Raw genomic sequence first — 112,900 nt, forward strand, 5'->3', positions numbered from 1 at the left:
TCCAGATTTGATGATGTTAAACGCCTCAGGTTGCGGCTCCCGGCACGCCACACCATCGGCAAATGTTCTGGCCGTCAGTGTCGGCACCGGCCTCCCGGCCTCGAAGGATTTCGAAATGGCCGCAGCCCCTTCTGCGACCACGCCAATGATCTCGGTTTTTCGTCCGAGCATGTCCCGGACAGAAATCAGCCCACAAATTCCCGACCCCATACCGATGGGGACCAGCACAACATCCAGATCCGGGTGAGTTGTAAACAGCTCTAGAGCATAGGTGGCGACACCCGCAACAAGGTCGCTATGAAACGAGGGAACGAACTGGTAGCCGCGTTCCGCGGCCAGCTCCAATGCGATGGCACGGCTGTCGTCAAAGTCGCAGCCTGCGACAATGACCTCGCCACCGAATGCGGCCATTGCATCATTCTTGCCAACCGAATTTCCCTCGGGCACCACAATGGCGGCCGGAATACCAACCCGGCCGGCCCCCATAGCGATGGACTGACCGTGGTTCCCGCGCGTCGCGGTCACAATACCCTGCGGCAAAGCGCCCCGCCGCCGGAGTTTTTCGACGAACACAAGCCCGCCACGCGCTTTGAACGAACCGGTCGGGGTGTGGTTCTCATGCTTGACCACAACATCCGCCCCAGTTCGGCGCGCAAGAAGCGGCCAGGAATACGCCGGCGTCGGCAGGACAGTTTCCTGCACGATCTGTGCAGCCTCATCGAGTTCCGAGCGTGTGAACAATTCCATTTGCGGTTTCCTTCTCAATTTGCCTCTGCGTATCCGGCGACCGCCGGGCTGGCTTTCACAAATCTGACGGAAACATCGTCAAGCGGCTTCTGGATGATGCTTGTTGTCCGGCTTTCCGCTATCAAGGCCCCATGGTTGGTGTAAAAAATCCTAGGCGGAAATACGGCCCAAGGCGCTTGCATGCCGGGCAATGGAGTATCGAACTGCTGCCGCAGGGCGCATACGAAGTGTCCTTTACGCCCGGCTCATGCGTCGTGGGTTTTGCTTTTGACCCACAGAAAGGGACGCATGCATTTGCCTCCGACAAACGCCGAAATTTCGAAACTGGGGCCAACACTCTGGCTCTGATCCCGGCTGGGTGCGATGTTTTTTCTTGCTCAGATTCTGGTGGTGAGTACCTGCGGCTCTCCGGCGCCGGCGCGGAAGGACGACTTGCCAACGCCCGGCGTTTCAGCGACCGCGTGGACCGGCGTGCAGTCTCGGCAGCCTACAGCCTTCGTCGCCAGATGCTGCGTGCAGGCCAGGCGGACCCTCTGGAGTGCGAAGCTCTGGCAAGCGAGATTGCCACCCGGGCCGCGCAGGACCTGGACAAGGCAGGAGCGATTCCGAGCGACGCACGCTGCATGACCGGATTTCGCATGCGCCGTATCAATGATCTCATCGAGGACAGGATCGGTAGTGGTCTGACCGTTTCAGAGCTGGCCGATGCGATAGGCCTGTCCCCCGGCTACTTCACCAGATCGTTCACCGCTGCGGTCGGACGGTCCCCGCAGCAATATATCATTGATCGCCGTCTTGCACGCGCCCGTGCCTTGCTCGCAGACTCGACAGAGCCATTGACTGCCATCGCTATTAAATGCGGATTTGCGTCACATGCGCATATGACGGCCCAATTTCAAAAGCGGCTAGGCCTGCCACCAAGCCATTTCGAAAGGCGTCGCTGGAACCAGAATGCTGATTGCCGTTGAAGGTATGGCATCTTTTTCTACCACCTGCAGGGAAAAGGCGCTCCGTCAGGCCAAGCATTTCACACCTTATGCAATCCGCGTTCGGATTTATACTGACTGTTCGCCAACATACGCGGACACTTCGGCCCTCAACACACCCCTTGTCGTTACAATTCTGAGTTTCTGTGCGTCTTGCGGGCACTCTTCGCGCCCGGGATGCATGACTGGTCTGGGCCGCAGCCCTTGGGCCCCGCTGGTAGCTCCGACTTTGCAAAGGGAGCTCTCTACGCTTCCCTTCCATGCGACCAGGGCGCAGCATTTGGTAAAGTGGGGTTCTGCGCCCGCCTTCGTTTCGATCCGCATGAAGGGCAGCTGTCGTATTGGGTCAGAAATGCATGACGCGGCCGTTCCGTTCCCTCGGGTTTTGGCCGCGGATTGGGTCAAAGGTGTTCGACGTTCCACATCAAATGTTGAGCGTCAGACGAAATTGGCTTTTACGTCATAAACTGACCCAATCACCGCGAACCGGATGATTGTGGGCAAACCGCGAGTATCCGGTTCGCCCCCCCCTGACGTGATGCTTCGCTAGATCTTTAGAACGCCAATGCACGGAAAGCGCTTTTGCTATGCCGGGATGGCGTCAGGACCGATTAAGTTACTGTTTTGCGTCTGCAGCGAAGGGAACGTGTCCCGTGTTTGTGCCGAACCGAGCGCGTCCTTTGGTCGATGTCGGGAAATGTCCGAAACATGTGTCACACACTGCCGGCCTCTGTCGTCTTCGACTGAAGACACCACAACGGAGCTGGAGAAAATGAGCCTGGTAGGACGACTTTTAAACATATCGCTGACCGCGGTGAGCCTCATCGCCGTCGCGCCGGCCGCATTTGCGGAGACAAAACTGGACGTATTGCGGTCGTATTATGCTGTTGATCCGCATCTCCCATTGCACGTTGAAATTACAAGAGAGCACGAAACCCCAACCAGCCGCGTTATCGAATACTCCTTTACCGGGTTCGACAATGAGCCGATCCGCGCCGTGCTGGAAATTCCGACCCCGTCGGGTGACGCAAGCGTGCCGATCGCGGTCCTGCTGCACGGAATTACGCAGTCTGCGGACCAATGGTGGCGAACGGATGATGGTCCGTACTCGTTTCCCGCGTCTCATCGTGCTGCGCTGTTGGAAAGCAACGTTGCGGTTATGGCCTTCGACCTGCGCAATCATGGGGCGCGTGTGCAATCGCACGATTTTCAGAACCCCTATACGTATCTCGAAGAGGGGTATCTTGAAGCCGCAAGAAAGATGATCGCGCAATCCGCAATGGATCTGACGCGTGGTCTTGACACCCTGTCGGAGTTCGAAGGTGTCGATGCGGATCGCGTTTCCATCGTGGGCTTCTCGCTGGGGGCGTGGGTGGGTTACATCGGTGCTGCACTGAACGAAAACGTTGAAAAGACACTGCTGATCGGGATGCCCTTTCTCGACGTGTCGGAGGGGCACAGCACAAGTTTCACGGCACAGCACCTTTACGCCGGCGCTTTCAACGACCGATTGGTTCATTTCATCGGCGGCACGATGGACACGTTCTACGACGCCGAACACATCGAGGGCCTGGTCAATGAAATCGGCGCGTCAGCACGTCTCACCTGGGTGGAGAGTGGCCATGATTTCCCGCATTCGACGGCCACCATCACCGCACAATTCCTGACCCCACAATAACCCAAGGTCTGCCCCAATATCTCACGTATCCTCTTCAAGGGAGGATGCGGGTGGACGCACAAATAAAGGAAGCAACATGAAAATCGTCCGGCATCCCAAGGGGAGCGAATTTGAGAAGGAAATTGGCTATGCTCGGCTTGTTACGGCTGACAGATGGATCTTCGTCTCCGGTACGACTGGTTACAACTACGCGACCATGGAAATCGAACCTGAAGTCGAAAAACAGGCAGGCCAATGCCTGGAAAACATCGGGTCCGCCTTGGCATCGGTGGGCGCAAGCCTGCAGGACGTCGTGCGGGTCAACTATTACCTGAAGCATGCAGAGGACTTCCCGGCGTGTTGGCCGATTTTGTCAAAGACGTTCGGGGCTCACCCACCAGCGGCGACAATGATCGAAGCAAGTCTGGCGGTTCCTGATATGTTGATCGAAATCGAAGTGACCGCTCTGCAACCCGACAGCTGACCGGATCACGCGCCCCTCCGGGCGTGGGCATCTTCGATCCTGCCTGAATTCTGCCCGGAGGGCGTACAGACAATGCCAACCCGAAATCCTCTGCGGTCCCCAACCCCGGTGAAGCGACGCGTGCTCTTGCGTGCGTCGCTGCTGGGTCCGACGGCACTTCTCGTGCTTTGGATCTCTCTGAGCATCGTGACTATTCTCCTCGCCCAACTGGCACGACAGGCTCCTCTCGATCCACGAGTCCTCGAGGCCATCGAATTTCTGGGCTTCGCATCGGCAATGACAACCTTGGTGATCGGGGTTTCCACCCTGCCTGCATGCTTGATTTTTGCTGTCGCTCTCTGGACAGGTTGGGGAGGTTGGCTCACTGCGGTTTTTGGCGGTATGGCTCTTGGTCTTGCGATCAGTTGGGCACTTTTTGCGACGCAGATCGCAGGCCTTATTCTGATTGCTGCCGGAGCTATCTGCGGGCTCATCTCTTGGTTAGGCGCGAGGATATGCGCCCCGGACGCCTTCGTTTTCGATCACACCTCTTAGCAGGCGGCCGAGTATCTCCGCCCTCAGTGCCCCGCACCGAACGAGGTTCACCGTGCTTGAGATCCCGGGGGTATCGACACCGCCAACACCGCTGACGTAACCGTTTGGTCTTGCTCAGGTCGATGGTTGGAGGTGCCCTACAATTGGTACACCCGCCGCGAGATGACGGTCACCGCGGCGCACAGAAGCGCGCCGCGGCTTCCATATCCTTGGTCCCAACGACGAAGTGTTTCTTCGGCTTTGTGCGATGTCCGTTTAGATTGCGGTGCGTGTTGTGTGCGTCACTGACCGGTCAGTTTGAAAAACTCGATCAGCTGACCATTGGGGTCGGTGATCTTGAGCAGCTGGATACCTGGTTCCTTGATGATCTCCGGCACAGCTCCACCGGCGGCCATGGCGCGGACTCGCAGGGCCTCCAAATCGGACGATTGCAGGTAAGGGACTGCGCCCGACCCCGCCTCAGCCCCCGGTGCGTATTTGCTCCGCGACACGATTGCGAACCATCCGCCCGCCACCCCAAACGCTACAAAATCCGGCAGCCCGATCACAGGATCGCTGTCGAACAGAACGCGATAGAAGGCTTCCGAGCCTTTCATGTCGTCGGTCGGCACATAGGCGCCCATGGCCATGATTGGCGCGGTTCCCGCTTGCTCCGCCGGTTCCGCAACAAGCGCTGTGGGCAGGATTGCGGTGAGGGCGGTGGCAATGAAGCGTCTCATGTTTTGATCTCCGTTTTTTGGCTGCCCTGCTCTTACAGTGACTATGCTGACAGCGTGTTGTCAGCATAATGTCAGTATGGTCTGCTTCACCGAAAGGAGATCACATGCGGCGTGGCGACAGGCTATTTGAAGTCATCGAGGTTCTGAGACGTGCCAAGGGTCCGATCTCTGCCCAGTCCATTGGCGACGCGTTGGGCGTGACCAAGCGCACGGTGTATCGCGACGTTGCTGCGCTTATCGGACAGGGCGTGCCTATCAACGGCGAGGCCGGGGTCGGCTATGTGTTGGAGCCCGGCTTTCACATGCCACCGCTGATGCTGACCCCGGACGAAATCGAGGCCGTGACACTTGGAGTTCTTTGGGTTCAATCGCGAGGCGAGCCCGAGCTTGCACTGGCTGCTGAGAAGCTCATCACCAAGCTCGAAGCTGTCGCCCCGGCCAAGTACCGGACGTCGTTTCTTCACCCGGCGGTCAGCGTGGCGCCTGTCGCTCAGCCGGATGAGGTGCTTGGCGCCAGCGCCATTCGTCTGGCAATTCGGCACCGCAAAAAGATAGCCCTGACATACTCAGACAACGCATGCCAAAAGACCCGTCGTGTGATCTGGCCTATACTGCTGGGGTATCGGGACACCAGTCGTATCATCGCCGCATGGTGCGAACTGCGAGAAGACTTTCGTTACTTTCGGACAGAACGGATCATTGAGGCGGAGGTTCTTGAAGACAGTATTCCGCGGCGAATGGACCTACTTCGCGCGGAGTGGCGCAAGGCGACGGATGCGGAACGGCAGCGCTATCAAGAGGGGGCTTGAGACGTCAGTTGCCGAACCAAAGATGGTCGCTGGACTTCGCATCGGTCAGTCGCACGGAAGGCGCAAGTACCGTGTACTGCGCGTCATCGATGACTTAGGCCGGGAGTGGATCGACACCTTGCCATCAGGGCAGCGTGTGCGGCAAAAACCCTGAACAGAGCGACCTGATAAACGCGGCCTCTGCGGGCGGCAAATCATCGGCTCCCACCGCCTGTGGCGGTGGGAGATCGTGACTGTCGGGGGGCCTTACTTCGGCACCAGAACCGAATTCACCACATGGATCACACCGTTGGACTGATCCACGTCAGCCACGGTCACCATGCTGGCGTTGCCGCTTTCGTCAAAGATGTAGACATTCTCGCCCATGACTTTGGCCGACAGCGCATCACCGGACACAGCATTGAAGTGGTAGAAACCGTCGCTGCTCGATTTTGCGGCCGCAATGATATCTGCCGACGACCAGTCTCCGGCCACAACGTGAGCCGTCAGAACCTTTTGCAACATCGCCTTGTTCTCGGGCTTCAGAAGTGTTTCCACCGTGCCTTCGGGAAGTGCGGCAAACGCTTCATTGACGGGCGCGAACACGGTGAACGGGCCTTCGCCTTGCAGGGTTTCCACCAGATCGGCGGCTTTCACCGCGGCAACCAACGTGGTGTGGATCGGGGAGTTGACGGCGTTCTCGATGATATTGCGCTCTTCGAGCATCGGGGCCCCGCCGACGGATGGATTCATCGCGAAAGCCGCGGTGGCAAGCGCGAGGGCGGCGGTCGATGTGGCAACGAGTGTCTTGAATGTCATGGTCTTTCTCCTCTGTCAGGCGAGGCCGGGTGGCCTTGCGATGGAGAAGACACGGGGCGTGTGAAAAAGAAGTTTCACCAAAATCCAACTTTTTTGGAGAAACTTGAAACAGGCCGTTGTATCAAAGGCTTGTCACGGGGCCTATCGCCAGAACATCGCCGGTCGGCGCACCTGTTGGTGAGCCCCCAGGGGGCTCATCGCTGATCGCCAGAACACCATTGGTCAGTTGTTGTGCCACGTCGGGTGAGAGTGTGAATCGCGTTTCGGCGTCATCAGGGAGCACCCCAAGAGACATCGGCGCGTCGGAGCCCTCGGCAATCAACCAAAGCTCCAACACGCGACCGGGGCGCGCATCGCCCGTTTCGCGCACAAGCTCAAGCGCTTTCGTTTCAGCGATGAACTGCGCCGCAACCACAAGCGTGCCGTCTTCCGCCGCGACGCTGGCGGTGAAGGTCGGCTCATAGGCCGTCTCCTGCAGCAGCGAAGGCATCAGCACGACAAAACCGACGATTATCGCGGCAGCAATGCTTCCGGCCAGCCAGGTCCAGAGCGGTCGTTTTCGCCTGATCGTTTCCGGGAAAAGTGTTGCCCGGAGCCTGTCCTTCACCATGGGGGGCGGCGGCACGGGCGAGATCCCATCGGTGAGGTCCACGAGGGACTCGTCCCATTCGCGCACGCGGTCCCGCAACGCCGCCTCTGTAACCAGCCGTGCTTCGAACGCCGCACGCTCGTCATCCTCCAGAAGATTCAGGACGTACTCACCGGCCAGGGCCGTGTCGTCGTTATGATCTTCTTCTTGGCTCATCGGCTCAGGCAGTCCTTCAGGGTCAACAGGCTGCGACGCAGCCAGGTTCGCATCGTGTTCAGCGGCACATCGTAACGCGCCGCTAGGTCTTTGTAGCTGTCGCCGTCCAGATACGCCCGGCGCACCGCGTCCGATCTGTCTGCATCCAGTTCATTCAGGCAGTTGTTCAGCCTTTGTCGCTCTGATGAAGCAATGGCATCTGCCTCCGGTGTCGGCGCCCCATCCGACAGATCATGCACATCCGCGATGTCCACGTTCACGGCCTTTTTCGACCGCAACCGATCAATGGCCGTATTCCGCGTCAGCGTGATCAGCCAGGTCATCGGACTGTATCCGTTGGCTTTGTATTGGTCGGCTTTGTGCCAAACCTTCACAAAAACCTCCTGGAGCGTGTCTTCGGCTTCTGCCCTGTCATTCAAGACACGAAGGCACACGCCAAAAAGTTTCGCAGAGGTCGCGTCATAGAGCAAAGAAAACGCCTCGCGGTCGCCAAGGCTCACACGCATGATCGCGTTCTCAATGTCATTCGCGTCCGTCAAAAGGCTGTGCTTCCTGTCGCCTGGCTGAGGCGACCATGCCTCAACGGTCCGGATTATGCCAGTTGTAATCCCGACGGAAACCTGGTGGCAGAGGCCGAGGATAGGGCAGCACCGATCCACACAGAGACGGCTGCCCGTTGGGCGTGCCGACGAGGATAGTCTAATGACCGACATGATCGAGCTGACCCGGCAATATGGTCGATACGAGTATCGTCGGATTGCCACCCTGCTAAGGGATGCAGCATGGTTTGTGCACGACAAGCGCGTCGAACCTCTGTGGCGGGCTCAAAGTGCCGGTGAAACACCCCCAAACGTGAAGTCTCTGGCTTAACGATGGCTCGTATGTCCGGCTGAGGCCAGAATATCGCAATCGCGTATGGTCGTATGATTTTGTGCACCACAGGACGGATGACGGAAAGCCATATACGATCAGGTGGCTCAAGAAGAGCGTGAGCGCGCGCTTCAAGCGTCTCGCTGCCAAGAAGGCAGACGCTGAAACGGGGGGAGAAGAGCCGCTTTCGGCAGCAGCAAAGCCCTACCTCACTGATATATATGGGCTTCATCTATGGTTATGGCGGAGACGAAGGGATTCGAACCCTCGAGACGGTTTCCCGCCTACTCCCTTAGCAGGGGAGCGCCTTCGACCACTCGGCCACGTCTCCGCTGACCCGTATATGTGCCACCGTCAGGAGAGACAAGGCGTTTTTTGGAATTTCTGTGACGAACATCAACCCCGGAAATACGGAATGATTTACGAGGGCTTTGCGACCGCTTGCATGGTGCGGCCTCGCTTATTGACCATCCCGCTCGCCGCCTGCTCGGGGCTGCCTGCTGGCACGAAACCGAAGGCCCCTGGCAACAGGTTGGCCACCCTCGCCCAGCCCCTCAAACCGGGGCCGCGGAAGGAGGCAGAGTGCCCCTATCCGCATTTGATTTCCCCGATTTGCAGAGACGATCACGGGCTGGCATCGGATCACGTGATCTTGCCCCCAACAGCCCGCGACGTTCCAGGCACCGATCAGGCTGCAATCAGGGCAGCAGTGACAGGCGCTTCAGGAACAAGGCCTTTACCGCATCGGCATCGACCTCCATCGCCACATGGGTTTCGCCCCGGGCGTCATCCGCCAGCTGCGTCTTGCCAGAGGTGTCTTCTTCGACCGAAACCCCAAGCTTGACAGCGCGGGTCTGGAACAGATCGGCGTGGGTGCAGGCAATCACCGCTGCGGGATCATGCAGGGAGCAGCCATTGAGGTTTGCAACCTCCTGATAAAACTTGATGTAGAACACGCTCATATCCTTGAGCATGCCACCCAGTTCCGGCGAGCGTTCCTTGATGGCGTCGAAATCCTCGGGGGTGCAGAGGATCTTGAGCGTCACATCCAGCCCCACCATCACCACCTTGCCCGCAGCGGCGGCAAAAACCACCTCGGCGGCGTGGGGGTCGTGATAGATATTGGCCTCGGCGTGGGGTGTGATATTGCCGCCTGCCTCAAGCGAGCCGCCCATGATGACGATGCGTTTGCAGTTTTTCACAAACTCCGGGTCACGCTGAACAGCAAGGGCGATATTGGTCAGCGGGCCCACCGGGCACACCACCAGCTCGCCTTTATGCTCGCGCGCCATGCGGATCAGGAAATCGGCGGCCTCTTCGGAAACCGCCTGCCCCTTGGGCTGGGCAGCAGGGATATCACCAAACCCCTCGTCGCCATGCACATGGGCCGACGGTTCAAACGGCGGCAACACCAGGGGCTTTTCGGCGCCATGCGCAACGGGCAGGTCCAGATCGGCGGCTTCCAGCAGGCGCAGCGCATTGCGGGTGGCCATCTTGGTGGTCACATTGCCAAAGATGGTTGTCAGGCCCAGAAGCTCGATATCCGGGGCGGCGGCAGCGTAGAAGATCGCCATTGCATCGTCGATGCCGGGATCCGTGTCGATGATGAGTTTCGTTGTCATTTTTTATACCTACGACTGATTAATCGAGCGGGTGTAGCATTTCCGTTAGCGGCAACTCAAGCCTGTCAGCGTTTCGAATATCCGACAACTGTATCAGAAAAATGCCCGCCTTCTTGGGAAGGCGGGCATCAGGAATTCGACGTCACCCGAACGGGATCAGGTGTTGAACAGGAAGTGCATCACATCGCCATCCTTGACGATATAGCTCTTGCCTTCGGCCCGCATCTTGCCGGCGTCCTTTGCACCGCTTTCGCCACCACAGGCAACAAAATCGTCGTAGGCAATGGTCTCGGCGCGGATGAACCCTTTTTCGAAATCACCGTGGATCACACCCGCCGCCTGCGGCGCTGCAGTGCCCGAACGAATGGTCCAGGCGCGCGCCTCCTTGGGGCCGACGGTGAAATAGGTCTCAAGATGCAACAACTCGTAGCCAGCGCGGATCAGACGGTCGAGCCCAGCCTCTGCCAGACCCATCTCATCGAGGAACATCTGCGCCTCTTCTGCCTCCAACTGGCTGATTTCTTCCTCGATCTGCGCCGAAATGATCACATGCGCGTTACCTTGGGCCGCGGCCATCTCGGCCACTTTGGTGGAATGCGCATTGCCTTCAACGCTCTCGCTTTCGCCGACGTTGCAGACGTAAAGCACCGGTTTAGTGGTCAGAAGCTGCAGCATGGTCCATGCTTTCTGATCCTCGGCATCGACCTCGACCAGCCGGGCGGGCTTGCCGTCTTCAAGCATCGCCTGAGCCTGTGCCAGCAGACGGTCCTGCTGCTGTGCTTCTTTGTCGTTGCCTTTGAGTTTACGCACGAGGTTGGCGCGGCGTTTTTCGATGCTCTCGAGATCCGCCAACATCAGCTCGGTTTCGATGGTGTCCGCATCCGCAACCGGGTCCACACGACCGTCCACATGGGTGACGTCACCGTCCTCAAAACACCGCAAAACATGGGCGATTGCGTCCACTTCGCGAATATTGGCGAGGAACTGATTGCCCAGGCCTTCGCCCTTGGATGCGCCTTTGACAAGGCCCGCGATATCCACAAACGTCATGCGCGTGGGGATGATTTGTTTGGACTGCGCAATCTCCGCCAGTTTCTCAAGGCGCGCGTCGGGAACCCCCACCTCGCCCACGTTCGGCTCGATCGTGCAGAACGGAAAATTAGCCGCCTGCGCCGAGGCGGTTTTGGTCAGCGCGTTGAACAGGGTCGACTTGCCCACATTCGGCAGACCCACGATTCCCATTTTAAAGCCCATACCGGCCTCCTGATGCCATTTGGGAGCCAGCACTTAGGCTCTCACGGGCCTTTTCGCAAGCGCACAGCGAGTGTGACAGGCAGAACCAGAGCATTGACACAAACCATACATATTCATTTATCCTGATTTTATGCCTTACAGCGCCGGATGTCCCGGCGCAGGCGGTTCACAAGTAGCGAGGTCCGTATGCGCAACACGATCTCCGTTTTGACATTTGTTTCCATGCTGTTGCTTCCCTCCACACTCCGGGCGCAAGAACTGACGTTTGGATTGGGGTATGCCGACTTTCATGAAGACCAAGCCGACAGCGGTCTCTATTTCTCCGCCGAGTATCTGGGTCCCCGCGATTGGCAGATCCTGGGCTTTGACGCCGGGCTTGGGCTGGCCGGCCAGATCCATGAGACCGGCGACGCCTTTTTGGGCGGGGGCCTCCAGGCGCATCGCCCGATTGGAGAGGGCTGGTTCATAGAGGCCAGCATCATGCCCGGCGTGTTTTTCGAAAGCTCGGCGCGCAACGATCTGGGGTCGACCTTTGAAATCCGCTCCCTGCTGGGCATCGGGCGCGATCTGCGTGGCGGCCGGCGCGTGTCGCTGGCACTGACGCATATCTCCAACGCCTCGGTGGGCGACGTGAACCCGGGGCTGAATACCATCGCCCTGCGCCTGCACATGCCCCTTGGCCGCACCCCACCCGGCTAAAGCTGCGCCGCTCAGCGATCATGACTGTCGTGCGGGATTGATTTTACCGACAAGTTTCGGCACATCAGGCAGGCAACAGAGATCTATAAAGGCCAGCCCATGACCCGCCCCACCACACGCATCGATGCCAAGTTTGCTGAACTCTCTGCCGCGGGCAAGAAGGCCTTCGTGACCTATGTAATGGCAGGCGATCCCGATTATGACACCTCGCTCGAAGTGGTCAAAGGCCTGCCCGCAGCAGGCGTTGACGTGATCGAACTGGGCCTGCCCTTCACCGATCCCATGGCGGACGGCCCCACCATTCAGCTCGCCGGCCAGCGCGCCCTGGAAGCCGGCATGACGTTGGAGCGCACACTGCAGCTCGCTCGGGATTTCCGCAAGGAAAACACCACCACCCCCATCGTTTTGATGGGCTATTACAACCCGATCTATTCGCGCGGCGTCGACACATTCCTGAGCGACGCCAAGGAGGCAGGCATCGACGGGCTGATCGTGGTGGACCTGCCGCCGGAAGAAGACAGCGAACTCTGCCTGCCTGCACAGGCTGCGGGTCTGAACTTCATCCGTCTTGCCACCCCCACCACCGATGACGCGCGCCTGCCGCGGGTACTGCAGAACACATCGGGCTTTGTCTATTACGTCTCGATCACCGGCATCACCGGTGCCGCCGAGGCAGAAGCCGCCGACGTGGGCCCCGAGGTTGCCCGTATCAAAGCCGCCACCGATCTGCCGATCATCGTGGGGTTCGGCATCAAGACCCCGGAACGCGCTCAGACCATCGCCTCCATCTCCGATGGCGCTGTTGTCGGCAGCGCGATCGTTGCCGAAATCGGCGCGGGCAAATCCCCGGCCGAGGTGCTGGCATTTGTGAAATCACTGGCGGATGGCGCCCACGCCGGCTGACCGTCAGGACAATGCCTTTGCCATGACCTGCAACAGCCGGCGCTTGCGCAGTGGCTTGGCGACATGATCGGTCATGCCCTGATCCAGGTAGCTGTTCACCTGGTGCAGCAGGGCGTTCGCCGACACCGCAATCACGGGAACCGGGTCCCGATTTTCCCGCTGTTCGCGCGCCCGAATACGGGCCGTCGCCGTCAGCCCGTCGAGCACCGGCATGTTCACATCCATCAGCACCAGATCGGGCCGGATCTGGAAACAGGCCTCCACCGCCTCCTCGCCGTTCTGCACCCAAACCAGCTCCAGGTCGAAGTCCTTCAACATGTGGTGCAGGACCATGCGGTTGGTGCGATTGTCCTCCGCCACCAGGACGCGCCAGCGGCGGGCTGACAGCACCGCACTGTCGATCTTGGTATCGACCTCAAGGTCTTCGGGCAGGGGCCCGGCGCGCGTCACGCGGAAGCTGGCGCGAAATTCACTGCCCTCCCCTTCCACGCTGCGGCAGGTCAGGTCTCCGCCCATGCGCTGGCAGATCTGCCGGGCAATCGCGAGGCCCAGCCCCGTGCCGCCGTGATTTCGATGCACGCTGGCGTCCGCCTGCATGTAGGGTTCGAACAGGCAGTCAAGCTGTTGCGGGGTCAATCCGATGCCGGTGTCGCGCACGGTGACGGACAGCATCATCGTGCCGCCGCACTCCGGCTCCAGATCCGCGATCACGGCAATGGAGCCGCGATCCGTGAACTTGATCGCATTGGAGAGCAGATTGCTCAGGACCTGCTGAAACCGGGTCGGATCGATGTTGACCCAGACCTCACCGCGCGCCAACCGGCCGCTGCACATCCTGCTGAAGTTCAGCCCCTTGGCGCTGACACGAGCCTCGAACTGGCGGTACACCGCCTTGACCAAAGCCACGGCATCGGTTGGCAAGCGCTCCAGTTCCAGCTTGCCTTCCTCGATCTTCGACAGATCCAGAATATCGTCGACAATGCTCAAAAGCAGCCGACCGCTGTCGTGAAGCACGCCCAGGATCTGGGCCTGCTCCTCCCTCAGCGGCGTATCCGACAGGGCCGAGGCCATCCCGAGCACACCGTTCAGTGGCGTGCGAATTTCGTGGCTCATCGTGGCCAGGAACTGAGTTTTTGCCGCATTCTCGGCCTCGGCAGCGGCGCGATCCCGCGCCAGGTCCTCCGTGCGTTCCTTGACCATGCGGTCCACCTGCCGCGCCAGCGACACCAGCGATCTGTTGGCCTGTCGCAGCGATTGACCGGTCTTGTCCAGTTTCGACTGCAGATCCTGCCGCAGCAGCCGCTCGCGCTGCAGCTCGGCCAGCAGGTCCTGATACGACGGATCATCAGAAGACCGTTCCGGCACAAGGGGATCATCGGGATGCAGCGTCATGACAGCCTCTGGCGCCGGATCCGGACCCAGGCCCCTGGCGCGCGTCCGGTGTCTGGGGCTGCGTCGGCGACTCCGGAGGCAGGGGCGCCAAGGCCCCTGGGAATCTCTTCAGATATGAACACAACACTCATGTTGCTCCACCCTCCAGTGAAAACCGACAGCTGACGCGGCCGGTGCCCGCCCGGGCAAAATCCCGATCTGGCGTGCATCTGGTCCAAAATCAATAAACCACCCCGAACGGTCCCCGTTCGGAATTTAGGAATTCAGGGCTGCGCGATGGTCAGCAGATGAAACTTCGGCTGTTCTCCGGAAGTTTCCCACCCGGACCCGCGCTGTCACATCGCGATTCTGGGAGGTGTTCACCGATAAAGTTGCACAAAACCGTAAATGCAAGATTACGATTACCTCGCTTGCCATGGCCAGATACGATTGGTAAGAAAACATTACCAACTGCGCGGTCGAGGAGATCTTCATGCCCGTCATCACCAATATCGGCGACCTTAAACGGATCTATGCCCGCCGCGTGCCCAAGATGTTCTACGACTACACAGAGAGCGGCTCATGGACCGAGCAGACCTTTCGCGAGAACACCACGGACTTTGACAAGATACGCTTGCGCCAGCGGGTTGCGGTGGACATGGCTGGCCGGTCCACGGCCAGCCAGATGATCGGGCAGGATGTCAGCATGCCGGTGGCCCTGGCTCCGGTCGGGCTGACCGGCATGCAGTGCGCCGATGGCGAAATAAAGGCCGCGCGCGCCGCCGAAGCCTTTGGCGTGCCCTTTACGCTGTCGACCATGTCGATCAACTCGATCGAAGACGTCGCCGAAGCAACCACCAAACCCTTCTGGTTTCAGCTTTATACCATGCGGGACGAGGACTACGTGCGGCGCCTGATCGAACGCGCCAAGGCCGCCCGCTGTTCGGCGCTGGTGATCACGCTCGACCTGCAGATCCTCGGCCAGCGCCACAAGGACCTGAAAAACGGTCTTTCCGCGCCGCCAAAGCTGACGCCAAAAACGATCGCCAACCTGATGACCAAATGGTCGTGGGGCCTTGAGATGCTGGGGGCAAAACGGCGCCATTTCGGCAATATCGTCGGCCACGTCGAGGGCATCTCCGATGCGTCCTCCCTGGGCGCCTGGACCGCCGAGCAATTCGACCCCTCGCTGGATTGGGGCAAGATCGAAAAGCTCAAGGACATGTGGGGCGGCAAGGTGATCCTGAAGGGTATCCTGGACGAAGAGGATGCCAGGATGGCGGCCAAAGTGGGGGCCGATGCCATTACCGTCTCCAACCATGGCGGCCGCCAGTTGGACGGGGCGCTGTCCTCCATCCGGATGCTGCCGCGGATCATGGACGCGGTCGGCGATCAGGTCGAAGTGCATCTGGATAGCGGCATCCGGTCCGGTCAGGATGTGCTCAAGGCGCTGGCCCTCGGCGCCAGCGGCACCATGATCGGCCGTGCTTTTGTCTATGGTCTCGGTGCCATGGGCCAGCAGGGCGTGACACGGGCGCTTGAGGTAATCCACAAGGAGCTCGACACATCGATGGCGCTCTGCGGCGAGAAGGCCGTGACCAACCTGGGCCGTCACAACCTGCTGGTGCCCGAGGATTTCACCGGCCGCTGGGCGTGACGGCGGGATCTGGCGGGTTCGGCCGCGGTGCGCCGCTGTTCAGGCGGTGACACCACTCCGCCGGGCCGAGGCCCGCAGCGCCGGCACCAGAATGACGGTGATGCACAAGAGCATGCCCCCCATGGTCGCCAGCGCCAGACGCAGCCCAAAGGCTTCTGCCATGAAGCCGATCACCGGCGGACCCACAAAAAAACCGCAGTAGCCGATCATCACCATTCGCGAAATCGCCGCGCCGCGCAGTTGCGCGGATATGGTCTTGCCGACCCAGGCCAGCGCCGTGGGCCCGATCGTCGAAACACCCAATCCCAGGATTGCAAACCCCGCATAGGCCAACCCCTGTACCGGAGCAAAGGCCGCCAGGATCAGCCCGGTGGCCGCCAGCGCTGCGGCGATCTGCATCAACGTGCCTTCGGCCACACGGCGCAACACTTCCTGACCGGACAATCGCCCGATCCCCATCGTCAGCCCGAGCACAGCCGGCCCCAAAGCACCTTCTGCGGCGCTGGCCCCAAAGGCCCGCTCCAGATGCAGGGCGGACCAGTTTTCGGTGGCCTGCTCGGCGGTAAAGGAGATCAACACGATCAATCCCGCCAGGGTCACCATGACCCAGGGCAGGACAACCGGCGCAAGGTTATGATCGGTCGCCTCCGTCGGCTCCGGCTCCACAACGTCCCGCATGCCAAATGCCAGAATGGCCGTGACCGCCAACACCCCGGCAAAACACCAGACCGGGGCGACGCCGGCCTCCCGCACCAGCCCCGCAACCAGGGCCGCCAGCGCATAGGCGAGCGAAAACAGCCCGTGATTGAGGTTCATCAGCGACCGTCCCGTGCGCGCCTCATGGCCGCTCAGCCGCGCATTCATCACCACATCCAGCAGGCCTGCCGCGCTGGAGGCGACAAAGATCGCAGCGGCAAATGCGGCCCAGCTGGTGGCAAGGCCGGGCAGCAGGAATCCTGCCGCCAACATCAGGGCACAGACCGTCATCGCCGAGGCCCCCAGCAGGCGGTCGATCCGCGGCGCGACCCACATGGCCCCCACCGCCCCTGCAGCGCCAACCAGCAGCGCCAGGCCAAAGTCTGCGTCGCCCAGCCCGGCCTGCGCCTTCAGCTGCGGCGCGTAGGCTGCGAAGGTACCGACACAGAACCCCATCACCGCAAAGGCCCGCCCATGCACCGCACTGGTGCGCATATCCGTCATGAATTCCATAGCCGCGAGAATGCACAGTGCGCGTTGGGTCACAATCGCCAAATTGTACCGTTACACGCTGGCGCCGCGCAGCGCGGCGCGCTATCCCGTTGCCATGCTGATCTTCACGCCGCAGGCCCTTGCTTTTGTTGCCGTGCCAAAGACCGGGACAACCGCCATCGAACAGGCGTTGCGGCCCCATGCCGATATTGTTTTCCGCAAATCCCGCAAGCATACCTCGGCGCGGCGCCTGCACCGGCGCGTCCGCCCCTTCGTCCGCGACACCTTCGGGGCCAAACTGCGGTGCTTTGCCGTGCTGCGCGACCCGGAAGACCAGATCCGCAGCTGGTACAAGTATCGCAGTCGTGACGACATCAAGGACAAACCGGAATACGCTGGCCATCTCAGCTTTGACGCCTTTGTCGAAGCCCTCCTGTCCGACGACCCGCCCCCCTGCGCCCGCATCGGCAGCCAGTATCGCATGCTGTCCGGCCGGGGCGGCCGCATTCTGGTCGATCACCTGTTCGCCTACGAACAGCTGGACCTGCTCGAGACCTTTCTCAGCCAGCGCTTCGAGGAGAGAATCACCTTTGCGCCGCGCAACGTGTCACCCGCTGTTCCCGCCGAGCTGTCGCCGCGAAACCGTGATCGTCTGCGGGCCGCCCGCGCGGCAGAGTTCGATCTGCACGCCAGACTGCGCGATGCAGGTGGAAAACTCGCCCCGCGCGGATGATTGTCACAGTTTAGGTCTTTCCAAACAGCATGTTTCCGTCTACCAGAACGGCTTCACGCGGGGTGACAGCCTTGGAGGCACCCCCGATTGCTTATGGAGATATAAAATGGCGAATGAGATTCCTGATCTCGTATGCCAGGAACGTGCGGGGACGGGCAAGGGCGCCGCTCGCGCAGCCCGCCGCGAAGGCATGGTTCCTGGTGTTGTATTTGGTGGCGACGTTGACCCGCTGTCCATCCAGATCCCCTTCAACGAACTGCTGAAGAAACTGAAGGCCGGCCGCTTCAAGTCGACCCTGTTCAACCTCAAGGTTGAAGGCCACGATGACGTGCGCGTCATCTGCCGCGACGTTCAGCGTGACGTTGTAAAGGACCTGCCGACCCACTTCGACCTGATGCGCCTGCGTCGCACCTCGAAGATCAACCTGTTCATTCCGGTTGAGTTCATCAACGAGGAAGAATGCGTTGGCCTCAAGCGCGGCGGCGTTCTGACCGTGGTGCGCGCCGAAGTCGAACTGGTGGTGACCGCTGGTGACATTCCGGAAAAGCTGACCGTCGACCTCGCCGGCAAAGCCATTGGCGATGTGATCCACATCTCCGAAGTACAGCTGCCCGCAGGCACCAAACCGACGATTGACCGGGATTTCGTGATTGCGAACATCTCCGCGCCCTCCGGCCTCAAGTCCGCGGATGACGAAGCCGAAGGTGAAGGCGAAGAGGCGGAAGCCGCTGCAGCAGCCGAAGAATAATCCCTCTCCCGAACGCGGGAAGGCGACCTTTGAAACGGGCTCCTCAGGAGCCCGTTTTTTATTGCCTTTTTTATTGCTGGGCCCGCTGCGATGCGCGCCCGGCCTGCCGCACAAGAGCCTGCGCGCCGGTCAGGGCCCTTCATACGAGGCGAGCGTGCCGCCATTGATCAAATGATTGAGCAACTGCTCACGCGCATAGCGGTCCCGCTGCTTGATGGCGATCGCCTCCTGCGCGGTCAGTTCGCGACGCTCGAACCCTTGCTCCGCCAGGCAGTCATCCACTGCGTTTATCGCCCCCTGACGCCGAGAGTTCTCCGCGCCGCTGGCGGCTGCGATCGTCCCCGGCAGAACGCCAAGGAAAATGATGCCCGCGATATAGCTGGACGTGACCGCGGCCTGACCAGCCCTTGGTCCCCGCGGCGCACAGAACGCCAGGGATTCGCGTGCCTCAAAAACGGTACTGCCGGATTTGGTCGGCACCGACGGCCCGGGCTCGACCGCGCATCCCGACAGCATCGCGGCAGACGCCAGAATGCCCACCATGCGCGGAACCAACGCGCCCTTGCGAAATCCACCACGTGACGGCGTGTTCTGTGCCTGAACGTTGTTGTTCATGTCCCAAATATCCTTCATCTCAATCCCCGAACCTGATCGTTCCGGACCACTCCAATCCAATGCTCTGAACTCGCAACGGAACCGGGCCGATTTATGGCACTGGCATCACAAAACCGCGGCAGAGGTCACGGACTGGATCTTCGGGCCAAAACCGGGCATGACTGCCCACATCAGTCACCAGGAGAGCAGGTTATGAAACTCCTCGTCGGCCTCGGAAACCCGGGCGCAAAATATGCGGGAAATCGGCACAATATCGGCTTCATGGCCCTGGATCAGATTGCGACGGATCATGGGTTCTCTCCCTGGAAGTCAAAGTTTCAGGGGCACATGTGCGACGGCACCCTCGGCACGGAAAAGGTGGTCCTCCTCAAGCCCCAGACCTTCATGAACAATTCCGGACAGTCGGTGGGAGAGGCGCTGCGCTTTTTCAAGCTGACACCTGCGGATGTGGTGGTGTTCCACGATGAACTGGATCTTGCGCCGGGCAAATGCCGCGTCAAGCACGGCGGCGGTCATGCCGGGCACAATGGGCTCAGGTCGATCCATGCCCACATCGGCGCAGACTACGGGCGCGTCCGCCTCGGCGTCGGACACCCCGGTCACAAGGACGCGGTGGTAGGGTATGTGCTGCGTGATTTCCCCAAGGCGGATCAGACCTGGCTCGACGATCTCCTGCGGGGCCTGTCCGACGGCGCCGCGGATCTGGCCCGGGGCGACAGCGGTCGGTTCATGAATGCCGTGGCCCTCAGAGTGGCTCCCGGTCGCAGCGCCAGCGGGTCCAACACGGGCAAGACAAACCAACAGTCGCGCGCGGGGGCGGAACAAGGCCGTGCCAAGCCCGCAACCGAGGACGCCCCCGCCCCCTCTGCTGCGGATAACCGGACCCCGATGCAGAAGCTTCTCGACAAGTTCAAATAGGCCGCGTCCGTCGGCACAGCGATCCCCGCCAGTGCTGACCTGTGATCGCGCCGATCAGGCTGCGATGCGTCCACGCGTACGGTCAAACCGCACCCCCGCATATGGCGGAACGTCGCGCGGCGGAACTCGCCATTGCGTGAAAACGCAGAACAGCGCACTAACATAGAGTGTGAGAGCGCGCGTGCGCGCGCCGACGCGAATGGCACGACGGAGAAACGGACATGATGGACAAAGACCCTGCGATAAATGTCTTGGGAGGCCCTTTGCTCCCCTGCGCAGAGGATCCGGTCACGGGGTTCTTCCGCGATGGGCACTGCAACACCTGCGTCGAAGATCACGGCAGCCATACGGTCTGCGCGGTGATGACGTCAGAGTTCCTCGCCTACTCGAAATATGTTGGCAATGATCTATCGACCGCGCTGCCCGCGTTTCACTTCCCGGGATTGAAACCGGGGGACCGGTGGTGCCTGTGCGCGTCCCGTTTCATGCAAGCGGCAGAAGAAGGCTGCGCCCCGGCCGTGCACCTGGAAGCAACCCACAGGCGCGCACTGGAGATCATCCCGCTCCCGGTCCTGCGCGCCCATGCCGTCACCTCCCCGACCTGATCACGCAGCGGGGCAACGCCGTCTCGGGCGCCCCCCCCCCTGCCGCCCACGAATGTGCCAGCTGCGGCGGGGCAGTCGCTTGATTGCGGTGGCGGGTCAGATTACTGAATGTGTCGGCCAGCCGGATCCTTAGCCTCCTTGCCAGCCTCACTCAGCGTACACAGACAGGACTGGAAAATCCCATGGGCTTCATTGCCATGAACCGTTTCAAAATTCGTCCCGGCCGGGAAACCGACTTCGAAACCATCTGGAAGGAACGTGAAAGCCGCCTCTCGGAGATGCAGGGCTTTCGCGAGTTTCGCCTTCTTAAGGGCCCCCAACACGAGGATCACACGCTCTACTCCAGCCATGTGATCTGGGACAGCCGCGCGGATTTCGAGGCCTGGACCAAATCAGACCAGTTTCGCGCCGCTCACCGCAATGCCGGGAAACGCGAGGGCGAGAGCCCGATACTGGGGGCACCTCAATTCGAAGGATTTGAGACCGTGCTCCACGACGCTTCGTAATGCAGCCCCTGTCTCGCCCCCTTGGCGAGACAGGCCCCGCTTGCCCGTCAGGGCTCAGGCGCCGCCCTCTGCCTTCAGATCGCCGGGGGGAACACGTCCCTGCCGCGCCTCTTGTGCCAGCCAGTCCGCGTCGCGATCCGCTTCCTCCCCGCGCAGGCCAAAACGTTCAACCGATGTCGTGAGTTCGGTCGAGAGCGTGTTGATCGCATTGGCTTCTTTGGCAAGGTCGGTGGATTGCTGCATGCTCTGACGTGCATCCGCCTGCAGGTCCCTGGCGGTTTTCGCGTTCTCCGACAGTCTTTCTTCGTTGCGCGTCGCGTTGCTGCGCACGGTTTCCGCCCGTTGCTGCACATCCTGAATGGACTGCGTCACCGTTTGCGCACTGCTTGATGCGCTTGTCATGCGCTCGGACACACGGCCTGCCGCGCGGCGCTGGCTTTCGACCTCGGCCGTGATCCCTTCGACCGAGGCATGAATGGACTGCATCAGCTCCGTGATGCCGCCAATCACGCTCGACGCATCATCCGACTGGCTGCGCATATGAGAGATCCGGTGGCGGATCTCCTCCGCTGCCTTGTCGGTTTCCGCAGCCAGGCTGCGCACCTGCCCGGCAACGATCGCAAACCCCTTGCCCGCGTCGCCGGCGCGCGCCGCCTCAACCGCGGCATTGATGGCCAGCATATTTGTCTGCATGGTGATCTTCTGGATCAGCCCGACCACGGCCTCGATCTCCTCAGAGGCCTTGGAGAGCGCCTGCATTGTCTCGACCGCCTCTCCCGACAGAAGGTTGGCTTCCTTGGTGACACCGCTGGTTGCGCTGGCGTTTCCGGAAATCTGGCTGATCGAGTTCATCATCTCAGCGATCGCTTCGGAGACAGCCGTCACCTCTTCCGACATGCCCCCCGCGCTGCTGGCGATCCGGGTCATCTCTGCCAGGATCTGCTCGGCAATTTCGCGGTTGTTTCGCGCCTGCCCCGCGACCTCGGTCGAGCTGTTGCTGACCACTCCCGTCAGCGCACCGGTTCTCTCTGCGCCCTCCCGGAAGGCCCCCGAGAGGGTTTCCAGTCCCGACGACGACCGTTTCATCCGCCGCGCGTTTTCATGAATATCACACACCAGATCGTGCACTTGATCGATGAACGGATTGAACAGCGCCGCCAGCTCCGCGGCCTCGTCGCCAGTGCTCTCATCCAAACGCCGCGTAAGATCGACCCCGTTTTCCGTCATCGCCTCGATCTGTTTCTGAAGCCCCCCGGTCCCCAGCGTTGCCCCGTGTTCGGTGCTGTTGAGACCGATCATCTCATCCTCACGCGGCACGCGGATGCCCACCGCCATATCGATTGCCTTGAAGAACACCCAGCTCAGCCCAAACGCCCAGGCAAAGACCAGCACGACCCCCTCCATCTGCACCAGCACCTGCGCGCCGACGCTGTCCGCAGCGAGCTTTCCCGGCAGAGCAAAGAGTGGGAAGACAACAGTGCCGAATGCGCCGCAGACACCATGTACCGAAACAGCCCCGACCACATCGTCCAGCTTCAGCTTGTTTTCCATTACCCATTCGGACACAACCACCAGCAAACCGGCGCTGGCACCGATAACGGCAGCGCCCTGCACCGAAACCGCGTCACAGCCGGCTGTGATCGCGACCAGCCCGGCAAGACTGCCGTTGATGGGGCGATGCGGAATGTTCACGGGATCGATGACCCGCCCGGTCAAGATCCCCATCACGCCACCGAAACAGGCGGCCAGCAAGGTATTCAGCACGATATGCGCCAGATCAGGGCTCGCCGCCGTGGTTGAGCCGCCGTTGAAGCCGATCCAGCCAACCCAGAGAATGATGGCCCCCGCAGTTGCCAGCACATAGCTGTGCCCGTGCAGAACATTCGGACTTCCGTCCGCATTGAATTTGCCGATACGCGCGCCCAACACCACGATGCCTGCAAGCGCAACCCAAGCACCAACCGAATGCACCACGGTCGAGCCTGCAAAATCGATGAACCCCCGGTCCGCGAGATAAGCCGCGTTGTCCCCGTTGAGCAGGTTTCCCCACGCCCAATGGCCGCTCACCGGATAGATCAGCAACCCGATGAACAGGGCCGCCGCCACATAGACACCGTAGCGCATCCGCTCTGCCACCGCGCCGGACATGATTGTCGCAGCGGTGCCCGCAAAGACCGCCTGGAACACAAAAAACGTGTATTGCCAGTCATCTGCCTGCTCAAAGGCAAATGTATCGGTTCCGAACCAGCCGCCATAAGAAGCGCCAAACATCAACCCGAAGCCGAGCACATAGAAGGCACTGACCGACATCAGGAAATCGGTGATGTTCTTCTGTGCAACGTTGATGCTGTTCTTGGACCGCGCCATGCCCGCTTCGACCAGAAGAAAGCCCAGCTGCATCAGCAAGACCAGAGCCGCGGCGATGAGTGTCCACATGTGGTCCGCCGCAAGCTGAAGCTGCTGCACGGCGTGTAAGGCGTCTTCCTGCATTGCAAACCCGAAAATCGTTACCAGAAACAGGTCTCAGGATTACTCAAACTCTCATAAAAAGGTGTTAAGTCCGGATCCGGCCCTGACCTAGATGGCTCCGGGTCTGCTGATCCGCAGCAGAAAAAGAACGAAAAAAGGCGCGGCCCTGGGGCCACGCCTCTCAATTCGGACAGGCACATCAGCTGCCTGATCAGTCCTCTAGGTCGCGCCCCTCTTCGGTGTCCGACATGTCAAAACCGAGGTGACGGGCGACGGTGAAAATGTCCTTGTCGCCCCGCCCGCACATATTCATCACGATGATGTGGTCCTTGGGCAGGGTCGGCGCGATCTTTGTCACATGTGCCAGAGCATGGCTCGGCTCCAGGGCCGGGATGATCCCTTCCATTGCGCAGGACAGCTGGAACGCCTCCAGCGCTTCCTTGTCGGTGATGGAGACGTATTGCGCCCGGCCTGTTTCATGCAGCCATGCGTGCTCCGGCCCGATGCCCGGATAGTCCAGACCGGCAGAGATCGAGAACCCCTCGAGGATCTGCCCATCATCATCTTGCAGCAGATAGGTGCGGTTGCCGTGCAGCACGCCCGGACGGCCGCCGGTGAGAGAGGCGCAATGCTCCATGTTCTCATCCACGCCTTTGCCACCCGCCTCGACGCCGATGATGTTGACCGACTTGTCATCAAGGAAAGGATGGAACAGTCCCATGGCGTTGGAACCGCCACCGATCGCCGCGATCACGGTGTCGGGCAGACGACCTTCGCCCTCCTGCTCGGCGAGTTGCCAGCGCACCTCCTTGCCGATCACCGACTGGAAATCACGCACCATCGCCGGGTAGGGGTGCGGCCCGGCCACGGTGCCGATGCAATAGAACGTGTCGCGCACATTGGTCACCCAGTCGCGTAGTGCATCGTTCATCGCGTCCTTCAACGTCCCGCGCCCCGAAGTCACCGGGATCACTTCGGCACCCAGCAAGCGCATGCGGAACACGTTGGGCGCCTGACGACGCACGTCATGCGCGCCCATATAGACGACGCACTTCAGACCGAATTTGGCACAGACCGTGGCGGTCGCAACCCCGTGCTGGCCCGCGCCGGTCTCGGCGATGATCCGGGTCTTGCCCATGCGGCGCGCCAGCAGGATCTGCCCCAGCACGTTGTTGACCTTATGCGCGCCGGTGTGGTTCAGCTCGTCACGCTTCATATAGACTTTGGCACCGCCCAAATGCTCGGTCAGGCGCTCTGCGAAGTAGAGCGGGCTTGGTCGGCCTACATAATTCTTCCACAGATCGTCCATCTCGGCCCAGAAGTCCGGGTCCACCTTGGCCTTTTCATATTCCTCTTCGAGGCTCAGGATCAGCGGCATCAGCGTTTCGCTGACAAAGCGACCGCCGAAGATGCCGAAACGGCCATTTTCGTCCGGCCCGTTCATGAAGCTGTTGATGAGATCATCGGCCATGGGTGGTGTCTCCGTCTTCCGTATGCGCTGGTTCTAAAGCGCATTTAGGACAAGAGAAACAGGTTTCTCGGTAATTTCCTGACCCCTGTGTCAGAAACCGGGGTTTCGTGAACGGTTTCGCTTCGGGCAGAGCCCGAAGCGACCCGCGCCGCGCGCGCCCTTCGGGCGCGCGCGGCGCCAGGCCCAACGGCACGATGGGCTTCCCAAAGGGAAGCACAAGAGCGGGCGGGAGCCACCCCCGGCTGCGTCAGTCCTGTTTGGGGCGCAGGTTCAGATCAGTCAGAACGGCTGCAACCGCGTCAAGCGCGGCCCGAACTGGTGGATCATGCCGCGCGTCATGATGGCTCACCAACCATTCTTCATGCGAAAGCTCGGAGATCTCAGGTCCGATCTGCCGCAAAGGCGGAAACCAGGCCGCCGCAAACTGTGGCAAGACCACCCGCCCCGCACCGGCGCAGGCCAGATCGACCAGCATACGCGGGTTGCCAGCGGTGACGGAGACCTCACCCCCATGATGCGCCCAGACCCAACGTGCGGAAGGTGTCACTGCGGCGTGCTCTGGTACTGTTGCAAAGCCGCGCACCGTCTCGTCAACGGCATAGCATGCATAGGAAACCCGCCCCGTGCATCGCCCGGCCAGCCAGCTCTGATCCGGGCGATGGTTGCGAACGCCGATGTCTGCGCCCCGCCGTGCGATATCCAGCCGCGCATCCGCTTCCAGAAAAACCGGGCGCCAGTTCGCCTCTGCTTGCCACCACCGCGGCAGATCGAGCGCAACACGGCCCATCGTCGCCTCGCCTCCTATCGCAGACGCAAACGACGGTTGCGCCGCCTGAGGGCGCTCAGATGGATCAAGCGATGTTGGAAATCGGACCCGTAAATTCTGTCAAACCGCCTGCGCGGCGTCGACAAACGCACGCATCAGATCCGGGTCCTTTTCTGCGGGAGCGCTTTCCACGCCAGAGGCCACATCGACCTGACGCGCGCCGGTCTTGCGGATCGCCTCCGCGACGTTCCCGGGCGTCAGCCCCCCCGCCAGCATCCAAGGCGCCTGCCAGTATTTCTTGTCCGCCAGCAATTGCCAATCAAAGGCGATGCCATTGCCCCCGGGCAGCTTTGCCCCCTTTGGCGCCTTGGCATCGATCATGATCTGGTCCGCCACTTGCGCATAAAGATCGATGGGCGCCAGATCGGAGGCTTCGGCCACGCCGATCACCTTCATCACCGGCAAACCATAGCGGGTCTTGATCTCGGCCACACGTTCCACGCTTTCCTGACCGTGCAGCTGGATCATATCCAGCGGCACCGAACCGGCGATCGCATCGAGATCGGCATCTGTGGGGTTTACCACCAACCCGACCTTAGCCAGCCCGACCGGCGCATCCACCGCCAGCGCTGCCGCCTGCGCAATCGTGACGGAACGGGCTGATTTTGCAAAGAAATTCAGGCCAACATAGGCTGCACCGGCGGCCGCCGCAGCCTCCATATCGGCGCGGGTTTTCATGCCGCAGATCTTGACCCTGATCCCCGACATATCAGGAGGCGTCGTCCAGCAGCGCGAGAACCTCGTCCTTGCCTTCGTGCTTTTGCCGCTTCAGGCGTTTGACTTCGCGCGAGAGTTTCTTGACTTCACCATGTTTGACCCGGGCTTCGCGCCGGTGCTTGTGCTCGCGCAGGTATTCCAGCACGTAGCCCAGCGCCACCCCAAGGGCCAGACCGCCCAGCACCACCACAAACAGCGGCAGGGTGATGGAGGGATTGAACCCGACCAGCTCCGCCAATGCCTCCGGCATTAGCTTCAGGTTCACAAACCCACGATTGGCGAGGCTGACAGAGACCAGAACAACAGCCAGAACGCCCCAGACGGCATAGCGGATGTAACGCATTTACTCTTCTTTTCCGTTCAATCGATCACGGAGCAGCTTGCCCGTCTTGAAGAAGGGCACGTGCTTCTCCTCAACATGAACCGTCTCACCGGTGCGAGGATTGCGTCCAACCCGAGCATCACGCTTCTTTACAGAAAAAGCGCCAAACCCCCTGAGCTCGACCCGGTCCCCCCGCGACATGGCTGTGGTGACCTCCTCAAAGACCGTGTTGACGATCCGCTCCACATCCCGCTGATACAAGTGCGGGTTTTCGTCTGCAATCTTCTGGATCAGTTCCGAACGGATCATGTAGTGGCCCTCCCAAAGCCCGTGTCTGACACATAGGGTACGTGAACTATAGGAAGAAAGTTGTTCAGCGAAAACAGGTTAGGCAGGGGCTTGAGGCCAAAATCATCGACTGTCGGCTGATTTGAGCGGAGAAACACGCAATTTCACAGGCGCCATCGTCTCCCGCCGCACAAGTTTCAGGCAAACCGGCTGGGAATGCTGCATCCGCGAAGTTATTGATTCGCAAGCCTTCACCGGCAGGAGATCGCGGCGCGCAGCTGCGGCCCGGATCAATGGGCCGGGCTGCATCGCGCCTCATACGCGGTGCCACCGGTTTCGGTGTAGGGCTGCCCCCGGAACCGGCTCAGCCGCATTGCCTTTGCACGACAGGCGGCCTCGACCTCGCCGCGCACATCCCCCTCGGACCAGCCCGGACCATATCGACCTGATACCTTATAGGTCGCGCCATCGCGTGCCAGGTTCATACTCATGGACTCCGGCGCCATCGGGGCGGCACAGCCGGCAAGGGCAAGGACCACCAACAGTCGGATCGGTTTCGTCTTCATCAGTCGCATTCCTCACAGCCTCCGGGACGCGCCCCTGCCCTGTTGTTCGGGCGGACGGGCTGTTTCCTGCATCTGCGCCATTGATGCGACATCTTCGGCGCAAAATCTACGTTGCCGATGTGGAACGCCCCGGATCGAGGGCGAGTGCTCTTCCCTTGCGGGCTGCGCATCCCACCTATCCGCGCCCCCCTCGACCTGAGCAACTGCACCACCGTCAGCGCAAACAGGCTTTGCCTCTCCCCGGTGGCTCGCCTATGGCTGGGCACATGGGAGAACGAGACACGCAGATGATGGATTTCGACGGTATATTGCAACAAATCGCAGCCGAGATGCAGGCGCAGGCCGACCGCGGCGCGGTCGCAAGCTATATCCCCGAGCTTGCCAACGTCGACACCGGCCAGTTCGGCATGGTGGTCGCCTTGGCCGATGGCCGCAGCTTTGCCGTGGGCGACGCCGATACCCGGTTCTCGATCCAGTCGGTATCAAAGGTTTTTACCCTGGCCCTTGCGTTGGGGCGTCTGGGCGAAGACCTGTGGCGCCGGGTCGGGCGAGAACCCTCCGGCCTGCCCTTCAACTCGATCCTTCAGCTCGAACATGAACACGGCATTCCCCGGAACCCGTTCATCAATGCCGGCGCCCTGGTGGTGACCGATGCCATTCTGGCCGGCCATGCCCCGCGCGAAGTGCTCGGCGAGATCCTGCGGTTCATCCGCGCCGCTGCCGAGGATGAGAACATCCATATCGATGAGGCTGTTGCGCGATCCGAGACGGAGCATGGCAATCGCAACATGGCGCTCAGCCACTTCATGGCAGCGCATGGTAATTTCGAAAACAGCCCCGAGCTCACCTGTGGCACTTATTTTCACCAATGCGCGATCGAGATGACACCGCGCCAGCTGGCCATGGCGGGTCGATTCCTTGTGGGGTCACCGGATTTGCCGACGATGATCGCACGAGATCGCGTGCGCCGGATCAATGCGCTCATGCTGACCTGCGGGCATTACGATGGCTCGGGCGATTTTGCCTATCGGGTCGGGCTTCCGGGCAAGAGCGGCGTGGGGGGCGGCATTCTGGTCATCGCCCCCGGGCGCGCATCGATCGCTGTCTGGTCTCCCGGCCTCAACCGCCATGGCAATTCGCAACTCGGAACCCTCGCGGTAGAGCGCTTCGCGCAAGAGACCGGCTGGTCCGTCTTCGGCTGAGCGGATCCCCTGTCCATGGCGGCAAGGGAATGGCCAACCGGTTGCTATTGCAGGGCCGGAGCACCTCCAATAAGTGTTACGTTATTACATATGAATCACAGAGGATTATTCCACATGCCCACCCTCTCTCGCACAAGCATCGCCTTGCTGAGCGCGGCCACCCTGGCATTCTCCGCCCCGGCCTTCGCCGGCTCCGGACACGACCACGACCATGATCACGCGCATGAACACGATCATGCACATGAGCACGCGCACAACAAAGAGATCTACAAAGGGTATTTCGAAGACGAACAGATCCAGCCGCGCACCCTGGCCGACTGGCAAGGTGACTGGCAATCCGTCTATCCTTACCTCGTCGACGGGACGCTGGATCCGGTGATGGCGCATAAGGCCGAGCATGGCGACAAGACCGCCGCCGAGTATCGCGCCTACTACGAGACCGGCTATGCAACCGATGTGGACGCCATCCGCTTTGACGGCGACACGGTGACGTTCACGGCCGGCGAAGAAAGCTACAGCGGCACCTATGTGTCCGACGGTTACGAGGTGCTGACCTACAAGAAGGGCAATCGCGGCGTTCGCTACATCTTCAAAAAAGACAGCGGCGACGACAAGGCACCGACTTACATCCAGTTCAGCGATCACCACATCGCGCCGAAAGCCGTGTCGCACTACCACCTCTATTGGGGGGATGACCGTGCCGAGGTTCTGGAAGAGCTGACCAACTGGCCGACATATTACCCGGCAAGCTACAGCGCCGACGACATCGTGCACGAGATGATCGCACACTGAACCTGACATTCCGGGGTTCCGCCTGACCGGCGGCTCCCGCCCTGGACGTCTCGCACACACAAAAAAGCCCCGCAGGATCGCTCCTGCGGGGCTTTCTGATCTCTGTCAGAGCGGCTTATTCGCTCTTCAGCGCTGCGCCAAGGATATCGCCGAGGGACGCGCCGGAGTCGGAAGACCCATACTGTTCGACGGCTTCTTTCTCTTCTGCGATCTCGCGTGCCTTGATCGACAGGCCCAGACGACGGGTCTTGGAGTCGATGTTGGTGACGCGCACGTCGACCTTGTCACCGACCGAGAAACGCTCGGGGCGCTGCTCTGCACGGTCACGGGACAGATCGGAGCGGCGGATGAAGGACTTCATGCCTTCGTATTCCACTTCGATGCCACCGTCTTCGATCGCGGTCACTTCCACGGTCACGATGGAGCCACGCTTCACGCCGCCAACGGCGTCTGCGAACTTGTCACCGCCCAGCGCCTTGATGGAGAGCGAAATGCGCTCCTTCTCGACGTCCACTTCGGAGACAACGGCCTGAACCACGTCGCCTTTGCGGTAGTTCTGGATCGCATCTTCGCCGCGCTCGTCCCAGGACAGGTCGGAGAGGTGAACCATGCCGTCGATGTCGCCTTCGAGGCCGATGAACAGACCGAATTCGGTGATGTTCTTGACTTCGCCTTCGACCTGAGTGCCCTCGGGGTGTGTTTCTGCAAACACTTCCCACGGGTTGCGCATGGTCTGCTTGAGGCCCAGGGACACGCGACGCTTGGCGCCGTCGATTTCCAGAACCATGACGTCCACTTCCTGCGAGGTGGAGACGATCTTGCCGGGGTGCACGTTCTTCTTGGTCCAGGACATCTCGGAGACGTGGACCAGACCTTCGACACCGGGCTCTAGCTCAACAAATGCACCGTAATCGGTGATGTTGGTGACGCGACCCTTGTGCACGGAGGCCAGCGGGTATTTGGCGCCAACCAGATCCCACGGATCTTCCTGCAGCTGCTTCATGCCGAGGGAGATACGGTGGGTCTCTTTGTTGATCTTGATCACCTGGACCTTGACGGTCTCGCCGATGGACAGGATCTCGGAGGGGTGGTTCACACGGCGCCATGCCATGTCGGTGACGTGCAGCAGCCCGTCAACACCGCCGAGGTCAACAAACGCACCGTATTCGGTGATGTTCTTGACCACACCCTCGACCGCCTGGCCTTCGGACAGGTTGCCGATGACTTCGGCACGCTGCTCGGCGCGGGACTCTTCGAGGATTGCGCGACGGGACACAACGATGTTGCCACGACGACGGTCCATCTTCAGGATCTGGAACGGCTGCTTCAGACCCATCAGAGGGCCTGCGTCGCGCACGGGGCGGACGTCAACTTGCGAGCCGGGCAGGAAGGCCACGGCGCCGCCGAGATCGACGGTGAAGCCACCCTTGACGCGGCCGAAGATCGCGCCTTCGACGCGCTGATCGTCTGCGTATGCTTTTTCCAGGCGGTCCCATGCTTCTTCGCGGCGCGCCATCTCGCGGGAGATGACAGCTTCGCCACGGGCGTTTTCAGCCGCGCGCAGGTAGACTTCGACTTCGTCGCCAACGGTGACGTCTGCCGCTTCGCCGGGATTTGCGAATTCTTTGAGCTCGACGCGACCTTCCATCTTGTAGCCGACGTCGATGATGGCCTGACCGGCCTCAATGGCAATGATCTTGCCTTTGACTACGGAACCCTCTTCGGGGGTGTCCATTTCGAAGCTTTCTTGCAGGAGGGCTTCGAATTCCTCCATCGATGTGTTTTGAGCCATGTGGTCTCAGGTTTCCTTTTCAAAGTTTTGCTGGCCGAGTGGTTGTCTCCACCGGTCTGAACGGGGTTGGTCGGTCCGAAAAGCGGTACGCAAACGAATCGGGAGCCACAAACAAACACAAAGGGCCGAGGTATGCCCCGACCCTGCTCCGACTGTCCTGGTGCGTTTTCGCATCTCTGTTGACAAGGCGCTGTATAGGCGGTTTTGGCCTTGCTGGCAAGGGGCATCGCAGGATGCATCTCGGAGGAGACAGCGCCTGACCTTGAGGAGGCGAGAAGCGCCACCGCGTGGCGAAGGTCAGAAGAGAGTCATCCTTCCGAGCGGGCCGGGCATTGGCCGCGGCATCGCCTTTTTCCGAGCGGGCCGGGCGTCCGGGACTTTGTTACCGTCGGATCAATCGGTATGTCGAACTGCTTGGGCGACAGAGCACGACAGGGGGGGACTTCATGGAAGGTACTCTGGAGCGGCGATCTGTAAGAAACCGAAAACACAAAATAGCATCAAGACGCTAACTGCGACGTATCCAATAGCTTTTGCCCACTTTCGCCGTAACTCGGGAAAAATCTCACCTGCGATAAAACGACCAAAGGTATTGTTCACGCCATGCGCGTTGGCCAAATCTTTCGATGGGCTAGGCGCACCATCCCAGTCCGATACACTGAACAAGCTGAAAATGACCTTTGCCTGCCAAAATAACGCCACTCCGAAAGCGACCACGGCGTTTGCAAACAGCAAATATAAAATGGCGACTACGACGACCGACATGAAAACAGACTAGTCGCCACTGGCGAGATATTCAATTCGCATTGCGGACATTGGTACATCATGCAGCATCAGTGACTATGGACTCGTTCCTGCCGCTCACCGATCACAATTCGACGCGGCTTGCCCTGAAACACAAAAGGGCGGAGCCTCACGGCCCCGCCTCTTCCTTGTCCCCTCGGTTCCGGATCAATCGATCTCGGTGACCAGCGCCGACTTGGCCTTGCGAACCTTCGGCATTGGCAACAGCCAGTCGCCCTCTTCCTGGCGATACCCGAGCGGCAACAGAACCTTGGACCGCAGCCCCTTGGATTTCAGGTCGAGGATCTCATCCACCTGCTCGGGGTCAAAGCCCTCCATCGGGGTGCTGTCGACGCCCAGCTCGGCTGCTGCCGCCAGCGCAAAACCCAGCGCGATATAGGCCTGATGCGCCGCATGCGCCGCGTTCTGCTCTGCCGGGCGCGGCAGCAGCATGTCCTTGAGGTTGCTGTAATAGGCCTGAAGCAACTCCGAGTCGCCGCGTTCCTCCACCATCTGCGCCACCACCGCATCAATCCGGTCTTCGGTGTAGTTGTCCCAGGAGGCAAAGACCAAGAGGTGGGACCCGTCGGTGATCTGCGCCTGATCCCAGGCCACGGGGCGGATCGCCTCGCGGATCTCCTTGTTGCGGATCACAAACAGCTCAAACGGCTGTACGCCGCTGGAGGTCGGCGCCATACGGATTGCTTCGACAATCTGCGCAACCAGGTCTTCCGGGACCGTTTTAGAGGGATCCATCTTCTTGGCTGCATAGCGCCAGCTGAGCTTTTCGAGAAACATCGGTCAGTCCTTTTTGATCGGTATGGCAGGTCACATAACAACTGAACCGTTCGGTTCAAGTATCTATTATCTCGACGTCGAGATTTAATTATGTGCCATGCGATCCGGTTTCAACCCGTCTGTCTCTAGGTGAAATGAAAAGGCGCCCCTGCAGGGGGCGGCACACGCAGCAATGAGGCGCGGTGACCGGCTCAGGCGCCCCGGCGGGCCTCCACCAGAGCAATCGCCTGCCCCACCGCCTCGTCAATGCTGAGGCTGCTGGTATCCAATGTCACCGCATCATCGGCTGGTTTCAGCGGCGCTTCGGCCCGGTGCATGTCGCGCTCGTCCCGCGCGCGGACATCTGCCAGCACCTCTTCAAGCGTGATGATCCCGCCGTTGCCGGTCAACTCCCGGAACCGGCGCGTGGCGCGCACTTCGGCGCTGGCGGTGACAAAGAGCTTCACCTCCGCCTCCGGGCAGATGACCGTGCCGATGTCACGCCCGTCCATGACGGCACCGCCGGAGCGGCGGGCGAAAGCGCGTTGAAAATCCACCAAGGCCGCCCGCACTCCGGCAATCACCGCAACCTTTGATGCGGCCTGGGCAACCTCGGCGGTGCGCAGATCCGTGCGATCCAGGTCCGTCACCTCCAGCGCCCCGGCGGCGGCAACCGGCTCGGCCCCGTCCAGCATCCGCGCGCCGACCGCGCGGTACAGCAATCCGGTGTCGAGATGCCCAAAGCCGAAGTGCGCCGCGACCGCCTTCGAAATGGTGCCCTTGCCCGCAGCTGCGGGGCCATCAATTGCAACGGTAAAACTCATCAGACCCTTCTCCTCACAGCAACTTGGGCTGGCGATGCCACCCCCGGCAGGCGGCGCTGGCCTCCTCCGGGAATTTTCTCGACAGGTGGTATATCATTGATTGTCGCGGCTGAGCTTCGCCCCGAGTTCTCCCATCAGCCGTTCAAAAATCGGAAAGGACGTGGCAATGGGGCTGCCGTCATCGACGGACACCGGGTTTTGCGCGCCCATCCCCATCACCATGAAGGACATGGCGATGCGGTGATCCAGGAAGCTCTCTGCGGTTGCGCCGCCCTTGACGCCATCGGGGCCGCACCCTTCCACGCTCCACCAGTCTTCGCCTTCATCAACGGAAACACCATTTGCACGCAGGCCGCGGGCCATGGCGTCGATGCGGTCGCTCTCCTTGACGCGCAGTTCCTTGACACCTGCCATCATGGTGGTGCCTGTGGCAAAGGCCGCGACAACCGACAGCACCGGATATTCGTCGATCATGGAGGCGGCGCGTTCGGGTGGCACCTCGATCCCCTTCATGTCGGGAGAATATCGCGCGCGCAGATCGGCGACCGGCTCGCCGCCCTCTTCGCGCGGGTTCTCGAAGCTGAGGTCGGCCCCCATGTCCTGGAGCGTGTAGAACAGGCCGGCCCGGGTCGGGTTCAAACCGATGCCGGGAACCAGCACATCTGATCCGGGCGTGATCAGCGCCGCGCACACCGGGAAGGCGGCAGAGGATGGATCGCGCGGGACGGCGATCACCTGCGGCTTCAGTTCCGGCTGACCGGTGAGGGTGATGACCCGCCCCTCATCCGTGGTTTCGGTGGTAATCGTTGCGCCAAAGCCTGCCAGCATCCGCTCCGAATGGTCCCGGGTGGCTTCGCGTTCGATCACAACGGTCTGGCCGGGGGCGTTGAGACCGGCGAGCAAAACGGCAGATTTCACCTGCGCCGACGGCACCGGCACCTCGTAGCGGACCGGAATCGGTTCCGCCGCGCCAACGATGGTCATCGGCAGGCGACCGCCTTCGCGGCCCACCGATTGCGCCCCAAACAGGGCCAGCGGATCGGTCACGCGCGCCATCGGCCGCTTGTTTAACGACGCATCCCCGGTGAAGGTTGCAGTGATCGAGGACGTCGCCATCGCGCCCATAATCAAGCGCACACCGGTGCCGGAGTTGCCGCAATCGATCACGTTCTCCGGCTCGGCAAAGCCGCCGACACCGACCCCAAAGACGGACCATTCGCCGCCGCCATGATTGATGACCTCTGCGCCAAACGCCTGCATCGCCTTGGCCGTATCCAGAACGTCCTCGCCCTCCAGAAGACCGGAAACGCGGGTTTCCCCCACCGCCATCGCGCCGAGGATCAAGGCCCGATGCGAGATCGACTTGTCCCCCGGAACATGGGCCTCGCCCTTGAGCGCAGTGGCGCGGCGGGAGGTCATCGGGATGGGCGTACCGTGGCCGGACATGGCAGTTCCTTTCTGAGCAGTCGGTTGCAAGGCTGTTAGCGCAAGACGCAACGGTCGTCCATCGTCAAGCACCTGACCACATGGCGCAAAGTCCAAGGTGTTGCGCTTTGCTCCGCAAATCGCGGTGGGGCAGGCCGCGCCTCCGGCGCGGCCTGCCGGGCCCAACGGGAGCCCGTGCATTTCATATGCAGGGGCGACAGGCGGGAGCGCCCCCGTCTCCGGAACAGCAACCGGGCCCGGGCGCCACGGTTGGACCCGCTACCCCTTGCGGCGGAAGGTGAGGTAATGCGGCGTGCGCCCCTCGCGCAGTGCCTTTTGTTCGTAGCGGGTCGAGATCCAGTCCGCCCAGGGCTGGCGCCAGTCGGACGGCCCGTCCGCAAGCCACTCAAATCCGGCCTTGGGCACTTCCTCCAGGGTCTGACGCACATAATCCGGGATGTCCGTTGCCACGCGAAACAGCGCGCCGGGCTTCAGCGCACGAGCAAGCGGTTCGAGGTGCTCGGGCGTTACAAAACGGCGACGGTGATGGCGCGCCTTGGGCCAAGGGTCCGGATACAGAAGAAACGCCCGCGACAGGCTCTGCTCCGGCAGCACATCCATCAGATCCCGGGCGTCGCCGGGGTGTACGCGCACATTGTCCAAACCCGCTTTGCGCAGCTTCCCCAGCAGCATCGCAACCCCATTCACATATGGCTCTGCGCCAATGATGCCGACATCCGGGTTGGACTGGGCCTGGTGCACCAGATGTTCGCCGCCGCCAAACCCCACTTCGAGCCAGACCTCGCGCCCGTCAAACAGGCGCGCGAGATCCAGCGGCACCCGATCCGGGTTTTCGTCCCAGCCGACAGCTCCCGGGCTGAGCCCAGGCAGCATCTCGTCGAGGTCCCGCACCTGGTTTGGCTTCAACTGTTTGCCTTTGAAGCGCCCGTAGAAGTTACGCCAGGGCGCACCGGAGGCATGCTTGTCCGCCGCATCCATATCTTCGCTACGCGCAGCAGCCGCGCCGGCCGGGGCATCCTTGTCTGACATCGGGGCTGGTGTCCTCTGAGTGATGGCGGGTATCGCGGATGCAATAGAGCCACCTGAAACATCGCGCTTCCCTGTGCCGCAGAGCAAGCCCGCCGTCAAGTCGCCCGCCATCGTGCCGCCCTCAGTCGTCAGCCATGGCGTCGGGGCCGCTCCTGTCTTGCTCGGCCGCGTCCTCCCAATGGAACCAATGCAACAACCGGTGTGCGACCGGTGCCACGATGAGCCCAGACACCGCCAGCGCGACAAATCCGCTATAGAGCGCAAACAGGCTGACAAACACTTGCGCCTGCGTGGTACCCGGCATCTGCACAAGCCCCAGGCCGCTCACCAGCGTCGCGGCGTGCAGCAGCGCCTCCGAGAGCGCGATCTGCTCCAGGTGCATCAGGATCAATGCCCCCGCCGTGATCGACCCCACGACCAGGGCCGCCGCCGCCCCGACATGCCAGCCCATCCGGCGCAGGAACCGATCTCGCGAGATCGGCGGGGTGCGGCGCGTTTCATACATGAACCCTGCCCCCCAGCACCGCAGGCAGGCGCTGGCTCTGCCGCGCAATCAGCGCAACGCAGCTCCTCACGGAGCCTCCTCGCGCAAGACACCTGCCGCGATCAACCGCAGACGCGAGGGATACCACTCATCTCCCGAATCCACCTGCAAGGTCTCGATGGCAAACTCGGCCTCGACCCCGCGCCTCAGCATGTAGCGGAGATACTCATACATCTCACGCTGGGTATCTTCGTAGATCCAGGACCCAAAAACAAAGGGGGTATCCCAGCCCCGGCTCTGACGCAGGTCGTCATAATAGCTCTCGACGGCCCCGGGTGACCAGGAGCGGCGGTGAAAGCCGATCTTGGACCCCAGCGTCATTTGCCGCCGCGCCCCGGCGAGAAAGATGTCGACGCAGGCGCTCACGCATTCTCCGTCCACCTGCGTATCAAGCCCGTAGTCGGCGATGATCCAGGCGATCTCGGAACTGGCGTAGATGCTGCCACCGCTGGAATTCAGGCGCAACATGCTGACATCGGGGTGCGCCTGCAACAGGGCGCGGACCCGGTCGATGTCCTCGACCACGATCTCTCCCGGCTGGTCCTCGCCCCCCACCTCGGTGTCAAAAATCAGCGTCTCACCTGCCACACGCAGGCGCTCCCCGCCAGGATCAAGCGCCACTGCCGGGAGCGCCATCCCCACAAGACACAGAAAGCTGAGGACAGATGCCGGACGGAAACGGGTGGTCATTTTGGAAATACCCCTGATGAAACCTATCGCCCCCTGCATAACGCCGTCGCCCCCGGCCATGCCAGTTCCTTTTCTCCCCTCAGCCGCACGCACCGAGCAACCGCAGGCAGGGGACCAAACGCCGCGCGCAGAAAAAAGGGCGGGATAGCCCGCCCTCCTTCACTTGGATTGAATTGCCCGACCGTTTCAGACGGCCGCCTTCAGCGCCTCGGTCAGGTCGGTGCGTTCCCAGGAGAACCCACCATCCGCTTCGGGCGCGCGACCAAAGTGGCCATAGGCAGCGGTACGCTGGTAGATCGGCCGGTTCAGCTCCAGATGGGTCCGGATGCCGCGCGGCGTCAGGTCCATGCACTGACGCACAGCTGCCTCGATCCGTTCATCTGGGACGGCGCCGGTGTCATGCGTGTTCACATAGATCGACAGCGGCGCGGCGACGCCGATCGCATAGGACAGCTGCAAGGTGCACTTATGTGCCAGCCCGGCGGCAACGATGTTCTTGGCCAGATAGCGCGCGGCATAGGCGGCGGACCGGTCCACCTTGGTCGGATCCTTGCCGGAGAAGGCACCGCCGCCATGGGGAGCTGCGCCGCCATAGGTGTCGACGATGATCTTGCGCCCGGTCAGCCCGGCATCCCCATCCGGACCACCGATCACGAATTTTCCGGTCGGGTTCACGTGCCAGACGGTGTTGTCGGTCAGCCACCCGTCGGGCAGGGTTTCGCGAATATAGGGCTCGACGATGGCGCGAATGTCGTTCGACGTCAGGGTCTCGTCCAGATGCTGGGTCGACAGCACCAAAGAGGAGACTTCGACAGGCTTGCCATTCTCATAGCGCACCGAGATCTGAGACTTCGCATCCGGGCCCAGCACGGGCTCGCTGCCATTCTTGCGCACCTCGGCGAGGCGGCGCAGGATCGCGTGGGAGAACTGGATCGGCGCCGGCATCAGCGCATCGGTCTCATCGGTTGCAAACCCGAACATGATCCCCTGATCACCCGCACCTTCGTCCTTGTCGCCAGAGGCATCGACACCCTGGGCGATATGAGCGGACTGCTCGTGCAGGAGGTTCGTGATCTCGACAGTCTCGTGATGGAACTTGTCCTGCTCGTAGCCGATATCCTTGATACAGGCGCGCGCGATCTCGTCGATCCTGCCCATATAGTCCTTCAGCTTGGCCTGATCGGCCAGCCCGACCTCGCCGCCGATCACCACGCGATTGGTGGTGGCGAACGTCTCGGCAGCGACACGCGCCTCGGGTTCTTCGGCGATCAGCGCATCCAGAACGGCATCGGAAATCCGGTCACAGACTTTGTCCGGGTGACCCTCGGAAACGGATTCCGAGGTGAAGGTATAGGTAGTGCGGCTCATGAGAGATGTGCTCCATTGAATGTAAGACCGCCACGCCAGGAAGCCGTTGTGGCGGCAATCGGAACGCAGTACGCGCGTTCATGATCTTGGTCAATCTATAGCTTGAAGAGATTAAGCAAGTGTTTGCCGGCGTTTCATGCCCAGACGTGGCAGCGCTGCGACACCTGTCAGCAGCAGGGCCAGGACCAATGCCGGCCAATCGCCGCTGCGGCTGTAGACCGTCGCCGGCAAGGCAGCAGGCAAGCGGGCGTCGAGATATCCCGCGGTGTCAAGCGCCAGGCTGTCGCGGATCTGGCCATAAGGTCCGATGATGGCCGAAATCCCGGTGTTGGCCGCCCGCACCATCGGCAATCCCTGCTCTGCCGCCCGCAGTTGCGCCTGCACGAGATGCTGATAGGGGCCGGAATAGCTCCCGAACCAGGCATCATTGGTGATCAGAACAAGATAGTCGGGGCGGTCCGGCGCGGCGTTCACGTCCTGCGCAAAAACCGCCTCATAGCAGATCAACGGCAGCGCCCGGCCGGCGGTCGTATCAAGAAGCCTGCGTTGCGTGCCGGGCGCATAGCCACCGCGGACGCGGGAGGCGAGGCCGAAGACGCCGAACCGTTCCCAAAGCGCCGGGAGCGGCATGTATTCCCCAAAGGGCACCAGATGCATCTTGTCATAGATGTCGAGCGCCTCTCCCTCTGCACTCATCACCACGGCAGAGTTCATGTAGCGACCGTTTTCCTGCCGCTGAATGCCATAGATCAGCTCCGCCCCTCCCGCGGCCTCGACCAATGCCGGGCGCAGGTCGGCGATGTAATTCTGCAAGGTGGGGATCGCCGTCTCCGGCCAGATCACCAGATCTGGCCGCCCCCCTGCCGCCAGCCCGTTGGACACCGGGGCGGCCGTGAACTCCAGCATGCGCTGCACAAAGGTCCAGCGCTTCTCCGGCATCCATTTTTCGGACTGCGGTGCATTGGGCTGCACAAGCCGGACCGTTTGCTCGGTCAGGGGCAAGCGACCACCAAATTGTCGGCCATCCGGCATCCAGGCCACCGCGCAGATCACGACCAGTGGCGGCGCAAGCGCGACCACTGGCCGGCGCAAGACCAGCACCAGGGGCAGCACGCACAGCAGCAACAGGATCGCAAACCCGTGCGACCCGACCCACGGCACCGCTCGCAAAGCCAACTCCCCCGGCATGGCAAGCTGCGCCATCCCGGCCCACGGGAACCCCGTCAACACATAGGCGCGCGCCAACTCGGCGAGGCTCCAGCAGCCGATCAGCGTGAACATCCGCCAGTCTCCGCGCCCCAGCCGTGCAGCCCCCCAAAAGGCCACAGCCCAGAACAGTGACAACCCGGATGCCAGCAGCGCCAGCGCAAACGGGGCCATCCACCCGTAGGTGGCCGCATCAACCTGAAACGGCTCCAAGATCCAGGACAGGCCAAAACCGAAGTAGCCACAGCCGAACAGCCAGCCGATCCAGCCGGACCGACGCGCGGCCCCGGCATGAAGATACAGCAACGCCACGCCCAACAACGCCAATGGAGCCGCCCAAACCGCCGCCACAGGCGCTAACCCCTGCGCGAGGATCGCGCCCGCAACAAAGGCCGGCATCAGCGCTGCCACAGGCCGCACCGCACGCGCCAGCTTCATTCGGCGGCGATGCCCGGCAAGCGCACCCGCAAACGTTTGATCCGGCGCGGATCGGCGTCGATCACTTCGAACTCGGGACCTTCGGGATGCTGGATCACCTCCCCACGCGCCGGAACCCGGCCAGAAAGCATGAACACCAGCCCCCCAAGCGTATCGATCTCCTCGCCGTCCACATCCTCGTGCTGCGTCAACGGAATGCCGATCTCGCCCTCGAACTCACCGAGCGGCGTTCGGGCCTGCGCCACATAGCAGCCGGGCTTTTCCTGCACCCAGGTCTGATCCTCGCCACTGTCGTGTTCATCCTCGATCTCGCCAACGACCTGTTCGATCAGGTCCTCGATCGTCAGCAGCCCGTCAACACCGCCGTATTCGTCGATCACCAACGCCATATGCCGGCGCTCTGCCTGCATCTTGGTCAGCAACACACCAATCGGCATCGACGGGGGCACAAACAGCAAGGGGCGTACCATACGCGCCAGCTGGAAATCGTCGTTCTCGCAATCAAACCCGTAGGTCAGTGCCAGATCCTTGAGGTGAACAAACCCCAGGGGCGTATCAAGCGTGCCCTCATAGACGGGGATGCGGGTGAACCCGGTGTCGCGGAACACCTGCACCAGTTCATCGCGCGAGATGGTCACCGGCACGGCATCGATCTCCGCCGTGGGAATGGCGACGTCCTCGACCCGCAAACGGCGCAGGTTCATCATGCCCGGTGGCGGGTCCGCCAATACTTCTTCGGTCCCGTTTTTGGGAGCCTCGTCTTCAGCGGTCTGGGAGAAACTCCCCAAAATCTTGCTCAGGAACCCGGGCGTCTCCGCCCCATTCAGCTTCGGCTCCGTCGCTTCAATATCCTGCAGCGCGCCATGCGCTGCGTTAGAACTGCCTTCTATATCGCCCATTGATCCATTCCAAAAAGGCCGCCTACGGCCCGTCCTCTATGATATATGGGTCAGGGATACCCAGTTTGCCAAGTATCCCGACTTCCAATCTTTCCATAACCGTGGCGTCGCCGTCACGAATGTGATCATACCCCAAAAGATGCAAGGTTCCGTGAACAAGCAGATGGCGGATATGATCCTCGGGCGGTTTTTGCGCCAGATCGGCTTCTTTCATGCAGGTTTCATAGGAAATCGCGATGTCGCCCAAGGCCGCGTCGCCCATGAAATCCACCTCCGGCGACGCAGGCTGACCGCCCTCCTCCGCGGCGGCAAGCTCCTGCGCAGGCCAGCTCAGCACGTTGGTCGGCTTTGGCTTGTCGCGAAATTCGGCATTGAGATCCGCAATCCGCGCATCGTCACAGCCCAGCACAGTGATTTCCCAGTCCTCAGCCGGCAGCTCCAGATACGCAAGCGTGGCCGCCACGGCGACTTCTGCCTGTTTATTCAGCGCCGCCGCATCCCAGCGGGCATCTTCGATCACAACATCCAATATCATACTGCCGCCATAGCTTGACGCGGCTGGGAAAAAAAGAACCTTTCCCCCTGCACCCCGTCACAAGAAAGCCCCCGCCGATGACCGCCCGCTTCGACATCCGCCCCGCAGATCCCGCCAGCCCCGCGATCCGGCCGCTGCTGGAGGCGCATCTGACACATACATCACATACCAGCACGCCGGAGGCCTGCCACGCGCTGGATCTTGCGGGCCTGCAAGCGGCGGACATCCGGTTCTATGCCGCCTATGACGGTGACGTCGCCGTAGGGTGCGGCGCGCTGAAGGATCTCGGGGCGGGGCGAATGGAAGTCAAATCCGTGCATGTTGCCTCCGCCGCCCGCGGACGCGGCTTCGCCCGCGCCCTGATGCAGAGGCTTCATGAGGTTGCCGCGCACTCGGGCGCCCAAGTGCTGCTGCTGGAAACCGGCTCCGACCAATTGCCGCCCTTCGACGCGGCCCGCGCCCTCTACGAGCGCCTCGGCTACCAATACTGCGCCCCGTTCGGCAACTACAAAGCCCACCCCGAGAGCGCTTTTATGCGATACGACCTTGCAGACTGAGCCCTTCAACTTCTCTTAAATATCCTCGCCGAAGGCATCTGCCTTGCCCGCAACCACCACCGGCCGCGGCAGGGGCGCAGCGCACAGGCGCACTCAGCCGGAGATTTCGTCCTTGTCGTAGGCCTCGATGATCGCCGCCACCAGCGGGTGACGCACCACGTCCTTGGCGGTGAAATAATTGAACGAGATCTTGGGGATCGGCGTCAGCAGGCGTTCGGCATCCTGCAAGCCCGATTGCACCCCGCGCGGCAGGTCGACCTGAGAGCGGTCACCAGTGATCACCATGCGCGACCCCTCACCCAAACGGGTCAGGAACATCTTCATCTGCATGGTGGTGGCGTTCTGCGCCTCATCCAGCACCACAAAGGCATTGGAGAGCGTGCGCCCACGCATAAAGGCCAGCGGCGCGATCTCGATGGTCTTTTCTTCCTTGAGCTTGGCCAGCTGCTTGCCCGGCAGGAAGTCATTCAGCGCATCATAGAGCGGCTGCATGTAGGGGTCGACTTTCTCCTCCTGGGTACCGGGCAGGAAGCCCAGACGTTCGCCCGCCTCAACCGCCGGACGACACAGGATAATCTTGTCCACATGCCCCTGAATGAACATCGAGACCCCAACGGCCACGGCGAGATAGGTCTTGCCCGTCCCTGCCGGCCCGATGCCAAAGGCCATCTCGTGTTCAAAGAGGTTCTTTACATAGACCTTCTGCGCGTCGGTGCGCGGCTCCACCAGTTTTTTGCGGGTCTTGATCTCGACCTTGCCGCCCGAGAACATTTCAAGCTGGCTGTCAGGGCCTGCGTCGCTGTCTTCGTCCGAGCGATCCAGACGGATTTCCCGGTCGATATCTTCACGCTCCACCGGGCGGCCGCTTTCAAGACGCTCATATAGGACCTGCAACAGCTCACCGGCCTGCTGGCGCAGTTCCGCATCGCCATGCACAAGCAACTGATTGCCACGTCGCACAATCTGCACGCCCATGCGTTGCTCGATCTCGGCGAGGTTGCGGTCAAATTCGCCGCACAGCTCGATCAGTAGTCGGTTGTCAGGAAATTCCAGCAGCACTTCGGGTGGCTGGGCGTGCTCGGAGGACGGGGGCAGAACACTGGTGGCCAAACGGCTCTCCTGTTTTGGTATTGCCCTGCCAGTCTGCCCCCGAATGCCCTGTGCGCGCAAGGGCTCGCCCGGATCGGCGGCCTCAATTTCACGCAACTGAAACAATTTCCCGGCAAAGCTCCGCCGAAGTCCCGCAGACGCAGGAACGCCAGCCCCGTTCGGCTGGCGTCAACGACCATCGATGGTCGGGCAGGCGACGGGTCGATCCGTCAGCGCCGCGTCAAATCGCGTCGGAGAACTGCGATCCCGCCTTGAACGGCCCGCTCGCGGTGTTGCGCGGCAGCTCGCTGTTGCACACAGGTTTGCCATCCGGTGTCAGGCGCGGATCCATGTACCCCTCGACACCATCGTCGATAATCCAGTGCTCACAGCCCTGCGGATCGACCCAGATGCCGGCGCTCAGGCCGGCCAGATCGCCATTGCCACCGTCAAAGATGTTCTGGTCGCGGGTCTTGTCGGACACATCACCACAGGCCGCGACAGCAAGAGCAAGCGCCAGGGCGGAAAATCCCTTGAGAATTGTCATATTTTGCCCCCTCAGCGGCTGATGCAGTAGATTTCGACACGGCGATTCTGTGCCATGTTTGCAGCGCCCCGGTTGGGTACCCGGGGGCTGCGCTCGCCATAGGCGCGCACGTCGTCGATGCGCGCCCCGACAGAGCGCGCAACCCGCGCCACCGCATCGGCCCGACGCTGGGACAGGGCCATGTTGTATTCATCCGACGCCCGGCTGTCGGTATGCCCCGCAATCACAAACGCGCGCGTGCCTGGCATGGTCTTCTGAAACCACTCCTGAAGACGCTTGCGCCCGGCCGCGTTGATTCCATGCTGATTGGTCGGAAAGAACTGGTCCGTGGGCATCATGCCGCAGAGGCGGCCGCGTCGACAGACGGGTTTGCCATCCGGCGTCATATGAGTGGTCATATACCCTTCCGCGCCATCATCCATGACCCAGTGCTCGCATCCATCGGGATCGACCCAGATCGTGGGGACATAGCGCTCTACCCGGATCGGATTTTCATCCTGCGCAACCGCGGATGACACACCCGCGAGCGAGACGGCGATCACAGCGCAAGCGAGGGCCGCGCTGGCTTTGCCTAAAATTCGTTTCAACACAACAGGCTTCCTTCAGTTGGCCCACTTCAGAGAGCGTCCTTCTGGCCTCTCCGGTCCTAATTACTTCACCAGTTTATGCTAATTTTCCCTGAATATCCGGGACTTAAAGGGGAAAAATTCCGCCCAAAGGGCGATTCTGAGAAACAGTCCCAAACCCGGCCAGCGATTGCCCACGCCGCGCGGCCAATCGATCATAAATTCGAAAATATGAATGACACCCCGGCAGACCCTGAGTCGCGCGGGCCTGCCTCGCGTCCCAAGCACAGCTGCCTAACACACAGAGGGGCGCTGCCACTGCCGGGCCGCGCCCCCATACACTGCGCCCCGAGAATAGCCGCGCGCTTAGTCGATCAGCTCGCCGGCCAACGAGTTGGCGCCCGAGGACACAATCCGAACCCGGCGCAGATCGCCGACCGCGGCGTCGCAATCGGCCACATGCACCGCGTGGAGGTAGTCGGACTTGCCGACCATCTGCCCCGGAAAGCGGCCCTGCTTTTCGAACAGCACACCAAGCTCACGGCCGACCATGCTGTCCTGCACCTCGCGTTGCTGACGGGTCAGCAGAGCCTGGAGCCGCTGCAACCGGTCGTCGGCTTCCTTGGGGTCCACCTGCGCGCGTTCTGCCGCTGGCGTGCCGGGACGTGTGGAGTATTTGAAGGAATAGGCGGTGCCGTATTTCACTTCTTCCACCAGATCGAGCGTCGCCTGAAAATCCTCTTCGGTCTCTTCGGGGAAGCCTACGATGAAATCGCCGGAAATCAGGATGTCGGGGCGTGCCGCACGGATACGCTCGATCAGGCGGATGTAGCTCTCGGCAGTGTGGCTGCGGTTCATCCGCTTCAGGATCTTGTCCGATCCCGCCTGCACGGGCAGATGCAGATAGGGCATCAGCTTGGCACAGGTGCCATGGGCCTCGATCAGGTCATCCATCATGTCATTGGGGTGCGAGGTGGTAAACCGGATGCGCTCCAGCCCGTCGACCTTGTCGAGCTCCCAGATGAGCTGCGCCAGCGTCATATCCCCGTTGGGGCCCGCGCCGTGATAGGCGTTGACGTTCTGACCGAGCAGGGTGATTTCGCGCACGCCGCGCTCCACCAGATCCTCGGCTTCGCGCAGGATACGGTCGGCAGGGCGAGAGACTTCGGCCCCGCGCGTATAGGGCACCACACAGAAGGCACAGAACTTGTCGCAGCCCTCCTGCACGGTCAAAAACGCGGTAGGGCCGCGTTTGGCCTTGGGGCGGCGTTTCAACTGCTCGAACTTGTCTTCCTCGGGGAAATCGGTGTCGAGCACCTTTTCACCCGCGCCTGCCTTGGCTTCCATCTCGGGCAGTCGGTGATAGCTCTGCGGGCCGACTACCAGATCCACCAGCGGCTGGCGGCGCATGATTTCCTCGCCCTCGGCCTGGGCGACACAGCCCGCCACGCCGATCTTCAGGTCAGGTTTCTCGGCCTTCAGCCCCTTGAACCGCCCCAGTTCGGAATAGACCTTCTCGGCGGCCTTTTCGCGAATATGGCAGGTGTTCAGCAGGATCATATCCGCGTCATCCGGCGACTTGGTCTCGACATAGCCCTGCCCGCCCAGCGCTTCCGACATGCGTTCGCTGTCATAGACGTTCATCTGACAGCCGTAGGTCTTGATATAGAGCTTCTTGGGCGCGGACATGGCGGGGCTACCTTCTAGGGACGGAGGGCGGGCGTGGAAACAGCGGCTGCGCATAGCGCGAATTCCGACCGCTTGCAATGGCGAGGCGTTTACCCGATTTTACCGTCAAAGACCAGACAACGCGCCGGATGTGAACCGGGACAGAACACAAGGATCGCGCCGATGATGTATGCCTCCCTGGAGGATTTCCTACAGACCGGCAAACCGCTGCTGCGCAAGGGGCCGGTGGCGTTGATCTTCATCGAGGACGAGGTGGAAATCGCCACCACGCTGCGCCATCACCTCAACTGTGGCTTCAAGCAGGTGGTCGCCCTGATGCCCGATGCCTTTGCCCTGCCGCCGGATGTGGAGGCACTTGTCCACCGCGTTCCCTATGATTGCACGCCGCCGGAGGCGGTGACCGACGCGGTGAACAAGGTGATCGCAGCGGCGACCCCGGGCTGCTGGCTCTATTACTGCTACAACGCCGAATATCTGTTCTACCCGTTCTGCGAAACGCGTTCCGTGACCGAGATGCTGAGCTTTCACATGGAAGAGCGGCGCGCCGCGATGCTGACCTATGTGATCGATCTCTACGCCGGCGACCTGACCGCGCATCCGACTGCGGTTTCGATCGAGGATGCCTGCCTCGACCGCTCCGGCTATTATGCGCAGGGGCGCAAGGATCCGACCACCGGAGAGCCGCGTGATCGGCAACTGGATTTCTTTGGCGGTATCCGCTGGCGGCACGAAGAACATATCCCCGAGGCCAGCCGCAAGATCGACCGCGTCGCCCTGTTCCGCGCTGACAAGGGGCTGGTGCTGCACCCGGACCACACGTTCAATGCGCAGGAATACAATACCTATGCCTGCCCCTGGCACCACAATCTGACCGCGGCGATCTGCTCCTTTCGGGCTGCCAAGGCGCTGAAGCGCAACCCGGGCTCCACCTTCGACATCAAGAGCTTCAAATGGCACAATTCCGCACCGTTTGAATGGCACTCCCGGCAGTTGCTCGACCTGGGGCTGATGGAGCCGGGACAGTGGTTCTAGACCGCTGAACACCATCGCCGCTCCACCCAATCCCTGCGGACCTGAGCGACGTTGCGCACCGACGCAAGGGGAGCGCCTCCCCTGCCCCTAGCGTTGCAACAGCACCGGGAACCAGTCTTCGCGCAGGCGCTGCCCCGGAACCATGTCATGCCCCGGAAAGGGCGGTGAGGTCGGTCCCGGACGCTCCACATAGCGTGCATCCGCCCCCACCAGCCGCAGGGAGAACGCGCGCCGCCGCTGCGCGGAGGTGTTGCCGCGAGCGCCGTGCAGGGTGCGATAGTTGAAGGCAACCGCGTCCCCCGGCTCCATCTGCCACTCCAGCACCCGCATGCCCTCGGCGTCCGGATCGGGCACGGGAATGTATTGCCCCTCATCGGGAAAGAACCCCTGTTCGGATACCCAGCGGGTGGGCAGCACTTCCTTTTCCCAGCGATGCGATCCGGCGACACAGCGCAGCGATGCCTCCCGCACCGGGTCAAGCGGGGACCAGAAGCTCACGGTCTGCTGTCCCTCGACAAAATAATAGGGACCATCCTGATGCCAGGGGGTCGCCATCGAGGTGCCCGGCTCCTTGACCAGCACATGGTCGTGAAACATCTGCACTCGGTCCGAACGCATCAGATCGGCCGCGACCTCCGCCACCGGCGCGGACTCGATCGCGGCGGCGAACTCCGGGATGCGGGTCCAATTGCAATAGTCGTCAAAGAAACGCCCGCTTTCGCCGGCCTTTTCGTTGTTGGACGCATAGGGGCCCGGCTGCGCCATATTCGCGGCCACGCCCGCGCGCAGCAGATCCACCTGATCCTTGAACAGCCCCTTGATCAGGACCGCACCATCGCGCTGAAACGCCTCAACCTGATCCTCGCTCAGCATCGCATGTGCCATGATCGCTCTCCCTTGATGATCGCTGTCGGCTGGATCTTCTGTGCGCCTGAATATAAATTCAAATCATAGTTATCTAAGACACCATTTCACTGATGTTATACCTTACACTTCGGCACTACGAATATGTCACCGCCATCGCGCGTCACGGCAGCCTGTCGGGCGCCGCCCAGGCCCTGCATGTCAGCCAGCCCGCGCTGTCGACGGCGCTGTCGCGGATCGAGGCGCATCTGGGGCGGGTGCTGTTCCTGCGCCGCAAGGGCGCGCCGCTGGAACTGACACCGGCAGGGCGGGATTTCGTCGCGGGCGCGGATTCCCTGCTGGCAGAAGCCGCGCGGCTCGAACAGGCCGGCACGGCGGCGCAGCCGCCGCTGTCCCTCACCATCGGGTGTTTCAGCGACCTGGCGCCCTTCCTGATTCCCCGGGCGCTCGGCCTCCTGCGCGCGACCCTGCCCCTGGTGCAGCTCGATGTGTTCGAGGGTGGGTTTGAGGCGCTGATTGCCGCGTTGAAGGCCGGCACCTGCGACCTGGCACTGACCTATGACCTCGGACTTGATTCGAGCATCACCCGGACGCCGCTCTATCAGGTCACGCCCCGGGCGCTGATGCCGCCGGATCACCCGCTCGCCCAACAGCCGGACACCAATCTGGCCGCGCTGGCAGAGCTGCCCCTGATCCTGTCGCGCGACGGTCTGTCCAGCGCCCATATGATGCAAATGTTCAAATCCGCGGATCTGGTGCCGCAGGTTGCCTATCGCGTGGCGTCGCTCGAACTGCTGCGCAGCATGGCGGCACGCGGCGAAGGGGTCGGACTGGCCTACAGCCTGCCCGCCAGCGACACCACCTATGATGGCATGCCGCTCGCCAGTCGCCCGGTACGTGATCCGCAGGCCACGGAATCCGTCGTGCTGAGCTGCCACGCCACCCCCGTGCCCGGATCGACAACGGAACGCGCCATGTCAGCGCTGGCCAGCGGCCTGGCCGCGAATTCCGATTTAAGTTGAGAGGCTTACTTCTTGCGCAGGCGGATGACCACATCCACCGAGGCGATCTCCATCCCCTCGGGCGGCTGCGGCAGGGACTGGATCACCAGCTCCTCGGAAGGAGCATCGGTCACGCGGCCCTCGCCTTCCCAGTAGTAATGCGGATGGTCGTGCACATTGGTGTCGAAGTAGCTCTTGGAGCCGTCCACGGTGATTTCCTGCAACACGCCGGCATCACAGAACGCCCGCAGCGTGTTGTAGACCGTGGCCAGGGACACCGCAGCGCCATCGTCCTTGGCGGCATCAAACAGGCTTTCGGCGGTGACGTGCCGGTGCTGACCGTCGCCCACCAGCAGCGAGGCCAGCGTCACGCGCTGGCGGGTCGGGCGCAGGCCCGCCTCCATCAGCCACTTGTTGGCGTTCTCTTCATGGGTCGGTGTCATGATCACCTTCCTACCGTTCACTGCTACCGGGGCCTTATAGGATAGAATACTGCCCTTTTTCAAACGGATTTGCAAAGTGGGCATGCGACACGAACGCGGCACCGTCCCGGATTTGCGGCGCGGACCCTCGCACCTGCGGCAACGCGCTGCCCTTGCAGGATATGTAAACGCGGTGCTAATGGGGGCAGTGAACAAATATCAGACCCCACAGGCAGGAGTTGCCCCGCACATGACCCAATATCCCAGCAGCTTTGACAAGGAAGACCTGCTTAAATGTGCAAGAGGCGAGCTGTTCGGACCCGGCAATGCGCAGCTGCCCGCGCCGCCCATGCTGATGATGGACCGCATCACCGAAGTCAGCGCCGATGGCGGCGAGCATGGCAAGGGCCATATCCTCGCGGAATTCGACATCACCCCGGACCTGTGGTTCTTTGACTGCCACTTCCCCGGCAACCCGATCATGCCCGGCTGCCTTGGCCTCGACGGCCTGTGGCAGCTCACCGGCTTCAACCTCGGCTGGCGCGGCTGGCAGGGGCGCGGCTACGCGCTTGGCGTTGGTGAGGTCAAACTGACCGGCATGGTGCGCCCGGATCGCAAAATGCTGACTTATCGCGTCAATTTCACCAAAGCCGTACAGACCCGCCGCTTGACCATGGGCGTCGCAGACGGGATCGTGGAAGCGGATGGAGAAGTGATTTATCAGGTTAAGGATATGAAGGTGGCCCTCTCCGAGACCTGATCCGCCCTCCGGATCAGCTTGGGGCTTCGGGCCCATGATGCGGGGTGCGCCCCCTTCACACCAGTTACAGGAGTACGCAACATGCGTCGCGTCGTCGTCACCGGCTTGGGGATCGTTTCCTCGATCGGGAACAATGCCGAGGAGGTCATCGCCTCCTTGAAGGCCGGGAAATCCGGCATTGTCGCCAGCGAAGAGATGGCCGAACACGGCTTTCGCAGCCAGATCGCGGGCACGCTGAAAATTGACCCGGCCGAGCATGTGGACAAGCGCACCCTGCGGTTCATGGGTCCGGGTGCCGCCTATGCCCATATCGCCATGAGCCAGGCGATCGCGGATGCGGGCCTCGCGGACGATCAAGTCGTCAACGAGCGTACCGGCCTTGTGGCCGGCTCTGGCGGGCCATCGACCTCGTCGATGCTGACCGCGCATCAGACCGTGTTGAAAACCGGCGCAACCAAGCGCATCGGCCCCTTTGCGGTGCCGAAATGCATGTCCTCCACGATCTCCGCGAACCTTGCGACCGCGTTCAAGATCAAGGGCATCAATTACTCGATCACCTCGGCCTGCTCCACCTCGCTGCATTGCATCGGCAACGCCGCCGAGCAGATCATGATGGGCAAGCAGGACGTGATGTTTGCCGGTGGCGGCGAGGAGCTGGACTGGACCCTGTCCTGTCTGTTTGACGCCATGGGCGCGATGTCCTCCAAATACAACGACACGCCCGAAAAAGCCTCCCGCGCGTTCGATCAGGACCGCGATGGGTTTGTGATCTCCGGCGGTGGCGGCATTGTGGTGCTTGAGGATTTGGAGCATGCGCTGGCGCGTGGGGCCAAGATCTATGCCGAAGTAACCGGTTTTGCCGCGACCTCCGACGGTCACGACATGGTGGCCCCCTCTGGCGAGGGCGGCGAGCGCGCTATGCGCCTGGCGCTGCAAACCCTGCCCGAAGGCCGCAAGGTTTCCTACATCAACGCGCATGGCACCTCGACGCCGGTGGGCGATGTGGGCGAGGTCGAGGCCGCCCGTCGGCTGTTCGGCGCGGGCAATGTGCCGCCGATTTCCTCGACCAAATCCATGACCGGCCACGCACAGGGTGCCGCCGGCGCGCTGGAGGCGATCTTCTGCCTCCTGATGCTGGACAATGATTTCATCACGCCGTCCATCAACGTCGACACCCTTGCCGAGGGCATCGAGGAGGGCGAAGTGGCCACGCAATATGTTGAAAACGCAGGACTCGACAGTGTCATGACCAACAGCTTCGGCTTTGGCGGCACCAACGGGTCCATGGTTCTGAGCAAGTACAAGGATTGACGACCGTGACAGGAGTATTGGCCGGCAAACGGGGCCTGATCATGGGGGTGGCAAACGACCGCTCCATCGCTTGGGGGATCGCCAAGGCGATGCATGAGGCAGGGGCCGAACTGGCCTTTACCTATCAGGGTGAAGCCTTTGGCAAACGTCTGGAGCCGCTCGCGGCCTCTGTGGGCAGCGATTTCATGGTGGATGTGGATGTCACCGATGATGCCTCGCTCGACACCGCGTTCGAACAGCTGAGCGCGCGCTGGCCGACGATTGATTTTCTCGTCCACGCGATTGCCTACTCGGACAAGACCGAACTCACCGGCCGGTTCATCAACACCAGCCGCGCGAACTTCAAGAACTCCATGGATATCTCCGCCTATTCCTTCATCGAGGTGGCGCGTCGCGCCTATCCGTTGATGCAGGAAAACGGCGGCGGCACCATGATGACGCTGACCTATGGTGGCTCCAACCGGGTGACGCCGAACTACAATGTGATGGGTGTGGCCAAGGCCGCGCTGGAAAGCGCCACGCGCTATCTGGCCAATGACCTCGGCCCCGATGGAATCCGCGTCAATGCGATCTCTCCCGGCCCGATGAAAACGCTCGCCGGGGCTGCGATCGGTGGTGCGCGCAAGACCTACAAGCACACCGAGCAGAACGCCCCCTTGCGGTCCAATGCCACCCTTGAGGCGGTGGGCGGCACAGCGGTCTATCTGGCCTCGGATGCAGGGGCCTACACCACCGGTGAGATTATCCGCGTCGATGGCGGCTTTCACATCCTTGGTATGCCGCAGCAAGAACACCTCTGATTTCAATTAGAATTCAGACTGTTAAGGCACCCTTCGGGGTGCCTTTTCTTTTTGTTGCAGGTCGTTTTGGGTATCGGCTCTTTTGTTTTATACCGAATCGCATAATAAAAGGCGAGCCTTTCAAGACAGGATACTTTCGATGCTTCTCACTGACCTCGTCACCCCGCCCGACACGGCCCTGTGCGCCGCCGCCGAAGAGATGGCGCGCATGGCAAGCGATCCCTTCCTTTATAACCATGTCAGCCGTTCATATGTGTTTGGCGCGCTGGCGGCGCGTGCGACGGGCATGCAGTATGACCCGGAGCTGTTCTACATCGCCGCCATGCTGCATGATCTCGGCCTGACCGAAACCTATATGGCGGAGGATCGTTTTGAGGTGGACGCCGCCGATGCCGCCGCCACGTTCCTTGCGGCGCAAAACGTCGAGCAATCGCGCATTGACCGGGTTTGGGACGCGATTGCGCTGCACACGACGTTTTCGATCCCGCAGAAAAAATCGCCCGAGGCCGCGCTGGTGCAGATCGGTGCGGGGCTGGATGTGGGCGTTATCCCTCATGACCACATCACGCCGGAGGTGATGGAACAGGTGCTTGACGCCTACCCCCGTCTGGGTTTCAAAAAGGCCATGGAACAAGCGCTCACCCGGATCTACAAAGCCAAGCCCATGACAGCGATGCATAATTTTGGCGCTGATGTGGCCCATCGTCATGTGCCGGGCTTTCACCAGCCGCATTTCTGCGATGTGCTGCACGGGGCGGATTTCCCCGAATGAGCAAGGCGGGGCAGACACGCGGTCGGGGCCGTCCGCGCAAGTTCGATGAACGCGCGGTACGGCAGACCATCATGGAGACCTTCTGGCAGAAGGGCTATGCGGCCACCTCGCTCGATGATCTCTCCAAGGCCACCGGCCTTGTCCGCCCCAGCCTTTATGCCGCCTTTGGCAACAAGGAAGAAATGTTCCTGCGCGCGATGGATGATTTTGTCACCCGCGTGCAGGGAGATCTGCGCCGTCAGGTACCGCGCGATGCCGCGCCCGAAGACGCGCTGCTGGCGGTTTTTACCGCGATGCTGGCAATCTATCAGGAGGACGGCGCTTCCGGCGCACGGGGCTGCCTGGTGTTTTCGACCGCCATTGCCGAAGCCCCCATGCACCCAGAGATCCGCACTGCGTTGCTTGCTCGGATTGCCCAAACCGATCACCAGTTCCGCCGTCTTTTTGATCACCTGGCACCGGCTGCGCCGGAGGCCTCCCGCGCAGCCGCCGCAGACCTCGCCGCCGCAACTCTGCATTCCCTGGGGCTGCGCGTCCGGGCCGGCAGCGACATCGAGGGATTGCGGGTCTTCCTTCAGCGCTCGGCCCGCAGCATCGCGTCACAGCTGTAACGCGCAGCGCGCCAGCGCCGCCCCCCCCCAGACACCGGACCACAATCTGCCCCGGCAAACAAAAAAGGGGACGCCCTGGCGCCCCCTTCTCCGTCTCGATCCAATGGACCTGATCAGCTGTCGCCGCCCGAGGCGCGCTTGGACAGCATGTTCATCACGTTGTTGGCAACCTTGGTATAGGGCGGCCAGAACAGCTCTTCGGCAAAGAACTCCGGGTTCTCGTCCAGCATCGGGTTGGCATCGACCTGCGTCGTCGCCGCCACCATGCCAAGACCATTCACGATGCGCTCCTGCACGTCCTTGCCGATGAAATAGTTGGCAAAGATCTCTGCCGCTTCCAGCTTCTCGCCCTCAAGCTTCTTGGAGAAGTTGATGGTGTCGAGCCAGACGGTGTTGCCTTCCTCGAAGTTCACGATGCTCCAGTTGCCGCCTTCGGCCACATGCGCCGCTGCACCCGGCCCGTAAGAGGCCACAAACGCCAGATCGTCGCGGAATTCCGGACCGGCGCTCCAGAAGAAACCGACCTGATCGTAGAGCGTGTTCATGGTCTGCTGGAGCGCGCCATCAGCCTTCTGCATCTCCGCCATCTTCTTGCGATCTCCGGAGGCATCCTGCACCGCAAACGGCGCCTCGCCCATCGCCATCAACGCCAGCGCCACGTTGGGCTGCACCTGACCATCGGTCAGCGAGATACGGCCCTTCCATTCCGGCTTCAGAAGGTCGGCGACAGAGGCGGGGTGCTCCGACACCACATCGTCATTGGCCCAGATCCCGTAGGACCCGCCACCGAACGGCAGGTAGAGCGGACCCGCATCCGACATGCCCATCGGGATTGCGCTCAGCTCCGGCAGCAGCGCCGCAGCGTTGCTCAGCCGTGGCGAGGACAGGTCGATGGGTTGCAACAGGTTGGAGAAGGGAAAGCCCTCCATCTGGATGTAGTTCAGCGTCAGGAAGGACACGTCCACATCACCGGAACGGATCACGTCGAACATCTGCTCCGGCCCCTCGGCCAGCGTGTCCATGACGCGCACCTCGACATCATAACCTTCGGACTTGAGGATGTCGTTCACCGCCGCGACCTCGGCCGGCAGGACATAGCCGTCCCACGTGAAAACATTCAGATATTCGGTGGCATGCGCCATGGTGCCGCCAATGGTGAACATTGCGCCAAGAAGCAGATTCCGCATGTGAGAGAACTCCCGTTAGATAAAAACCCACCCGCAGGCCAACCGGCCGTTCTATCGGGCCGGGAACAAAACGCGGCATCACGCCAGCGCGGCAGCGGGTCTGTGGGGAAGGTCGCCGAGAGAAATGAACAGGACGTGAATCCCGATCACCGCGCTTCAGAAATGCGCGGCGCAATTGAAGTAAGTTGCGGGTGGTCGCCCGGGGCGGAATGCGCTCGTGACGCGAGGCCGATGAGGCTCACAGGCGGCGCGCGCAGACGGAGGGGGGGGAAGACGCGACCGCCAAAACAGGTTTTGGCGGCGATCACATGGACGGGCTGCGGCCTGTCCCCCGCCGCGCCGCAGGCGCGGCGCCGGGCCCAACCGGGAAGGATGCGCTTGCCGCGTCCCGAGCGGGCGGGAGCCCCGCCTGCCCGGCTTTCAAAGCAGTGGCAGTGATGCCTGGCCTCAGGCGATCGCCACCAGCTCCACGTCAAAGACCAGGTCCTGGCCCGCCAGACGATGGTTGGCGTCCAGGGTCACATTCGCCTCGTCCACCTCGACCACTGTCACCGGCAGCACCTGGCCTTCGGGGGTCTGCATCTGGAGCATGGTGCCGATTTCCAGCGGAATATCGTCCGGGATCCCCTCGCGCGGCACCGCCTGGCGCGCCGACGGGTTGATCGGGCCGTAGGCATCTTCGCAGGCAATCTCCAGCGTCTTGGTGTCGCCTTCGGCCATCTCCAGCATGCCTTCGTCCATGCCCTTGATCACGTGGCCGGCGCCGACGGTGAACTCTAGCGGATCGCGCCCTTCGGAACTGTCAAAGACGGTGCCGTCCGTCAGTTTTCCAGTGTAGTGGATGCGAACCGTGTCGCCATTTTTTACCGCGGTCATAATGACCCCCTTTCGGGTTCTCTGGTGTATTTCAGGCCCAACGCCCAATGATAAAGCGCCACCCTAACGGCCATGTCGGCAGAGTAAACCCGTACCAACACAATTTAGCCCATTGAGACCGGCCCCGCTTGTGGCACCTTTGCCGCGACAGGGAGATCCAAGAGATGACACTCAAGACCTGCATCTTCGACGCCTATGGCACGTTGTTCGATGTCACGGCTGCCGCCCGGCAGGCCGCCGCAGACCCGGCGTTTCCGCAGCTTGCCGACAGCTGGGCGACACTGGCGCAGGACTGGCGACTGAAGCAGCTGCAATACACCTGGTTGCGTGCGGTCGTCGGCGCCCATGCAGATTTCTGGCAGGTCACACAGGACGGCCTCGACTGGGCGTTGGAGGCTGCGGGCCTGGCCGACCAACCGGCGTTGCGGCAACGGTTGCTCGACCTCTATTGGCAGCTCGCCGCCTATCCGGAGGTTCCGGCGATGCTGCAGGCGCTGAAGGCGGCAGGCTACAACACCGGCATCCTGTCGAACGGCTCGCCCGACATGCTGGCGGGGGCGGTGGACTCGGCCGGGATTTCCGAATGCCTCGATGCGGTGCTGTCGGTCGAAAGCGTCGGCGTCTTCAAACCCGCTGCTGCCGTCTATGATCTGGTGGGCGCGCATTTTGGCGATGCCCCATCCGACGTTCTGTTTGTGTCCTCCAACGGCTGGGACGCCGGTTGTGCAACCGGCTATGGCTTTACCACGGTCTGGGTCAACCGGGGCAACGAGCCGGTCGATCGGCTGCCCTGGCGTCCCACACATATCCTGACCGACCTGAGCACCGTGCCCGACATTGCCGCCTCCTGCTGAGAAAGACCCTGTTACATGAGCCGTTTCACCACGCCCGACGGGCTGTCGCTCTACTATGAAACCCACGGCAACCGCGATGGATTGCCGCTGATCTGCCTGCCCGGGCTGACCCGCGACGGGCAGGATTTCCGCTATGTTCTGCCGCATCTTGCCGATTACCACGTGATCCTGCTGGACCTGCGCGGCCGGGGGCGTTCCGACTATGCCGAGGACCCCGGCAGCTACAACATCCTGACCGAAGCCGGGGATGTGGTCGCGCTGATGGATCATCTCGACCTGTCCCGTGCCGCCATCCTGGGCACCTCGCGCGGCGGGCTCGTCGCCATGGCCATGGCCGGCACCACCCGGGACCGGCTGTCGGCGGTGATCCTGAATGACGTCGGCCCCGACATCGCCGACACGGGGCTCGGGCGCATCTTCGACTATCTGGGGCGGCGACCAGCCGCAAAAACCCACGCGCAGGCCGCCCAGGCGCTCGAGGCCGCGATGTCTCCGGCCTTTTTCGGCGTCCCGTCGCAGCGCTGGCTGGAAGAGGCGCAGACCTTCTACAAGGAAACCCCGGACGGGCTGGAGCTGCGCTATGATGCCCGCCTGCGGGACGCGATGCTGGCCCAGGCCGAGGCCGTGGCAGAGATGGAGGAGAAACCCAGCCTCTGGCCATGGTTCGCCGCACTCGACGGCCTGCCCTGCGGCGTCATCCGGGGCGCACAGTCCGACATCCTCTCGGCCGAGACCTACGCGGAAATGCAGCGCCGCCTGCCCGCGCTGCGCGCGGTGGAGCTGCCGGATCGCGGCCATGTGCCCTTTCTCGATGAACCCGCTGCCCTGTCCCTTATCCACGACGTATTGAAAGACGCCCAATGACCACACTCGCCATGATCGAGGCCGCCGCCGCGCGGCTCAAGGGCCACGCCCGTCGCACGCCGCTGCTGTCCTCGCCGTTTCTTGACGAGATCGCGGGCCGCCGCCTGCTGGTGAAGGCCGAGTGCCTGCAACACACCGGATCGTTCAAGTTCCGCGGCGGCTGGGCGGCGCTCTCGGCGCTCTCCCCGGAGCTGCGCACACGCGGTGTCATCGCCTATTCCTCCGGCAACCACGCACAGGGCGTTGCCGCTGCCGCCAAGGCCCATGGCGCGCCTGCGGTCATCGTGATGCCTGCCGATGCGCCCCGCCTCAAGATCGACAACACCCGCGCCCTCGGCGCCGAGGTCGTTCTTTATGACCGCGCCGCCGGTGAGAGCCGCGAAGCCGCCGCCGCACCGCTGGTCGAGAGCCGCGGCCTCACCCTGATCAAACCCTATGACGAACCCGAGGTGATCGCAGGTCAGGGCACCACCGGCCTGGAGATCGCCGAACAGGCGGCAGAGCTTGGCATTACGGAGGCCGACGTCCTGGTCTGCTGCGGCGGCGGAGGTCTGACCTCCGGCATCGCGCTGGCACTGGAAGATCGCGCGCCCGGGATGCGCGTGCGCCCGACAGAGCCAGAAGGGTTTGATGACGTGGTGCGCTCGCAGGCCGCAGGCCGGATCGAGACCAATGCCGCGCCCACCGGCTCCATCTGCGATGCGATCCTGACCCCGGCCCCGGGCGAAATCACCTGGCCGCTGCTGTCCCGCCTCTGCGCGCCGGGCATCACCATCACCGATGCCGAAGCACAACAGGCCATGGCGCTGGCCTTTCAGCGCCTCAAGATCGTGCTGGAACCCGGCGGCGCCGCGTCTCTGGCCGCAGCCCTGTTCCACGGTTCGGACCTTGAGGGCGATACCGTGATCGCCGTTGCCACCGGCGGCAATGTGGACACCGAGACCTTTGCCGAGGCGCTCGCGCGCTTTGGCTGAGACGGCCTCTGCCGCGCTTGTGCAACCGTCATTCGAGGTGTCCCGGTCGCTGGCCACTTCTGACAGATCCGGCTAGGGTCGGGGACCTCACCCCACCCTGATCGGACCCGGCGTCCGGTCCGCACAGCGCAGAACCAAAGAGCCCCACCCATGCCCCTCGCAGACCTCGGCGACGTCCAGTTGAACTACACCCTACGCGGTCCGGAGACGGCCCCACCCGTGGTGTTTGCCCATGCGCTTGGCACCGATCAGCACATCTGGGATCGCGTGATCGACCTTCTGCCCGACGGCCTGCGCATCCTGACCTTCGACCTGCGCGGTCACGGAGGGTCCTCGGCACCCGACGGTCCCTACTCCATGGGCACGCTGGTGCGCGACACGGAACGATTGATGGAGTTCTGCGAGATCCGCGACAGCCTCTTTGTTGGCCTCTCCATCGGCGGCATGATCGCCCAGGGCCTTGCGGTCAAACGGCTCGATCAGATCCGGGCCCTGGTGCTGTCGAACACCGCCGCAAAGATCGGCACCCCAGAAATCTGGCAGCGCCGGATGGCGGCGATCCGCAGCGGCGGCATGACCGCCATAAGCACAGACACCATGCAGCGCTGGTTCCCCCGCGCCTATGTGAAATCCGGTGCCCACGCCCCGACACAGGCACAGATCGAAAACTGCCCGTCGGAAGGATACCTGGGCTGCTGCGCCGCCATCGCCGGAACCGATTTCTACACGCCGACCTCCGGCCTGCGGCTGCCAGCCCTCGGGATTGCCGGCTCCGAGGACGGTTCGACGCCGCCGGATCTGGTGCGCGAGACCGTCGATCTGATCCCCGGCTCGCAGTTCACCCTGTTGCGCCGGACCGGGCATGTGCCGCCCATCGACCAGCCCGAAACCTATGCCGAACGGCTCACACATTTCATGCAGGAGATCGCTCACCTTGGCTGATATTCTTCTCGTACACGGGTCCTGCCACGGCGCCTGGTGCTGGCGCGACCTGACCCCGGCTCTGACCGTATATGGCCATACCGTGCGCACCATCGACCTGCCCGGCCACGGCGACGGGCGTTCGCCAGCAGATGTCAGCCTGGACGACAGCTGCCGGGCAGTGGCCGCCCAGATCACGCCAGACACAATTGTCGTCGGACACTCCTGGGCCGGTTTTCCGATCACCGGTGCCGTGGCCCACGCCTGCCCACGCGGGCTGATCTACCTCTGCGCCTATGTCCCGATCTCCGGCATGTCGCTGATCGACATGCGCCGGGCCGGTCCACGCCAGACCATCGGCAGCGCCGCGGTCAAATCCGAGGACGGGCACAGCTATACGATCCACCCGGATGCTGCGCCGGAGCTGTTCTATCACGACTGCCCCCCCGACGCCGTGTCTTTCGCGCTGGACCATATATGCCCGCAGCCGATCCGGCCACAGGCGACGCCCCTCACCGTTCCCGACCGCTGGAGCAGCCTGCCCAAGCACTACATCCGCTGTACACACGACCGGACCATCCCGCCGGAGTATCAGGCCAGCATGACCGCGGACTGGCCGGACGCGCAGGTCCATGTTCTGGACAGCGCTCACTCCCCGTTCTTCGCCGCGCCTCACCCGCTGGCCAGATTGATCGACCAGATCACGGCCAATATCCCGGCCCCGTCGGAGCCGCCACGTTAAGGGAACACCCGCCGTTCGGGAAGGCGTGCACGCGGGCCGGATCACCGCGTGTTCGCCTCCCTCGGTGCGCCATGCCTCGCACCGCCCCCCCAGGCCCGGCGGCCCCGTTCGGCGCGCCTCTCCAATGTCCCACCCGATGCCGTAGCGTAGAACCGACACTTCAACGCCGTTTTCCGCATTGCAGTGCACCAGAGCGCCCGTCACCCTGACCGCAACCGACGAGGAGACGAACCATGCAGTTGATCAAGGCCGCAGTGTGCCACACACATGGCGCCCCGCTTGTGATCGAAGAAATCCGGATCGCACCACCCGGAGCGGGCGAAGTCGAAGTCACCCTCGATGCCGTCGCGATCTGCCATAGCGACATCTCCTATGCCGACGGGGCCTGGGGCGGCTCCCTGCCTGCGGTCTTCGGACATGAGGCCGCCGGTCGCGTCACCGCGGTTGGCGCCGGTGTCGAAGGGTTCGCCCCCGGCGATGATGTGATCGTGACCCTGATCCGGGCCTGCGGCAGCTGCCCCACATGTGCCGCGGGTCGCCCCGTCAACTGTGCCACGCCCCGGGACGGGACCGACGGGCCGCTCACCACCGCGGAGGGACGCCCCATACTTCAGGCGATGGACTGCGGTGCATTTGCCGAAAAGGTCGTGGTCAGCGCCCGACAGATCGTGAAGATCCCCGCGCAGATCCCCAAGGACGTGGCGGCGCTGATCTCCTGTGGCGTGATCACCGGCATCGGCGGAGCGGTCAACACCGCCCATCTGAGAGCGGGCGAGGACGTGGTGGTCATCGGCGCTGGCGGCGTCGGGCTCAACGCGATCCAGGGTGCGCGCATCGCCGGCGCCCGCCGTATCGTGGCGGTCGACATGAGTTCCGAAAAGCTCGCGATTGCACAGGACTTCGGCGCAACCCACGGCGTCCTCGCAACCGAGCCGAAACCCTGGCGCGCTGCCTTCGAGGCGCTCGGCGGGAAGGGCGCGGAAGTTGTGCTGATTACCGTCGGCGCCATTCCCGCCTACGAGCAGGCCCCCCGCTATCTCGGGCCGGGGGGACGCGCGGTGATGATCGGAATGCCGCACTCCGGCCAGACGGCCCGCTACGAACCCGTGGTGATGGCCGCCCTGGGCCAGGGGTTGCTGGGCTCCAAGATGGGAGATGTGGTGATCCAGCGGGACGTGCCCTGGATCGTCGATCTCTACCAGCAGGGCCGCCTGAAGCTGGACGAACTGATCTCGGGGCGCTGGTCGCTGGCGCAGATCAACGACGCCATCGCCGATACCAGAACCGGCAGCGCCAAACGCAATGTGATCCTCTTCGACCGCTGAGGATTGCAACCTGACGCAGGGATCCGGGCCACCAGGCCCGGACCCGCGCGCGCCGGGGCCTCGATGGCCCCGGCGCGCGCTCCCGCCTCCACCCGATCTGCAGACCATCAAAGGACCGAGAGATATGAAACTCCAGGACCTCGACATCATCATCACCGCGCCCCCCGCTCCGGGCTGGGGCGGGCGCTACTGGATTCTCGTCAAACTCACCACCGACACCGGCATTACCGGCTGGGGGGAATGCTATGCCTCCACTGTCGGCCCCAAGGCAATGACCGCCGTGATCGAGGACGTCTTTGCCCGCCATATGCAGGGTGAAAACCCCGAGAACATCGAGCTGATGTTCCGCCGGGCCTACTCCTCCGGCTTCACCCAGCGCCCGGATCCAACCGTGATGGGAGCCTTCTCCGGTCTCGAAATCGCCTGCTGGGACATCCTCGGCAAGGATCGCGACCGACCGGTGCATGCGCTGCTCGGGGGGCGGATGAACGACCGTATCCGCGCCTATACCTACCTCTACCCCTTGCCGCACCACGATATCAGCACCTTCTGGACCTCCCCCGAAATGGCCGCCGACTCCGCCCGCGATGCCGTCGCGCGCGGATATACGGCGGTGAAATTCGATCCCGCCGGCCCCTACACGATCCGCGGCGGCCACATGCCCGCCATGTCGGACATCAGCCTCTCGGTCGCCTTCTGCAAGGCGATCCGCGACGCGGTCGGCGACAGGGCGGATCTCCTGTTCGGCACCCATGGCCAGTTCAACACCGCGGGCGCAATCCGCATGGGCCAGGCGCTCGAACCCTATAGCCCGCTCTGGTACGAAGAACCCACCCCGCCGGATATGGTCGAGGACATGGCCCGCGTGGCCAGACAGGTCCGCATCCCGGTTTCCGCCGGGGAACGCCTGTCCACCAAGGCCGAATTTGGCGCGCTGCTGCGGGCCGGTGCCGCGGAAATCCTGCAACCCGCACTCGGACGCGCCGGCGGGATCTGGGAAATGAAGAAGGTCGCCGCCATGGCCGAAGTGTTCAATGCCCAGATGGCGCCGCATCTCTACGCCGGGCCGGTGGAATGGGCGGCCAATATCCAGTTCGCCGCCTCCATCCCCAACCTTCTGATGGCAGAAACGATCGAAACCCCCTTTCACGATGCGCTGATCAAATCCTCGATCCAGGTCGAACAGGGCTTTGTCACGCCGCCAACCTCGGCGGGCCTCGGCATCGAGGTGGACGAGGACCTCGCCCGCGCGCATCCGTTTACCGGCGACGACCTGCACCTCAACATGCAGGAAGCGCCCTGCGACTATGCAAACGGCAATGCGTTTCAGGGGGGTGCTCCGGTTCTGGACGGCGACACCTAGCGGTTCCCCGGACCGCAGGTCACCCAGCGCCACACGCAGCGCCGGTACCTCTGCACCGACGCATCAGCCCTGCCCCTCCCAAACCAGCCGGCGGACCAGCAACAGTCCGCCGGCTGCCGCGCACAGCGCCTGATTCCCGCATGTAACCAGACAGGCAATGCCCCGCTCGGGTGGCCCCGCACCAGTCGCAACCTTGCGCCCGGAGCCCGTCCTCACGGCGACGTGTCTGGACATTTCCAGCGCATTGCCGCTAGGACATCTTTTCCAACCTCGCCAGATCCGGCGAGGCGTTCCCGCAAAAAGTGAGCGGAGGTTTGCTAAAATGAATAAATATTTGCCAAAACTCTTGCGATCCCCCTACAAGACGTGAACTTACTCTAGTTAGCGTCAGCCCTATGGCCTGACACACTCAGCCTGCGCCCGTGCAGGATCAACGACGGCCCCGAGAGTAGACCCTGACCATGACTGAAACACTGGACATGCCCGCCCCCGACATGGCAGATCGCGCGTCTGACGCCGCAACCCTGTTGAAAGCCCTGGCGCATGAGGGACGCCTGATGATCCTGTGCTATCTCGCCGGCGAGCAGGAGCTTTCGGTGGGCGCGCTTGAAGACAGGCTGGGCAAGCGGCAGGCCGCGGTCAGCCAGCTGCTCTCCCGCCTGCGCGAAGATCGGCTGGTTGTGGCCCGGCGCGAAGGCAAGACGGTCTATTATTCCCTTGCCGACGGACCGGCCACAAGCATCCTCGATACACTGCAGGACATCTATTGCAGTTGAAGGGTCCGCGCCGCCCTGGCGCGGTGTCCCGGGTTTATTGATCGGCGCGCAGGTTTTGCCGCTGACGGCCAAGCCCCTGAATTTCCAACTCCATAACATCGCCCTCCTGAAGAAAGATCGGCGTGGGCTTCTGCCCCATGCCGACCCCGGGAGGGGTTCCGGTGGCGATGACATCCCCGGGATGCAGCGTCATCAGCTGGCTGAGGTGGCTGATGATCTCGGCCACGGAAAAGATCATCCGGCTGGTATGCCCGGTCTGCATCCGCTGGCCGTTCACATCGCATGACAGGTCGAGCGCCTGAGGGTCGGGCACCTCATCAGCGGTGACCAGCCACGGACCGATGGGACCAAAGGTGTCGCAGCTCTTGCCCTTGGTCCACTGCCCGGTCAATTGCATCTGGAAGTCGCGTTCCGAGACATCATTCACGATGCAATAACCCGCCACATGGTCCAACGCGTCTTCCACTGTGACGTATTTTGCCGCCTGACCGATCACCACGCCCAGCTCGACTTCCCAATCCGTCGCCTTCGACCCTCGGGGAATGCACACGTCATCGCAGGCGCCTATGATCGCCGAATTTGCTTTCATGAAAAGAATGGGGTGTGCCGGAGGGGACGCCCCCACTTCCTGGGCATGATCGGAATAGTTGAGTCCGATGCAGAGGAACTTGCCGACACCCCCGACGCAGGGCGCATAGTCGAGCGCCCCCTCCAGTTCGGGCAGTGCGCGCGCATCCAGTGCCGCGATCGCCGCCAGCACAGATGGGTTCAGCGTTTCCGGCGTGACATCCGCGACATGCTGGGCCAGATCCCGGGGCTTGCCCTCCGCGTCGATCAAGCCGGGGCGGACCCCTTCGGCGGTCCGGTAGCGAAACAGTTTCATGCGTTCTCTCCCTGATTTTCATTGGTATTTTTGGCCCGCCTGAGCGGCCCGCCTGGCACCCCGGAGGGCCGCCTGTCGCATCACGCCGGATCGCAATCTCAGCTGGAGACGTATCCCGCGACCACCTGCAACAGCTTGAAGGCCGTATTGGCATCATTCTCCACCACGGCGAGGAACTCCTCCTCACCGATCCGCAGGCAGGTCAGGTCGCTCTCTGCGACCATCGACAGGGCGCGGGGCTCCTTGCGGATCAGGCCAAGCTCTCCGACCAGCCGACCCGGCCCGACCCGCGCGATCATCTGCGCCTGCGTGCCGTCGTCATCAGACGGCAGGTAGAGCCCCGCCTCGCCCTCGATGATCATATAGGCCCCATCGGTGGCCGCATCGTCCTTGTGGAAGACGGCAGTGCCCGGTGCCGCCTCATACCAGCGCGCGCCAAAGGCCAGCAGCCGCAGCTGGCGGCGGTTGAGGCCGGAGAACAGCTCGGTGGTTTCCAGCGCGCGCAGCTTGCGCGACAGATCCGCCGCCGAGGCGCTGTCCTCATCGCCAGTCTCCCGGTCGTCGGCGCGTTCGTCCTTCAGGCGCCCTTGCCGCAGTTCGAAATAATGGTCGAACCGATCCGGGTCCCGGAACGCCGGTTCGAGGAAGATCAGCGTGGTGTGCGGCAGCAGCTCGCGCAGATTGTCCTGCATGGCGCGGCGGGTGTCGCGATCAAAACTGGCCAGGGCGCTGTCTAGGATGAGCACATCCGGGCGCTTGATCGACGCGCGGCAAAAGGCCAGCGGCTCGGCAAAGCTCTGCCCCAGCCCCTGCCCGCCAACGGACACCGGCAGGTCAAAGATCAGCTCCACCACCATTTCGCGCACGCCGGCCTCGTCGATCACCTCGGCAACCGCCTTGCGCAGATCCTCGGCCCGCGCGCCGGCGCTGTCGGAAATCTTGCCGAAGATGGCGTTCTCCAGCACTGTAAAGCCGGGCGCGAAATCGCCCTCGTAGAGCGGCACAAAAATATCGTCGAGCGTGTCCAGAAGCTCGCGCCCGTGGCTGTCGCGCAGGGACAGGATGCGGTCCTCGATCTCGGTGCTGAAGGCTGGCCCCAGTGACTCGGCGGAAATCGAGAAGGGCACGATCATCATCTGCGCCAGCTCCTCCGGCTCCAGCGCCTCGGTGCCCTTGGATTTCACCTTTTGCAGCAATTGCAGTGCCGCCTCATAGTCCGAAGCCTCCAGCCCCAGCTTGCGGAACAACGGATGCACGGTGCCGTCCATGCCAAAGATCTGCCGCAGCATTTCCAGCACGTCCTGCGCCAGCATCACCAGATCCTTGTCGAGCCCGATACGGCGCACCGTCTCCAGAAAGTCGCTCTGCTGTCGCAACAGCTCGTAGGTGATCGGCACCGAGCGCGTCGCATAGAGCAGGTTCTCCACCACCGGCAACGCGGGGTTATACTGTTCGCGATTGTTGAAATGGGCAAAGGCATCCAGCCCCGCATCCATCAGCGCCAGCTGCACATGCGGGCGCAGCTTCACCAGCGCATCGGCCAGTTTCGGATGCTCCGCCCGGTCAAAGATCTGGTCCATGCCCCGCCGCAGCAGCGCCGTGTCAGAGCCGATGCCCTCGACGATGCGCAACCACCAGTCGCGCAGTTCCTCCGGCTTCTCAAACCCGGCAATGCGCGGATCGACCCAGTTCACATCAAAGGGATCGGGGCTGTTGCCCGCACGGATGGCATCGCGCTGGACGCGTGGATCGGAAGGATCCTCCAACGGGCGCACCCGCAGTGGCATCAGCACGTTTTCCCCGAATGACCCCTGGAACAGCGCCGGGCGCGAGGTGGCATGGCCGACCCGCGTTGCCAGCACCATCTGGTGCAGTTCGCGAATGTTATGTCCGGCCAGGGTCACCGTGCCCGATGCGGGCAGCACCTCACGGGTCAGAACCTCTGCCAGGGCACGGCGGTCCTCTTCGGACGGCGCGGCGATACCGATCAATTCGCCCTTGGGGAAGGTCGCCGTCAGCTCCTCCAGCACCAGATTGCCATCCGCATCGCGCACGCTGACGCCATCCAGCACGATGTCGCCATCCAGATGCGGCAGCGTCTCCGGCTCGCCCTGCATCAGGCGCTCATCCACCATGTCCGGCGGCGCGAACCGCTCCAGGATCACCTCCCAGCGCAGCGCCATGTCCTGGGTCTGGTTGTAATAGGTCAGCAGTTCCTTCCACGGCGAGGCAAGGTCCTTGTAGGCCGCCAGGGCCGCAACCAGCGCCCCGAGCGAGACCTTGCCCTCCAGCACCAGATAGCCGCCGACCGCGTAGAAGAAGAACGGCGTCAGCTGGGTGATGAAGTTGTTGAGGAACTTCATGAAGAACTTTTTCTGATAGATCTCGAAACGGATCTCGTAGAGCCGCCCCAGCCGATCCGTCACCCGCGCCATGCGGTAGCGCCAGCCGCCGTTCACCCGCAGCGTCGCCGCCCCGGCGGCGCTTTCACCGATTTCCGAGGCCAGCGCCCGCACCTGCTGGATGCGCTTCTTGTTGAGCTTGTTGATCCGTCGCTGCAACAGCGGGATCAGCCAGCCCTGCAAGGGTATGAGGGCAATCGCGGCGAGACCGAACCAGACATTCTGCGCAAACAGGAAATAGAGGATGGTCAGCATCTGGCCGGCCTGGAGCACCGGCTGGCTGACCGCATCCCCCATCAGCCCGCCCATGGGCTCGGATTCGGAGGTGATCATCGACACCAGTTCGCCCTGGCTTGTGCGCTCGAAATAGGGCTGCGGGAACCGCAACACCCGCGCGATCAGACTGTAGCGAAACCGGCGCAGCATACGCTCTGCCAGCACACCTTTCATGGTGTTGATGCGCATCTTGGTCAGCCCATGCGCCAGCACCGCAAGCAGAAAGGCACCGCAAAGCAGCCACAGGTAGGTGAGCTGATCCACCTGATGGCCCCAGACCTCGACCACGGAGCTCTGCGCCCCGATGGCGTCATTGATGATCCGCTTGGGCAACTCCAGCGTCAGATAGAGCAGCGGGAACAGACAGGCCGTGACCACCAGGAGAATCAGCTGGTCGCGCTTGGAGTACTTCCAGATGAATTGGAAAAGCGAGCGTTCTATGGGAGGAGCTCCAAAGATCAGGTGACAGGACGCGGCCTGTAGGATGTGACGGTTATTATGCAGTGTTTTGCCATGGGTAGCGCGGTTTGACCATGGCAGGCAATGGCGCAGGCACGGGCGCGATCCCAGCCTAGAAAGCTGGCTGGAACGCGTCTGTGAGCTATGTCACAGACAGTCGAATGCGGTATTTGCGATACAGGACAAACACCGTAAGGTCCGCCGGGGTAACATGCCCGCGCGAAACGCAACTGCAAGAGGAGCGCCTGTTTTGCCTGAGAATGTCGGGATCGTCCTGCTGCTGATCTGCCTGCTCGAGGTCAAGCATATGTTTGCCGACTTCTACCTGCAGACCAAAAAGATGCTGTCAGGCCGGTGCCAGTATTTTCATCCCGGCCGGGCGCAACACGCGGGCGTCCATGCTCTGGCCTCGGTGGTTGTCCTGTTCATTGTCGGCAGCCCCCCCTGGTTCATCGTTGCCGTCTGTGCCGCGGAATGGGTGATCCACTTCAATATCGACTTCTGGAAAGCGCATCATACCGAGTGCCACAAGCTCGACCCGACCCAGGGGGCATTCTGGCGCGCCATGGGCACCGATCAACTGCTGCATCACCTGACCTACGTGGGCATGGCCGCGGCCTGGGCAACAGTTTCGTTCTGACATCTCGTCCCGCGGCCGGATCATCGGGCCGCAGATCCGGCCGCAGATCCCGCGCGCCTGACCCTCCCGCCAGCAGCGCCCCTTTCAGGAGACAGACACCGGCCCTGCCTTATGCTCTGCGCCGAGCATCGATTTCAGCTGATGCACGGTCTCCAGCGGGATATCGACCGCGGTCATGATCTCGGCAGCAAAACTCACCGGTGCGGTGCCCGCCGCGGTGATCACACCGCCATCGGAAACAGCCGTGGCTTGGTCCACATAGCGCGCCGCGCCCGCATAGCTGTCGGCGTTGGTGCCGAGAAACGCCGGATCATTCGATGTATGGCGCCGCGCATTCAACAATCCGGCGCGCGCCAGCGCCAGCGTCCCACCGCAGATCCCCGCGATCACCGTGCCGCGCGCATGCAGGTCTTGCAGCCACGCGGACAGCTCAGGCGCGTTCGGTTGCTCCCAGATCGTGCCGCCGATCACCACCAACGCCTCCGGGTTCCAGGACGCCAGCGCCTCACATCCGTCCTGCACCCGCGCCACCAGCCCGCCCATCGAGGTCACCACGCCGGGCTCGGGGGCTACATAGCGGATCTCAAGACCGAAGTAGCCCTGTCCGAGGCCGCACAAGACACCATATTCCCAATCCGCAAACCCCTGCGTCAGCAGCACCGCAACCCTGGCCATCGCTCCACTCCTCGCTTCACCACGACTCGGAACATATCGGGAACATACAGGTAGCACAACCGGAAACCCTGCCCCGCGCATGCCCGCACCCCCGCACGAGGCGTCGCAAAGTGGGACGTCGCACAGCCACGCTCAGGGCACCACTGGGGTATCTCGCTTGATCGTTTTCAGAATGACATGGGTTTGCGCGCTGGCCACCCCCGCCAGCTGAAACAGGAACTGCTCCAGAAACTGGTTGTAGGCTTCCAGATCCGGCGCCAGCACCCGCAAATGATAGTCCGCCTGTCCGGTGGTCGCATAGCAGTCGACCACATGTGGGTTGGCCTCCACCGCATGGATGAATTCGGTCAGATGCTCGGGTGCATGCCGCGTCAGGTTGACCTGTACCAGCGCCTCAAATCCCAATCCAACCGCCTTGGGCACCACCACGGCCCCATAGCGGTCAATCACACCGGCCTCCTCCAGCGCGCGCACCCGACGCCAGAGCGCCGAGGGCGACATGCCCACCGCATCGGCCAGATCGGCGTTCGACATGCGGCAATCCTCTTGTAGCAGCGTCAGAATGCGACGATCACGGTCATCCAGCTTCATCGATGTGAAACCCCTGTTCAGAAAAACGGCCCTACGCGGACAGTTTATCCACATAACTGCAAGGAAGCACCATATCTGGCAAGTTTTTTCGCCGAACGGGGCGTATCATTGCATCGCCGAGCCATCCCCGCCCGATTGCCATGCCCGATAGCCACGAAGGAGCCGACATGACCGAGCTGTCCCACGCGTTTGACACGTACCAGCTGGAGGACCGCTACGCCCGCACCGAAGGCCGCGTGTTTCTGACCGGAACACAAGCCCTCGCCCGGATCATGTTGGACCAATCCCGCCGCGACCGCGCCGCGGGGCTGAATACAGCGGGCTTTGTCTCCGGCTATCGCGGCTCCCCACTTGGCGGTGTCGATCTGGAATTCTGGCGCGCCCGCGACCGGATGAGCGAGGCCGACATCACCTTCATGCCCGCCGTCAACGAGGACCTCGGCGCCACGGCCGTTCTGGGCGCGCAACAGGCCGTTCTTGACCCCGACTGCGCGGTCGAGGGCGTGTTTTCCATGTGGTACGGCAAGGGCCCCGGCGTGGACCGCTCCGGCGATGCGCTGAAACACGGCAACGCTTACGGCTCTTCGCCGAAAGGCGGCGTTCTGGTGGTGGCGGGCGATGACCACGGCTGTGTCTCCTCTTCCATGCCGCATCAGTCGGATGTGGCCTTCATGTCGTGGTTCATGCCGGTCCTGAACCCCGCCGATGTGGGCGAATACCTGTCCTTTGGCGAATACGGCATCGCGCTGTCGCGTTATTCCGGCACATGGGTGGGGTTCAAGGCGGTCTCGGAAACCGTGGAAAGTGGCCGCTCGGTCGAACTGCCCAAGGACCGCACCTTCACCCTGCCCGATCTGCCGGACTATCCCGGCGGGCTGCACATCCGGTCTTCCGACCTGCCCAGCCCCGAGATCGAGACCCGCATTCGCGCCAAACTTCAGGCCGTGCGCGCCTTTGCCGAGGCCAACCCGATCGACCGCCGCATCTACGATCTGCCCGAGGCGCGCTTTGGTATCGTCACCACTGGCAAGGGGCATCTCGACCTGATGGAGGCGCTGCGCCTTTTGGATCTGGACGAGGACGCCTGCCGCAGCCTGGGCATCGACATCTACAAGGTCGGCATGGTCTGGCCGCTGGCCCGCGCCGAGGCGCTGCGTTTTGTAAACGGCAAGGAAGAAGTGCTGGTCATCGAGGAAAAACGCGGCATCATCGAGAGCCAGTTCAAGGAATATTTCTACGACTGGCCCGGCGACAAGCCCAAGAAAATGGTCGGAAAATACCACGCCGCAGGCGAACCGCTGATCCCATGGGTGGGTGAGTTGAGCCCTCTGATGCTGGTGCCGGTGGTGGCCGAACGTCTTGACCGTTTCTTCCCGGACCTGAACCTGCGCGACAAGGCGCGCGCCCTGACTGAGCAGCCGCCCAACCTTTTGAACATCCCCGGTGCCACCCGTACACCCTACTTCTGTTCCGGCTGCCCGCATAACACCTCCACCAAGGTCCCCGAAGGCTCCACCGCCAACTCCGGGATCGGATGTCACGTCATGGCCTCTTGGATGGGGCGCGACACCGCAGGCTATGCGCAGATGGGCGGCGAAGGCGTGCCGCATCTGGTCGCGTCCAAGTACAACGGCGGCAAACATGTATTCCAGAACCTTGGCGAAGGCACATGGTATCACTCCGGCTCGCTCGCCATCCGTCAGGCGGTGGCAGCGGGGGCCAATATCACCTTCAAGGTGCTCTATAATGATGCGGTGGCCATGACCGGCGGTCAGCCCGTGGACGGCCCGGTCTCGGTCGCAGGCATCGCGCAGGCCGGGCGCGCCGAAGGCGTAGAACGCATCGCGCTGATCTCAGATGATATCGGTAAATTCACCCGCAGCGACTTCCCGACGGGCACGTCTTTTCATGATCGCGCCGACCTTGATCTGGTCCAGCGCGAACTGCGCGAGATCAAGGGCGTCACCCTCCTGATCTACGAGCAAACTTGCGCCACTGAGAAACGTCGCCGCCGCAAACGCGGCAAGATGGAAGACCCCAAGCGCTTTGCCTATATCAACGATCTGGTCTGCGAAGGCTGCGGCGATTGTTCCGTCGAGAGCAACTGCCTAAGCGTCGAACCCAAAGAAACCCCCTTTGGCCGCAAGCGCAAAATCAACCTCTCCAGCTGCAACAAGGATTTCTCCTGCCTCAATGGCTTCTGCCCCAGCTTCGTGACGGTTGAGGGCGCCACCCGGCGCAAGAAGGAACTGCGCGATCTGGACGCCCAGCAGCTCACCGCCGATCTGCCCGCACCCGACCTGCCTGCGTTGGGGAAACCCTTTGACCTATTGGTCACCGGCGTTGGCGGCACCGGTGTGGTCACGGTCGGCGCGCTCATCACCATGGCCGCCCATCTGGAGGGCAAAGGCGCATCGGTGCTTGATTTCACAGGCTTTGCGCAGAAATTCGGCACCGTCCTCAGCTACATCCGCCTCGCCAAATCCCCGGATGAGGTCCATCAGGTGCGCACCGATCTGAGCGCGGCGGACGCGGTGATCGCCTGTGACGCGGTGGTCTCCTCCGCGCCCAAAGCCTCTGCGCATTACCGCGAGGGCAGCCGGGTGGCGCTGAACCTTGCCGAAATGCCCACCGGCGACATCGTTCTGCGCCGCGACGCCACACTCGACATCCCCGCCCGCGCCCGCGCGGTGGCCTCGGTGGTCGGCACCGAGAACATCACAGCCCTCAATGCAAACGCAATTGCCGAAACACTTCTGGGCGATGCGGTGCTGGCCAATGTCATCATGCTGGGGTTCTCATGGCAGCAAGGTCTGGTGCCCGTCAGCCTCACCGCTTTGCAACAGGCCATTGTGCTGAACGGCGTCGCGATTGAGAAAAACCAGCTCGCCTTCGCCATTGGCCGCGCCATGGCCGCCGCACCGGATCGCCTGAAATCCCACTACAACGAGGACACGCCAGAGGACGAAACGCTGGAGCAGCTCATCGACCGCCGCGCCGCGTTCCTGACCGCCTACCAGAACGCAGCCTATGCCAAGTCCTACACGGATCGCCTGAAGCGCCTGCACAGGGCACTGCCCGCAGATCAGGCCGACGCGCTCACGGCCACCGCCGCCCGCAGCCTCTTTAAACTCATGGCGTATAAGGACGAGTTCGAAGTGGCCCGCCTGATGAGCGCCGACAGCTTCAAGGCCGAACTCGACCGCGAATTCGACGGCGACTTCACCGTCAAATACCACATGGCCCCGCCGCTCTTGAACTTCAAAACCGATGCCCGGGGCCGCCCGGCCAAACGCGCGCTTGGGGCTTGGATGACACCGGTGCTGTCCTTGCTGGCCAAAGGCAAGACCCTCCGCCAATCCCCGCTCAACCCCTTCGCCTACCACGCTGAGGCCCGTATGCACCGCGACCTCAGGGAGTGGTTCCAGAACCTGATCGACGACATCATCGCCCACCCTGCAGCCCTGCCCCCCGACACGCTGGACACCATCCTCAAAGCCCCGATGGAAATCCGCGGCTATGGCCCGGTGCGCGCAGAGGCCGCCCGCAGGGTAAAGGCCGAGGTCGACGCCCTGCACATAGCCTGACCGCTTCACCTTTTCCAAAATACCTCCCGCCGGAGGCCACGGCCCTGTCCCTTTTTGGGGGCAGGGCTCAACCTGACGCGCGCCAGCGCGCCCGCTTGGCAGACGCCTCTAACGGGACAGATCGCGCCAGAACCGGCGACTGTAATCGGCAAACTCCTGCATCTCCGCATCCGTCGGCGCCTGGCCGGTAAAGACCTTCAGATACTCCGGCGTCATCGAGAGACGATAGTCATGGCTCTCCTGCGGCTCAGCCATGTCATAGCCAAGCTGCATGTAATACAGTACCTTGGCCCGGGTGAGCGCCTCAAGGTCATCACATCCGTAGCGCTGAAACATGGAGGTCAGCGCCGCCACCCGCGCCGCATCCCCCGCCCGCATCCGTGCCAGCACCGCATCGGACCGACGCGCCCAGTCGCGCACCGCAAAATCAAGCGCGGTGTCGAACAGATCCGGATTGGCGATACAGCGAAAGATGTTCAGGACCGCACCGGTGACCCGCTCCGCCGGCGCCTGCGCCTGTGCGATCAGACCCGCGGTATTGGTCTCTTCCCAGCGGGTCAGCAGGGCGTCCAGCAGGTCCTGCCGCGACTTGAAATACCAATAGAAAGAGGATCGCGAGACCCCCATCGCCTCGGCCAGCGCCAGCACTTTCACCCGCTCCACCCCGTCACGGATCAGAACATCCAGCGCGACATTCAGCCAATCGTCGCGGGTGACCTTGATATTGCCGATCAGGGGCGCGGCGTCGGGATCATCACGGTGCAGCAGGGGTCTGGATGTCATCACGCTCTCGGGGTCATCGCGCGCCTATGTCGCGCCCGTGCACAGTGCCCCGATGGGCACGCCAGTGCAAGTCGCGGCGGAGCACCGCACTCACCGCGCCGCCCTGCCCGCCCGCGCTGGATCAGATCCGCTCAGACCCGCTGATACACGAAACAGCGCCCCTCGACCGCGCCTTCGGGCAGGGGCAGTTCCTGCATCTGCTCAAAATACATCCGGTCGGAGGAGACCATCAGCCCCCCCGGCGCCAGCAGCGGCTCCACCAGCGGCGAAATCAACCGCGCAAAGGCATCGTTCTTTTCGCGGTTGTGCCCGCCCAGATCCGCATGGATCAGGCTGGCACTGGCCCCGAACCGGTCCAGCGCCGCGGGCAGCGTCTCGCGCACGTCTCCCAGGATGGTGCGGTCTTCCGGCGGAATACTGTCGGGATGCGCCCCAACCGCGCGCTCGAACACATAGATGTCGCGCCCCCGGATCCGCTCCCGCATGTGATGATAGGTGCGCCCGTTGCCCAGCCCCAGTTCGAACACCGGCCCCGGCAGCGGGTCGGTTTCGGCAATGGCAAAGTCCAGGCAGGCGCGCTGCGACACCATCCGGTCGATGAACAAATCCAGTCTCGTCGGCACTTGTGATCCCTTTTCGATTGGAACAGCCACGCGGACTGTCGCGTTGATGTCGTAACTTCACACTATCAGCCCCTGCGTACCGCCATCGGTGCGGCGCGGGAACGGGCGCGTGGGTCACAATTGCTCCAGCAGTCCCCTGCCTGCGACAAATGGCATTTGACTACAAGGGCCTGCCCGCGCGAAGGTATGGCAAAAACAGGGAGATCTCACATCACCAGTCTTGCGCAGCGATCACGCGGCAGGGACCACTAGCAATGCGTCCCCTTCTGTCGGTCGAAGACCTAAGTATCGGGTTCGGAAAGGACAAGCCGGTTGTCCGGAATGTGAACTTTTCCGTCGCCCCCGGCGAAACGCTGGCCCTTGTCGGCGAAAGCGGCTCTGGCAAGACCATCAGCTGCCGCGCCGTGCTGCGCATCCTGCCGCGCACTGCCAGATTGCATTCGGGTCGCATGATGCTGAGCGGAAGCGCCGGCGATGGCGATGGCGATGGCGATCTCGACCTTGCCCGGATCAGCGAACGCCAGATGCGCCGCGATGTGCGAGGCAACCGGATCGCCATGATCTTTCAGGAACCGATGCGCTCGCTCTCGCCGCTGCACCGGATCGGGAACCAGGTGGCAGAGATCATCCACCTGCACAGATCGGTGTCCGAGTCAGAGGCCCGGCGTGAAGTGCTCGAATGTTTCGAACGTGTGGGCTTTCCCGACCCGGACCGCACCTGGCGGTCGTATCCGTTTGAGCTCTCGGGCGGCATGCGCCAGCGCGCCATGATCGCCATGGCCATGGTGGCCAAACCCGACCTGCTGATCGCCGATGAACCCACAACCGCGCTCGACGTGACCACCCAGGCGCAGGTGCTTGGGCTGATGAAGGATCTGCAGCAGGAAACCGGCATGGCGATGATCCTTGTCACCCATGACCTCGGCGTGGTGGCCAATATGGCCGAACAGGTGGTGGTGATGCACAAGGGGCGGGTGATGGAGTCCGGCCCGGCAGAGCCGATCCTGCGCGCCCCCGCACACCCCTACACCCAGCATCTGTTCAACGCCGCCCCCAAGATCCCGGAGGCGATCTGCCCGCTGCGCGACGGGCAGGAGGACCGCATCCTGGAGCTGCACAACGTCACCAAGACCTTCACCATGCGCTCCGGCAAGAGCTGGAGCAAACCGGTTCTGGTGCGCGCCTGCGAACAGGTCGACCTGAGCCTGCCCCGCGGCAAGACGCTGGCCATCGTCGGCGAAAGCGGTTCCGGCAAGACCACGGCGGCACGGATCGCCCTCGGGGCCGAAACCGTGGACCCCGGTGGCGAGGTGCTGTTCCGCCCGACCACGGGTGCGGCACCGCTTCAGGTGCACGATATGGACCGCGATGCCCGGCGCGCCTTTCAGCGACAGGCGCAGATGGTGTTTCAGGATCCCTATTCCTCGCTCAGTCCGCGCCAGCGCATCTTTGACACCCTGGCCGAACCGCTGGAGATCCATGGCATCGGCAGCCGCGCCGATCACAAGGCCCGTGCCGCCGAGATGCTGCGGCTGGTCGGCCTGCCCGCAGACATGCTCAGCCGCTATCCGCATGCGTTTTCCGGCGGCCAGCGTCAGCGCCTGTCGATCGCCCGCGCGCTGATGCTCGATCCGGCGCTTCTGGTCTGTGACGAGCCGACCTCGGCGCTGGACGTCTCGGTGCAGGAGCAGATCCTGACGCTGCTGGAAGAAATCCGCGACGCCCGCCAGCTGTCCTATCTGTTTATCAGCCACGACCTTGCAGTGGTGGCCCGTATCGCGGATGAGGTCGCTGTCATGCGGCGCGGCATGATCGTGGAACAAGGCCCGCCCGAGGTTCTGTTTCATGATCCCAAACACCCCTATACCAAGGCGTTGATCGCCGCTCAGCCGGTGCCCGATGTGGACCGGCCCATCAACCTGAAACTCGTGGCCCAGGGCGCAGGCGCGCCCGAAAGCTGGCCGGAGGCCTTCCGCTTTGCCGGACAGGATGCCCCGCCGCTGGTGCCACTGGACCCCGGACACAAGGTACGCTGTCATGTCTAACGCACGCCCCCTGTTCACCCTCGCCTCCACCCTTGCCTGGGCACTGGCATTGCCGCTTGTGGCGATCGCACAGCCGCAGCCGCAGGAGAGTGGCTTCTGGAGTCAGGAGGTCGAGGCAGGCGATCTGCCCCCCGTCGCCGACCGCATTCCTGCCGAACCCCTGGTGGTGAATGTCGCCGCAAAGGGCCGCACGCCCGGCCTTCAGGGCGGCACATTGAACACCATGGTCACCCGCTCCAAGGACATCCGCCAGATGGTGGTCTACGGCTATGCCCGCCTTGTCGGCTACAACGAAGCCTACGATCTGGTGCCCGACATCCTCGAAAGCTTTGAAAGCGAGGGCGACCGCAAGTTCACGCTGAACCTGCGTGAAGGGCACAAATGGTCCTCGGGGGATCCGTTTACGTCGGCCGATTTCGAATACTGGTGGAAACACATCGCCAACAACGAAGACCTGAACCCCACCGGCCCGCCGGATTTTGTCCGCGTCGAGGGGGAGCTGCCGCAGGTCTCCTTTCCCGATGCGACCACCGTGGTGTTTGAATGGACCACCCCCAACCCCAGCTTCCTGCAGGTGCTGGCGCAGGCCGCCCCGCCCTTCATCTATCGCCCCTCCGCCTATCTGAAACAGTTCCACAAGGATTTTGCCGAGCCCGAAGCGCTGCAGGAGGAAATCGACTACGCCCGGGTCAAGAGCTGGGCCGCGCTGCACAACAAGCGCGACAATATGGACAAGTTCGACAATCCCGACCTGCCCACGCTGCAGCCCTGGATCAACGCCACCGCCGGCAAGAAGATCCGGCACCAGTTCGTGCGCAATCCCTATTACCACCGCATCGACGAGAACGGCGTGCAGCTGCCCTATATCGACACCGTCGAGATGGAGATCGTCTCCGGCGGGCTGGTGGCGGCCAAATCCAACGCCGGCGAGGCCGACCTGCAGGCGCGCGGCCTCGATTTCCGCGACATCCCGATCCTGCGCAAGGGCGAGGCCGCCGGGGGCTACCGGACCGAGCTCTGGTCCTCCGGCACCGCCTCGCAGATCGCGATCTACCCCAACCTCAACACCGTCGATGAGGTCTGGCGCCAGACCCTGCGCGACGTGCGCGTGCGCCGGGCCTTGTCGGTGGCCATAAACCGCGCCGCGATCAACAAATCGCTCTATTTCAAACTGGCCAAGCCCGGCGCCATGACGGTGCTGGAGCAAAGCCCGTTCTTCGACCAGAGCCTGCGCGATGCCTGGGCGCAATATGACCCGGATCTGGCCAACAGGCTGCTGGACGAGGCCGGATTGGTCGAACGGGACGGCTACGGCATCCGCCGCCTGCCCGATGGCCGTCCGATGGAGCTGGTGATCGAGACCGCCGGCGAGCGTCAGGAGGTGGAGAACGCGCTCCAGATCATCACCGATGACTGGCGCGATGTGGGCGTCAAGCTGGTGATGCGCCCGCTGGACCGCGATATCCTGCGCAACCGGGTGTTTTCCGGCACCACCATGGCCTCGGTCTGGTACGGCTGGGACAATGGGCTGCCGCAAAGCTATACCTCGCCCGCCTATCTCGCCCCCACCGATCAGGTGTTCCTGTCCTGGCCGAAATGGGGCCAGTTCTACCAGACCGGCGGCGCGGTCGGCGAAGCGCCCGACCTGGCGCCCGCCCAGCGCCTGATGGAGCTGCTGCACGACTGGAACCTCGCCACGGATGCCACCATGCGCGCCGAGGCCTGGCGCGAGATGCTGCAGATCCACGCCGACAATGTCTTTGCCATCGGGCTGGTGGCCGGCGCACCGCAGCCGGTGGTGGTCTCCGACCGGTTGCGCAACGTGCCCAAGACCGCGATCTGGGCCTGGGATCCGGGGGCGCATTTCGGCGTGCACCGGATGGATGAGTTCTTCTTTGAGGACGGCCAGGGCTGATGGAAATTCTCCGCTACGCGATCTACCGGTTCGGCACCATGCTGCTGACCCTGCTGCTGGTGTCGGTCCTGGTGTTCTTTATCATCAACCTGCCGCCGGGGGATTTCCTGTCGAACCAGATCGCGGAACTGCGCGCCACCGGGCAGGAGGCGGGTGTGGCCAAGGCGGAATTCCTGCGCCGCGAATACGCCTTGGATAAACCGCTCTGGCAGCAGTACTTCATCTGGATGGGCATTCTCCCCGGCCCGCACGGGTTTTCCGGCATGTTGCAGGGCAACTTCGGCTGGTCGTTCGAATTTGACCGCCCGGTCTCCGAAATCGTCGGCGAAAGCCTCTGGCTCACGGTGCTGGTGAACCTCGCGGCGGTGCTGTTTGTCTATCTGGTGGCGCTGCCCCTGGGCGTTCTGGCCGCCGCCAAATCGCGCACCATGATCGACTACACCGCCGCTTTCATCGGCTATCTCGGTCTGGCCACACCGAACTTCCTGCTGGCGCTGATCCTGTTCTACTACGGCCACCAATACCTGAACCTGCCCATCGGCGGGCTGATGGCGCCGGAGTTCGAGGGCGAGCCGATGAGCTGGGACAAGGTCAAATCGATCCTGATCCACCTGATCGTGCCCACCTTCGTGATCGGCACCTCCGGGGCTTCGGCGATGATGCAGCGGCTGCGCGCCAATATGCTGGATGAGCTGGGCAAACCCTACGTGGAAACCGCCGTGGCCAAGGGCATGCGCCCCTCGCGGATGCTGGCGAAATACCCGCTGCGGGTGGCCTTCAACCCCTTTGTGGCCGATATCGGCAACCTCTTGCCCGCGATGGTCTCCGGCTCAGTTCTGGTCTCGGTGGTGCTGGGGCTGCAAACGATCGGCCCGGTGCTGTTGCAGGCGCTGAAATCGCAGGACATGTTCCTGTCGGGGTTCGTTTTGATGTTCGTGGCGCTGCTGACTTTGATCGGCACCATGATCTCCGACGTGCTGCTGGTCCTGCTTGATCCGCGCATCCGCTATGAGGGGCGTGAGACATGAGCCAGAATTCCCCCGATGGTCGCTATGTCGACGATGCGCCCTATGATCCGCAGGCCTCGATCCGCGAGCTGGAGCGCAAGGACCTCGACGCCCCCAACTGGGTGCTGATCTGGCGCAAGTTCAAGACCCACCGCCTCGGCCTGATCTCCGGCATCTTCCTGCTGTTCTGCTATGTGATGCTGCCCTTTGTCGGCTTTATCGCCCCCTACGGGCCAAACGAACGCGATGCCGAACATCTCTATTCGCCGCCGCAATCGGTGAACCTGTTTCACGAGGGCGAATTCCTTGGCCCGTTCATCTATCCGCTGACCTCGGAAGCGGATCTGGAGACCTTTCAATGGGTGGTGAAGCCCGATTATGACAATCCCCGGCAGATCGAGTTCTTCTGCGAGGGGGCAGAATATCGCCTCGCCGGGCTGATCCCTGCCGATACCCATCTGTTCTGCGCCCCCGAGGGCGCGACATTGTTCCTCTGGGGCTCTGACCGGCTGGGCCGCGACATCTTCAGCCGCATCCTGTTTGGCGCGCAACTGTCGCTGACGGTGGGTCTGATCGGCATCACCGTGTCCTTTGTGCTGGGCATTTTCTTCGGCTCGGTGGCGGGGTATTTCGGCGGCAAAATCGACTGGGTCATCAACCGGGTGATCGAGATCCTGCGCAGCCTGCCGGAGCTGCCGCTCTGGCTGGCGTTGTCCGCCGCGGTGCCCTCCACCTGGTCGCCGGTGGCGGTGTTCTTCATCATCTCGATCATCCTCGGCATATTGGACTGGCCCGGGCTGGCGCGTTCGGTACGGGCCAAATTCCTCAGCTTGCGCGAAGAGGAATACGTCCGCGCCGCCGAGATGATGGGGGCCTCGTCCGGCCGCGTCATCAAGAAGCACCTGTTACCCAACTTCATGAGCCACCTGATCGCCTCGGCCACCCTGTCGATCCCGGCGATGATCCTCGGCGAGACGGCGCTGTCGTTCCTCGGCCTCGGCCTGCGGGCGCCCGCCGTGAGCTGGGGCGTGATGCTCAACGATGCGCAGAACCTCGCCAATATCGAGATCTACCCCTGGACCGCGATCCCGATGCTGCCGATCATCGTGGTGGTGCTTGCCTTCAACTTCCTTGGCGATGGTTTGCGCGACAGTCTGGATCCCTATCAGCAATGACACTCCTGACCTCCCTCCCGGCCCCCGGCTCCTATCGCGTCACCGGCACCGGCCACCGGCCGAGTGCCTACGCGGTGTCGGAACTGGCCAATGCGTCGGTTGCGGCGGTGGGGCTGGCCATGGCGGATCTGATCGCGGCGCTGAACCTGGCCGCGCGCGCGCCGGAGGTCACGGTGGATCAGCGTCTGGCGTCCTTGTGGTTCGGCGCGTCCTTTCACCCGGACGGCTGGGAGATGCCCGCGCTCTGGGATCCGATCGCTGGGGACTACCCCTGCGCCGATGGCTGGATCCGCCTGCACACCAACCTGCCGCACCACCGCGCTGCGGCGCTCTCCGTGCTGGGCTGCGCCGAGGACCGCGAGGCTGTCGCGGCAGAGGTTGCACATTGGGACGGCGATCCGCTTGAACAGGCGGTGGTCGCCGCCGGCGGTGTCGCGGCCGCCCTGCGCAGCCGCGCGGACTGGCAGGCGCATCCGCAGGGCAAGGCGGTCGCGGCAGAGCCCTTGGTGGACTGGATCAAGCCCCGCCGCGTGGTGCTGCGCGACCGCCCGGAGGCAAGCCTGTCGCGCCCGCTTCAGGGGATGCGGGTGCTCGATCTGACGCGCGTGTTGGCCGGTCCCGTCAGCACCCGCACGCTGGCCGGGTTCGGTGCCGATGTGTTGCGGATCGACCCGCCCGGCTGGGACGAGCCCGGGGTCCTGCAGGAGATCAGCCTGGGGAAATACATGGCGCAGCTCAATCTGCGCAGTGCGCTTGACCGGGAGCGGCTGAAGGACCTGCTCGCGCAGGCGGATGTGCTGGTGCACGGTTACCGGCCCGGGGCGTTGGAGGCATTAGGGCTCGATCTGGCGACGCGCGATGCCATTGCGCCCAACCGGATCGAGGTGACGCTGAACGCCTATGGCTGGACCGGTCCCTGGGCCGGGCGGCGCGGCTTTGACAGCCTGGTCCAGATGAGCGCCGGGATCGCCCACGCCGGGCAGGACTGGGCCCGGAGCGACCGGCCGACGCCGCTGCCCGTGCAGGCGCTGGATCACGGCACAGGCTATCTGATGGCCGCAGCGGTTCTGTCCGCCCTGGCGGCGGCGGCCCGGGGCGAGGAGGTCGCGGTGGCACGACTGTCGCTGGCGCGGATGGCCGAAACGCTGGTGGCACTGCCCAAAAATCTGGGAGGCGCCCAGATCCACACCGCCGATGCGGCGGATCTCGGGCCCCATGAGGACAGCGGCTGGGGGCCGGCACGACGCCTCTCGCCGCCCCTGAGCCTGGAGGGCTGCGCGATGTGCTGGAGATGGCCTGCCTCTCCGAGCGGCACATATGCGCCCCGGTGGGACGCCGCCTGATTGTTGCGGCTTGCTACCCCGCCGGGAGGACGCGGACGGGGCGGGCCATGGCTGAACCGGACACAGCAGTTTTGCCGGGCCTCACTCGGCGATCAGGGGCCTGCGGCTGCCCCTGACGGCCTGCAGTCAGCCGCAGACGGCGCGGCCTTCAAAGCCCGGAATTCGTTTCACGCGCTGACATCAGCCGCCATCCCCCTCGCCCAGCGCCAGAGGCCTTTCGCTTCGGGCTATGCCCGAAGCGACCCGCGCCGCGGACCCTTCCGGGTCCGCGGCGCGCGCGGCCCAACTCCAAAGGGGGCGCAAGGCACTTGCGGTCCGCTGCGGAGGCGGGAGAGCCTGCCTGCCTGCCTGCCCTCAGCGATCATCCCCGCCGCCGCCGTCATTGGCATCCATCAGATCGTCCTCGATCGCTGCCTGTGCCGCCCCAAGTGCTGCATCCCGTCGCGCCGGCGTGTTGCGCTCCTCGCTGTCATCCACGACCCGCACCGTGACCTCCCGATGCGCGAACTTGATTCCTTCGCGCTCAAACAGGTCGCGGATCTCCTGGAACACCTTCTTGCGCACCAGCCACTGATCGCCCGGTTTGGTCATGAACTTCACCCGGATGATCATCGCCGAATCCTGCATCTCGATCACCCCCTGCGACTTCAGCGGCTGGATGAAGTTGTGGCCGATCACCTCATCCTTCAGCAGCTCCTTGCCGAGGGTCTTGATCAGCTTGCGCACCTTCTCCACGTCGGTGTCATAGGTCACCCGCAAGGGCAGCTTCATGATCACCCAGTCGCGGGAGTAGTTGGTCAGCACCTGGATTTCGCCAAAGGGGATCGTGTGCAGCGCCCCAAGGTGATGGCGCAACTGGAACGACCGCACGGAAATCTTCTCCACCGTGCCCTTGACGCTGCCGATGTCGATATACTCGCCCCGCCGGAACGCATCATCCAGCAGGAAGAAGGCGCCCGAGAATATATCCCGCACCAGCGTCTGCGAGCCAAAGCCCACCGCCAGGCCAACGACACCGGCGCCGGCGAACAGCGGGCTGACGTTGATGCCGATCTCCATCAGGACAATCAACACGATGGTGACGATCACGACGGCGAGGATCGCACCGCGAAACAGCGGCAGCAGGGTCGCCAACCGACTGGCGCTGGAGGCGCCGCCTTCATCGCCAAGCTCGCCGTCCTCCTGATCCTGGCTTTCCTCCTCGATCTTGCTGTCGATCCAGATCCGGGCGATGTGAAAGACCAGATAGCCGATGAACAGGATCACCAGCACGTCGATGATCCGGTCGAGAACCGAGTTCTCCTCCAGCGAAAAATCCGGGTTCCAGACATAGATCAGCGACACCGCCCCGCCGAGGAACGCAAGAATGCCGGCGGCACGGCGCGCAAGATCGCGGAAGGTGGCGATCGGGTGCCGCGGCACTCCGGCCTGCGCCTGCCCGTCGCCTGCAACCGAGCCCTCCGGATCACCCTCCGCGTCGGTATCTCCCGCGGCAGGTTCCGCGATGATTTCGGCGCGGCGGCGCCGGGTCGCAAACTGTTCGATGACGTAGTTGATCAGGCCATAGACCACGAGGATCGAACTCAGCACCGCAAACAGCCCGATGTTCGGCGGAACCGGGCTAGGGTTCTCCAGCACCAGATCAAAGGTCAGCGCCAGCCAGCCAAAGGCAATGTAGAGGATCACCATCGGGGCCCAGATCCAGGACAACAGGCGGTTCGGCCAGGCCACGACATGCGCCGCCCCGGCGTTGCGGATCGCCGCCGAGACCGCCCGCGCGTTGACCAGCACCAGCAAGATCCCCAACAGCGACGAGACCAGCATCAGGATGGCATAGGTCAGCACGTAGATATTATAGTTGAGGCCGAAGTCCTGCACCCAGGTTGCAATCATGACCGCCGCAAAATCAAACGTCGCCAATCCCGACAGCCACAGATACAGCCGCCGTGCCGCCCGGTCCTCCAGCGCCGGAATGCGGTACTGGCTGAGGTAAGGCGACAGCACCATGCGCCACAGATCAGAAGCCGTGCGGGCGGCAAAGAAGGTCAGGTAGACCGCAAGCGAGGTGAACTCCACCGAGACATCGCCGGAGGGACCAAAGACAAGCAGCGTCACCACCAGCGCAAAGACCATGGCAAACAGCGTTGCCCCCAGCCCGGCAAAGAAGCGGATCAGCAGGAACGGCATCTTGCCCGCATAGCCCTCGGGCGCATCCTCGATCCGGCTGACCACAAACCGTTTTATCAGGCGCTTGCCATAGATCTCGACCGACAGCCAGCGACCGACCAACAACAGCAGCAGCGTGATCACCATGACCTCCACATAGGTCATGATGCGCCCGTCGGGGCTGGTGGCGCGCAGAATATAGGCCATCTCGATATAGGAGTTGGGCAGCGCCTCAAGGCGTTCGTTCAGCTGGGCCCGGAATTCGCGCATCCGGGTCTGTGCCTTCATCATCGACGAGGCCCCGCCCATGACGCCCGGCTCATTGGCCATTTCCGCCTCGGCTTCGGCCAGCGCCGCCGCCCCGGTCAGCGGCCGTCCGCTGCCATCCAGGATCACCACACCAACGCCCGCCTCCGAGGCCTGCCGGATCGCCTCCGCCAGGGCGCTGGCGTCGCCCGCATTGTCGCGTCCGGCAACGCTATTGAGCGCGGTCTGGGCCTGGACGCCCCCCACGGACAGGACACACAGCACTGCCACCACGATCCACAACCGAAACAGACTTACCAGGCTCTGCATGACGTTTTCTCCCTTGGCCCTTTGGGCAAATGATATGCGATCCGGGTCATTTCCGGTGACAACTGTCGATTTTGCGCCTCAAATCACATCTCGTTCTCTTTGGTTTGATTGCATGACCCGCCTCTGCAGGCTATATCACGGATGTTTAATTCCCCTGTTTTTGGCCTCGCGTGTTCGCGGAGCCATAGCAAAACCGGGCGGAAAAGATGGAACAACCGGCCACGCTCCGCCGCTGACGGGAGCGGGCTGTCACGACGTTGGGGCGGAATATGGCGGGGCGGAATATGGCCAGAACGCAAGGCGCCAGCCCGGCCGGGCGTCGCGCATCGCCCTCCGTGCGGCGCCGGTTCGATCCGATGCGCCTCCGCGCCGTCCCCTCTTCCTGCCCTGCGCCCGCGGTTTTACATCCTGACCACCCCTGCAAGCGAGCCCCCCTATGAGTGCCAGCACCACGTCCCGATTGGGCCCAGAGGCGGGGCGCGGTCCGCGCATCCTGTTCTACAGCCACGACACCTTTGGGCTTGGCCACCTGCGCCGCTCGCGGGCGCTGGCGGCGGCGATCACCTCTGCCGATCCCACCGCCTCGGCGATGATCCTGACCGGCTCGCCGGTGGCGGGGCGCTTTGCCTTTCCCAACCGGGTCGACCACATGCGCCTGCCCGGTGTCATCAAACGCGCCGACGGCTCCTATGCCAGCCGCACCATGGGCATGACCATCGAGGAAACCACCGAGCTGCGCGCCGGTCTGATCCGCTCCACCGCCGAACAGTTCGACCCGGATGTGCTGGTGGTGGACAAGGAACCCTGCGGCTTTCGCGGCGAGTTGCTGCCCACGCTCGACCTGTTGCAGCACCGGGGCAAGGCCAAGCTGGTGCTGGGCCTGCGCGACGTGCTGGACGAGCCCGAAGTGCTGAGCGCCGAATGGGATCGCAAGGGGGCGCTGGCGGCCACCGAACAGTATTATGACGAGATCTGGGTTTATGGCCTGCGCGATGTCTACGACCCCACCGCCGGGCTGGATCTGAGTGCTGCGGCACAGGCCCGCATGCATTGGACCGGCTACCTGCGCCGGGACCTCGGCGAGGTCGGAGAGCCGCCCGAACAGCCCTATGTGCTGATCACCCCCGGCGGCGGCGGCGATGGTGCCATGATGGTGGATCTGGCGATCTCTGCCTACGAGCGTGACCCCAGCCTGACGCCCCGCGCGATGCTGGTCTATGGCCCGTTCCTGTCGGGCGAAACCCGCGCCGCGTTCGAGGATCGTGTCGCCGCGCTCGACGGTCGTGTGACCGCTGTCGGCTTTGAAAGCCAGATCGAGACCCTGTTTGCCGGCGCCCAGGGGGTGATCTGCATGGGCGGCTACAACACCTTCTGCGAGGTGCTGTCCTTTGACAAACCGGCCGTGATCGTGCCCCGCACCACGCCGCGGCTGGAGCAATGGATCCGCGCCAGCCGCGCCGAGGAGCTGGGCCTTGTCACCATGCTGGACGAGACCCGCGACGGCTGGACACCGGATGCCATGATCGGCGCGATCCGCGCCCTCGACCGTCAACCCCGCCCCTCGCAGGCGATTTCCGACGGGCTGCTCGACGGGCTCGACTATGTGACCGGCCGTGTCGACCACCTTCTGCATCTTTTGCCGCGTGAGGCTGCCGAATGAACATGACCCGCCGTCCGGCGCTCGCCGTGCTGGTCAAGGGCTGGCCGCGCCTGTCCGAGACCTTCATTGCGCAGGAACTTGTCGCCCTCGAGGACGCAGGCCAGCCGTTTGAGATCTGGTCGCTGCGTCACCCCACCGACACCAAGACCCACCCGCTGCATGATCGCTTGCAGGCCCCGGTGCACTATCTGCCGGAATACCTTTATGACGACCCGGCCCGCGTCGCCAGATCGCGCGCCGTCGCGCAGGCCCTGCCCGGCTATGCCGCCGCCTATCGCATCTGGCGCGCGGATCTGCGCCGTGATCCAACCCGCAACCGGGTGCGCCGCTTTGGTCAGGCTTGCGTGCTGGCGGCGGAACTGCCGCCCGAAGTGCGCGGGCTCTATGCGCATTTCCTGCACACGCCCTCATCGGTGGCACGCTACGCCGCGATCATGCGCGGCCTGCCATGGAGCTTTTCCGCCCACGCCAAGGACATCTGGACCTCGCCCGAATGGGAGTTGCGCGAAAAGCTCTCATCACAGACCCATGGCGCGGCCTTTGGCGCGACCTGCACGGGCTTTGGCGCGAAACACCTGCAACATCTCTCGGCTGGCACACCGGTGGACCTGATCTATCACGGCCTTGACCTAACGCGGTTCCCAGCCCCGCCCGACCGGGAGGTGCGCGCGCCTGACGCCCCCTTTCACATGATGTCGGTAGGGCGTCTGGTCGAGAAAAAGGGCTTTGACCGGCTGATCGCCGCGCTGGCGCTGCTGCCTGCGGATCTGGACTGGCACTGGACCCATATTGGCGGTGGCGGGTTGGGCGATCTGTTGCAGGGCATGGCCGAGGACGCAGGGATTGCAGCGCGCATCACATGGCGCGGTGCCTGTGACCAGCCGGAGGTGATCGCCGCCATGCGCGCCGCCGACCTCTTCGTGCTGCCCTCGCGTGTGGCCGAGGACGGCGACCGCGACGGGCTGCCCAATGTGCTGATGGAGGCCGCATCGCAGGGGCTGCCGATCCTGTCGACGCCCGTGTCGGCGATCCCGGAATTCATTCAAAGCGGCACCCATGGTCTCCTCAGTGATGACGCGCCCGCAGCGCTTGCCGATGCGATGCTGCGCCTCGCGCATGCCCCCGATGAGGCCCGCCGCATGGCCGACGCCGCGCTCAACCGCCTGCGTCGTGATTTCGGCATGGACCCGGGCATCCGGCAGCTGAACACCCGCTTGAACGCCATGCTCAAGGGCGCTGCATGACCGCGCCCCGCATCGCCTATTATGCGCCGATGAAGGCCCCGACCCATCCCACGCCCTCCGGCGACCGGGCCATGGCACAAAGCCTGATGGGCCTGTTGGAAAGGGGTGGTGCGGAGGTCATTCTCGCGTCCGAGCTGCGCCTGCATGACAAACTCGGCGACCGCGACCACCAGCAGATCCTGCAACAGCGCGCTGCGAATGAGGTGGGCCGCCTGATCGAAGAGCTGCCCGAGGTCGACGCCTGGGTCACCTATCATAACTATTACAAAGCTCCCGATCTGATCGGCCCCGCCGTGGCGGCCGCCCGTGACATTCCTTATGTGCAGATCGAGAGCACCCGCGCCAGCAAACGCCTGACGGGCCCGTGGTCGGAATTTGCGCAAGCCGCACATGCGGCAGCGGATCAGGCGGCGGTGATCTTCTACCTCACCGAACAGGACCGCGAGACACTGGAGCGCGATCGCGCAGGCAACCAGCAACTGGTGCACTTGCGCCCCTTCCTGCCGCAGGATGACCTCCCCGCGCCCAGCACGGGTGATGGCCCAATGCTCGCCGCAGGCATGATGCGGCGGGGTGACAAGCTGGCCTCCTATGCGCTCATCGCCGAGACGCTGCGCCATCTGGAGAGCGCAGAGCGCGCGGTCGACTGGCAGCTCTTGATTGCGGGCGACGGCCCCGCGCGCGCCGAGGTGGAGGCGCTTTTTGCACGCTTTGGAACGCGCGTGCGCTTCCTCGGGCAGCTCGATGCCGCAGCCATGGCAGAGGCCTATCGTGCGGCACAGCTGTTCCTGTGGCCCGGCGTCAATGAGGCCTTCGGCATGGTTTACCTGGAGGCGCAATCCCACGGGCTGCCGGTGGTGGCGCAAGACCGCCCCGGCCTGCGCGATGTGCTGCTGCCCGCAATGCCTGATGCCTATCCTGCACCCGACGCCGGAGCCTCCGCGCTGGCCGGTCGCGTTCTGCGCCTTCTCGACAGTGCGTCTGAACGCGACGACCTCGGGCGGCGGGCGCGCGAACATATCGCCACCCACCACCTGCGACCCGCCGCTGCGGACACCCTTTGGGCGGCACTGGGGCCACTGATCAAGGAACGGCGCGCATGATCCGCCTTGCCCTGCTGCGTCACGGCCATACCGCGTGGAACCGCGCGGGCCGCATTCAGGGGCGCAGCGACATCCCGCTTGACGAGACCGCACGCGCAGACCTCGCCGCGCAGTCTCTCCCCGCGGGCTGGAAAGACGCGGATCTCTGGTCCAGCCCCCTGACACGCGCCTCTGAAACCGCCGCGCTTGTGGCCGGACGCGCCCCCCAGACCACAGCTGCGCTCATCGAGATGAACTGGGGCGCATGGGAAGGCCAGCACGGGGTGGACCTGCGTGCAGATCCCGCATCCGGCTTTCGCGACATCGAACACTGGGGCTGGGACTATCGCCCCCCCGGCGGTGAAAGCCCGCGTGAGGTCTGGAACCGCATCAATCCGTGGATCAAGAGCCTCGCGCGCGACACCGTCGCGGTCTGCCATATCGGGATCATGCGTATGATCCTTGCCCGCGCCTATGGCTGGGATTTCGACGGCCCTGCTCCGTTTCAGGTCAAACGCAATCGGCTCTTTGTGGTGGAGATCTCGCGCGACAAGCTCACGCCCTGGCCTGATCCCATTCGACTTGAGCGACGCCCATCATGAAGGTTTTGATCGCCGTCACCCACCTTCTGGGCACCGGGCATCTGTCACGCGCCCTGACACTGGGGCGCGCATTTGCGACCGAAAATCATCAGGTTACGGTAGTTTCTGGCGGGTTTCCGGCACCGCAACTCTCTGCGCAGGGTCTGCAGTTTGAACAACTACCGCCCCTACGCTCTGATGGCGTGGAGTTCTCGCGCCTGCTTGGCGTGGATGGCACGGTTGCGGATGAGGCATATCACGCGCGCAGGCGGCAACAGATGCAGGCGCTGATGCAGGATCAGCAGCCGGATGTGCTGATCACCGAGCTCTACCCGTTTGGCCGTCGTTCCCTCCGGGGTGAGTTTCGCGCCCTCTTGGAGGCGGCACATGCTCTGCCTCGTCGTCCGCTGGTGCTGTCATCGATCCGTGACATCCTCGCACCGCCCTCCAAGCCCAAAAAGGCCGAGGACGCCGATGCAATGATTGCGGCCTACTATGACGGTGTGCTCGTTCACTCGGACCCCAAGGCCACGACGCTGGACGTCAGCTGGCCGGTCTCAGAGATGCTGGCGTCACGGCTGCAGTATACAGGCTATGTCGCACCACCTGCTGCAGCACCGCATCCTGAGGGCCTCGGCAAAGGGGAAATCCTCGTCAGTGCCGGCGGTGGCAGCGTCGGGGATGCGCTTTACGCTTGCGCGATTGAGGCCGCCAAACTGATGCCCGATTACCGCTGGCGCGTTTTGGTTGGCGGCGCGGATGCAAGGGCGCGTATCACTGATCTTGAGGATGCAGGCTCGCCCGCGATCCTGGAACCTGCCCGCCCGGAGTTTCGCGCCATGCTGCCCCATGCGGCGGCCTCCGTCAGCATGTGTGGCTACAACACCGCGCTTGATCTGCTGCAATCCGGCACACCCGCCGTTATGGTGCCGTTTGATGCGGGCAAAGAGGTGGAACAATCCTTGCGAGCCCAGAGCCTTTCACCCCTCGCAGGCATTGAGGTGGAGGGGGCAGCAACCCTCACCCCAGACCGTCTGTGCGCCGCACTCTCCCGTGCCATGCACGATACGCAACGCGGCATTGACGGCTTTGAATTTGACGGAGCGCAGCGGAGCGTGGAGATTGCCGCAACGCTGCTGAGGCGGCAGCGCGCTTGAGCGCAACGGGGGGACGGACATGACACAAGGCTGGGACGCGCTGGACGCGGAGTTGGCGCATTGGGCCACGGAGGGCCTGCGGCTACCGCTCTGGTGGCGGGATGATGATGCGATCGCACCCACGGAGGCGCTGGCCCAGCTGGAGACACTGGCGACGCGGCTCAATCTGCCGGTGCATCTGGCGGTGATCCCCAATGCCGCGCAGGAAGAACTGGCACAGGCGGTTGCACAATCGAGCCACCTGATCCCTGTGGTGCATGGCTGGGCGCATAAAAACCACGCCAGCGCAGATAAGAAGAAATGCGAATTTCCCAGCACACGCCCGGTGGATGAGGCGCTCAACGCGGCGGAGCAGGGGATGGATCGCCTGAAACATCTGTTTGGCCCGGCGTTGCAGCCGATGTTTGTGCCCCCCTGGAACCGGATTTCTCCAGCCATGCTGCCCTGGCTCGCGGGTCTGGGCTTTGCTGCGATCTCCACCTATGGGCCACGCAAGCGCGTTCAGGCCGCGCCGGGTCTGGTGCAGATCAACACCCATATCGATCCCATCGACTGGAAACATGGACGGGGTCTGGTGCCCGAGGAGCACCTCCTGACACGGTTGGTCGACACGCTCACTGCGCGCCGCACCGGTCAGCAGGATAACGCAGAGCCACTTGGCCTGCTGACGCATCACCTTGTGCACAGTGCTGAGGTATGGGAGTTCTGCGAAACACTGCTGCGCCGACTGCTGGATGGCCCGGCACACCCTTGGCGTTTCAATGAAAGGATTGGCTGAGATGAGCCGACTGGACAGCATGCTGCGCCGCCTCACTGCGCAACGCGATGGGCTGAACTGGGCCGCGCAACAGATTTCGGGCGTTGAGGGGGATGTGCTTGATCTGGGATTGGGCAACGGACGCACCTATGACCATCTGCGCGAGGTCATGCCGAAACGGCGCGTCTGGGTCATTGATCGCGTCCTGCAATGCCACCCCTCTTGCGTGCCCCCGGAAGAAAACTTCCTGCAAGGCGAGGCAGAGCCGATGCTGGCGCGACTTGCAGACGGCGGGCATCGGCTGGCCCTTGCCCATTACGATCTGGGGTTTGGCGTCAAGGAACAGGACGTTGCCGAAGCCGCAAAACTCTCGCCCGCTATTTTGCAGGTCATGGCAGTGGGAGGGCTGATCATCTCAGGCCAGCCACTGGTGGGGTTTGAGGAAATCGACGGCCCTGAAGGCATCCCCGAAGGCCGTTACATGTTCTACCGCGCCGGGTAAGCCGCGATCTCTTACCCCAGCGGAGAGCCTCGCGGCTATCAGGTTTTGCGCTTTGCTTTGCAAATCGCGGTGGGGCGGTGGCCGCGCCTGCGGCGCGGCCACCGCCCGGCCCAACGCTTTTGGGGAAGGCTTTGCCTCACTCATAAAGGGGCGGGAGGTCCCCCTCCCTGCAAAACAGAGAATAGATCAGCACTCCTGTCATATTGTTTCGCATGCGAAACAACAGGTCACAGAGACTGATACTTTATGTGGGCGTTGCGCATGCAGCGTACGCTGACATCTAGGAATGCGCTGGCTTGCACCAGATGCCAGCGGACTCACGGGTTCTTTAACCTACTAAAATATAAACATAACGCGCGCCCACGTAAGGCGCGCGTGTTATCGCTTCCCAATGCCTTCCCCGTCAGGCGACACGCGCACCGCGCGCATAGACGGCCCGTGGCATCGGAACCCCTTCGCCAACACGGAACCGGATCAGGTCTGCGCGTTTGCCAACCTCCAGCACCCCGCGATCCGTCAAGCCAACCGCAGCAGCAGGCGCCGCTGTCACCGTCGCCATACCCCGCGCCAGATCACCCCAGATGTCACCGAGTTTGACTGCCGCCTGCAAGAGTGCCGCCGGGATGTAATCTGACGAGACGATGTCCAGCAGTTCCAGATCCGCAAGCTCGCGCGCCGCGACATTGCCGGAATGCGACCCGCCGCGCATGAGGTTCGGCGCGCCCATCATCACCTTAATGCCATGGTCGTGACAGGCCCGAGCCGCCTCGACCGTGGTGGGGAACTCGGCCAGTCGGATGCCGTGACCTGCGGAGGTAGCAACCTGCTCGGCGGTGGTGTCATCATGGCTTGCCAGCACCGCCCCAAACCGCGCGGCCTCAGACACCGTGGCCGCTTCGTGCATATCGCCATATTGCGCGCGCAGGTCTTTCAGCTCGGCCACATGATTGATGAACTCCTCATCGGACATGCCGCGTTTGGATTTCACATATTGTTCGAGCTTGGAGATATCGCGGAACTGGCGCTGACCCGGCGTGTGGTCCATCAGGCTGACCAGCCCGACACGGTCCTCGGCGGTGAATTCCGACAGCTCCTCGGCCAGCGTTTCCGAACAGACCTCGGCGCGCAGGTGCAGGAAGTGGCTGATCTTCAGCATGTCCTTGGCGCGCAACTCCAACATCTCGGTGGCAAGCTGGCGGGCATATTTCAGGTAGCGCCCCTTGCCGCGCGGGATCGAGCCCACGCGCATCGCATCAAACACCGTGGTGATCCCGGTGGAGGCCAGTTCCGCGTCATGGGCCACCAGCGCTGCCGCGTGGGGCCAGTCGACGCCGGGGCGGGGTTCGATGTGGCGTTCCAGATTGTCCGTGTGCAACTCCACCAGACCGGGGCTGAGGAAATCGCCCTCAAGATCCACCGCACCGGCAGGGACAGCAGTACCCTCGGAGATGTCGGCAATCACGCCTTGGCTGATTTTCAAGCTGCCTGTGCGGGTTTCACCTGCAAGGATCAGCGTGGCATTGGCAAGGATCAACTCTTGTGTCATCTGAAGTTCACATCTTTCGGGATAGGGAAGGCCCACGTCTTAGGAGGCCAATGTGACATTTACGCGATATGCGATTTATTATGCGCCCCCCGCCGAGGCGGCGTGGAGCAAATGGGCAACCGGCTGGCTGGGTTGGGATATGGAGGCGGGCTGTGCAACCGCGCTCCCCGACGCCGGGGCGTTGGATGTGGCGGCGATCACGGCAACGCCGCGCAAATACGGGCTGCATGCGACCATGAAGCCACCAATGCGGCTGGCAACAAGCACCGATGAGGACGCCCTGCGCGCGGCTTGCGCGGCACTGGCCGCCACCCGCGCGCCCGTCCGTCTGGAGGGTTTGCAGGTGGAACGTCTGGGCCGGTTTCTGGCGCTGCGCCCGCTTGGGGATGTGGGCGCGTTGAATGCGCTGGCAGCGGCTTGCGTCACCGAGCTTGACGCCTTTCGCGCGCCCGCACCCGATGCGGAGATCGAGAAACGCCGGGCGGCGGGTCTGAGCGCTGAGCAGGACACAAACCTCATCCAGTGGGGCTATCCCTATGTGCTGGATCAGTTCCGCTTTCACATCACCCTCACAGGCAAGCTGCCCAAGGGCGATCTGCCTGCGGTCGAGGACTACCTCGTGACCGAACTGGCACCGCTGTTGCCACAGCCCTTTGAGATCAACGATCTGGCGCTGATGGGCGAGGCCGAGGATGGGCGTTTTCACCTGATCCAACGCTACCCCCTCTTGGCCTGAATGATCGACTGAGCCTGGACGATAGCGGCGCAAAGATCGCCGCTGTTGTCCACCTCATAGACCTGTTTCAGCCCCTCGGGCAGCGCGAGGCTGGCGCGTGCCAGGCGTCGTTTGACCTCATCGGCATCCTCGCGCCCGCGGCCTGCCAGCCGCTCTGCCAGAACCTCTGGCCGGGCGGTGACGGAGATCACGCGGAAGTCGTCAAACACTTCCTGCGCCTGCAAAAGCACCGCGCGTGACAGGTTCACCAGCACACCGGACGCGCCGATGCGCAGTTTCTCGATGTCGCGCGGCACGCCGTAGCGCAGCCCATGGGCATTCCAATGGAGCGCAAAGACATCCGCCTCGACCAAGGCCGCGAACTCGTCTTCGCTGACGGGTTGATAGTCCTCCCCCCCGGCCTCTGGCGCGCGGGTGATGACGCGGCGCATGCTGCGCAGGCGCGGATCGGCCACGGCGAGACCGCTCATCAGACTGTCCTTGCCGACGCCCGAGGGGCCGACAACGGCAATCACCGGCCCTTTTGCGGGGTTATTGTCGGCAAGCGCGCTCATGCGGCGGCCTTGGGCGCAAAGGCCGAGACATCGATGAAACGGTCGCAGACCTGTTCGCGGGCGGATTCGTCGTGGAAGATACCGATGATGGCCGCGCCGCGATCCTTGGCGGTCTCAATGAGGTTCAGCACGGTTGCACGGTTCTGCGCATCAAGGCTGGCGGTCGGCTCGTCGAGCAGCATCGCCGGGTAGTCATAGGCAAAGCCGCGCGCGATATTGACCCGCTGCTGTTCGCCGCCGGAGAAGGTTGTGGGGCTCAGGGTCCAGAGACGCTCAGGGATGTTGAGCTGCGCCAGAAGCGACGCCGCGCGGTCGCGCGCCTTTTCCACCGGGGTGCCAACGGACAAGAGCGGCTCTGCCACCACATCCAGCGTCGAGACCCGTGGCACCACCCGCAGGAACTGGCTGACATAGCCCAGTGTCTTGCGGCGCAGTTCCAGAATTTCGCGCGGCTCGGCATTGGCGACATCCAGCCCCCCAATCATGATATGGCCGGAGGCGGCAAGGTAATTGCCGTAAATCAGCCGCATCAGGGTCGATTTTCCGGCGCCCGAGGCACCGATCAGCCCGACACATTCGCCGGGGTTCACCGAAAGGGTGGCCCCTTCCATCACCGGGATCAAGGCGCTGCCCTGATTGTGCAGTGTGAAGGTCTTGGAGACATTTTGAATGTCGATCATAGGAGAGTAAGACGCGGTCATAGCCAGCCTTTCCATCGGAAGAAGAGAAGCGTGCCGAGCGCAGAGAACCCCATCAATCCGGTGGCGATCAGCCAGCCGAAATCAGAGTGCAGCCCCGGCAGAAATTCGAAGTTCATGCCATAGACAGATGCCACCAGCGTCGGCGGCAGAAAGATCACGGCCACCACGGAGACGATGCGCCCCGTGATGCCCTGTTCAAGCGTGACCATGCCGAGGATCACGTCGGTGAGATGCGCGATCCGCCCGGAGAGGAAATCCGCGTGCACCAACAGCGCCTGAATGTCGCGGCCCGTGGCCTTGGTGTAGCCGCGCAGATCCTTGGCATCATGAGTGACGCCAAAGGTCGACAGCGCCCGTTCCAGCGTCAGCAGGCACTGGCGGTACTTTGCCAGCATCTCGCCCGCGCGGCCCACATCGCGCAGCATCACTTCAAGCGCATCACCCCAGACGCCCTTATCGTCAAAGAGCTTAGCCGCGCGTTCGTCCAACTCGCGCCCGACCCCCTCAAGAAGGTCGGCCATCCGCGCGACAATCTCTTCCATCAGGGTGAGGAAGAGATGCGGCACCGTTTTGCAGCCTGCATTGCTGCCCTCCGCATGGGCGGGCAGTGTCTCAAACGGGCGCGGCGCGTGGTAGCGCACTGTGACCAGACGATCCGGCCCCAAGAGACAGGCCACCGGGCCAAAGGTGCGGTTTTTCTCCGGGTCCAGCCCCGGCAGGGACACGGTCAGCACATCCACTTTGCCCGCCCGATAGAACCTGTTGGAGACCTCGATCTCCTCCATATCCGCAAGGGTCGGAACGCTGAAACCCAGCGCCTCCACCCGTGCCACCTGTTCCGGCTGGGGCCGGTAGAGATCGACCCAGTGGGCCGACTCCAGCGGGGCATCATCTGCCAGCCGGGTCAGGGTTGCGTTATCCATCGAGTAGGCAAAGAGCATGTTCACACCTGCAGCACTGAAGAGACCAGAAGCTGAGTATAGGCATGTTGCGGATCATCAAGCACCTGATCCGTGAGGCCGGTTTCCACGACGTGGCCCGACTTCATGACCATCAAGCGATCCGCCAGCAGGCGCACCACCGCGAGGTCATGGGTGACGATAATCGCCGAAAGGCCCATTTCGCGCACCAAGCCACGCAGCAGATCCAAAAGCCGCGCCTGTACCGACACATCAAGACCGCCGGTGGGTTCGTCCATGAACACCAGACGCGGGCCGGTCACCAGATTGCGGGCAATCTGCAAGCGTTGCTGCATACCACCAGAAAACGCCGTGGGGCGATCATCCACCCGGCTCTCGTCGATTTCTACCCGGTCGAGCCAGTCGACGGCACGGTCGCGGATATTGCCATAATGGCGGTCGCCGACGGCCATCAGACGCTCGCCAATGTTGCCACCGGCAGAGACGGACATGCGCAAGCCGTCGCGGGCGTGCTGGTGCACAAAGGCCCAGTCCGTGCGGCCAAGCATGCGGCGCTCGGGTTCCGACATGGTGAGCGTATCAACGGGGCCACGGTCACGAGTGTCAAAGATCACCTCGCCGCCGTCGGTGTCCAGATGACCCGCAAGGCAGTTCAGCAAGGTGGACTTGCCGGAACCGGACTCGCCCACGATGCCCATGACTTCGCCCGGATAAAGGTCAAAGGAGACATCCGTACAGCCGATGCGATGGCCGTACATCTTTTTGATATTGTTGACTTTCAGAAGGGGATGCATCACGCGGCCTCCGGTCCGGTGGTGAGAGGAGCGTCCTGGCCCAGACGGCCCACATGGCCCGCCTCACGCCGAGAGCGGCAATAGTCGGTGTCGGAGCAGACGAACATCCGCCCGCCCTGATCATCGAGGATCACCTCGTCGAGATAGCTGTCCTCTGCGGCGCAGAGATCGCAGGGGTGGTCGGCCTTGGTGGCCTCGAACGGGTAGTCCTCGAAATCGAGAGAGACCACTTCGGTGTAGGGCGGAACCGCGTAGATACGCTGCTCCCGCCCTGCACCAAAGAGCTGGATCGCGGCCATTTCCATCTTGGGGTTGTCAAACTTCGGAATGGGAGACGGATCCATCACGTAGCGCCCCTCCACCTTCACCGGATAGGCGTAAGCGGTGGCAATGGCGCCATGTTGGCTGATGTCTTCATAGAGTTTCACATGCATGAGGCCGTATTCCTCAAGCGCGTGCATCTTGCGGGTCTCGGTCTCGCGTGGCTCCAAAAAGCGCAGGGGTTCCGGGATCGGCACCTGATAGACGATGATCTGATCCTCGCGCAGATCGGCCTCCGGGATGCGGTGGCGGGTCTGGATGATCGAGGCTTTTTCGGTTTCCTCAGTAGTGGCGACACCTGCGGTGCGTTCAAAGAACTTACGGATAGAGACCGCGTTGGTGGTGTCATCGGCACCCTGGTCGATGACCTTGAAGGTGTCGTCGGGCGTCAGTGCTGCGGCAGAGACCTGCACGCCGCCGGTGCCCCAGCCATAGGGCATGGGCATTTCGCGGCTGGCAAAGGGCACCTGATAGCCGGGAATGGCCAGCCCCTTGAGGATCGCGCGACGGATCATCCGCTTGGTCTGCTCGTCGAGGTAGGCAAAGTTGTAGTCAGACATATCGAGTCCTTTCGGTCGCTCGAAGGGATCGGGAATGGGTGAACACGGGTGCGGCTCTCACGCCCGGGGCGCTTGCGGCCCGGGCTGCGCCTGCCTGCCCCCCGGCAGGCGCATACGCGCCCGCCCAGGCAGTCCCTGCCCTCATGATGGAATGCTTCATTCCGCCGCCTCCCGCGTTTGCTCCGCTGCGGCACGCGCGGCCTCCGCCTCGCGGCGCAGCTTGCGCACCAGCTCCAGTTCGGACTGGAAATCCACGTAATGCGGCAGTTTGATATGTTCGAGAAAACCGGTCGCCTGGATATTGTCGCAGTGGCTGAGGACAAATTCCTCATCCTGCGCCGCGGCCCCCAGGTTATCCTCGCCCAGCTCCTTCCAGCGCAAAGCCCGATCCACCAGCGCCATGGAGATCGCCTTGCGCTCTGTCTGACCAAACACCAGACCATAGCCCCGGGTAAACTGCGGCGGCTCGGTCTTGGAACCTTTGAACTGGTTCACAGTTTCGCATTCCGTCAGCTCCACCTCGCCGATTTCAATGGCAAAGCCCAGCTCGGGGATGTCCATTTCCACCGCCACGGTGCCGATGCGCAGCTCGCCCACAAAGGCGTGGTTGCGCGCATAGCCGCGCTGGGTGGAGTAGGCCATGCCCAGCACAAAGCCCTCATCTCCCCGCGTCAGCGTCTGCAACCGGGTGGCACGATCCGCCGGGAAGGACATCGGCTCTCGGGTGATGTCCTTGGGGGTGGCATCCGACGCTTCCTCGGTCTGGATGATATCCTCGCCACGCAGGAAGGATGTCACATGCGGGGTTGGCTCGCGACGCGGCTCCGCAGCAGGGGCCTCGGGCACCTCGCCTTCGGCGGCGAGTTTAAAATCCAGCAAACGGTGCGTGTAGTCAAAGGTCGGCCCCAGCACCTGCCCGCCCGGCACATCCTTGAAGGTCGCGGAAATCCGGCGGTCGCAGGCCATATTCGCGGTCTCCACCGGGCGCGAGTTGCCAAAGCGCGGCAGCGTGGTGCGGTAGGCGCGGATCAGAAAGATCGCCTCGATCAGATCGCCCCGCGACTGTTTGATCGCCAGCGCGGCCAGATCGGGATCATAGAGCGAGCCTTCGGCCATCACCCGGTTCACCGCCAGTTTCAGCTGCGCGCGGATCTGCGCCAGCGTCATCTCCGCGATGCTTTGATCGCCCCGACGTTCTTCGGCAAGCCACGCATGCGCGTTGTCGATGGCGCGCTCACCGCCTTTTACGGCTACATACATCTGCTTAGCCCTCCGCTTGGATCTGGGTCGAGCGCGGCAGCGCCGACACTTCCGACCCGCAGGTGAAGAACAGATCCACCCCAAGCGGGTAGAGCATGGCGTTGCGCTGCATCAGCGCCACATCGGGCAGGTTCATCCGCACGGTGTCCTTGATGCCGGGGCCGGTGAGCGTGGCATTGGGGGCGGCAAACTCCGCCAGTTCCACCACCAGCGTGGCGGAGCGGTCCGGGTACTCCGAGGTGCCGATGCGGTATTGATCGATGGGCATCAGCGCCTCCCAGCTGCCAACGGCAAAATCAGCCTCCGCTGCGGGCACAATCGGCGCGCCGGTGTGGAAGGTGATCCAGCCGCGCAAGGCAGTGCTGTCCACGTCCGACGCGAGATAGATCCCGGTTTCAGGATCGCAAAGCGTCAGGATCAGGCTCGCTGCTGCGATGCTGAGACCCTCAGGCGCCACACCACCCGTGATTTCGCGGATCTCGCCCGGGCGTGCCATCACGTCCATCGCAGCACGAAAGCCATGGGCCGAGGCCACCGCCGGGTCGGCAAAGCCGCCTGTGTAGATATTGGTCTGCGTCATCAGTCCTCTCCTCGCACCATGGTGAAGAAATCGACCTTGGTGGCGGCCGCTTTGGCGGCGCGGGCATCGCGGGCCGCATCACGCTCGGCGCGCAGGGGGGTCAGAATCTTGTCCTCGACCTCTGCTGCGGCCTCTGTCTGCATCATCGCGTCGAGCTTTGCGGCCAGTTCTGCTTGCCGTTTGCTGCGGCCCTGCACGTACCCATGCCCCACCGCGCCGGACGCCAGTTTCAATGTGCAGCGGGTGACGGTCATCTCACCGAGGTTGAAGGGCGCGCCGGTGCCCCCTGCCCGGCCCCGCACCATCACGCCGCCGGTTTCCGGCGCGCGCAGGGTGTCGTGTTCGGGGCTGTTGTCCAGCTTGTCGAAGAGCGCGGCAAGCCGGGCCTCGGGCGCGGTGGACAGCAGGCTCATCCAAGCCTTGCGTGCCTCCGGCGTGATTTCTTGTGTCATGTCTGGTGTCGCCTCTTGGCAGATTTGTCTACATGTACTATACAACTAGACAAATACTACATGAGTCGGCTCCAGGGGCGCAAGCCGCTCTCTCGTGAAGGTTTCGTGACAGAGGATTGAACATGGCCAAATCCGCCACCCGCACACCGGTCTGGAAGTCGATCGCGATCACTTTGATCGATGACATCGCGCAGGGCCGTTACGAGACGGGAACAAAACTGCCAGCCGAGGCGCAGCTCGCCGAACGCTTTGGTGTCAACCGCCACACGGTGCGGCGCGCATTGGCAGATATGGCGGAACAGGGGCTGGTGCATGCACGCCGTGGTGCGGGCGTGTTTGTCGCGGCAAAGCCCACCGATTATCCGGTGGGCAAGCGCATCCGCTTTCACCAGAACATTCGTCGCGCAGGACGCGTGCCGAGCAAGAAAGTCCTGCGTCTTGAGCTACTTGCAGCAGATGCCCGCGAGGCGGATGCGCTGGATCTGGACCCCGGTGATCCGGTGGTGGTCTATGAGGGGCTGTCTTATGCGGACGATCACCCCGTGGCCCTGGCGCGCACGGTGTTTCCGGCAGAACGGCTGCCCGGCATCCTCGACGCGCTGGAGGCCCATGAGTCGATTACGGCTGCGCTGAACGCCTGCGGGGTGGAGGACTATACCCGCCGGGAAACCCGGATCACCGCAAAGCTCGCCACCGCGACGCAGGCGCTGCACCTGCGCACATCGGAAGGCGCGCCCATCCTGCGCACCACCGGCATCTCGGATGATGCGGGCGGCACACCGATCGAATTTGGCCGCACCTGGTTTGCAGGCGACCGGGTGACCCTCACCGTCGGTGACGATTGAATAAACAAGGGGGCACTCCCGCCCGTCGCTGGATCGCGGGTGCGATCCGCTCCCGTTGGGGGTGGCGCCGCCGGTGTACCGGCGGCGCGCCGCGCGTCCCCAAAGGGGACGCGCGGCCGGGCCCAACTCCGCCAAGGGGTTTTGGCCTTTTGAGGCCAAGGCACCTGCGGAGGCGGGAGTGCCCCCATTGTAGCGCACCCCTTTTATTTCATTCGTATTTCTCCAGGAACTCTTCCGCCTTTAGGCTGCGAAAATCCGCAAGCCTCTCTCGCAATACCGCGTGATCCCAATCCCACCAGGCAAGTGCCATCATCCGGTCCGCCACTTGCTCCGGATACCGCCGACGGATCAGCTTGGCGGTGTTTCCCCCCACGATGGTGTAAGGCGCCACATCCTTCGTCACCACAGCCCCGGAGGCCACCACCGCCCCATGGCCAATCGTGACCTCTGGCTTGATCAGCGCCCCATGGCCGATCCATGTGTCATGCCCGATCACGGCGCGGCGACTCTTGCGGTGCTGAAACCAATCCGCGTCATCCTCGGCATCTTCCCAATAACTCGCGGAGCGATAGAGGAAGTGATGCAATGAGGCCTTCTCCATCGGGTGATCCGTCGCCCCGACCCGCACGGAACTGGCGATATTGGCGAATTTCCCGATCTCGGCATTGGCGATGTCGCACATCCGGTCGCAATAGCTGTAGTCACCAAAATGACTGTTGGCGACCCGGGTGTCGACCCCGATCTCAACCCAAGCCCCAAAGGTGCTGTTGGTCAGGCTGCACCCGGCGTGCACAAGCGGTTCGGAGGCGGAAAGTTTGGGCATCTGGGCACCTGTCGAGATTCAATATACAACTAGACTTATACTATCATCGCGACCGTCATGAGGCCATCCGAAACACCACGAACCGGATGCAAAAAGACCCCTCTCATGTCAACGAAAGGGGTCTTTTGAAAGAGGCGTTGGTATCGGCGGTAAGCCTTTAGTGGCCGCCCTCGTCCCCGCTGATCAGACGCTTGCGCAGCCAGCCGGAGAACCAGTCCATGAACATCACCATGACGATGATCAGCACGATATAATAGGAGACCTCTTCCCAGTCCTTCTGGGTGATGATCGCCTGCGTCAGCAACAGGCCAATCCCGCCGCCGGTGATGGCCCCGATGATGGTGGCCGACCGCGTATTGGACTCGAGGAAGTACAACAGCTGCGACAGCAGAACCGGCGTGATCTGCGGGATCACCCCGAAACGGTAGCGCTGGATCGGCTTCGCCCCGGTGGAGGACACCCCTTCGATCTGCTTCTCATCGACGTTTTCCAGCGCCTCGGAGAAGATCTTGCCAAAGGTGCCGGTGTCCGTGATCAGGATCGCCAGCGCGCCCGTGAGCGGGCCGGGCCCAAAGGCGCGGGCCAGAACCACGGTCCAGATGAGCGAGTCCACCCCGCGGACAAAGTCAAAGAACCGCCGCGCCGCAAAGCGGATCGCAAGGATCGGCATGAAGTTACGCGTCCCGAGGAAGGCCAGCGGCAGCGCCACCAGACCCGCACCAAAGGTGCCGAGGAAGGCCATCAAAATGGTCTCGCCAATGGCCCAGGCCACATCGCCGTGGCGCCACATCTTGTTGTTCCAGAAGTCATTCCAGATCGCCCCGGCCTCGCCAGACACCGCACGGCCGGCCAGTTCAATCACACCAACACCGTGATAGGGGCTGTCGAGGGTAAAGAAGAACAGCTCCCAGCCGACAAAGTAGCGGAACACTTCGGCGCGGTTGCGGGTCACGGTCAGGCGGCCTGCATCGGTGGTGATCGCCAGACGGTTCTTCGACAGGTTGATCCATTCGGGCACGTCGCCTTCGGGCAGGACGGCCTGCACGCCCTGGCTGCGCGATGGCGTGGCAGAGACCAGACCATAGCCCGGAATATCATACTCGATGGTCTCGGGCCCAAAGCGCACCACATGTCCGCCCGTCAGATCCACGATCGTGGTCTCGCCGGGGGTGACCCAGTCGGGGCTCATGCCCTCGGGGTATTCGCCCTTGCGCTCCCCCTCGACCGCATAGGTCACATCGCCCGTGCGATTGTCGCGGGTCACATGGGTCTTGTAGCTATAGGTGTCAGACACCAGCGTGCGGGCATTGTCCATCGACGCACGCTCCCACAGGCCCGGCACGTCAAAGGCAAAGAACACATAGGTGAGATAGGCCAGGATCACGGCGGGAATGCCGAAGTTCATCAGCCGTTTCTTGAAAAACAGCTTGTCCATCTGCCCTTTGAGGGGCGCGGTGTTGAGGTCCATGGTGCTCATGTCTCAGGCCCCTTTCCGGTTGCCGTGGGTCAGACGGTCGCGCAGCGCGCCAGAGATCTGGTCCACCACAACAATGGTCACAAACAGCAGAATGAAGATCGCCGCCGCCTCGTCGTATTTGCCCTGCCCCCAGGACATGGAGTTCTTGAGCTCGTAGCCGATGCCGCCTGCGCCGACAAAACCGAGGATCGCAGAGGCGCGAATGTTGATCTCAAAGCGCAACAGCGCATAGGACACATAGTTCGGCCCCACCTGCGGGATCACCCCAAGCCACATGCGTTGCGCCCAGGAGGCACCGGTGGAATTCAGACCCTCGACGGGTTTGAGCGAGGCGTTTTCGTTGACCTCGGAAAACAGCTTGCCCAGGGCGCCCGCGGTATGGATCGCAATGGCGATCATCGCCGGCACCGGGCCGCCGCCCAAAAGGAAGATCAGCACCAGGGCGATCACGATTTCCGGGATCGCGCGGCAGATGTCCATGATGCGGCGGAACAGCGGGATCAATGCGGGCCACGGGGCCATGCCGCGGGTCGACAAGAGCGACAGGAGCGTGCCGAAGATGGCGCCGATCAGGGTCGCCGCGCCGGCGATGTTCACGGTCTCGATCAGGGCCGGGAAGAAATGGACCACATGGGCGGGCAGCTCAACCGCCTTCTCCGCCGCTTCCGACAGCACCTCGGCCGGGTAGTCGAAGATGCGCTGGTAGCCATCGGCAAAGGAGCCTGCATTGCGGTCGTCGGCGGTGCGGAACCCCGCCACCATCAGCGCGATGAACAGGGCCAGAAGGATGCCGCCATAGATACGCTTGCGACGGGTGAGATCGGCGTATTGCGCCTTGATCTCAGCCACCGATCCGGGGGCCTGAGCGGTCAGATCATCCATTGAATTCTTCCTGAGTCATTGGGGGTGGCACGGGGTGGCACACGCGGGCCCGGGCCACGAATGCGGGGTCCGGGCACCGGCCCGAACCCCGCGAAGACATAAAAGCGCGCGCTTAGTTGGACTTCAGCTTGCGGGCTTCGATGATGACTTCGTAAGCGTCGTGGGAAATCGGCTGGAAGCCTTTGGAGTCGCCCGCCGCCACGGAGTAGTAGCAGTCGTAGTCCATCGCCGGCATGGAGGCCATCAGCGCGGTCATCTTGACCTTGACGTCCTCGGGCAGGGCTTTGCGCAGCACAACCGGGCCTTCGGGGATCGGCTTGGACTGCCAGATCTGGACCAGATCGTTCATGTCGATCAGGCCAGCGTCAACCGCCTTGCGCAGGGCGCCGGAGTTGTAGCCGTCTTCCCAGTTGCCCAGACCGTCGGCCCAGGTCACGCCGGCGTCGATGTCGCCGTTTGCAACCGCAACGATGGTCTGCTCGTGACCGCCGGTGAATTTCACTTCGCCGAAGTAGTCGCCGGACTGCATGGTGGAGCCGGTGGCCTGCGGGATCTCGATGGAGGGGATCAGGTAGCCGGAGGTGGAGTTCGGGTCACCAAAGCCAAAGACCTTGCCCTTGACGTCTTCCAGTGCCTCGATGCCGCTGTCCTTGCGGGCAAAACCAACCGAGTAGTAGCCGTAGCCGCCATCGACGTTGACCTTGACCAGAACCGGCTCAACCGCTTCGGGGTCGGAGAGATAGGTCTTGGCGTAGCCGGAGGCGCCCAGCCAAGCCATGTCGATGGTGCCGCCCAGCAGACCCTGGATCACGCCGTTGTAGTCGGCAGGGGCGAACAGCTTGGTTTCAACACCCAGCAGCTCTTCGGTCTTGGCGCGCAGGCACTCGTTGGAGTTCAGACGGTCCTGGGCGTTTTCGCCGCCGAGGATGCCGATGCGGAATTCAGAGATCTCGTCTGCCAGGACCGGGGAGGTCAGGGCGGTGGTGGCCAGTGCGGCAAGGATCAGTTTTTTCATCGTGGAACACTCCGGTTGTTGGTTGGCCCGGGACCACACCGGCCCCGGGATGATGAAAGGGGGCAGGATCAGACGTAGGCCTCTGCCGTGCGCACGGCCTCGGTCTGGTCCAGTGTTTCGATCGCGGTGGAGGTGGCGGCTTCGGAGAAATCCGCGCCAGCGCCATAGATTTCGCGGGCAACGCCGGTGGTCAGCTGCTCGGGCAGGCCGTCAAAGACGATGCGCCCATCGCGCATGCCGACAACCCGGTCGCAGTAGCGGCGCGCGGTATCCAGCGTGTGCAGGTTGGCGATGACCGTGCGGCCGTCTTCCTCGTGGATGCGGCGCAGGGCCTCCATCACGGTCTGGGCGTTCATCGGGTCGAGCGAGGCAATCGGCTCATCGGCGAGGATGATCTTGGGGTCCTGCATCAGGGCGCGGGCAATCGCCACACGCTGCTGCTGCCCGCCCGAGAGCGCCTCGGCACGTTTGGGCGCATGTTCGGCAATACCCAGACGATCCAGAATCTCGATCGCCTTGTGGATGTCCGCCATCGGATAGAGGTTGAACATGGTCGCCAGCGTCGAGCGCCGGTTCAGCGTGCCGTGCAGGACGTTGGAGACCACATCCATACGTGGCACCAGGTTGAACTGCTGAAAGATCATCGCGCATTCGGACTGCCATGCGCGTTTGTCCGTGCCCTTCAGGGTGGTGATCTCGCGGCCCTCAAAGCTGATCGAGCCCGCGGAGGCGTCGCCCAGACGGTTGATCATCCGCAGCAGGGTGGATTTGCCTGCGCCAGAGCGTCCGATGATGCCCAGCATGCAGGGTTTGTCGATTTCGAGCGTGGCGGCCTCGACAGCCGTCTTGTCGCCGAATCTCTTGGTCAGTTTGTCGATGCGCAGCACGTGGCGGCCCCCTTTGGTTCCGCGACTGCCTACGCATAATCACCAAATCATTTGTGTCAGGAGGGTAAAAGTTTTGTAAACCCCGCGGATTTACGGGGGTGCCCCTTCCCTGCCCACCTCCGCCCCCGTCGATAGCGCGGGCGGGAAACAGGGCCTGTGCACATCCTGTGTTTCGGTCTATACGGGCGGCGATCACACTCACACCGTTTCTCACAAGGGACCCCGCCGATGTCGTTTGACCGCTCCATCAAGATCGCCCCGTCCATCCTATCGGCGGATTTCGCCAACTTCGGGCAGGAAATTCAGGCCATCGAGGCCCAGGGCGCGGACTGGGTGCATGTGGATGTGATGGACGGTCACTTCGTGCCCAACCTCACCTTTGGTCCGGCGGCGGTCAAAGCCTTTCGCCCGCACGTCAAGACGGTGATGGACGTGCATCTGATGATCGCGCCGGTCGATCCCTATATCGACGCCTATGCGGATGCCGGGGCGGATGTGCTGACCGCGCATGTGGAGGCCGGCCCGCATATTCACCGCACCCTGCAAGCCATCCGTGGCGCGGGCATGAAGGCCGGTGTCGCGCTGAACCCCGGCACCCCGGCAGAGGCCGTTGCGCATTTGCTGGACCTCACCGACCTGATCTGCGTGATGACCGTGAACCCGGGCTTTGGCGGCCAGAAGTTCATCGACATGACGGGCAAGATCCGTGCCCTGCGGGAAATGATCGGAGACCGTCCGGTGCATATCGAAATCGACGGCGGTGTTGACCCGACCACCGCGCCGCTGGTGGCCGAGGCCGGGGCTGATGTTCTGGTGGCGGGTTCTGCCGTGTTCCGCGGCGGCTCCGTCGAGGCGCCGCAGGTGTACGGTGACAATATCCGCAAGATCCGCGCCGCAGCGACCCGCGACTGATCCGGCTGGACCGCTCGATGAGATAGCGACGGGGAGGCTCCCGCCCGTCGCCGGATCTGCACGGCAGATCCGCTCCCGTTGGGCCGGGCGCCGGACCTGACGGCCCGGCGCATCAGCGCCCCTCGCAGCGGAGAGCGATCCACCGCAGACCTGTTACGGGGCTGCCTGCCAGTCAGCCTGTCAGCAGGTCCTAGCCGCTCACTGCCGCAAAGCCCGCGTCCAGCGCCGACAGGATCTGCGCGGCATCCGCCTCGGTCAGGACCAGCGGCGGCGACAGGATGATGTTGGGCCCGCTGACCCGCACCATGGCGCCGTTCTGATAGGCGACTTCCTGAACGGTGTTGATGGTCTTCTTGTCGATGGCCGCCTTGGTCGCGCGGTCGCTGACCAGTTCCAGCGCGCTCATCAAGCCGTGGCCCCCACGCACATCGCCGATCAGGCTGTAGCGTTCTTGCAGGTCCTGGAGCCCCGCGTAGATCTGCGCACCGCGCGCCGCCGCATTTGTGGGCACATCGAGGCGCTTGGTCTCGGCCAGACAGGCCAGCGCCGCCGCCGCGCCCACCGGGTGGCCTGAATAGGTGTAACCATGGCCGATCGCGGCCTTGCCACTCTCATCCTTTTCGAACACCTCGACCAACCGCTCAGAAATCATCAGCGCACCGAAGGGGAAATAGCCATTGGTGATCGCCTTGGCGGTACACATCATGTCCGGCTGCACGCCCCAGTGCCGCGACCCGCTCCACGAGCCGCAGCGGCCAAAGGCGGTGATGACCTCATCCGCGATCAGCAGGATACCATGCTTGCGGCAGATCTCGGCCACCCCGGGCATGAAGCTCTCATGCGGCGGGATCACACCACCTGCGCCCAGGATCGGCTCCATGATGAAGGCCGCGATGGTGCCAGCCCCCTGAAAGGCGATCTCGTCCTCCAGCGCGGCCAGACAGAGCTGCGCCAGCCGCTCCGGGTCCGTTTCATTGAACGGATTGCGATAGGTATAGGGGGCCGGGATGTGGTGGCAGCCCGCCAAAAGTGGCTCATAGGCAGTGCGGAAATTGGCGTTACCGTTCACTGAGGCACCGCCAAAATGGGTGCCGTGGTAGCCCTTCTTCAGGCTCAGATACTTCACCCGTGACGGCTCGCCACGTACCTTGTGATACTGCCGCGCCAGCCGCAGGGCGGTTTCCACCGAATCCGAGCCACCCGAGGTGAAGAACGCGCGGCTGAGGCCGTCGGGGGCGAAAAAGTCTCGCAGCTCTTCGGCCAGCTGGATCACCTGATCGTTGGTGGTGCCGCGAAAGATCGAGTAATAGGGCAGCACGTCCAGCTGCGCGGCGATGGCGTCCTTTACGGGCTGGCAGGAAAACCCGAGGTTCACGTTCCACAGACCGCCCACGGCGTCGACCACCTCATGCCCGTCCACATCCTTGATGCGCACGCCGGAGGCCCCGGTCACGATGGTGGGCGGGTTGGCGAGGCTGTCGCCGGGATGCGCCATCGGATGCCAAAGGCTCCGGGCGTTGTGTTCCTTCAGGAAGTTGGCGTCGGGCTGATGTGCGGTCATGGTCGGTCTCCTTGTCGCGGCGCGGCGGGTCAGGCCGCGATGTCGGTGGGGAACTCGGGCGGACAGGCGCCGCCGATGCGTTCGGTGAGGGCAAGCCCCGCAGCGCGCAAGGCGCGCGGGATCGCAATCCGTTGGTTGTCAGTCATCCGCGAGGTGGGCGCGGCCACGGCCAGCGCCCCCATCACCGCGCGGTCGGGGCCGAAGATCGGCACCGCGTGGGAATGCACCTCCGCCTCGAACCCGCCGACGGATTGCGCCATGCCTGTCGCCTGCACCTCGGCTATCAGCGCCCGGATCGCGCCCGGATCGGTCTCGGTCTGGGCCGTGCGGGCGGCCAGCGGCGCACTGAGCACACGTTCGACAAAGCCCGGCTCGGCAAAGCCCAGCACCGCAAGCCCCGAGGCGGTGCCGTGAAAGGTCAGCACCTCGGCGTCTTCCATCATCACCTTGGTGGCATGCTGCGGCGCATAGGCGTGGCTGAGCGAGGCCAGCTGATCGCCCTGCAACAGCGACAGGTGGGTGGTTTCGCCGGTTTCCTCGGACAACTCCCGCAGCACCTGGCGCGAGGCCGACAGAATCGGCACGCTGGCTTCGCGCAGCGCCGCAAGCCGCAAAACCTGCGGTCCCAGACGGTAGGAGCGCGCGCCATCCACCTGCTCGACGAATCCCACCTCCTGCAATTCGCTCATCAGGCGATAGACGGTGGCCTTGTTCATCCCCGACAGCCGGGTGAGGTCGCTCAAGCCGATCTCCAGCCGCCCATGATTGAAATGGGTGAGCAAACTCAAGGCTTTGGTGGTTGTTCCCATGGGTGTCACAGGTCCCTGTCTGCCGGAAAACACAGCGCTGGCGACCCCGAGAGATCCGCGCCTTTTCATTTTTGTTGACAGATCTGCCCTATGGCTGTCAATCTAAATTCAAACCAGTGGTTCACATATCAAACCACCATCCGAGCGGCGAGCAACGCCGCCACCTCACCAACGGCAACTCGAATGGCGAACAGGGAGACAGCCAATGACCGTGACATCTGTACTCAAGGGATGTGTGGCCGCAGCCGGCCTGGCACTGACAGCGGGGGCCGCGTTTGCGGACTACCCGGAAAAGCCCGTGAACTTCATCGTGCCCTGGCCCCCGGGCGACCTTGAGGACGTGCTGACCCGCATGATCGCCGAGGATTTCCAGGAGGAATACGGCGTTGCGGCCGCGGTGGTGAACAAGCCCGGCGGCGGTGGCGGGCCCTTCCCCGGGGCGATCGAGGTCGCCAATGCGCCTGCCGATGGCTACACCGTGGGCTCCTTCGTGATCGGCGTGCCGGTGATGGGCCACCAGATCGACATCCCGCCGCTGACACCCGCGAAGTTCGACCCGCTGGGGATCTTCCTCACCTATCCCTTTGTCATCGCGACATCGGGCGATGCGCCCTATTCCTCGATGGAGGAGCTGGCGGCGCATGCGCAGGACAATGACGTGGTGCTGGGCCACTTCGGTGATGTACTGACGCCGACCCAGGTGACCAAGGCCTATGCCAAATCTGCCGGGTTCGAGTGGGGCGCGGATGCCGCCTTTGATGCGCTGGATTGCAACACGCTGGCCTCGGGCGATGCGGATGTGATCAACACCACGCTGCAACTGATCCTGCCCTGCCTGGACGATTTCAAAGTGCTGGTCTCCATCACCGACCAACGGATCCCGCTGGTGCCGGATGCACCTGCCATTGGTGAACTGAACCCGGATCTGGATATCGCGCTGTGGAACGGGCTGTTCGTGACCAAGGACACGCCGCAGGACGTGCGCGACAAGATCATCGCCGTCGCCAAGGAAACGGTGATGAGCGACCGCGCGCAGGCTGTTGCGGCCGAAACCGGCGCACTGGTCTACTGGCAGACCGCCGATGAAAGCGCGGCGCGTGTTGCCAATGACATCGAGACCATGGCGCGGATCAGCGAAACACTGGAGTAACCTCCCCGAGCCTTCCGCCGGTGTCATCCATGTGACCCGGCGGATTTTTTCCAGCGCTGAACGCACCCACACGATCCGCCTTCCCAGCCAGAGACCTTCCATGCAAAGCGAACGCGAACGCAGATTTGTCGGCCCGCGCCGGGGGCAGCTTCTGTTTCTCCTGTCTTTCCTGATCCTCTCGGTGCTGCTCCTGTCGCAGATCGGCACCCAGACCGCCTGGGTGAAGAAAACCGATTTCTTTGCCCAGCCACGGTTCTGGCCCGCAGTGGGCGTGGGGGGCATGGTGCTGTTCACCGCCTTGCACCTGTGGCGGCTGCCGTTTCGCCGGATTGAACGCACCGACCTGCGCGAGGCACTGCGCTGGGCCAGCGCGCTGGAATACATGCTGTGGTTCATGGGCTATGTCGTGCTGGTGCCGCTGGCTGGCTACCTGCCCGTGACCCTGGCGTTTGTACCGCTGCTGGCCTGGCGGATGGGCTATCGCAGCCCGCAGATGATGGCGATCAGTGCCGGGTTTGCGGTGTTCATCGTCCTGTTCTTCAAGGGGGTTCTGGCGGTGCGCATCCCCGGGGCGGTTCTCTATGAATACCTGCCGGACGCCTGGCGCAGCTTTGCCATCCTCTATCTCTGAGACTTTTTCCAAGGAAGACGCGCGCGCATGGACCTGATCCTTTCTGCCCTCGACATCCTGATGCGCTGGGACGTGGCGCTGGCACTGCTGGCGGGCTCCGTCGGCGGTGTGCTGATCGGGGCGATCCCCGGGGTCGGCCCGGCGGTCGCCATCGCGATCCTGCTGCCTGCGACCTTCTCGCTTGATCCCATCGTGGGGCTGACGGTGCTCTTGGGCATCTATGGCTCGTCCATGTATGGCGGTGCGATTCCGGCGATCCTGATCAACACGCCCGGCACCGCCGTCAATGCGCTGACCACCTATGACGGCTATCCGATGACCGCCCGGGGCGAGCCGCGCCGCGCCCTCAGCCTCGCCTATTCCGCGAGCTTCTTCGGCGGCGTGTTCTCGGTGATCTGCCTGATCCTGTTCGCGCCCGTGTTGGCGAAAATCGCGCCGCTGTTTGGCGCGCGCGAGATCTTCCTCGCCGCGCTGCTGGGCTTGCTGTTGGTGGTGGTGGCCCATCGCGGTCAGGCGCTGATTGCGGCGGCGCTGGCCTGTCTTGGGATCTTTCTCAACACCATCGGCATGGAGCCGGTGAAATACACCCAGCGCTACACATTTGGCACGGATGCGCTGGGGTCGGGCATCAACCTCATCGTGGTGGTGCTGGGGCTGTTTGCGATCTCGCAGGCCTTTGTACTGCTGACAGATGAGGACGAGAAGATCCGCCTCACCAAGCTGCGCGGCGGCATGTTTCAGGGCCTGCGCGAGTTGGCGCGCCATCCGCGTGTGGCCTCCGTGTCGGCTGGCTTTGGCGTTGTGATGGGCATGATCCCCGGCGTGGGCGAGTTCACGGCACAGTTTATGTCCTACACTTACGCCCAGAAATCCTCAAAACGGCCGCAGGATTTTGGCAATGGCTCCTCCGAGGGGCTCATCGCCGCCGAGACCGCAAATAATGCCGTGCCCGCCGCCGCCATGGTTCCGCTCTTGGCGCTTGGTATTCCGGGCGAGGCGCTGACGGCGATGATGCTGTCGGTCTTTTACGTCCACAACGTGGTGCCGGGGCCGGGGTTGTTTCAGAACCAGATGGATTTTGTCGTCGCGCTTTATCTGGCGCTGCTGATCCTCAACGTGCTGGTGCTGGCCTTCCTGCTCGGGGCGACCAAATCGCTCATTCAGGTGGTGCGTATCCCCAATCGGTTCCTCGGCGTGGGCATCCTGACCCTCAGTTTCGTGGGCGTTTACTCCCTGAGAA

At 63.1% G+C, this 112,900-nt stretch carries 111 protein-coding genes, 1 tRNA gene, 1 pseudogene and 1 riboswitch (2 of these 114 running past the window's edge); of the genes and pseudogenes, 52 read left to right on the forward strand and 61 right to left on the reverse strand.

What is annotated here, in order from left to right; genetic code table 11:
- Window positions 1–747: the 5' portion of a threonine dehydratase gene (locus MHM88_RS03470; RefSeq protein WP_239360033.1), read on the reverse strand. The gene continues 228 nt to the left of window position 1, outside the view; only the first 747 of its 975 coding nucleotides appear in the window; it begins with the start codon at window positions 745–747; its stop codon lies beyond the left edge, outside the window.
- 131 nt (window positions 748–878) lie between these two features.
- Here MHM88_RS03470 and MHM88_RS03475 point away from each other — a divergent pair, with 131 nt between their 5' ends.
- The 4 genes from MHM88_RS03475 (at window position 879) to MHM88_RS03490 (ending at window position 4,408) form a co-directional block, all read left to right on the forward strand.
- Complete coding sequence (locus MHM88_RS03475; protein WP_239360035.1) at window positions 879–1,715, forward strand: AraC family transcriptional regulator; 837 nt, start codon at window positions 879–881, stop codon at window positions 1,713–1,715.
- A 790-nt stretch (window positions 1,716–2,505) separates the two neighbouring features.
- Window positions 2,506–3,411, forward strand: coding sequence for a S9 family peptidase (locus tag MHM88_RS03480; RefSeq protein ID WP_239360036.1), 906 nt, complete (start codon window positions 2,506–2,508; stop codon window positions 3,409–3,411).
- A 76-nt stretch (window positions 3,412–3,487) separates the two neighbouring features.
- Window positions 3,488–3,874: a RidA family protein gene (locus MHM88_RS03485; protein WP_239360037.1), complete on the forward strand. Its 387-nt coding sequence runs from the start codon at window positions 3,488–3,490 to the stop codon at window positions 3,872–3,874.
- 186 nt (window positions 3,875–4,060) lie between these two features.
- Entirely contained in the window at window positions 4,061–4,408 is a 348-nt protein-coding gene (locus tag MHM88_RS03490) for a hypothetical protein (RefSeq protein WP_239360038.1), read from the forward strand.
- Window positions 4,409–4,689: 281 nt separating this feature from the next.
- Here MHM88_RS03490 and MHM88_RS03495 read toward each other — a convergent pair whose 3' ends face one another.
- Complete coding sequence (locus tag MHM88_RS03495) at window positions 4,690–5,127, reverse strand: VOC family protein (RefSeq protein WP_239360039.1); 438 nt, start codon at window positions 5,125–5,127, stop codon at window positions 4,690–4,692.
- 104 nt (window positions 5,128–5,231) lie between these two features.
- Between MHM88_RS03495 and MHM88_RS03500 the strand changes: the two genes are divergently transcribed.
- On the forward strand, window positions 5,232–5,936 hold the full coding sequence (locus MHM88_RS03500) for a YafY family protein (RefSeq protein ID WP_239360040.1): 705 nt from the start codon (window positions 5,232–5,234) through the stop codon (window positions 5,934–5,936).
- 246 nt (window positions 5,937–6,182) lie between these two features.
- On the opposite strand, the gene MHM88_RS03505 is transcribed toward MHM88_RS03500, so the two are convergent.
- The 3 genes from MHM88_RS03505 to MHM88_RS03515 form a co-directional block, all read right to left on the reverse strand.
- The gene (locus MHM88_RS03505; protein ID WP_239360041.1) at window positions 6,183–6,734 is read right to left on the reverse strand and encodes a fasciclin domain-containing protein; all 552 of its coding nucleotides are present in this window, start codon (window positions 6,732–6,734) and stop codon (window positions 6,183–6,185) included.
- Between the two features lie 121 nt (window positions 6,735–6,855).
- Window positions 6,856–7,539: an anti-sigma factor domain-containing protein gene (locus MHM88_RS03510; protein ID WP_239360042.1), complete on the reverse strand. Its 684-nt coding sequence runs from the start codon at window positions 7,537–7,539 to the stop codon at window positions 6,856–6,858.
- Entirely contained in the window at window positions 7,536–8,045 is a 510-nt protein-coding gene (locus MHM88_RS03515; protein WP_370687459.1) for a sigma-70 family RNA polymerase sigma factor, read from the reverse strand. Before MHM88_RS03515 ends, MHM88_RS03510 begins: the two co-directional genes overlap by 4 nt.
- A 133-nt stretch (window positions 8,046–8,178) precedes the next feature.
- Between MHM88_RS03515 and MHM88_RS03520 the strand changes: the two are divergent.
- A pseudogene (locus MHM88_RS03520) lies at window positions 8,179–8,503 on the forward strand (IS3 family transposase); the annotation flags it as partial.
- A 147-nt stretch (window positions 8,504–8,650) separates the two neighbouring features.
- On the opposite strand, the gene MHM88_RS03525 reads toward MHM88_RS03520, so the two are convergent.
- The 3 genes from MHM88_RS03525 to ychF all read right to left on the reverse strand — a co-directional run bounded on the left by MHM88_RS03525 (window position 8,651) and on the right by ychF (window position 11,285).
- A tRNA-Ser gene (locus MHM88_RS03525) sits at window positions 8,651–8,740 on the reverse strand.
- A 367-nt stretch (window positions 8,741–9,107) separates the two neighbouring features.
- Entirely contained in the window at window positions 9,108–10,031 is a 924-nt protein-coding gene (locus MHM88_RS03530; RefSeq protein WP_239360044.1) for a nucleoside hydrolase, read from the reverse strand.
- A gap of 156 nt (window positions 10,032–10,187) precedes the next feature.
- Window positions 10,188–11,285, reverse strand: a complete 1,098-nt coding sequence (gene ychF / locus MHM88_RS03535) for a redox-regulated ATPase YchF (RefSeq protein WP_239360047.1) — start codon at window positions 11,283–11,285, stop codon at window positions 10,188–10,190.
- A gap of 222 nt (window positions 11,286–11,507) precedes the next feature.
- On the opposite strand from ychF, the gene MHM88_RS03540 reads away from it, so the two are divergent.
- Together MHM88_RS03540 and trpA are read left to right on the forward strand one after the other, a co-directional pair.
- Window positions 11,508–11,984: an acyloxyacyl hydrolase gene (locus tag MHM88_RS03540; RefSeq protein WP_239360049.1), complete on the forward strand. Its 477-nt coding sequence runs from the start codon at window positions 11,508–11,510 to the stop codon at window positions 11,982–11,984.
- Between the two features lie 99 nt (window positions 11,985–12,083).
- Window positions 12,084–12,887, forward strand: a complete 804-nt coding sequence (gene trpA / locus MHM88_RS03545) for a tryptophan synthase subunit alpha (protein WP_239360050.1) — start codon at window positions 12,084–12,086, stop codon at window positions 12,885–12,887.
- 3 nt (window positions 12,888–12,890) lie between these two features.
- Here the strand turns inward: trpA and MHM88_RS03550 are convergent, their stop codons facing one another.
- Window positions 12,891–14,279: an ATP-binding protein gene (locus MHM88_RS03550; RefSeq protein WP_239360051.1), complete on the reverse strand. Its 1,389-nt coding sequence runs from the start codon at window positions 14,277–14,279 to the stop codon at window positions 12,891–12,893.
- 472 nt (window positions 14,280–14,751) lie between these two features.
- On the opposite strand from MHM88_RS03550, the gene MHM88_RS03555 reads away from it, so the two are divergent.
- Entirely contained in the window at window positions 14,752–15,915 is a 1,164-nt protein-coding gene (locus tag MHM88_RS03555; RefSeq protein ID WP_239318975.1) for an alpha-hydroxy acid oxidase, read from the forward strand.
- A 39-nt stretch (window positions 15,916–15,954) separates the two neighbouring features.
- Here the strand turns inward: MHM88_RS03555 and MHM88_RS03560 are convergent, their stop codons facing one another.
- The gene (locus tag MHM88_RS03560) at window positions 15,955–17,115 is read right to left on the reverse strand and encodes an MFS transporter (RefSeq protein WP_239360052.1); all 1,161 of its coding nucleotides are present in this window, start codon (window positions 17,113–17,115) and stop codon (window positions 15,955–15,957) included.
- Between the two features lie 19 nt (window positions 17,116–17,134).
- Here MHM88_RS03560 and MHM88_RS03565 point away from each other — a divergent pair, with 19 nt between their 5' ends.
- A complete protein-coding gene (locus MHM88_RS03565; RefSeq protein ID WP_239360053.1) occupies window positions 17,135–17,836 on the forward strand; it encodes a hypothetical protein in 702 nt (233 codons plus the stop codon).
- A gap of 106 nt (window positions 17,837–17,942) precedes the next feature.
- Entirely contained in the window at window positions 17,943–18,584 is a 642-nt protein-coding gene (locus MHM88_RS03570; RefSeq protein WP_239318972.1) for a 50S ribosomal protein L25/general stress protein Ctc, read from the forward strand.
- 129 nt (window positions 18,585–18,713) lie between these two features.
- On the opposite strand, the gene MHM88_RS03575 is transcribed toward MHM88_RS03570, so the two are convergent.
- Window positions 18,714–19,199 carry a hypothetical protein gene (locus tag MHM88_RS03575; protein WP_239360054.1) on the reverse strand — a complete coding sequence of 162 codons (486 nt, stop codon included), beginning with the start codon at window positions 19,197–19,199 and terminating at the stop codon, window positions 18,714–18,716.
- 192 nt (window positions 19,200–19,391) lie between these two features.
- Here MHM88_RS03575 and pth point away from each other — a divergent pair, with 192 nt between their 5' ends.
- The 3 genes from pth (at window position 19,392) to MHM88_RS03590 (ending at window position 21,228) form a co-directional block, all read left to right on the forward strand.
- Window positions 19,392–20,117, forward strand: a complete 726-nt coding sequence (pth, locus tag MHM88_RS03580; RefSeq protein ID WP_239360057.1) for an aminoacyl-tRNA hydrolase — start codon at window positions 19,392–19,394, stop codon at window positions 20,115–20,117.
- A gap of 224 nt (window positions 20,118–20,341) precedes the next feature.
- Window positions 20,342–20,722: a DUF2237 family protein gene (locus MHM88_RS03585; protein WP_239319215.1), complete on the forward strand. Its 381-nt coding sequence runs from the start codon at window positions 20,342–20,344 to the stop codon at window positions 20,720–20,722.
- A gap of 182 nt (window positions 20,723–20,904) precedes the next feature.
- The gene (locus tag MHM88_RS03590) at window positions 20,905–21,228 is read left to right on the forward strand and encodes an antibiotic biosynthesis monooxygenase (protein ID WP_239318969.1); all 324 of its coding nucleotides are present in this window, start codon (window positions 20,905–20,907) and stop codon (window positions 21,226–21,228) included.
- 54 nt (window positions 21,229–21,282) lie between these two features.
- On the opposite strand, the gene amt is transcribed toward MHM88_RS03590, so the two are convergent.
- The 7 genes from amt to MHM88_RS03625 form a co-directional block, all read right to left on the reverse strand.
- Window positions 21,283–23,718 carry an ammonium transporter gene (amt, locus tag MHM88_RS03595; RefSeq protein WP_239360059.1) on the reverse strand — a complete coding sequence of 812 codons (2,436 nt, stop codon included), beginning with the start codon at window positions 23,716–23,718 and terminating at the stop codon, window positions 21,283–21,285.
- Window positions 23,719–23,908: 190 nt separating this feature from the next.
- A complete protein-coding gene (gene trpB / locus MHM88_RS03600) occupies window positions 23,909–25,168 on the reverse strand; it encodes a tryptophan synthase subunit beta (protein WP_239360061.1) in 1,260 nt (419 codons plus the stop codon).
- A 247-nt stretch (window positions 25,169–25,415) separates the two neighbouring features.
- Window positions 25,416–25,955 (reverse strand): hypothetical protein, encoded by a 540-nt coding sequence (locus tag MHM88_RS03605; RefSeq protein ID WP_239360063.1) that lies wholly within the window; start codon window positions 25,953–25,955, stop codon window positions 25,416–25,418.
- 99 nt (window positions 25,956–26,054) lie between these two features.
- The gene (locus MHM88_RS03610; protein ID WP_239360072.1) at window positions 26,055–26,702 is read right to left on the reverse strand and encodes a phosphoribosylanthranilate isomerase; all 648 of its coding nucleotides are present in this window, start codon (window positions 26,700–26,702) and stop codon (window positions 26,055–26,057) included.
- Between the two features lies 1 nt (window position 26,703).
- Window positions 26,704–27,054: a LapA family protein gene (locus tag MHM88_RS03615; protein WP_239360074.1), complete on the reverse strand. Its 351-nt coding sequence runs from the start codon at window positions 27,052–27,054 to the stop codon at window positions 26,704–26,706.
- Window positions 27,055–27,342, reverse strand: a complete 288-nt coding sequence (gene ihfB / locus MHM88_RS03620; RefSeq protein ID WP_239318961.1) for an integration host factor subunit beta — start codon at window positions 27,340–27,342, stop codon at window positions 27,055–27,057.
- Between the two features lie 269 nt (window positions 27,343–27,611).
- The gene (locus tag MHM88_RS03625; protein WP_239360076.1) at window positions 27,612–27,887 is read right to left on the reverse strand and encodes a hypothetical protein; all 276 of its coding nucleotides are present in this window, start codon (window positions 27,885–27,887) and stop codon (window positions 27,612–27,614) included.
- 287 nt (window positions 27,888–28,174) lie between these two features.
- Between MHM88_RS03625 and MHM88_RS03630 the strand changes: the two genes are divergently transcribed.
- Together MHM88_RS03630 and MHM88_RS03635 are read left to right on the forward strand one after the other, a co-directional pair.
- Complete coding sequence (locus tag MHM88_RS03630; protein ID WP_370687460.1) at window positions 28,175–29,089, forward strand: glutaminase; 915 nt, start codon at window positions 28,175–28,177, stop codon at window positions 29,087–29,089.
- 114 nt (window positions 29,090–29,203) lie between these two features.
- Window positions 29,204–29,881 carry a metal-binding protein ZinT gene (locus MHM88_RS03635; protein ID WP_239360080.1) on the forward strand — a complete coding sequence of 226 codons (678 nt, stop codon included), beginning with the start codon at window positions 29,204–29,206 and terminating at the stop codon, window positions 29,879–29,881.
- 115 nt (window positions 29,882–29,996) lie between these two features.
- Here the strand turns inward: MHM88_RS03635 and rpsA are convergent, their stop codons facing one another.
- From rpsA to ybeY, 12 genes are all read right to left on the reverse strand, one after another.
- Window positions 29,997–31,673 carry a 30S ribosomal protein S1 gene (rpsA, locus tag MHM88_RS03640; protein WP_239318954.1) on the reverse strand — a complete coding sequence of 559 codons (1,677 nt, stop codon included), beginning with the start codon at window positions 31,671–31,673 and terminating at the stop codon, window positions 29,997–29,999.
- Window positions 31,674–32,117: 444 nt separating this feature from the next.
- Window positions 32,118–32,438: a hypothetical protein gene (locus tag MHM88_RS03645; protein WP_239360082.1), complete on the reverse strand. Its 321-nt coding sequence runs from the start codon at window positions 32,436–32,438 to the stop codon at window positions 32,118–32,120.
- A gap of 186 nt (window positions 32,439–32,624) precedes the next feature.
- On the reverse strand, window positions 32,625–33,254 hold the full coding sequence (locus MHM88_RS03650) for a nitroreductase family protein (RefSeq protein ID WP_239360091.1): 630 nt from the start codon (window positions 33,252–33,254) through the stop codon (window positions 32,625–32,627).
- 191 nt (window positions 33,255–33,445) lie between these two features.
- Window positions 33,446–34,057: a (d)CMP kinase gene (gene cmk / locus MHM88_RS03655; protein ID WP_239360100.1), complete on the reverse strand. Its 612-nt coding sequence runs from the start codon at window positions 34,055–34,057 to the stop codon at window positions 33,446–33,448.
- Window positions 34,058–34,150: 93 nt separating this feature from the next.
- Window positions 34,151–35,503 (reverse strand): 3-phosphoshikimate 1-carboxyvinyltransferase, encoded by a 1,353-nt coding sequence (gene aroA, locus MHM88_RS03660; protein WP_239360102.1) that lies wholly within the window; start codon window positions 35,501–35,503, stop codon window positions 34,151–34,153.
- Window positions 35,504–35,761: 258 nt separating this feature from the next.
- The gene (gene trmB / locus MHM88_RS03665; RefSeq protein WP_370687450.1) at window positions 35,762–36,532 is read right to left on the reverse strand and encodes a tRNA (guanosine(46)-N7)-methyltransferase TrmB; all 771 of its coding nucleotides are present in this window, start codon (window positions 36,530–36,532) and stop codon (window positions 35,762–35,764) included.
- A 121-nt stretch (window positions 36,533–36,653) separates the two neighbouring features.
- Entirely contained in the window at window positions 36,654–37,037 is a 384-nt protein-coding gene (locus tag MHM88_RS03670) for a hypothetical protein (protein ID WP_239360104.1), read from the reverse strand.
- A gap of 66 nt (window positions 37,038–37,103) precedes the next feature.
- On the reverse strand, window positions 37,104–37,766 hold the full coding sequence (locus MHM88_RS03675) for a hypothetical protein (protein ID WP_239360105.1): 663 nt from the start codon (window positions 37,764–37,766) through the stop codon (window positions 37,104–37,106).
- A 186-nt stretch (window positions 37,767–37,952) separates the two neighbouring features.
- On the reverse strand, window positions 37,953–39,134 hold the full coding sequence (metK, locus tag MHM88_RS03680; protein ID WP_239360114.1) for a methionine adenosyltransferase: 1,182 nt from the start codon (window positions 39,132–39,134) through the stop codon (window positions 37,953–37,955).
- 8 nt (window positions 39,135–39,142) lie between these two features.
- Window positions 39,143–39,192, reverse strand: a riboswitch (SAM-SAH riboswitch).
- A 53-nt stretch (window positions 39,193–39,245) separates the two neighbouring features.
- Window positions 39,246–40,778 carry an apolipoprotein N-acyltransferase gene (gene lnt, locus MHM88_RS03685; protein ID WP_239360116.1) on the reverse strand — a complete coding sequence of 511 codons (1,533 nt, stop codon included), beginning with the start codon at window positions 40,776–40,778 and terminating at the stop codon, window positions 39,246–39,248.
- Window positions 40,775–41,677 (reverse strand): hemolysin family protein, encoded by a 903-nt coding sequence (locus tag MHM88_RS03690; RefSeq protein ID WP_239318939.1) that lies wholly within the window; start codon window positions 41,675–41,677, stop codon window positions 40,775–40,777. Before MHM88_RS03690 ends, lnt begins: the two co-directional genes overlap by 4 nt.
- Window positions 41,678–41,699: 22 nt before the next feature.
- Entirely contained in the window at window positions 41,700–42,212 is a 513-nt protein-coding gene (gene ybeY, locus MHM88_RS03695) for an rRNA maturation RNase YbeY (RefSeq protein WP_239360123.1), read from the reverse strand.
- Between the two features lie 77 nt (window positions 42,213–42,289).
- Between ybeY and MHM88_RS03700 the strand changes: the two genes are divergently transcribed.
- Entirely contained in the window at window positions 42,290–42,769 is a 480-nt protein-coding gene (locus MHM88_RS03700; protein WP_239360124.1) for a GNAT family N-acetyltransferase, read from the forward strand.
- A gap of 93 nt (window positions 42,770–42,862) precedes the next feature.
- Here the strand turns inward: MHM88_RS03700 and MHM88_RS03705 are convergent, their stop codons facing one another.
- From MHM88_RS03705 to miaB, 4 genes are all read right to left on the reverse strand, one after another.
- Entirely contained in the window at window positions 42,863–43,879 is a 1,017-nt protein-coding gene (locus MHM88_RS03705) for a PhoH family protein (RefSeq protein WP_239360125.1), read from the reverse strand.
- A gap of 220 nt (window positions 43,880–44,099) precedes the next feature.
- Entirely contained in the window at window positions 44,100–44,405 is a 306-nt protein-coding gene (locus MHM88_RS03710) for a hypothetical protein (RefSeq protein ID WP_239318934.1), read from the reverse strand.
- Between the two features lie 11 nt (window positions 44,406–44,416).
- Window positions 44,417–44,983, reverse strand: coding sequence for an OmpA family protein (locus MHM88_RS03715; protein ID WP_239319213.1), 567 nt, complete (start codon window positions 44,981–44,983; stop codon window positions 44,417–44,419).
- Window positions 44,984–45,337: 354 nt separating this feature from the next.
- Window positions 45,338–46,660 carry a tRNA (N6-isopentenyl adenosine(37)-C2)-methylthiotransferase MiaB gene (gene miaB / locus MHM88_RS03720; protein WP_239360139.1) on the reverse strand — a complete coding sequence of 441 codons (1,323 nt, stop codon included), beginning with the start codon at window positions 46,658–46,660 and terminating at the stop codon, window positions 45,338–45,340.
- 162 nt (window positions 46,661–46,822) lie between these two features.
- On the opposite strand from miaB, the gene MHM88_RS03725 reads away from it, so the two are divergent.
- A complete protein-coding gene (locus MHM88_RS03725; protein ID WP_239360141.1) occupies window positions 46,823–47,692 on the forward strand; it encodes a glycosyltransferase family 2 protein in 870 nt (289 codons plus the stop codon).
- Window positions 47,693–47,779: 87 nt separating this feature from the next.
- Here MHM88_RS03725 and MHM88_RS03730 read toward each other — a convergent pair whose 3' ends face one another.
- The gene (locus MHM88_RS03730) at window positions 47,780–48,577 is read right to left on the reverse strand and encodes a phytanoyl-CoA dioxygenase family protein (protein ID WP_239360152.1); all 798 of its coding nucleotides are present in this window, start codon (window positions 48,575–48,577) and stop codon (window positions 47,780–47,782) included.
- A 92-nt stretch (window positions 48,578–48,669) separates the two neighbouring features.
- Between MHM88_RS03730 and MHM88_RS03735 the strand changes: the two genes are divergently transcribed.
- A complete protein-coding gene (locus MHM88_RS03735) occupies window positions 48,670–49,578 on the forward strand; it encodes a LysR family transcriptional regulator (RefSeq protein WP_239360154.1) in 909 nt (302 codons plus the stop codon).
- 5 nt (window positions 49,579–49,583) lie between these two features.
- On the opposite strand, the gene irrA is transcribed toward MHM88_RS03735, so the two are convergent.
- The gene (gene irrA / locus MHM88_RS03740) at window positions 49,584–50,000 is read right to left on the reverse strand and encodes an iron response transcriptional regulator IrrA (protein ID WP_239318929.1); all 417 of its coding nucleotides are present in this window, start codon (window positions 49,998–50,000) and stop codon (window positions 49,584–49,586) included.
- A gap of 229 nt (window positions 50,001–50,229) precedes the next feature.
- Between irrA and fabA the strand changes: the two genes are divergently transcribed.
- The 5 genes from fabA (at window position 50,230) to MHM88_RS03765 (ending at window position 54,233) form a co-directional block, all read left to right on the forward strand.
- The gene (gene fabA, locus MHM88_RS03745) at window positions 50,230–50,739 is read left to right on the forward strand and encodes a bifunctional 3-hydroxydecanoyl-ACP dehydratase/trans-2-decenoyl-ACP isomerase (RefSeq protein ID WP_239318928.1); all 510 of its coding nucleotides are present in this window, start codon (window positions 50,230–50,232) and stop codon (window positions 50,737–50,739) included.
- An 81-nt stretch (window positions 50,740–50,820) separates the two neighbouring features.
- Window positions 50,821–52,050 carry a beta-ketoacyl-ACP synthase I gene (fabB, locus tag MHM88_RS03750; protein ID WP_239360156.1) on the forward strand — a complete coding sequence of 410 codons (1,230 nt, stop codon included), beginning with the start codon at window positions 50,821–50,823 and terminating at the stop codon, window positions 52,048–52,050.
- Between the two features lie 5 nt (window positions 52,051–52,055).
- The gene (locus tag MHM88_RS03755) at window positions 52,056–52,850 is read left to right on the forward strand and encodes an enoyl-ACP reductase (RefSeq protein ID WP_005676343.1); all 795 of its coding nucleotides are present in this window, start codon (window positions 52,056–52,058) and stop codon (window positions 52,848–52,850) included.
- 139 nt (window positions 52,851–52,989) lie between these two features.
- Window positions 52,990–53,622: an HD domain-containing protein gene (locus MHM88_RS03760; RefSeq protein ID WP_239360158.1), complete on the forward strand. Its 633-nt coding sequence runs from the start codon at window positions 52,990–52,992 to the stop codon at window positions 53,620–53,622.
- On the forward strand, window positions 53,619–54,233 hold the full coding sequence (locus MHM88_RS03765) for a TetR/AcrR family transcriptional regulator (RefSeq protein ID WP_239360159.1): 615 nt from the start codon (window positions 53,619–53,621) through the stop codon (window positions 54,231–54,233). Before MHM88_RS03760 ends, MHM88_RS03765 begins: the two co-directional genes overlap by 4 nt.
- A gap of 113 nt (window positions 54,234–54,346) precedes the next feature.
- Here the strand turns inward: MHM88_RS03765 and MHM88_RS03770 are convergent, their stop codons facing one another.
- Window positions 54,347–55,420, reverse strand: coding sequence for a PotD/PotF family extracellular solute-binding protein (locus MHM88_RS03770; protein WP_239360160.1), 1,074 nt, complete (start codon window positions 55,418–55,420; stop codon window positions 54,347–54,349).
- A 447-nt stretch (window positions 55,421–55,867) separates the two neighbouring features.
- On the reverse strand, window positions 55,868–56,296 hold the full coding sequence (locus MHM88_RS03775; RefSeq protein WP_239318918.1) for a peptidylprolyl isomerase: 429 nt from the start codon (window positions 56,294–56,296) through the stop codon (window positions 55,868–55,870).
- Between the two features lie 164 nt (window positions 56,297–56,460).
- Here MHM88_RS03775 and MHM88_RS03780 point away from each other — a divergent pair, with 164 nt between their 5' ends.
- The 8 genes from MHM88_RS03780 (at window position 56,461) to MHM88_RS03815 (ending at window position 64,115) form a co-directional block, all read left to right on the forward strand.
- On the forward strand, window positions 56,461–57,150 hold the full coding sequence (locus tag MHM88_RS03780; RefSeq protein ID WP_239360166.1) for a haloacid dehalogenase type II: 690 nt from the start codon (window positions 56,461–56,463) through the stop codon (window positions 57,148–57,150).
- Between the two features lie 15 nt (window positions 57,151–57,165).
- Window positions 57,166–58,014 (forward strand): alpha/beta fold hydrolase, encoded by an 849-nt coding sequence (locus MHM88_RS03785; protein WP_239360168.1) that lies wholly within the window; start codon window positions 57,166–57,168, stop codon window positions 58,012–58,014.
- Window positions 58,011–58,988, forward strand: coding sequence for a threonine/serine dehydratase (locus MHM88_RS03790; protein WP_239360170.1), 978 nt, complete (start codon window positions 58,011–58,013; stop codon window positions 58,986–58,988). The genes MHM88_RS03785 and MHM88_RS03790 overlap by 4 nt, the downstream gene beginning before the upstream one ends.
- A gap of 150 nt (window positions 58,989–59,138) precedes the next feature.
- A complete protein-coding gene (pcaD, locus tag MHM88_RS03795) occupies window positions 59,139–59,930 on the forward strand; it encodes a 3-oxoadipate enol-lactonase (RefSeq protein ID WP_239360172.1) in 792 nt (263 codons plus the stop codon).
- Window positions 59,923–60,651 carry an alpha/beta fold hydrolase gene (locus MHM88_RS03800; protein WP_239360174.1) on the forward strand — a complete coding sequence of 243 codons (729 nt, stop codon included), beginning with the start codon at window positions 59,923–59,925 and terminating at the stop codon, window positions 60,649–60,651. Before pcaD ends, MHM88_RS03800 begins: the two co-directional genes overlap by 8 nt.
- A gap of 233 nt (window positions 60,652–60,884) precedes the next feature.
- On the forward strand, window positions 60,885–61,976 hold the full coding sequence (locus tag MHM88_RS03805; protein ID WP_239360176.1) for a zinc-binding dehydrogenase: 1,092 nt from the start codon (window positions 60,885–60,887) through the stop codon (window positions 61,974–61,976).
- Window positions 61,977–62,100: 124 nt separating this feature from the next.
- Window positions 62,101–63,339: a mandelate racemase/muconate lactonizing enzyme family protein gene (locus MHM88_RS03810; protein ID WP_239360177.1), complete on the forward strand. Its 1,239-nt coding sequence runs from the start codon at window positions 62,101–62,103 to the stop codon at window positions 63,337–63,339.
- Between the two features lie 461 nt (window positions 63,340–63,800).
- Window positions 63,801–64,115 carry a helix-turn-helix transcriptional regulator gene (locus MHM88_RS03815; protein ID WP_239360187.1) on the forward strand — a complete coding sequence of 105 codons (315 nt, stop codon included), beginning with the start codon at window positions 63,801–63,803 and terminating at the stop codon, window positions 64,113–64,115.
- Window positions 64,116–64,149: 34 nt separating this feature from the next.
- Here MHM88_RS03815 and MHM88_RS03820 read toward each other — a convergent pair whose 3' ends face one another.
- Both MHM88_RS03820 and MHM88_RS03825 read right to left on the reverse strand, forming a co-directional pair.
- Entirely contained in the window at window positions 64,150–64,998 is an 849-nt protein-coding gene (locus MHM88_RS03820) for a fumarylacetoacetate hydrolase family protein (RefSeq protein WP_239360189.1), read from the reverse strand.
- A gap of 98 nt (window positions 64,999–65,096) precedes the next feature.
- Complete coding sequence (locus MHM88_RS03825) at window positions 65,097–68,063, reverse strand: ABC transporter transmembrane domain-containing protein (protein WP_239361135.1); 2,967 nt, start codon at window positions 68,061–68,063, stop codon at window positions 65,097–65,099.
- A gap of 322 nt (window positions 68,064–68,385) precedes the next feature.
- On the opposite strand from MHM88_RS03825, the gene MHM88_RS03830 reads away from it, so the two are divergent.
- On the forward strand, window positions 68,386–68,775 hold the full coding sequence (locus MHM88_RS03830; RefSeq protein ID WP_239360190.1) for a DUF3307 domain-containing protein: 390 nt from the start codon (window positions 68,386–68,388) through the stop codon (window positions 68,773–68,775).
- A gap of 84 nt (window positions 68,776–68,859) precedes the next feature.
- On the opposite strand, the gene MHM88_RS03835 is transcribed toward MHM88_RS03830, so the two are convergent.
- Both MHM88_RS03835 and MHM88_RS03840 read right to left on the reverse strand, forming a co-directional pair.
- Window positions 68,860–69,450 (reverse strand): type 1 glutamine amidotransferase family protein, encoded by a 591-nt coding sequence (locus tag MHM88_RS03835; protein ID WP_239360192.1) that lies wholly within the window; start codon window positions 69,448–69,450, stop codon window positions 68,860–68,862.
- A 132-nt stretch (window positions 69,451–69,582) separates the two neighbouring features.
- The gene (locus tag MHM88_RS03840; RefSeq protein WP_239318898.1) at window positions 69,583–70,041 is read right to left on the reverse strand and encodes an Lrp/AsnC family transcriptional regulator; all 459 of its coding nucleotides are present in this window, start codon (window positions 70,039–70,041) and stop codon (window positions 69,583–69,585) included.
- Window positions 70,042–70,208: 167 nt separating this feature from the next.
- Here MHM88_RS03840 and MHM88_RS03845 point away from each other — a divergent pair, with 167 nt between their 5' ends.
- Window positions 70,209–73,628 carry an indolepyruvate ferredoxin oxidoreductase family protein gene (locus tag MHM88_RS03845; RefSeq protein WP_239360194.1) on the forward strand — a complete coding sequence of 1,140 codons (3,420 nt, stop codon included), beginning with the start codon at window positions 70,209–70,211 and terminating at the stop codon, window positions 73,626–73,628.
- Window positions 73,629–73,736: 108 nt separating this feature from the next.
- On the opposite strand, the gene MHM88_RS03850 is transcribed toward MHM88_RS03845, so the two are convergent.
- Window positions 73,737–74,411, reverse strand: a complete 675-nt coding sequence (locus MHM88_RS03850) for a TetR/AcrR family transcriptional regulator (protein WP_239318896.1) — start codon at window positions 74,409–74,411, stop codon at window positions 73,737–73,739.
- Between the two features lie 131 nt (window positions 74,412–74,542).
- The gene (locus MHM88_RS03855; RefSeq protein WP_370687451.1) at window positions 74,543–75,034 is read right to left on the reverse strand and encodes a class I SAM-dependent methyltransferase; all 492 of its coding nucleotides are present in this window, start codon (window positions 75,032–75,034) and stop codon (window positions 74,543–74,545) included.
- Between the two features lie 254 nt (window positions 75,035–75,288).
- Between MHM88_RS03855 and MHM88_RS03860 the strand changes: the two genes are divergently transcribed.
- Genes MHM88_RS03860 through MHM88_RS03880 form a run of 5 tightly spaced genes read left to right on the forward strand, consistent with a single transcriptional unit; the run spans window position 75,289 to window position 82,519 of the window.
- Window positions 75,289–77,079, forward strand: coding sequence for an ABC transporter ATP-binding protein (locus MHM88_RS03860; RefSeq protein ID WP_239360196.1), 1,791 nt, complete (start codon window positions 75,289–75,291; stop codon window positions 77,077–77,079).
- Complete coding sequence (locus MHM88_RS03865) at window positions 77,072–78,994, forward strand: ABC transporter substrate-binding protein (protein WP_239360198.1); 1,923 nt, start codon at window positions 77,072–77,074, stop codon at window positions 78,992–78,994. The genes MHM88_RS03860 and MHM88_RS03865 overlap by 8 nt, the downstream gene beginning before the upstream one ends.
- On the forward strand, window positions 78,994–80,022 hold the full coding sequence (locus MHM88_RS03870) for an ABC transporter permease (protein ID WP_239360200.1): 1,029 nt from the start codon (window positions 78,994–78,996) through the stop codon (window positions 80,020–80,022). The genes MHM88_RS03865 and MHM88_RS03870 overlap by 1 nt, the downstream gene beginning before the upstream one ends.
- Entirely contained in the window at window positions 80,019–81,176 is a 1,158-nt protein-coding gene (locus tag MHM88_RS03875) for an ABC transporter permease (protein WP_239360202.1), read from the forward strand. The genes MHM88_RS03870 and MHM88_RS03875 overlap by 4 nt, the downstream gene beginning before the upstream one ends.
- A complete protein-coding gene (locus MHM88_RS03880) occupies window positions 81,173–82,519 on the forward strand; it encodes a CoA transferase (protein WP_239360204.1) in 1,347 nt (448 codons plus the stop codon). Before MHM88_RS03875 ends, MHM88_RS03880 begins: the two co-directional genes overlap by 4 nt.
- Window positions 82,520–82,873: 354 nt before the next feature.
- Here MHM88_RS03880 and MHM88_RS03885 read toward each other — a convergent pair whose 3' ends face one another.
- Window positions 82,874–85,261, reverse strand: a complete 2,388-nt coding sequence (locus MHM88_RS03885; protein ID WP_239360206.1) for a mechanosensitive ion channel family protein — start codon at window positions 85,259–85,261, stop codon at window positions 82,874–82,876.
- 436 nt (window positions 85,262–85,697) lie between these two features.
- Here MHM88_RS03885 and MHM88_RS03890 point away from each other — a divergent pair, with 436 nt between their 5' ends.
- The 7 genes from MHM88_RS03890 to MHM88_RS03920 are packed head-to-tail and all read left to right on the forward strand — an operon-like array spanning window position 85,698 to window position 92,244.
- On the forward strand, window positions 85,698–86,921 hold the full coding sequence (locus tag MHM88_RS03890; protein ID WP_239318888.1) for a glycosyltransferase family protein: 1,224 nt from the start codon (window positions 85,698–85,700) through the stop codon (window positions 86,919–86,921).
- Window positions 86,918–88,165 (forward strand): glycosyltransferase family 4 protein, encoded by a 1,248-nt coding sequence (locus MHM88_RS03895; protein ID WP_370687453.1) that lies wholly within the window; start codon window positions 86,918–86,920, stop codon window positions 88,163–88,165. The genes MHM88_RS03890 and MHM88_RS03895 overlap by 4 nt, the downstream gene beginning before the upstream one ends.
- The gene (locus MHM88_RS03900) at window positions 88,162–89,268 is read left to right on the forward strand and encodes a glycosyltransferase family 4 protein (RefSeq protein ID WP_239360208.1); all 1,107 of its coding nucleotides are present in this window, start codon (window positions 88,162–88,164) and stop codon (window positions 89,266–89,268) included. The genes MHM88_RS03895 and MHM88_RS03900 overlap by 4 nt, the downstream gene beginning before the upstream one ends.
- Window positions 89,265–89,849 carry a histidine phosphatase family protein gene (locus MHM88_RS03905; RefSeq protein WP_239360210.1) on the forward strand — a complete coding sequence of 195 codons (585 nt, stop codon included), beginning with the start codon at window positions 89,265–89,267 and terminating at the stop codon, window positions 89,847–89,849. Before MHM88_RS03900 ends, MHM88_RS03905 begins: the two co-directional genes overlap by 4 nt.
- On the forward strand, window positions 89,846–90,985 hold the full coding sequence (locus tag MHM88_RS03910) for a glycosyltransferase family protein (protein ID WP_239360212.1): 1,140 nt from the start codon (window positions 89,846–89,848) through the stop codon (window positions 90,983–90,985). The genes MHM88_RS03905 and MHM88_RS03910 overlap by 4 nt, the downstream gene beginning before the upstream one ends.
- 19 nt (window positions 90,986–91,004) lie before the next feature.
- Window positions 91,005–91,763, forward strand: a complete 759-nt coding sequence (locus tag MHM88_RS03915; RefSeq protein ID WP_239360214.1) for a polysaccharide deacetylase family protein — start codon at window positions 91,005–91,007, stop codon at window positions 91,761–91,763.
- Between the two features lies 1 nt (window position 91,764).
- Complete coding sequence (locus tag MHM88_RS03920; RefSeq protein WP_239360216.1) at window positions 91,765–92,244, forward strand: class I SAM-dependent methyltransferase; 480 nt, start codon at window positions 91,765–91,767, stop codon at window positions 92,242–92,244.
- Between the two features lie 403 nt (window positions 92,245–92,647).
- Here MHM88_RS03920 and MHM88_RS03925 read toward each other — a convergent pair whose 3' ends face one another.
- The gene (locus tag MHM88_RS03925; RefSeq protein ID WP_065330402.1) at window positions 92,648–93,790 is read right to left on the reverse strand and encodes an alpha-D-ribose 1-methylphosphonate 5-triphosphate diphosphatase; all 1,143 of its coding nucleotides are present in this window, start codon (window positions 93,788–93,790) and stop codon (window positions 92,648–92,650) included.
- A 52-nt stretch (window positions 93,791–93,842) separates the two neighbouring features.
- Here MHM88_RS03925 and MHM88_RS03930 point away from each other — a divergent pair, with 52 nt between their 5' ends.
- The gene (locus tag MHM88_RS03930; protein ID WP_239360218.1) at window positions 93,843–94,526 is read left to right on the forward strand and encodes a DUF1045 domain-containing protein; all 684 of its coding nucleotides are present in this window, start codon (window positions 93,843–93,845) and stop codon (window positions 94,524–94,526) included.
- Here the strand turns inward: MHM88_RS03930 and phnN are convergent.
- The 8 genes from phnN to phnG form a co-directional block, all read right to left on the reverse strand.
- Window positions 94,508–95,080 (reverse strand): phosphonate metabolism protein/1,5-bisphosphokinase (PRPP-forming) PhnN, encoded by a 573-nt coding sequence (phnN, locus tag MHM88_RS03935; RefSeq protein WP_239360220.1) that lies wholly within the window; start codon window positions 95,078–95,080, stop codon window positions 94,508–94,510. The two genes, MHM88_RS03930 and phnN, sit on opposite strands and share 19 nt — an antisense overlap.
- Window positions 95,077–95,760: a phosphonate C-P lyase system protein PhnL gene (phnL, locus tag MHM88_RS03940; protein WP_065323739.1), complete on the reverse strand. Its 684-nt coding sequence runs from the start codon at window positions 95,758–95,760 to the stop codon at window positions 95,077–95,079. Before phnL ends, phnN begins: the two co-directional genes overlap by 4 nt.
- Before the next feature lie 17 nt (window positions 95,761–95,777).
- Complete coding sequence (locus MHM88_RS03945) at window positions 95,778–96,722, reverse strand: magnesium transporter CorA family protein (protein WP_239360222.1); 945 nt, start codon at window positions 96,720–96,722, stop codon at window positions 95,778–95,780.
- 2 nt (window positions 96,723–96,724) lie between these two features.
- Window positions 96,725–97,495: a phosphonate C-P lyase system protein PhnK gene (gene phnK, locus MHM88_RS03950; protein ID WP_005669184.1), complete on the reverse strand. Its 771-nt coding sequence runs from the start codon at window positions 97,493–97,495 to the stop codon at window positions 96,725–96,727.
- Window positions 97,495–98,376 carry an alpha-D-ribose 1-methylphosphonate 5-phosphate C-P-lyase PhnJ gene (locus tag MHM88_RS03955; RefSeq protein WP_239360224.1) on the reverse strand — a complete coding sequence of 294 codons (882 nt, stop codon included), beginning with the start codon at window positions 98,374–98,376 and terminating at the stop codon, window positions 97,495–97,497. The genes phnK and MHM88_RS03955 overlap by 1 nt, the downstream gene beginning before the upstream one ends.
- 156 nt (window positions 98,377–98,532) lie before the next feature.
- Window positions 98,533–99,636 carry a carbon-phosphorus lyase complex subunit PhnI gene (locus MHM88_RS03960; RefSeq protein WP_239360226.1) on the reverse strand — a complete coding sequence of 368 codons (1,104 nt, stop codon included), beginning with the start codon at window positions 99,634–99,636 and terminating at the stop codon, window positions 98,533–98,535.
- A gap of 4 nt (window positions 99,637–99,640) precedes the next feature.
- Window positions 99,641–100,216 carry a phosphonate C-P lyase system protein PhnH gene (gene phnH / locus MHM88_RS03965; protein ID WP_239360228.1) on the reverse strand — a complete coding sequence of 192 codons (576 nt, stop codon included), beginning with the start codon at window positions 100,214–100,216 and terminating at the stop codon, window positions 99,641–99,643.
- Window positions 100,216–100,668 carry a phosphonate C-P lyase system protein PhnG gene (gene phnG / locus MHM88_RS03970; RefSeq protein WP_239360238.1) on the reverse strand — a complete coding sequence of 151 codons (453 nt, stop codon included), beginning with the start codon at window positions 100,666–100,668 and terminating at the stop codon, window positions 100,216–100,218. Before phnG ends, phnH begins: the two co-directional genes overlap by 1 nt.
- 122 nt (window positions 100,669–100,790) lie before the next feature.
- On the opposite strand from phnG, the gene phnF reads away from it, so the two are divergent.
- Window positions 100,791–101,513, forward strand: coding sequence for a phosphonate metabolism transcriptional regulator PhnF (gene phnF, locus MHM88_RS03975; protein WP_239360240.1), 723 nt, complete (start codon window positions 100,791–100,793; stop codon window positions 101,511–101,513).
- 208 nt (window positions 101,514–101,721) lie between these two features.
- Here the strand turns inward: phnF and MHM88_RS03980 are convergent, their stop codons facing one another.
- From MHM88_RS03980 to phnC, 5 genes are all read right to left on the reverse strand, one after another.
- Window positions 101,722–102,336: a chloramphenicol acetyltransferase gene (locus MHM88_RS03980; protein ID WP_239360242.1), complete on the reverse strand. Its 615-nt coding sequence runs from the start codon at window positions 102,334–102,336 to the stop codon at window positions 101,722–101,724.
- 157 nt (window positions 102,337–102,493) lie between these two features.
- Window positions 102,494–103,813: a phosphonate ABC transporter, permease protein PhnE gene (gene phnE / locus MHM88_RS03985; RefSeq protein WP_239360244.1), complete on the reverse strand. Its 1,320-nt coding sequence runs from the start codon at window positions 103,811–103,813 to the stop codon at window positions 102,494–102,496.
- Window positions 103,814–103,816: 3 nt separating this feature from the next.
- Window positions 103,817–104,695 (reverse strand): phosphonate ABC transporter, permease protein PhnE, encoded by an 879-nt coding sequence (gene phnE, locus MHM88_RS03990; protein ID WP_239360246.1) that lies wholly within the window; start codon window positions 104,693–104,695, stop codon window positions 103,817–103,819.
- Between the two features lie 112 nt (window positions 104,696–104,807).
- On the reverse strand, window positions 104,808–105,710 hold the full coding sequence (gene phnD / locus MHM88_RS03995; protein WP_239318861.1) for a phosphonate ABC transporter substrate-binding protein: 903 nt from the start codon (window positions 105,708–105,710) through the stop codon (window positions 104,808–104,810).
- Window positions 105,711–105,778: 68 nt separating this feature from the next.
- Complete coding sequence (phnC, locus tag MHM88_RS04000; protein ID WP_239360248.1) at window positions 105,779–106,597, reverse strand: phosphonate ABC transporter ATP-binding protein; 819 nt, start codon at window positions 106,595–106,597, stop codon at window positions 105,779–105,781.
- A 228-nt stretch (window positions 106,598–106,825) separates the two neighbouring features.
- On the opposite strand from phnC, the gene rpe reads away from it, so the two are divergent.
- Window positions 106,826–107,509, forward strand: coding sequence for a ribulose-phosphate 3-epimerase (gene rpe, locus MHM88_RS04005; protein ID WP_239360252.1), 684 nt, complete (start codon window positions 106,826–106,828; stop codon window positions 107,507–107,509).
- 190 nt (window positions 107,510–107,699) lie between these two features.
- Here the strand turns inward: rpe and MHM88_RS04010 are convergent, their stop codons facing one another.
- Both MHM88_RS04010 and MHM88_RS04015 read right to left on the reverse strand, forming a co-directional pair.
- Complete coding sequence (locus MHM88_RS04010) at window positions 107,700–109,070, reverse strand: aspartate aminotransferase family protein (protein WP_239360254.1); 1,371 nt, start codon at window positions 109,068–109,070, stop codon at window positions 107,700–107,702.
- 29 nt (window positions 109,071–109,099) lie between these two features.
- Window positions 109,100–109,879 carry an IclR family transcriptional regulator gene (locus MHM88_RS04015; protein ID WP_239360256.1) on the reverse strand — a complete coding sequence of 260 codons (780 nt, stop codon included), beginning with the start codon at window positions 109,877–109,879 and terminating at the stop codon, window positions 109,100–109,102.
- 205 nt (window positions 109,880–110,084) lie between these two features.
- Between MHM88_RS04015 and MHM88_RS04020 the strand changes: the two genes are divergently transcribed.
- The 3 genes from MHM88_RS04020 to MHM88_RS04030 form a co-directional block, all read left to right on the forward strand.
- The gene (locus tag MHM88_RS04020) at window positions 110,085–111,029 is read left to right on the forward strand and encodes a tripartite tricarboxylate transporter substrate binding protein (protein WP_239360258.1); all 945 of its coding nucleotides are present in this window, start codon (window positions 110,085–110,087) and stop codon (window positions 111,027–111,029) included.
- Window positions 111,030–111,129: 100 nt separating this feature from the next.
- Entirely contained in the window at window positions 111,130–111,660 is a 531-nt protein-coding gene (locus tag MHM88_RS04025; RefSeq protein WP_239360260.1) for a tripartite tricarboxylate transporter TctB family protein, read from the forward strand.
- 27 nt (window positions 111,661–111,687) lie between these two features.
- Window positions 111,688–112,900: the 5' portion of a tripartite tricarboxylate transporter permease gene (locus MHM88_RS04030; protein ID WP_239360262.1), read on the forward strand. The gene runs 407 nt beyond the window's last position; the window shows 1,213 of its 1,620 coding nt (coding positions 1–1,213); it begins with the start codon at window positions 111,688–111,690; the stop codon falls past the right edge of the window.

The organism is Epibacterium sp. MM17-32 (assembly GCF_022348205.1).
Classification (GTDB): domain Bacteria; phylum Pseudomonadota; class Alphaproteobacteria; order Rhodobacterales; family Rhodobacteraceae; genus Epibacterium.

Coding starts and splice junctions, on each gene's coding strand:
- MHM88_RS03835 (WP_239360192.1), bottom strand. CDS start 69,450: ATGGCCAGGGTTGCGGTGCTGCTGACGCAGGGGTTTGCGGATTGGGAA.
- MHM88_RS03880 (WP_239360204.1), top strand. CDS start 81,173: ATGACACTCCTGACCTCCCTCCCGGCCCCCGGCTCCTATCGCGTCACC.
- MHM88_RS03735 (WP_239360154.1), top strand. CDS start 48,670: ATGTTATACCTTACACTTCGGCACTACGAATATGTCACCGCCATCGCG.
- MHM88_RS03510 (WP_239360042.1), bottom strand. CDS start 7,539: ATGAGCCAAGAAGAAGATCATAACGACGACACGGCCCTGGCCGGTGAG.
- phnH (WP_239360228.1), bottom strand. CDS start 100,216: ATGACGCAGACCAATATCTACACAGGCGGCTTTGCCGACCCGGCGGTG.
- MHM88_RS03560 (WP_239360052.1), bottom strand. CDS start 17,115: ATGACGGATATGCGCACCAGTGCGGTGCATGGGCGGGCCTTTGCGGTG.
- pcaD (WP_239360172.1), top strand. CDS start 59,139: ATGCCCCTCGCAGACCTCGGCGACGTCCAGTTGAACTACACCCTACGC.
- MHM88_RS03610 (WP_239360072.1), bottom strand. CDS start 26,702: ATGTCGGGGATCAGGGTCAAGATCTGCGGCATGAAAACCCGCGCCGAT.
- metK (WP_239360114.1), bottom strand. CDS start 39,134: ATGAGCCGCACTACCTATACCTTCACCTCGGAATCCGTTTCCGAGGGT.
- MHM88_RS03475 (WP_239360035.1), top strand. CDS start 879: ATGGTTGGTGTAAAAAATCCTAGGCGGAAATACGGCCCAAGGCGCTTG.
- MHM88_RS03945 (WP_239360222.1), bottom strand. CDS start 96,722: ATGCTCTTTGCCTACTCGATGGATAACGCAACCCTGACCCGGCTGGCA.
- lnt (WP_239360116.1), bottom strand. CDS start 40,778: ATGAAGCTGGCGCGTGCGGTGCGGCCTGTGGCAGCGCTGATGCCGGCC.
- MHM88_RS03530 (WP_239360044.1), bottom strand. CDS start 10,031: ATGACAACGAAACTCATCATCGACACGGATCCCGGCATCGACGATGCA.
- phnL (WP_065323739.1), bottom strand. CDS start 95,760: ATGATCGACATTCAAAATGTCTCCAAGACCTTCACACTGCACAATCAG.
- phnG (WP_239360238.1), bottom strand. CDS start 100,668: ATGACACAAGAAATCACGCCGGAGGCACGCAAGGCTTGGATGAGCCTG.
- MHM88_RS04015 (WP_239360256.1), bottom strand. CDS start 109,879: ATGGGAACAACCACCAAAGCCTTGAGTTTGCTCACCCATTTCAATCAT.
- MHM88_RS03730 (WP_239360152.1), bottom strand. CDS start 48,577: ATGGCACATGCGATGCTGAGCGAGGATCAGGTTGAGGCGTTTCAGCGC.
- MHM88_RS04020 (WP_239360258.1), top strand. CDS start 110,085: ATGACCGTGACATCTGTACTCAAGGGATGTGTGGCCGCAGCCGGCCTG.
- MHM88_RS03585 (WP_239319215.1), top strand. CDS start 20,342: ATGGACAAAGACCCTGCGATAAATGTCTTGGGAGGCCCTTTGCTCCCC.
- amt (WP_239360059.1), bottom strand. CDS start 23,718: ATGCAGGAAGACGCCTTACACGCCGTGCAGCAGCTTCAGCTTGCGGCG.
- MHM88_RS03900 (WP_239360208.1), top strand. CDS start 88,162: ATGACCGCGCCCCGCATCGCCTATTATGCGCCGATGAAGGCCCCGACC.
- MHM88_RS03780 (WP_239360166.1), top strand. CDS start 56,461: ATGACACTCAAGACCTGCATCTTCGACGCCTATGGCACGTTGTTCGAT.
- MHM88_RS03635 (WP_239360080.1), top strand. CDS start 29,204: ATGCCCACCCTCTCTCGCACAAGCATCGCCTTGCTGAGCGCGGCCACC.
- trpA (WP_239360050.1), top strand. CDS start 12,084: ATGACCCGCCCCACCACACGCATCGATGCCAAGTTTGCTGAACTCTCT.
- MHM88_RS03645 (WP_239360082.1), bottom strand. CDS start 32,438: ATGTCGGTCGTCGTAGTCGCCATTTTATATTTGCTGTTTGCAAACGCC.
- MHM88_RS03710 (WP_239318934.1), bottom strand. CDS start 44,405: ATGACAATTCTCAAGGGATTTTCCGCCCTGGCGCTTGCTCTTGCTGTC.
- irrA (WP_239318929.1), bottom strand. CDS start 50,000: ATGACACCGACCCATGAAGAGAACGCCAACAAGTGGCTGATGGAGGCG.
- fabB (WP_239360156.1), top strand. CDS start 50,821: ATGCGTCGCGTCGTCGTCACCGGCTTGGGGATCGTTTCCTCGATCGGG.
- MHM88_RS03495 (WP_239360039.1), bottom strand. CDS start 5,127: ATGAGACGCTTCATTGCCACCGCCCTCACCGCAATCCTGCCCACAGCG.
- MHM88_RS03615 (WP_239360074.1), bottom strand. CDS start 27,054: ATGCGTTACATCCGCTATGCCGTCTGGGGCGTTCTGGCTGTTGTTCTG.
- rpsA (WP_239318954.1), bottom strand. CDS start 31,673: ATGGCTCAAAACACATCGATGGAGGAATTCGAAGCCCTCCTGCAAGAA.
- MHM88_RS03770 (WP_239360160.1), bottom strand. CDS start 55,420: ATGCGGAATCTGCTTCTTGGCGCAATGTTCACCATTGGCGGCACCATG.
- MHM88_RS03700 (WP_239360124.1), top strand. CDS start 42,290: ATGACCGCCCGCTTCGACATCCGCCCCGCAGATCCCGCCAGCCCCGCG.
- MHM88_RS03605 (WP_239360063.1), bottom strand. CDS start 25,955: ATGGGCCGTGTTGCGCTCGATCTGCCGCGGTGGTGGCAAGCAGAGGCG.
- MHM88_RS03570 (WP_239318972.1), top strand. CDS start 17,943: ATGGCGAATGAGATTCCTGATCTCGTATGCCAGGAACGTGCGGGGACG.
- phnK (WP_005669184.1), bottom strand. CDS start 97,495: ATGCATCCCCTTCTGAAAGTCAACAATATCAAAAAGATGTACGGCCAT.
- MHM88_RS03775 (WP_239318918.1), bottom strand. CDS start 56,296: ATGACCGCGGTAAAAAATGGCGACACGGTTCGCATCCACTACACTGGA.
- MHM88_RS03485 (WP_239360037.1), top strand. CDS start 3,488: ATGAAAATCGTCCGGCATCCCAAGGGGAGCGAATTTGAGAAGGAAATT.
- MHM88_RS03725 (WP_239360141.1), top strand. CDS start 46,823: ATGATGTATGCCTCCCTGGAGGATTTCCTACAGACCGGCAAACCGCTG.
- MHM88_RS03960 (WP_239360226.1), bottom strand. CDS start 99,636: ATGTATGTAGCCGTAAAAGGCGGTGAGCGCGCCATCGACAACGCGCAT.
- MHM88_RS03810 (WP_239360177.1), top strand. CDS start 62,101: ATGAAACTCCAGGACCTCGACATCATCATCACCGCGCCCCCCGCTCCG.
- MHM88_RS03865 (WP_239360198.1), top strand. CDS start 77,072: ATGTCTAACGCACGCCCCCTGTTCACCCTCGCCTCCACCCTTGCCTGG.
- MHM88_RS04025 (WP_239360260.1), top strand. CDS start 111,130: ATGCAAAGCGAACGCGAACGCAGATTTGTCGGCCCGCGCCGGGGGCAG.
- cmk (WP_239360100.1), bottom strand. CDS start 34,057: ATGAGTTTTACCGTTGCAATTGATGGCCCCGCAGCTGCGGGCAAGGGC.
- MHM88_RS04010 (WP_239360254.1), bottom strand. CDS start 109,070: ATGACCGCACATCAGCCCGACGCCAACTTCCTGAAGGAACACAACGCC.
- ihfB (WP_239318961.1), bottom strand. CDS start 27,342: ATGATCCGTTCGGAACTGATCCAGAAGATTGCAGACGAAAACCCGCAC.
- MHM88_RS03840 (WP_239318898.1), bottom strand. CDS start 70,041: ATGAAGCTGGATGACCGTGATCGTCGCATTCTGACGCTGCTACAAGAG.
- rpe (WP_239360252.1), top strand. CDS start 106,826: ATGTCGTTTGACCGCTCCATCAAGATCGCCCCGTCCATCCTATCGGCG.
- aroA (WP_239360102.1), bottom strand. CDS start 35,503: ATGTCCGGCCACGGTACGCCCATCCCGATGACCTCCCGCCGCGCCACT.
- MHM88_RS03895 (WP_370687453.1), top strand. CDS start 86,918: ATGAACATGACCCGCCGTCCGGCGCTCGCCGTGCTGGTCAAGGGCTGG.
- phnE (WP_239360244.1), bottom strand. CDS start 103,813: ATGAGCACCATGGACCTCAACACCGCGCCCCTCAAAGGGCAGATGGAC.
- MHM88_RS03885 (WP_239360206.1), bottom strand. CDS start 85,261: ATGCAGAGCCTGGTAAGTCTGTTTCGGTTGTGGATCGTGGTGGCAGTG.
- MHM88_RS03870 (WP_239360200.1), top strand. CDS start 78,994: ATGGAAATTCTCCGCTACGCGATCTACCGGTTCGGCACCATGCTGCTG.
- MHM88_RS03925 (WP_065330402.1), bottom strand. CDS start 93,790: ATGACACAAGAGTTGATCCTTGCCAATGCCACGCTGATCCTTGCAGGT.
- MHM88_RS03805 (WP_239360176.1), top strand. CDS start 60,885: ATGCAGTTGATCAAGGCCGCAGTGTGCCACACACATGGCGCCCCGCTT.
- phnD (WP_239318861.1), bottom strand. CDS start 105,710: ATGAAAAAACTGATCCTTGCCGCACTGGCCACCACCGCCCTGACCTCC.
- MHM88_RS03910 (WP_239360212.1), top strand. CDS start 89,846: ATGAAGGTTTTGATCGCCGTCACCCACCTTCTGGGCACCGGGCATCTG.
- MHM88_RS03630 (WP_370687460.1), top strand. CDS start 28,175: ATGATGGATTTCGACGGTATATTGCAACAAATCGCAGCCGAGATGCAG.
- MHM88_RS03625 (WP_239360076.1), bottom strand. CDS start 27,887: ATGAAGACGAAACCGATCCGACTGTTGGTGGTCCTTGCCCTTGCCGGC.
- pth (WP_239360057.1), top strand. CDS start 19,392: ATGAAACTCCTCGTCGGCCTCGGAAACCCGGGCGCAAAATATGCGGGA.
- MHM88_RS03505 (WP_239360041.1), bottom strand. CDS start 6,734: ATGACATTCAAGACACTCGTTGCCACATCGACCGCCGCCCTCGCGCTT.
- MHM88_RS03555 (WP_239318975.1), top strand. CDS start 14,752: ATGCCCGTCATCACCAATATCGGCGACCTTAAACGGATCTATGCCCGC.
- phnE (WP_239360246.1), bottom strand. CDS start 104,695: ATGGATGATCTGACCGCTCAGGCCCCCGGATCGGTGGCTGAGATCAAG.
- MHM88_RS03920 (WP_239360216.1), top strand. CDS start 91,765: ATGAGCCGACTGGACAGCATGCTGCGCCGCCTCACTGCGCAACGCGAT.
- MHM88_RS03860 (WP_239360196.1), top strand. CDS start 75,289: ATGCGTCCCCTTCTGTCGGTCGAAGACCTAAGTATCGGGTTCGGAAAG.
- MHM88_RS03650 (WP_239360091.1), bottom strand. CDS start 33,254: ATGTTTCTCGAAAAGCTCAGCTGGCGCTATGCAGCCAAGAAGATGGAT.
- miaB (WP_239360139.1), bottom strand. CDS start 46,660: ATGTCCGCGCCCAAGAAGCTCTATATCAAGACCTACGGCTGTCAGATG.
- MHM88_RS03550 (WP_239360051.1), bottom strand. CDS start 14,279: ATGACGCTGCATCCCGATGATCCCCTTGTGCCGGAACGGTCTTCTGAT.
- MHM88_RS03590 (WP_239318969.1), top strand. CDS start 20,905: ATGGGCTTCATTGCCATGAACCGTTTCAAAATTCGTCCCGGCCGGGAA.
- MHM88_RS03980 (WP_239360242.1), bottom strand. CDS start 102,336: ATGCCCAAACTTTCCGCCTCCGAACCGCTTGTGCACGCCGGGTGCAGC.
- MHM88_RS03540 (WP_239360049.1), top strand. CDS start 11,508: ATGCTGTTGCTTCCCTCCACACTCCGGGCGCAAGAACTGACGTTTGGA.
- MHM88_RS03850 (WP_239318896.1), bottom strand. CDS start 74,411: ATGACATCCAGACCCCTGCTGCACCGTGATGATCCCGACGCCGCGCCC.
- MHM88_RS03955 (WP_239360224.1), bottom strand. CDS start 98,376: ATGTCTGACTACAACTTTGCCTACCTCGACGAGCAGACCAAGCGGATG.
- MHM88_RS03760 (WP_239360158.1), top strand. CDS start 52,990: ATGCTTCTCACTGACCTCGTCACCCCGCCCGACACGGCCCTGTGCGCC.
- MHM88_RS03500 (WP_239360040.1), top strand. CDS start 5,232: ATGCGGCGTGGCGACAGGCTATTTGAAGTCATCGAGGTTCTGAGACGT.
- trpB (WP_239360061.1), bottom strand. CDS start 25,168: ATGGCCGATGATCTCATCAACAGCTTCATGAACGGGCCGGACGAAAAT.
- MHM88_RS03670 (WP_239360104.1), bottom strand. CDS start 37,037: ATGTATGAAACGCGCCGCACCCCGCCGATCTCGCGAGATCGGTTCCTG.
- MHM88_RS03915 (WP_239360214.1), top strand. CDS start 91,005: ATGACACAAGGCTGGGACGCGCTGGACGCGGAGTTGGCGCATTGGGCC.
- MHM88_RS03815 (WP_239360187.1), top strand. CDS start 63,801: ATGACTGAAACACTGGACATGCCCGCCCCCGACATGGCAGATCGCGCG.
- ychF (WP_239360047.1), bottom strand. CDS start 11,285: ATGGGCTTTAAAATGGGAATCGTGGGTCTGCCGAATGTGGGCAAGTCG.
- MHM88_RS03890 (WP_239318888.1), top strand. CDS start 85,698: ATGAGTGCCAGCACCACGTCCCGATTGGGCCCAGAGGCGGGGCGCGGT.
- phnN (WP_239360220.1), bottom strand. CDS start 95,080: ATGAGCGCGCTTGCCGACAATAACCCCGCAAAAGGGCCGGTGATTGCC.
- MHM88_RS03575 (WP_239360054.1), bottom strand. CDS start 19,199: ATGAACAACAACGTTCAGGCACAGAACACGCCGTCACGTGGTGGATTT.
- MHM88_RS03820 (WP_239360189.1), bottom strand. CDS start 64,998: ATGAAACTGTTTCGCTACCGGACCGCCGAAGGGGTCCGCCCCGGCTTG.
- fabA (WP_239318928.1), top strand. CDS start 50,230: ATGACCCAATATCCCAGCAGCTTTGACAAGGAAGACCTGCTTAAATGT.
- MHM88_RS03875 (WP_239360202.1), top strand. CDS start 80,019: ATGAGCCAGAATTCCCCCGATGGTCGCTATGTCGACGATGCGCCCTAT.
- MHM88_RS03785 (WP_239360168.1), top strand. CDS start 57,166: ATGAGCCGTTTCACCACGCCCGACGGGCTGTCGCTCTACTATGAAACC.
- MHM88_RS03565 (WP_239360053.1), top strand. CDS start 17,135: ATGCACAGTGCGCGTTGGGTCACAATCGCCAAATTGTACCGTTACACG.
- MHM88_RS03690 (WP_239318939.1), bottom strand. CDS start 41,677: ATGGGCGATATAGAAGGCAGTTCTAACGCAGCGCATGGCGCGCTGCAG.
- MHM88_RS03515 (WP_370687459.1), bottom strand. CDS start 8,045: ATGCGTGTGAGCCTTGGCGACCGCGAGGCGTTTTCTTTGCTCTATGAC.
- MHM88_RS03675 (WP_239360105.1), bottom strand. CDS start 37,766: ATGACCACCCGTTTCCGTCCGGCATCTGTCCTCAGCTTTCTGTGTCTT.
- phnF (WP_239360240.1), top strand. CDS start 100,791: ATGGCCAAATCCGCCACCCGCACACCGGTCTGGAAGTCGATCGCGATC.
- MHM88_RS03845 (WP_239360194.1), top strand. CDS start 70,209: ATGACCGAGCTGTCCCACGCGTTTGACACGTACCAGCTGGAGGACCGC.
- MHM88_RS03765 (WP_239360159.1), top strand. CDS start 53,619: ATGAGCAAGGCGGGGCAGACACGCGGTCGGGGCCGTCCGCGCAAGTTC.
- MHM88_RS03480 (WP_239360036.1), top strand. CDS start 2,506: ATGAGCCTGGTAGGACGACTTTTAAACATATCGCTGACCGCGGTGAGC.
- MHM88_RS03905 (WP_239360210.1), top strand. CDS start 89,265: ATGATCCGCCTTGCCCTGCTGCGTCACGGCCATACCGCGTGGAACCGC.
- trmB (WP_370687450.1), bottom strand. CDS start 36,532: ATGTCAGACAAGGATGCCCCGGCCGGCGCGGCTGCTGCGCGTAGCGAA.
- ybeY (WP_239360123.1), bottom strand. CDS start 42,212: ATGATATTGGATGTTGTGATCGAAGATGCCCGCTGGGATGCGGCGGCG.
- MHM88_RS03790 (WP_239360170.1), top strand. CDS start 58,011: ATGACCACACTCGCCATGATCGAGGCCGCCGCCGCGCGGCTCAAGGGC.